Genomic DNA, 115,343 nt, shown 5'->3' on the forward strand with positions numbered 1-115,343 from the left:
AAGTCGTCCGGGAAGTAGTCGAGCAGGCAGTGCGGCGCCTCGCCCGGGCGACGGCCGTCGATGTGGCGCGAGTAGTTCTCGATGCCCGAGCAGAAGCCGATCTGCTCCATCATCTCGAGGTCGAACTGGGTCCGCATGCGCAGCCGCTGCGCTTCGAGCAGCTTGCCCTCGCGCTCCAGCTCCTGCAGTCGCTCGTGCAGCTCCTCCTGGATGGTGCCGATCGCGCGCTGCATGGTCGCCGGGCTGGCGGCGTAGTGCGTCGCCGGGAAGACCGACACGGCATCGAGCTTGGCGATCACATTGCCGGTGAGCGGGTGCAGCGAGTACAGCGCCTCGATCTCGTCGCCGAACAGCTCGATCCGGATCGCGTGCTCCTCGTAGACCGGGATGATCTCGATCGTGTCGCCGCGCACCCGGAACTTGCCCCGCGAGAAGTCGACGTCGTTCCGCTCGTACTGCATGTTGACGAAGCGGCGGATGAGCGCGTCGCGACCGACGTTCTGGCCGACCTGCAGGGCGACCATCGCCTCCAGGTACTCCTCGGCCGCACCGAGGCCGTAGATGCAGGACACTGTCGAGACCACGACGACATCGCGCCGGCTGAGCAGCGAGTTGGTGGTGGAGTGGCGCAGCCGCTCGACCTCGGCGTTGATGGACGAGTCCTTCTCGATGAAGGTGTCCGTCTGCGGCACGTAGGCCTCGGGCTGGTAGTAGTCGTAATACGAGACGAAGTACTCGACCGCGTTGTTCGGTAGCAGCTCGCGGAACTCGTTGGCGAGCTGAGCGGCGAGGGTCTTGTTGTGCGCGAGCACGAGGGTCGGCCGCTGCACCTGCTCGATGAGCCAGGCGGTCGTGGCGGACTTACCGGTGCCCGTGGCGCCGAGCAGCACCACGTCGGTCTCGCCCGCGTTGATGCGACCCGCCAGCTCGGCGATGGCCTGCGGCTGGTCGCCGCTCGGCTCGTACTCGCTGACGACCTCGAAGGGACGGACGGAGCGCGTGGGAAGCATGTCTCCAGTCTAGGAAGGACCACCGACACTGCGGTCGGCTCTCGCTCACAGCGGAACCGGGCGCCTCACGATCCGGCGCGCAGCTCCTCCCAGAGGGCGTCGACCTGCTCCAGCGTGTGCGCGAGCGTGCCGCCGGTCTCGATGACGACGTCGGCGACGGCCAGCCGCTCGTCATCCGACGCCTGCGATCGGATGCGGCGCTCCGCCTCGGCGCGGTCCATCCCGCGCAGCTCGACCAGCCGACGTATGCGTGTCTCGGCGTCGGCGTGTGCCACGACCACGCGGTCGAACCGGTACTCGTTGGCCGACTCGACCAGGAGCGGGACGTCGTAGACCACGATCGCGTCCGGGTCGGCCTCCCCCGCGGCGCGGAAGCGCGCGGTCGACTCGGCCATCACCGCGGGGTGGGTGATGCCGTTGAGCACCTGCAGCGCCGCCGGGTCGCCGAACACGATCGCGCCGAGCGCGGGTCGGTTCAGGGTGCCGTCGGGCGCGATGACCCCGTCGCCGAAGCGCTCCGCGATCGCGGCGAGGGCCGGGGTGCCGGGCTCGACGACCTCCCGTGCGATGCGGTCCGCGTCCACCACGACGGCGCCGTGGGAGGCCAGTCGGGAGGCGATGGTCGATTTGCCGGAGGCGATCCCGCCGGTGAGTCCGATCAGCTGCACCCGCCCAGCCTAGCGGCGGCCGTGAGCCCGGGAACGACGAAGCGGCCGGCCCCGAAGGGCCGGCCGCTCGTTGGTGAGGATGCTCAGTTGTTGGAGCTGAGCTTCTCGCGCAGAGCCGCGAGCGACTCGTCGTCGGCGAGCGTTCCGCCCGAGCCCGAGTCGGAGGAGTACGACGAGGTACCGCTGTCGGCGGCAGCCTCCTCGATGCCCTTGGCGACCTGGCGCTTGTGCGCCTCCCAGCGCGCCTGGGCCGCAGCGTACTGCTGCTCCCACTCGTCGCGCTGCGCCTCGAAGCCTTCCTTCCACTCGTTGGTCTCCGGGTCGAAGCCCTCCGGGTACTTGTAGTTGCCCTGCTCGTCGTACTCGGTGACCATGCCGTAGAGCGCCGGGTCGAACTCGGTGCCCTCGGGGTCGACGCCCTCGTTCGCCTGCTTGAGGCTGAGCGAGATGCGGCGGCGCTCCAGGTCGATGTCGATGACCTTGACGAACACCTCGTCGCCCACCGAGACGACCTGCTCGGCCAGCTCGACGTGCTTGCCGGACAGCTCGGAGATGTGGACGAGGCCCTCGATGCCGTCCGCGACGCGGACGAACGCACCGAACGGGACGAGCTTCGTGACCTTGCCCGGCGCGACCTGACCGATCGCGTGGGTGCGGGCGAAGACCTGCCACGGGTCCTCCTGCGTCGCCTTGAGCGACAGCGAGACGCGCTCGCGGTCGAGGTCGACCTCGAGGATCTCGACGGTGACCTCCTGGCCCACCTCGACGACCTCGGAGGCGTGCTCGATGTGCTTCCAGGAGAGCTCCGACACGTGGACGAGACCGTCGACGCCGCCGAGGTCGACGAACGCACCGAAGTTGACGATCGACGAGACGACGCCCTTGCGGACCTGGCCCTTGTGCAGGTTGTTGAGGAACGTGGTGCGGGACTCGGACTGGGTCTGCTCCAGCAGCGCGCGGCGCGAGAGCACCACGTTGTTGCGGTTCTTGTCGAGCTCGAGGATCTTGGCCTCGATCTCCTGGCCCAGGTACGGGGTGAGGTCGCGGACGCGGCGCAGCTCGATGAGCGAAGCCGGCAGGAAGCCGCGCAGGCCGATGTCGACGATCAGGCCGCCCTTGACGACCTCGATCACCGTACCGGTGACGACGCCGTCGGCCTCCTTGATCTTCTCCACATCGCCCCAGGCGCGCTCGTACTGCGCACGCTTCTTGGACAGAATGAGGCGGCCTTCCTTGTCCTCCTTCTGGAGAACGAGGGCCTCGACGGTGTCGCCGACCTCGACGACCTCGGTGGGGTCGACGTCGTGCTTGATGGAAAGCTCGCGCGAGGGGATGACACCCTCGGTCTTGTAACCGACGTCGAGGAGGACCTCGTCACGGTCGATCTTGACGACGGTGCCTTCGATGAGGTCTCCGTCGTTGAAGAACTTCAGCGTCTTTTCGACCGCGGCAAGAAAGTCCTCAGCAGATCCGATGTCGTTGACGGCGACCTGCTTGGGTGCCTTGTCGGTCGTTGCGGTTGTCATGTAGTGGGTGCTCCGTAATGGACAGGATTCAGGCCGGTCGCGACAGGTTTTCGATGTGATTCCGCGAACGGCAGGCGGATAGGGATGTCACACAAGTGACGTTCTAGTCTACCGGGCGTTCGGCGCGTCCAGCAAGCTGCGCTCGCCCAGGATCTCGCGGAGCGCCGGCTCCAGGTCGGGGAAGGCGAAACGGTAGCCCGCATCGAGGAGTCGTTCGGGCTCCACCCAGCGGCTCTTCAGCACCAGTTCGGTCTCCGTGCGGATCGCCGCAGAGCCCAGCTCGAGCATCCACCGGTAGGCCGGGAGGCCGATGCGCACGCCGAGGAGTCGGCGCAGCAGCGCCATCAGCGCCCGGTTGTCGGTGGGATGCGGCGCCGCCACGTTGACAGGCCCCGCGAGGTCGGGCCGTGCGCGCAGGAACTCGATGGCGCCGAGCACGTCGGCGATGTGGAGCCAGCTGAACTTCTGGCGGCCGCCGCGCGCCCGGAACTCGTGGAACGTGCCTGCGTTGCGGCGGGCCGCGGTCGCGAACCACGGCCCGTCGACCTGCGGGCCGCCGAGGCCGAAGCGGACGAGGTTCACGAGAGGCGTGAGGGCGCTGCCGTCGCCGAGGACGATCGCCATGCGCAGAGCGACGCGCCGGGTGTCGGGAAGGTCGCTCTCGAACAGCTCGCGCTCCCAGGCCTTCGCCACGTTCACGGAGAAGCCGGTGCCGAGCTCGCCGGTGGACTCGGTCATCGGCCGATCCTCCGCGTGCCGGTAGATCGTCGCGGTCGACGCATTGAACCAGACGGGCGGCGGCGCTTCGCTCGCGGCGATCGCCTCGCGGACGGCCTTCGTCGTCGCGAGGCGCGACCGGAAGATCTCGGCGCGGTTGGCGTCGCCGTACCGGCAGTTGACGCTCTTGCCGGCGAGGTTGATCACCGCATCGGCTCCGGTCACCGCAGCGCGAAGCCCGGCCGCGTCGTCCCACCGGACGTCCGGCCCGGTACGCCCGACCAGCACGACCTCGGCCCCGGAGGCCCGGTAGTGCTGCTCCAGGTACCGTCCGACGAACCCGGATCCCCCGGCGATCACGATGCGCTCCGTCACTCCGACCGCTCCCCCTTCTCGATCCCGTAGCGGAACCGCCCCGTGTACTGATAGATCCGGCCGATCACCGGCACTGCGACGACGATGGAGACCTCCTGGCGGCCGCCCGCGTCGTCCCATCGCTCGGTGAGGACGACCACCGGCGCCACGAGCCGCGGAATCGGCACTCGTCTTCCGCCGACGACAAGCCTGACCGCGGTCGAGCGCAATCGCAGTCCGCCGTCCCGCACCGTCGCGCGGAACAGCGCCTCCGCCCGGACCGGGTCCCCGAGACGGTCGATCAGCGCGCCGCCGCTCACTCCGATCTCGTCCACCATCAGCGCCGTGCGCCGGCGACCGAGTGCCGTCAGGTCGAACGAGCGCGTGGCGGCCACCGCCGGCGCTCCGTCGGCGGCCATCACCGCCCGGTTCGACACGGTGAACGGCACATCCCGCTCCCACACCGGGAACATGACGTGCGCCCGGGCGAACCAGGCGAGCACCGGCCATACCCAGCGCCGCGGCGTGCCGACCGTCTCGAACACGCCGCTCCCCCGCCCCACCGCGCCGTCCGGGATGGCGTCGAAGTACGTCCGCAGGCGCGGATGCAGCTCGTCGAACGCCGCGCCCAGCACGACGCGGTAGGGAGAGGTCACAGGTGTCAGGCGGCTCAGTCGAGCAGCGCCGACTTCAGCGTGTCGAGGCCGACGCCGCCGATGTCGAGGGCCTTCTTGTGGAACGCCTTGATGTCGAAGGACGCTCCCTCGCGGCGGGCGTACTCGTCGCGCAGCTGCTCCCAGATGCGCTGGCCGATCTTGTACGACGGCGCCTGTCCGGGCCAGCCGAGGTAGCGGTTGACCTCGAAGCGGACGAAGCCGTCGTTCATGTTGACGTTCTCGCGCAGGAACGGGAAGGCGTCCTCACCCGTCCACGGGCGGGAGCCGTCGGGCAACGGCTTCTCGAGGTGCACGCCGATGTCGAGCACCACGCGGGCGGCGCGCATGCGCTGGCCGTCGAGCATGCCGAGGCGGTCGGCCGGGTCGTCGAGGTAGCCCAGCTGCTCCATCAGGCGCTCGGCGTAGAGGGCCCAGCCCTCGGCGTGGCCCGACGTGCCGGCGATGCGGCGCCAGGAGTTGAGCTGCGCCTTGTTGTAGGTCGCCTGCGCGATCTGCAGGTGGTGGCCGGGGACGCCCTCGTGGTAGACGGTCGTCAGCTCGCGCCAGGTGTCGAACTCGGTGACGCCCTCGGGAACGCTCCACCACATCCGGCCGGCGCGGGCGAAGTCGTCGCTCGGGCCGGTGTAGTAGATGCCGCCTTCCTGCGTGGGGGCGATCATGCACTCGAGGCGGCGGATCTCGGCCGGGATGTCGAAGTGCGAACGGCCGAGCTCTTCGATCGCCCGGTCGCTGGTCTCCTGCATCCACCGCTGCAGCGCGTCGGTGCCGTGCAGCTTGCGGCTGGGGTCGCCATCGAGGAATTCGATCGCCTCGAGCACGCTCGCGCCCGGCTTGATCTCGTTCGCGATCGACTCCTGCTCGGCGCGCATGCGCGCCAGCTCTTCGATGCCCCACTCGTAGGTCTCGTCGAGGTCGACGGTCGCGCCGAGGAAGCCGCGGGAAGCGAGCGCGTAGAGCTCGCGGCCGACCGCGTCCTTCTCCGGCGCGTGCTGCGCCAGCTCGTTCTCGAAGAAGTCGGCCAGCGTGGCGTACGCCTGCGCGGCCTGCTGGGCGCCGTCGGCGAGCTCGGCCTTCAGCGACTCCGGGAGCACGCCGTTCAGCGGCTTGGCGTCGGCGGTGAACTCGTAGAAGAAGCCCGTGTCGGCGACCTGCTTGCGCGCCTGCGCCAGCACCTCGCGCACCTGGCGGATCGCCGGGACGTTGCCGGCCGCGATGCCGCTGCGCAGGGTCTCGATGTAACCGTCCATCGCCGCCGGGAGGTTGTGGAGGCGCTTGGAGACGTTGGCCCAGTCGTCTTCGGTGTCGGTCGGCACGAGGTCGAAGATGTCGCGCAGCTCCTGCGCCGGCGACGCGATGACGTTGAGGTCGCGCTGGGCGAACCCCGCTTCGTGCTTCTCGACAGTGAGCTGTAGCTCGCGCGTGAGGTCCATCTTGGTGACGCGGTCGATGTCGTCGACGGGCTCGGCCGCCTCGATGCGGGCCAACGCCTCCTTCACCTTGGCGATGGCGTGCTCCGCGCCGGCGGGCGAGTAGTCGGCGTATTCGCCCTCGCGGCCGGGACGGCCGAGCCAGACGTGGAACTCCGGATACAGCTCGAGCTGGGTGTCGACCCACTCCTCGGCGATCGTGTCGACCGGGGTGGGTTCACGCTTCTGATCGTTGGTCATGCTCCGACACTACCGACGACCGCTCCCGCCCGGCACGGGGCGCCCGGAATTGTGGACAAGTCGCCGACGGGACGGGTTGTGGACAGGTTCAGGAGAGCCCGCGCCTGTCTAATTCGTCCCGGAGGGCGACGAAGAAGCGGTCGATCTCCCCCAGCCGGCGCGTGTACAGCAACGTCTCGGCTCCGCTCACCCGCCCGACCGCGTCGAACTCCACCCGCGTGTGCCCTTCGTCGACCGGCACGAAGCGGAGCCGCGGCTCGAAGAGTGCATAGCCGCCCAGCACCTGCGCGAACGGATCGGTCAGGCTCGTGCCTTTCACGGCGTCGCGGACGAAGTCCCGCACCTCGGCGTACGGCACCGGCACGACCTCGCTCGGAATGCGCCGCGGCACGACCGCCTTGCGACGGCGCCCGCGCGGCTCCAGCTCGCTCACACGAGCAGGGCACGCCCGACCGCTCGGCTAGTGCGCCGCGGCGTCCCAGTTCGCGCCGCGGCCGACCTGCACGTCGAGCGGCACCCGGAGGTCGGCGGCCCCGGCCATGCGCGCACGCACGATCGCCTCCAGCGCGTCCCACTCCCCCGTCGCCACCTCGAAGATGAGCTCGTCGTGCACCTGGAGCAGCATCCGCGATTCGAGCTTCTGGTCGATGATGTCGCCGGCGATGCCGAGCATGGCGACCTTCATGATGTCCGCCGCGGAACCTTGGATGGGCGCGTTCAGCGCCTGCCGCTCGGCGTTCTCGCGCATGACGCGGTTGGTCGACGTCAGGTCGGCGAACGGGCGGCGCCGCCCGAAGATCGTCTCGGTGAAGCCGTCGACGCGCGCCTGCTCGACCACGTTGCGCAGGTAGTCGCGCACGGCGCCGAAGCGCTCGAAGTAGTCGGTCATCAGCTGGCGCGCCTCGGAGGTCTCGATGCGCAGCTGCTTCGAGAGGCCGAAGGCCGACAGACCGTAGGCGAGGCCGTACGACATCGCCTTGACCTTCGTGCGCATGGCCGGGGTGACCTCGGCGGGGGTGACGCCGAACACCCGGGAGCCGACGAAGCGGTGCAGGTCCTCTCCGCCGTTGAACGCCTCGATCAGGCCGGGATCCTCGGACAGATGCGCCATGATCCGCATCTCGATCTGCGAGTAGTCCGCGGTCAGCAGAGTCTCGAAGCCCTCGCCCTGCGTGAACGCCGAGCGGATCTCGCGGCCCTCCTCGGTGCGGATCGGGATGTTCTGCAGGTTCGGGTCGTTCGACGAGATGCGACCGGTGCTGGTGCCGGTCTGGTCGTAGGTGGTGTGGATGCGACCGTCGGACTCGACCGAGCGCTCCAGCGTCTCGACGATCTGCTTGAGCTTCGTCGCGTCGCGGTGCTGCAGCAGCAGGCCGAGGAACGGGTGCGGGTTCTTCTCCTGCAGGTCCGCGAGCGACCCGGCGTCGGTGGAGTAGCCGGTCTTGGTCGCGCGGGTCTTCGGCATCCCGAGCTCCTCGAACAGCACCTGCTGCAGCTGCTTCGGCGAGCCGAGGTTGAGCTCGTGGCCGACCTGCGCGTACGCCTGGGCGGCGTAGTCGTTGGCCTTATCGGTCAGCTGGCCGCGCAGCCGCGCGAGCACCGCGGAGTCGATGGTGACGCCGTTCAGCTCCATCTCGGCGAGCACTGCGACCAGCGGCAGCTCGATGTCGTCGAGGACGCTGCGGGTGCCGTCGTCGAGCGCGATCGCCTGACCCTCGGCCACCCGGCGGATGAACCACGCCTCGGTCGCCGGGCTCACCGCGTCGTTGATCGGGACGAGCTGATTCGGGTCGGAGACCGGCAACGTCTCGCCCAGCACCTCGTAGACCTGCTCCGCGAGCGACTGGGCCGCCGCTCCCGGGTTCACGAGCCAGGACGCGATGCGCGTGTCGAACGCGAGGCCGTCGACCACGAATCCGGCGCGGCTGAGCGCCTTGAACTGCGGCTTCGCGTGGAAGAAGTACTTGGGAGCGCTGCTCGCCAGCCACTCTTCCAGCGCCGCGTAGTCGGGCCGCCCCGGCACCCACGGCACGTAGACGCTGTCGTCGGCCGTGGCCAGGCCGAAGCCCGAGATGCCCGCCGGGCCGAGCTCGAGCTGGACCGCGACGGCGGCGCCGTCGGCCGAGGCCTTGGACAGCCAGTTCGCCAGCTCCTCGTCGACGAGAGTGCGGACGGCCGGCGCGGTGACCGCTCCTGCGTCCCCGACCTGGGCCGACGCGGCGACGCCGTCGAGCATCCCCTCTTCTGCGGCGGTCTTCATCAGCCGCTCGAGCAGTGTCTTGAACTGGAGGCGCGCGAAGATGTCGCGCACCGCGTTCTCGTTGAGCGGCTTGCGCTCCAGGTCGGCCGGCCCGATCGGCAGCTCGACGTCGTCGCGCAGCTGGTTGAGGCGGCGGTTGCGGAGGGCGTTCTCCTTCTGGTCGCGCAGGTTCTGCCCCACGACGCCCTTGATCTCGTCGGCATGGGCGACGATGTTCTCCACTGTGCCGTACTGCTGCACCCACTTGACGGCGGTCTTCTCGCCGACCTTGTCGATCCCGATGAGGTTGTCGCTGGTCTCGCCGACGAGGGCGGCGATCTCGGGGTACTCGTGCGGTTCGATGCCGTACTTCTCGCGCACCGCGGCCGGGTCGTAGACCTTGAGCTCGGAGACACCCCGCACGTTCGGGTAAAGGAGCGTGACGTCGTCGTTGACGAGCTGGATGGTGTCGCGGTCGCCCGAGACGATGAAGACCTTGTAGCCCTGCTCGGCGCCCTGGCGCGCGAGGGTGGCGAGGATGTCGTCGGCCTCGAAGTCCTCCTTCGCGATCGTCGTGACGTTCATCGCGTGCAGCGCCTCTTCGAGCAGCGGGACCTGGCCCGCGAACTCGGACGGCGTCTCACCGCGCGTGCCCTTGTACTCGGGGTATTCGCGGGTGCGGAAGGAGTAGCGGGAGATGTCGAACGCCACCGCGAGGTGGGTCGGCTTCTGCTGCTGCAGCAGGTTGATGAACATCGCGATGAAGCCGTGGATCGCGTTCGTGTGCTGACCCTCGCGGTTCACGAAGCTGTCGACGGGGAGGGCGTAGAAGGCCCGGAATGCCAGCGAATGGCCGTCGATGATCAGAAGGGTAGGCTTTTCGGAGTCTGACACCAGGCCAGCCTACAAGGGGCCGGTGACAGTCCAGACGACCGTCAGGAGAGGCCGAGGATGACCGAGGACGCACTCGCGTACGTGCAGCAGAGGGGGCTCGGCGCACTGGCCGAGAAGATGGGCATCGAGATGCTCGAGTTCACCGTGGAGCGCGCGGTCGCGCGCATGCCGGTGGAAGGCAACACCCAGCCCGCGGACCTCCTGCACGGCGGCGCGTACGTGGTCCTCGGCGAGTCGCTGGGGTCGATGTCGGCGAACCTCTGGGCCGGCGAGGGACGCCTGGCGGTCGGGATCGAGATCAACGCCTCGCACACCCGTTCGGCGACCAGCGGCTACGTGACCGGCGTGTGCACGCCCATCCACCTCGGCCGCACGCTCGCGACGCACGAGATCGCGGTGACCGACGACCAGGGTCGCCGCTGCTCCACGATCCGGATCACGAACCTGATCAAGGACCTGTAGGTTCCGGCCCCGCGAAGTCGGGTTCTCCCGGGGGCGAAACGGAGGAAGTTTCCCCTTAGCACCCCCGCAATCGCCTCCCTTTTGCGTCCCTCGGCGGCGTCTCGTTTCCACACTCCTCCTTTTCTCTACGCCAGCCGCTCGGGCCGCGGGGATGCAAACGGAGGAGAACTCGTGCCCAATCGTCCGGATAAGGCGAAAGGGAGGACGACCCGGCGGCGACAGCCGGATCATCCTCCCTTTCGTGACGACGGGTGCGCGCCCCTACTTCTTGGGCGCCAGCTGCTCGATGATCGCCTGGGCGACGTCGTGCATGGTGAGGCGGCGGTCCATCGACGCCTTCTGGATCCAGCGGAACGCCTCCGGCTCCGACAGGCCCATCTTCTCGTTGAGGAGGCCTTTCGCGCGGTCGACCAGCTTGCGGGTCTCGAAGCGCTGGACCATGTCCGACACCTCGGCCTCGAGGGCGATGATCTGCTGGTAGCGGGCCAGCGCGATCTCGATCGCGGGCAGCAGGTCGTTCGGGGTGAACGGCTTGACCACGTAGGCGAGGGCGCCGGCCTCGGTCGCGCGCTCCACGAGCTCCTTCTGGCTGAACGCGGTCAACAGCACGACGGGGGCGATGTGGTCCTTCGACAGCCGCTCGGCGGCGGAGATGCCGTCGAGCTGCGGCATCTTGACGTCCATGATCACCAGGTCGGGGCGCAGCTCGGTCGCGAGCGCGACGGCGGTCTCGCCGTCTCCGGCCTCACCGACCACCTCGAACCCGTTGTCACGCAGGATCTCGACGATGTCGAGGCGGATGAGGGACTCGTCCTCCGCGACGACGACGCGGCGGGGTGCGGTGGGGGTGGTCGGTTCCTGGTCAGTCACGTGCAAAATCCTACGGTATCGTTCAGGTGTTGTTGTGCGCCGCCGTGGCGGAATGGCAGACGCGGAGCACTCAAAATGCTTTGTCCGGAAGGGCGTGTGGGTTCGAGTCCCACCGGCGGCACGACTCTCTAGATGCGGGCGCCGACGACGGTCGCGGCGAAGCGACGGGCGCGTTCGGCCAGCCCCTCGATGCGCTGCTCGACCACCAGGTCGGCGTCGAATCCGACGTACGACGGCGGCGGGGTGCGGCGGACGTTCGCGCTGCACTCGAAGGCACCGCAGACCAACGTGCCCACCGTGTCGCCGTTGCGGCCGGGGGCTCCGGCGCGCCGCGCCGACCAGAACCAGACGTCGTTGGTGAGGTGCACGTCCTGGCACCAGCCGCACATCGAGGGCGCGTGCGACCGCATGCTGGCCTCTGAAGCGCGCAGCACGATCCCGACCGGGCCGTCATCGGTGGGGATGACGACGTAGCCGCGCTGGGGCAGCCGGGGATCGCGCCAGCCGAGGTATTCGCGGCGGGACCAGTCGACCTCGTGCAGGCCGGGCGGCATCGGAAGCTCTTCGGCTTCGCTGCGGGAGCAGTTGACGAACGACTCGCGGATCTGCTGCGGGCTCAGGATCTCCATGCGCACCTCCTCGTCCCATGCTCGCACAGGTTTCGGGAGGCACCGCTTGACCCTGCCCCACGGGTCAAGGCTTAGCCTGCCGCCATGACCACGATCGAGAGCGTCACGGACGCCCGCTTCCAGGAGGACGTGCTCGCCGCCCCGGGCACCACCGTCGTCGAGTTCTGGGCGGAATGGTGCGGGCCCTGCCGGGCGCTGACGCCCATCCTCGAGCAGCTGCAGGACGATCACGCCGACCGCATCCGCATCCTCAAGATCAACGCCGACGAGAACATGGACACGACGGTCGCCTACAAGGCGCTCGCCCTGCCGGTTATCAAGGTGTTCCAGAACGGCGAGGTCGTGAAGACGATCATCGGAGCCAAGCCCAAGCCCGCGATGGAGCTGGAGCTCGCGCCGTTCCTCACGTGAGGTCGTCGTAGGCGCCGCTCACCCAGCCGATGTACCGGTCGGCCGAGCGCAGCACCGCACCGCGGGCATCCTGCGGGATCACGTTGCCGAGGTTTCCGTACATCCGCTCGAACGGCCGCTCGCACACCGCGTCGGCGACCCGGCGCACCACGGCCGCCGACAGCGGGATGTCGTTCGGGAAGCTGCGCTGGAACGTCACCCAGCGCTGCGACGGCCCGGGGAAGACCGTGTCGCCGCTGAGCACCACGCCGCGATCCCAGTGGACGACCGCGCTGCCCGGGAAGTGGCCGCCGATCGTCCGCAGGGTGACGCCGGGCAGCACCTCCACCTCGCCGGTCCAGGTCTGGATGGCGGCGTCCTCGCGCTGCACCCAGTGCCGGTCGGCGGCGTTGACGAGCACCGGAGGGTCGCCGAGCATCCGGGACCACGTCACCTGCGCGCCGAACATGTGCGGGTGGCTGGTGGCGATGACGGCGGCGCCGCCGAGGTCCTGCACCGCCGCCGCGGCGGCCTCGTCGACGTAACCCGTCGGATCCCAGAGCAGGTTCCCGTCGGGCGTGCGCAGCAGGATGCTCTGCTGGCCGATCCCGACCTTCGGCTCGCTGCGCAGCCCGTACAGGTCGGGTTCCAGCTCGGTGACGACGACGCGCTCCCCCTCGCGCTGCAGCCTTTGCAGCGTGGTCCACTCCTGGCCGGTCGGCGGCACGTACTGGCGTTCGTCCTCGCAGATCGGGCACGATGCCGGGGCGTCCGCCCCCGCTGGATATTCCACCGCGCAGGTCGCGCACAGCCACTCCGCCATGCCCCCGACCCTAGCGCGGCGGAATAGGCTGCGCAGAGGACCGATTGGAGTGGATGTGAAACGCATCGGGTTCCTCAGCTTCGGGCACTACCAGCCCATCCCCGGCTCCGTGTCGCGCACCGCGGCGGACGCCCTCACGCAGACCATCGAGCTGGCGGTCGCCGCGGAGGAGCTGGGCGCCGACGGCGCGTTCGTCCGCGTCCACCACTTCGCCCCGCAGCTGGCGTCGCCGTTCCCGCTGCTCGCGGCGATCGGCGCGCGCACGAAGAGCATCGACATCGGCACGGCCGTGATCGACATGCGCTACGAGAACCCGCTTTACATGGCGGAGGACGCTGCGGCCGCCGACCTCATCAGCGGCGGGAGGCTGCAGCTCGGCGTGAGCCGCGGGTCACCCGAGACGGCGCTGCGCGGGTCGGAGTCCTTCGGCTACATCCCCGCCGAGGGCGAGACGGATGCGGACATGGCCCGCCGGCACACGGAGCTGTTCCGCGCCGCGATCGCCGGCGCGGGCGTCGCCGAGGCGAACCCGGCGATGACCGGCGGCCAGCGCGGCGCGCTGGCGATCGAGCCGCTGTCCCCCGGCCTGCCCGACCGGATCTGGTGGGGCGCGGGCACGCGCGCGACCGCCGTCTGGGCGGCCGAGCAGGGCATGAACCTAATGAGCTCGACCCTGCTGACCGAAGACACCGGCGTCCCCTTCTCCGACCTCCAGTACGAGCAGCTGCAGCAGTACCGCGAGGCGTGGAAGGCGGCCGGCTGGGAGCGCGAGCCGCGCGTGTCGGTGAGCCGCAGCATCCTGCCGATCACCACCGACCTCGACCGCCGCTACTTCGGCGCCTCCGCCCTCGCCGACCGCCACGACCAGGTCGGTCACCTCGACGGCGGCCTCGCCCGGTTCGGCAAGAGCTACGTCGGCGAGCCGGAGCGGATCGTCGAGGAGCTGCGCGAGGACGCCGCGGTCGCGGACGCGGACACGCTGCTGGTGACCGTGCCCAACCAGCTTGGCGTCGAATACAACGCGCACCTGCTGGAGACGATCGTGACGCAGATCGCGCCGGCGCTCGGCTGGCGGGACTGAACCCCGGTTCGGGCTTTTGTACCCCGAACGCGGCATAGACGACGCCCAGGAAATTGGGATGATTGGTGTACTGCGCACCCGAAGCTGCAGTACTGCAATGGATCTGCTTCCGAAGGGTGTGCCATGGATGGCCGTCGTCTCCGCTCCGTGTTCGTCTCCACAGCGCTCGCCGTCGCTCTCGGCGGGTCGCTCCTCGCAGCCGCGCCGGCGGCGGCCGTGACCGGCCGCGTCGACAGCGCCACCACCGCATCCTCTGCGATCACCGGGATGTGGGCGTGGGGCAACCCGATCGACCCCGCTGTGGACGCGCGCGGCGAGGGAATGCCGCAGTTCGAGCCGCAGGCGCTGGCGGAGTTCGCAGCGGCGCACCAGCTGCGGACGGTGTACCTGTCGGTGCCGTGGGCGGCCGACGAGGGCTCCTTCTCGGCCTGGCTGACGGATGCGGTGTCGGCGCTGCACGCCGCCGGCGTGACGAAGGTGGCCGCGCTCGGCGGCGACCCGGCGTGGGCGGACGACCCGTCACTCGCGGCGCAGTGGACGACCGCGGCACTGCGCGCCGCTCCGTTCGACGCCGTGCAGTTCGACGTGGAGCCCTGGGTGGTGTCCTCCGACAGCGAGCTGCCCGCGGTCGTCGCCAAGCTCCAGGCCATGTACGACGCCGCCCGCGTCGCCGCCGGATCGGTCCCGATCGGTGCCGACCTGCCGTGGTGGCTGGCCGCCAAGCCGCAGCCGGGAGGCGGCACGGCGTTCGACGCGCTGCTCCCCCACCTGAAGTCGGTCGCGATCGTGGCGTTCAGCGACCACGCGGCCGGGACGGACGGCATCGTCGCCTACGCGAAGCCGGCCGCGACCGCCGCTGCCGCGAAGCGCATCCCCTTCTCGATCGGCGTCGAGACGGACACGCCGGAGGTCGCCGGTGGACCGGCCGCCACGTTCGGCGACGACAGCGCGGCCCTGCTGGAGTCCGAGACGGCGAAGGTGCGCACAGCGCTCGCATCCCTGCGCGGCTACAGCGGCGTGACCGTCGAACACCTGCGCAGCTGGCAGACGCTCCTCGCCCGCTGATCCGGGCACCGAAGTGCAGCTAGTTGCGGTCGACACGCCGTGCCACTGCGCAACGGCCTGCACTTCACGGGGGCGGGTCAGGCGGCGTCGGCGGCGGCCTCCAGCGCGGCGATGTCGAGCTTCCGCATCCGGAGCATGGCCTGGTTGGCGCGGGCGGCGCGCTCCGGGTCGGGGTCGGACTGCAGCTCGAGCAGCCGTCGCGGGACGATCTGCCAGCTGACGCCCCACGGGTCCTTCAGCCAGCCGCACATGCTCTCCTCGCCGCCGTCCGCGGTCAGCGCCTCCCACAGCCGGTCGACCTCCGCCTGGTCGTCGCACAGCACCGACAGCGAGAAAGCCTCGGTGAATCCGCCGGCGGGTCCGGTGTTCATCGCCTGGTACTCGACCCCGTCGAGCGTGAAGCGCAGGACGACCAGGCCGTCCAGCGTTCCGCCGCCGAACCGACGGACCTCCAGGATCTCGGAGTTCGGGATGAGCGACGTGTACAGCTGCGCCGCCTCCTCCACCCCCTTCTCGAACCACAGGTACGTGCTGACCTTCTGCATGAGACTCCCCCTCTTCACACCGTCGTGGATGCGGCCCATGGTAGCCGCGCGGGGTAGCGTTGCCCCGTGTCGATCGCATACTCCAGTTACATCGCCATCGGGGACAGCTTCACGGAGGGCGTCGGCGACGACCTCCCGGACGGGCGGGTGCGCGGCTGGGCCGACTTCGTCGCGCTCGGGATGGCCGCGGCGTCGCCCGAGCCGTTCCGGTACGCGAACCTCGCCGTGCGCGGCCGCAAGCTCGGGCCGATCGTGGCGGAGCAGGTGGAGCCGGCGATCGCGCAGCATCCCGACCTGGTCAGCCTCAACGGCGGCGGCAACGACATCATGCGTCCCCGGGTCTCCATCGAAGGCGTGGCGAAGACGCTGGTGGATGCGGCCGACCGCGTGGTCGCGTCCGGCAGCCACATGCTGCTCCTCAGCGGTGCGAACCCGAGCGCGCACCTCCCGCTGGGCGGCCTGATCCGGCGCCGCGGTGAGGAGTTGGCGGTGGCCGTGCGGGAGATGCTGCCGCGCGAGGGCATCACCTTCGTGGACAACTGGGCCGACGAAGGCCTGGAGGACATCCGCTACTGGTCCGCCGACCGCCTCCACCTCGGGCCGCTCGGCCACGCGCGGGTGGCGAGCAACGTGCTGACCGCGTTCGGCATCCCGGTGCCCGCGGAGTGGGGAGTCGAGGAGGTCGCCGCCGCGCCGCCCGGGGAGCGCACCCGTCGCACCGCCGAGTACTACCGCCGCTACGTGCTGCCCTGGATCGGGCGGCGGCTCACCGGCCGGTCATCCGGCGACAACCGCGCCGCGAAGATCGCCGACCTGACCGTCGTCGACCCAACGTCGGCGCAACCGCTCTAGCGATCCAAGGGACGCAACACGCCGTTATGGCGAGAGCGTGACGGCGTGTTGCGACCCATGGATGCGGTCACGAGGCGCGCGACGGCGGTGGGATGCTCGACGTGCGCGAAGTGGCCCGTGCCGGGGAGCACCACGGTGCGCCATCCGGGGATGAGCGCCGCCAGGCGGGCGTCGTCGCGGGCCGGGACGAACACGTCGTGGTCGCCGCGGATCGCGAGCACCGGGCACTGAATGCGCGCCCACCGCTCCCCCGCCGGGTAGGCCCGCGCCGCGGCGACGGCTCGGGCGAACGCGGCGGGGCGCAGATCGCGCGCCAGCTCGTGCGCGACACCCGGCACGCGCACGCGGAAGAGCGGAGACACCAGTACGCGGAGAACTCCCCACCGGTCGAGCGTCCGCACCAGCGCGGGCCCGCCGCGGCCCAGCGACGCCAGCACCCGCATCCCGGCGAGCAGGAGGACGAGCGGCGCGTACCGAAGCAGCATCCCGCGACCGCTGAGCCGGTCGGCACGGGCGCCGAACACCGTCGCCGAGACGACGACCACGCTCTCGATCGCCGCTGGCTCCCGCACCGCCAGCTCCAGTGCCACGAACCCGCCCAGCGAGTGCCCCACCACCCGCCACCGCCGGTACCGGAGCGCGCGGGTGACCTCCGCGACCGCGTCCGCGAGCACGGCGGCGTCCAGCGCCGACGGGTCGGCGGGCGACGCGCCCCACCCCGGCAGGTCCGGCACCACCAGGTCCGGCACCGGGCCGCCGCGATCCGCCTCCAGCGCCGCGATGAGCGGCCGCCAGGTCGTCCACGACCCTGCTGCGCCATGCAGCAGGATGGTCGCGACCGAGTCCTCCGGCGGGAGTTCACCCGCCGTTCGGCGCACGGCCACCGCCCCGGCATCCGTCTGCACGATCGTCTCTTCCACGCCTGTTGTTCGGAGCGGACCGGCCGTAGGATGCGCGACAAGCCGCCCACGAACGACGTACCCGCCTGCCCGGGTGGCCGGACCGGAGGAGCACGATGACCGACACGACCGAGACCCGCGGACACGACCTCAGCGAGGAAACGCTCGACCGGCTCGACGCCTGGTGGCGCGCCGCCAACTACCTCTCCGTCGGCCAGATCTACCTGCTCGACAACCCGCTGCTGCGCCGGCCGCTCAGCCGCGACGACATCAAGCCGCGCCTGCTCGGCCACTGGGGCACCACCCCCGGCCTCAACTTCATCTATGCGCACCTCAACCGCGCCATCCAGGAGCGCGACCTGAACACGCTCTTCGTCGCCGGCCCCGGACACGGCGGCCCGGGCGTCGTCGCGAGCGCCTACCTCGACGGCACCTACAGCGAGCTCTACAACACGGTCGACCAGAGCGAGGACGGCCTCCGGCGCCTGTTCCGCCAGTTCTCCTTCCCCGGCGGCATCCCGAGCCACGCGGCACCGCAGACGCCCGGCTCCATCCACGAGGGCGGCGAGCTCGGCTACGCGCTCTCCCACGCCTACGGCGCCGCGTTCGACAACCCCGACCTGCTGGTCGCCGCGGTCGTCGGCGACGGCGAGGCTGAGACCGGGCCGCTCGCGACCGCCTGGCACTCGAACAAGTTCCTCAACCCGGCGCAGGACGGGGTAGTACTGCCGATCCTGCATCTCAACGGCTACAAGATCGCCAATCCGACCGTGCTCGCGCGCATCCCGGAGTCCGAACTCCTCGATCTCATGCGCGGCTACGGCTACGCGCCCTACGTGGTGTCCGGCGGGTTCGACGGCGAGGACCCGCGCGCCGTCCACGAGCGGATGGCCGCGACGCTCGACGAGATCCTGGACCGCATCGCCGAGATCAAGGATGCGGCGAGCGCCGGCACCCTCGACGGACGACCGGCGTGGCCCATGCTGATCCTGCGCACCCCGAAGGGCTGGACGTGTCCGGCGGAGATCGACGGGCACCCGACCGAGAACAACTGGCGTTCGCACCAGGTGCCGCTCGCAAGCGCGCGAGACACGGAGGCGCACACGCGGCTGCTGGAGGACTGGCTGAAGTCGTACCGTCCGGAGGAGCTGTTCGACGAGGAGGGGCGGCCGGTCGAGCTGGTGACGTCGCTGGCGCCCCGCGGCGAGCGCCGGATGAGCGCCAACCCGGTGGCGAACGGCGGTCTGCTGCGGAAGGACCTGCGGTTGCCGGACTTCCGCGACTACGCCGTGGACGTGCCCGCTGCCGGGGACACGGTGGAGGAGGCGACGAAGGTGCTGGGCGAGTGGTTCCGGGATGTGATGGCCGCCAACCCGCACGACTTCCGCCTGTTCGCGCCGGACGAGCTCGCGTCCAACCGCCTGCAGGCCGTGTACGAGGACACGAGCAAGCAGTGGAACGCCGAGTACCTGCCGATCGACTCGGACAACCACCTGGCGCCGACGGGCCGGGCGATGGAGGTGCTGAGCGAGCACCAGTGCCAGGGCTGGCTGGAGGGGTACCTGCTGACCGGGCGGCACGGTGTCTTCACGTCGTATGAGGCGTTCATCCACATCGTGGACTCGATGTTCAACCAGCACGCGAAGTGGCTGAAGTCGGCGGGCGAAGTGTCGTGGCGGCGTCCTGTCGCGTCGCTCAACTACCTCCTCAGTTCCCACGTGTGGCGACAGGACCACAACGGCGCCTCACACCAGGATCCGGGGTTCATCGACCACGTCGTGAACAAGAAGGCGGATGTGGTGCGCGTCTACCTGCCGTTCGACGCGAACACGCTGCTGTCGACGTACGACCACTGCCTCAAGTCGGTGGACTACGTGAACGTGGTCGTCGCGGGCAAGCAGCCGTCGCCGCAGTGGCTGGACATGGAGGACGCGATCGCGCACTGCACGCGCGGCATCGGAATCTTCCCGTGGGCGGGCACCGAGGTGGAGGGCGAGGAGCCCGATGTGGTGCTCGGCTGCGCGGGCGACATCCCGACGCTCGAGACCCTGGCCGCGGCCGACATCCTGCGCCGCCGGCTCCCCGACCTGAAGGTGCGGGTGGTGAACGTGGTGGACCTCATGCGGATGCAGGACGCGCGCGAGCATCCCCACGGGCTGACCGACCGGGAGTACGACGCGCTGTTCACGACCGAGAAGCCGGTCATCTTCGCTTATCACGGCTACCCGTGGCTCATCCACCGTCTGACCTACCGCCGGGCCGGCCACGACAACCTGCACGTGCGCGGGTACAAGGAGGAGGGCACGACGACGACGCCGTTCGACATGGTCATGCTCAACGACCTCGACCGGTACCACCTCGTGATCGACGTCATCGACCGGGTGCCCGGCCTGGCGTCCCGGGAGGCGGGGCTCCGGCAGGAGATGCAGGACGCGCGGCTGCGGGCCCGGCAGTACACGCGGGAGCACGGGGAGGACATCCCCGAGGTCGCCGAGTGGAAGTGGGGCGGCGGCGAGCGGACGACGCGGATCGACACGACGGGCGGGGACAACGACTGAGCCGTCCCACGGCGTCGGTGGCCGACGCTAGGGTCGACGCATGAGCGACATCGTGGTCCGCCCGGCCGACGCCTCCGTGTGGGATGACCTGGAGGTGGTGTTCGGTACGCGCGGCGATCCGTCGGGGTGCTGGTGCCAGTGGTTCAAGGTGCCCGGGTCGCAGTTCCGCGAGCTGTCGCATCCCGAGCGGGCGTCGCGGCTGCATGACCAGGTGGAGGCCGGGACGCCCGGGGTGATCGGCTGGGTGGATGGGGAGCCCGCCGGGTGGGCGGCGGTCGAGCCGTACTCGGCGTACCCGAACCTGCGGCGCTCTCCCATCACCAAGCGGGTGGCGGGGGACCCGGAGGATCCGTGGGCGGTCACCTGTTTCGTGGTGCGGCTCGAGTTCCGCAACCGCGGACTGTCGCGTGCGCTGCTCGACGGCGCTGTGGAGCACGCGCGCTCGCAGGGCGCCGAGGTGGTGGAGGGGTACCCCGTCGACCCGGAGGTGCGGCCGTCGCTGTCGAACGCCGAGCGGTTCCACGGGACCGTGTCCCTCTTCCGCGACGGCGGGTTCGAGATCGTCCGCCGGCCGAGCGCGACGCGCGCGATCATGCGCCGGACCATGTGACGATGACGGTCCCGGCGCGCCGGTAAGCTCGATCGGGTGAGCTCCACCCGTCGCGACCGTCTCGTGGGAGCGGGCACCCAGGTCGCGACGGAGGTCAGCATCAACTTCGGCTCGGCGGTCGCCGGGCTGCTCATCCCGGTGGTCGGATCGATCGTCGTCGTCGCCGCCCGTCAGGTGGTGACCGCGGCGGCCGTGCTGCCGTTCTACCGGCCCAAGCGCGCTGAACTGACCTGGACGCGGCTGTGGCCTGCGTTGGCGCTCGGCGTGGTGCTCGCCGCGATGAACCTCAGCTTCTACGAGGCCGTCGGCCGGCTCGGGCTCGGGATCGCGGCGACCATCGAGTTCCTGGGTCCGTTCGCGCTGGCGCTGGTCGGGTCCCGGCGACTCCTGGATGCGGGATGCGCTGTCGCGGCGGCCGCCGGCGTTTTCCTGCTCACGGCGACGGAGGGCGCGATCGACCCGCGGGGCGTCGTGCTGGCGCTGACCGCAGCTGCGGCGTGGGCGGCGTACATCCTCCTCACCCGTCGCGTCGCGATGCGGCTCCCGGGCTTAGAGGGACTGAGCGTCGCGAGCGTCGTGTCCACGGTGCTCACCGTGCCGCTCGCGCTCATCGTCGTCGACTACTCGAAGCTCGACCTGCGCATCCTGCTCATGCTGCTCGCCCTGGGCGTGCTGTCGTCGGCGGTGCCGTACAGCCTGGACACGTTCATCCTGCGCCGGCTCACCCCGCGCCTCTACGCCGTGATCACGAGCTTCGGTCCGGTCGTTGCGACCATCTTCGGCGTGATCGTGCTCGGCGAGCGGTTCACGGTCGTGCAGCTGATCGGCATCCTCGTCGTGTGTGCGGCGGCGGGCATCACCATCGCGACGCAGCGCGATCAGCCGCGCTCGGAGCTTGAGCAGACGGCCGAAGCGGTGCCGTGACGCGACGGCCCCGGCTCACGACAGGATGTCCTTCGTCGTGAACCGGCCGATCGCCAGTGCGCCGAACACGGCGATGTAGCCGAGCTGCAGGAGCGCGTTCTGGCCGAACGAGTCCCACGAGATCGGGTCGCGCAGGAAGTCGCCGAACCCCAGCCAGTAGTGGCTGAACAGCCACGGGTGCAGCCCCTCCAGCTGCGGGAGCTGGTCGAGCACCTGGGAGATGACGGCGAGCACGGCCGTCGCGGCCATCGCCCCCACCGGGACGTCGGTGAGCGTCGACAGGAACAGACCGATCGCGCACAGCCCGAGCAGCGACACGACGATGTAGAGCGCGATGAGCAGCATCCGGAGGTACGCCTCCCCGAGGCTCACCTGCACGCCGGAGAGCAGCGTCACCGGTCCGATCGGGAACAGCAGCATCCCGATCAGCGCCCCGGCGATGGCGACCACCAGGGCCGCGGTGACACAGAACACCGCACAGCCCGCGTACTTCACGCCCAGCAGGCGAAGGCGGCCCGCCGGGGCGATCACGAGGTAGCGTAGCGTGCCATGGCTCGCTTCGCCCGCGATCGTGTCACCCGCGACCACCCCGATGGTCAGCGGGAGGAACAAGGGCACGCAGACGACCAGGGCGGTGAACGCGACGAACAGGCCGTTGCTGCTGATCTCGCTGAGGAAGGCCGGCCCGCGCGAGCTGCCGCCGGTGATCCGCACGGCGACGGCGATCAGGATGGGGACGGCCGCGAGGGCGCCGAACATCGCGTACGTGCGCCAGCGGCGGAACATGACCGAGATCTCGGAGCCGAGCAGCGCCCATCCCCCGGACGGCCGCTCGCGGCGGGCGGCGACGGAGGCCCGCGCGGCGGGTGGGGCGGCGGTCAGCTCACTGCTCGACATCGAAGCCCTCCCCGGTCAGCTCAACGAACCGCTCCTCGAGGCTGGACGCGCGCACCGCGAACCCGCGGAGCCGCACGCCGTCGCCGACAAGTGCGGCGGCGAGCTGCTCGGCGGGCGGCGCGTCCTCGGGGAGCGCCGCCTCGACTCCCCCGGCGGCGGTCTCGGCCGTCAGCCCGAACCGGGCCAGCACAGACGCGGCGAGTGACGCATCCGGGGTCTCGACGGCCACCCGCGGGCCGGAACCGCGACGCAGGTCGTCCAGCGACCCCTGAGCCACCAAGCGCCCGGCACGCATGATCGCCGCGTGCGTGCAGACCTGCTCGATCTCGGCGAGCAGGTGACTCGAGACGAACACCGTCGTCCCCTCGTCGGCGAGCGAGCGCACCAGCGTCCGCACCTCGCGCGTCCCCTGCGGGTCGAGGCCGTTCGTCGGCTCGTCCAGGACGAGCAGGTCGCGGTCGGTGAGCAGCGCGCCGGCGATCCCGAGCCGCTGCTTCATGCCGAGCGAGTACGCGCGGACGTGCTTGCCCGCCGCGTGCGACAGCCCCACGCGGTCGAGCGCCGCCTCCACCCGCGCGCGGCGCGTCGCCCCGGGCGCGTACCGGTCGGCGGTGTCCCGGCGGATGAGATTGGCCGTGCCCGAGAGGTACGGCGCGAACGCCGGCCCCTCGACCAGCGCGCCCACCCGCGGGAGGACGGTCGCACCGCGTGCGGGCATCGCCTCGCCGAGCACGTCGATCGAACCCGCCGACGGCGAGATCAGCCCGAGCAGCATCCGGATGGTCGTGGTCTTGCCCGAGCCGTTCGGCCCGAGGAAGCCGAACACGGAGCCGCGCGGAACGTGCAGGTCGAGGCCGTCGACGACCGCCCGCGACCGGAAGCGCTTGGTGAGGCCGCTGGTCGCGATCGCCGCGTCGGTCACTGCGCGGGCGCGTTCGCCGCGGCCTGCAGCGCCGAGACCGGCACGGCACCGGCCAGCACCCGGCCGTCGGAGGTGATCAGCACGGAGAGCAGGGAGGCGTTGAGGGCGCGACCGCCGTCGACGGGCTGCGTCAGCTGCGCGAACAACGGATCGTCGGCCACCGACGCCGGAGCGGAGCCGGCGGGCAGGGAGACGATGGTCGACCATCCTTCGCCGGTGACGGTCGGCTTCGGGTGCGTGCCCTTCGCGGCGGCGGCGTCCTCGCGGGTCGGCAGCTTCTGCTCGCTCACGGTCGCGCCCTTCGGCGGCGTGAACGAGAACACCGAGGAGTCCGGCTTGTCGGTCGAAAACGCGGTGAAGCCGGCCTCGAACGACGGGGAGCTCGACCCCTTCGCCGTCACGGCCACCTTCAGCGGGATGCCCGTCTTGCCGTCGACCGCGATCGCAACCGAGCCGACCAGGGTCGCGTCGGTCTTCGGGGTGAGCACGAGGTCGTAGGCGTCGCGGTCGGCCACCTTCACCGGGTCGCCGAGGGTGACCGTCGTGGAGGGGTCGACGGCGTCGAGGAACCGCTGCGCGAGCTGCGACGGCGTCAGCGAGGTCGCGTCCGGCGTCGGAGTGCTCGCCTCGTGCGCCGGGAGCGTCGCGTGGGAGACGTTCTCGCCCTTCGAGTCGTACAGCCACAGGTCGGAGCCGTCGCGGTACGCGTCCCGCTCGGCCAGGCGGTCGAGCACCTGGACGCGGACCTTCGTCGGGCCGTCAACCCACACCTTCGCGGTGTGATCGGCCAGAGCCAGCTCCAGCGCGTTTGCCGCACTCGCGTCCTGCGACCCGCTCGATGTGGACGGAAGGCTCGGCAGCCCCAGGTCGGACGTCTGCTCGACGGTGCCGGAGAACGACCGGGTGTCGCTCGCGGCGACGAGCCGCAGCACATCCGACGGCGACTTCACGGGCAGATCCGTCGCCCCGGCGGCCAGCGGCGTGACGATCACGGCGGCCGCGATCGCGACGGGGACGACGACGGCCGGCGCCCAGCGGATCCAACGGTGTTCCATAGCCCGAGGATACGCGCGGGGAGGACGCTCCGACCCTCCGGATTGCCTGGGGAAACCGGACTTCATCCCCCGGTCGGACGCCATGTCATCCCCTGGTCTGACACGCTCACGACCCACCCCTCGCATCCGAAACGGAGGACTTCGGGCGGTGCCCGGCCCCGGTCTCCTCCGTTCGCACCATCCGCCCGGCGTGTCGCTCGAGATCTCCTCCCTCGCGAACTCGGCCCGCCGGGATGGATGGGCGCGCGGAACGGAGGTGTCTGCATTGGACACACCGTGCGGATGCGGGGAAAGGAGGGCGTGAGGGCCGGGATCGGCAGGAACTCCTCCGTTTCGCGCGAACGGAGGGGGCGGTGGTGCCGGAGACCGGACGCACGAAGGGCCCCGCCGCAGCGGGGCCCTTCGAACCGGTGCTAGAGGACGTCTCCGACCCGGTGCACGCGGATGTCGTTGGTGGTGCCGGGGATCCCGGGAGGGGAACCGGAGATGATGATCACCTTGTCGCCGTCGACGGCGCGGCCGGTCGACTTCAGGGCCTCGTCCACCTGGGCGACCATCTGGTCGGTGTGGGTGACGCGGCCGACGACGAACGACTCGACGCCCCAGAACAGCGACATGCGACGACGCACCGACTCCTCGGGCGTGAACGCCAGGATCGGGATCTTGTTGCGCAGGCGCGCCATGCGGCGGGCCGACTCGCCCGACTCGGTGAAGACGCAGAGGAACTTGGCCTCGACGAAGTCGGCGACCTCCACCGCGGCCAGCGTGATCGCGCCGGACTGGGTGCGGGGCCGGGTGCCGAGCGGCTGGATGCGCTCCAGGCCGTGCTCCTCGGTCGAGGTCACGATGCGGGCCATGGTCTGGACCGTGATCGCCGGGTACTCGCCGACGCTGGTCTCTCCCGAGAGCATGACCGCGTCCGCGCCGTCGAGGACGGCGTTGGCGACGTCGGAGGTCTCGGCGCGGGTCGGGACCGGGCTCGAGATCATCGACTCGAGCATCTGCGTGGCGACGATGACGGGCTTCGCCGCGCGGCGGGCGAGCTCGACGGCGCGCTTCTGCACGATCGGGACCGCCTCGAGCGGCAGCTCCACGCCGAGGTCGCCGCGGGCGACCATGATGGCGTCGAACGCCTCGATGATCTCCTCGAGCGCATCCACGGCCTGCGGCTTCTCGATCTTGGCGACGACGGGGACCTTGCGGCCCTCCTCCGCCATGATCTCGTGCACGCGCTCGATGTCGGCGGCGTTGCGCACGAACGAGAGGGCGATCAGGTCGGCGCCGAGCTTGAGACCCCAGCGGAGGTCGGCCTCGTCCTTCTCGGACAGCGCCGGGACGTTCACGGCCACACCCGGCAGGTTGATGCCCTTGTTGTTCGAGACGGGACCGGCGACGACGACCTCGGTCGTCACGACCGGACCATCGACCGAGACCACGCGGACGCGGACCTTGCCGTCGTCGATGAGGAGGAAGTCGCCCGGCTTGACGTCGTTGGGCAGGCCCTTGAACGTCGTCGAGGAGATCTCCTTGGTGCCGATGATGTCCTCGGTGGTGATCTTGAAGATGTCACCCTCGGCCAGCTCGTAGGGGCCGGCCTCGAACTTGCCGAGACGGATCTTCGGTCCCTGCAGGTCGACCAGGACGGCGACCGGCTTCCCGGCGTCGTCGGCGGCCTTCCGCACGTTGGCGTAGACCCCCTCGTGCACCTCGTAGCTGCCGTGGCTCAGGTTCATCCGGGCCACGTCCACACCCGCGTCGATGATCGCGCGGATGTTGTCGTAGCTGGAGGTCGCCGGCCCGAGGGTCGCGACGATTTTCGCCCTTCTCATGCTTTGTCGTAGCTCCGTGATTCTGCGCCGGGGGCGCGATATGGGGTTCGTGGCGCCCGGCCTGGCGGGCATCGTCTCGTGGTGAGGGGTCAGACGAGGATGCCGCGGTCGGTGGGACGGATCGGAGACGGCAACTGCGTCTCCCCTTCAAGATACCGGTCGACGGCCGCAGCCGCTGCACGGCCCTCGGCGATCGCCCAGACGATGAGGGACTGTCCGCGGCCGGCGTCACCGGCGACGAAGACTCCCGCCTGCTCGGTCTGGTACTGCCCGTCGCGCGCGACGTTGCCGCGCCCGTCGAACGGCAGCCCCAGCTGCGAGGACAGATCGTCCTGCTCCGGCCCGGTGAAACCGAGGGCCAGGAGGACCAGGTCGGCGGGGATCTCGCGCTCGGTGCCCGCCTTCGGCACGCGGCGTCCGTCGAGGAACTCGGTCTCGGCCACACGCAGCGCGCGCACCTCGCCGAACTCGTTCGCGAGGAATTCGACGGTCGATGCGAGATATTCGCGCTTGCCGCCCTCCTCATGAGCCGACTGGACCTCGAACAGCGTCGGGGTGGTCGGCCACGGCTGGTTGGACGGGCGCTCCGCCGGCGGCTGCTTGCCGATGGCGAGGTTGGTGACGCTCGCAGCGCCCTGACGGTGGGCCGTGCCGATGCAGTCGGCGCCGGTGTCGCCGCCGCCGAGGACGACGACGTGCTTGCCGTCCGCTGTGATCTGGCCGGCGACCTGGTCGCCCGCGCCCGCCTTGTTCTGCTGCACCAGGTACTCCATGGCGAAGTGCACACCGGCGAGCTCGCGGCCCGGGATGGGCAGGTCGCGCGGCACCATCGCGCCGGTCGCGACGACGACCGCGTCGTACCGGGCGCGCAGGTCGTCCCAGGTGATGTCGACGCCGATGTTGACGCCCGCGCGGAAGCGGGTGCCCTCGGCCATCATCTGGTTGAGGCGCGCCTCGAGGTGCTTCTTCTCCATCTTGAAGTCGGGAATGCCGTAGCGCAGCAGGCCGCCGATGCGGTCGTCGCGCTCGTACACGGCGACCGTGTGGCCGGCGCGGGTGAGCTGCTGGGCGGCGGCGAGCCCGGCGGGGCCGGAGCCGACGACGGCGACCGTCTTGCCGGTCAGGCGCTCCGGCGGGTGCGGCTGCACCCAGCCGTTCTGCCACGCCTGGTCGATGATCGAGACCTCGACCTGCTTGATCGTGACGGCCGGCTGGTTGATGCCGAGCACGCACGACGACTCGCAGGGCGCCGGGCAGAGCCGGCCCGTGAACTCGGGGAAGTTGTTGGTCGCGTGCAGGCGGTCGATCGCCTGGCGGCCCTCCCCGCGCCACATCAGGTCGTTCCACTCCGGGATGAGGTTGCCCAGCGGGCAGCCGGAGTGGCAGAACGGCACGCCGCAGTCCATGCAGCGGCCCGCCTGCCGGCGCAACTGCGCCGGGTCCTGCGCCTCGTAGACCTCTTTCCAGTCCATGAGCCGCACGGAGACGGGGCGGCGCTTCGGCAGCTCCCGCTCGGTCGTCTTCAGAAAGCCTTTAGGGTCAGCCACCGGTCACCTCCAAGATTCGGTTCCATACGATGTCGCCGTCGGGGTCCAGCCCCTCGTCGACGGCCTCCTGCCGCATCTGCAGCACCGCCGCGTAGTCGCGCGGGAGCACCTTCACGAACTTCGCCACCGTGGCGTCGAAGTCCTCCAGCAGACGGGTGGCGAGCGCCGATCCCGTCTCCGCCACGTGCCGCTCGAGCAAGTCGCGCACGATCTCGATGTCGGCGCTGCCGAGCGGGAGGAGCTCCAGCTCGCCGCTCGCGAGCGATTCGCGGTTCACGCGCTCCGGCTTCAGGTCGTAGACGTACGCCGTGCCGCCGGACATGCCGGCGCCCAGGTTGCGCCCGGTTCCGCCGAGGATGACGGCGAGCCCGCCGGTCATGTACTCCAGCGCGTGGTCGCCCACGCCCTCGACGACCGCGGTCGCGCCCGAGTTGCGCACCAGGAAGCGCTCGCCCACGATGCCGCGGATGAACATGCTGCCCTGCGTCGCGCCGTACCCGATGACGTTGCCCGCGATGACGTTGCGCTCCGCCGGGAACACGCTGTCCCGCGGCGGGCGGACGACGATCTGGCCGCCCGAGAGCCCCTTGCCGACATAGTCGTTGGAGTCGCCCTCCAGGCGCAGCGTGATGCCCGCCGGGAGGAAGGCGCCGAGCGACTGGCCGGCCGAACCGGTCAGCGTGATGTCGATCGAACCGGCGGGAAGGCCGTTCTCGCCGTGGCGGACGGTCACCTCGTGGCCCAGCATGGTGCCGACGGCGCGCTCGGTGTTGCGGATGGGCAGCGACAGCTCCAGCGTGCCGCCGTCGGCCAGCACGTCCTGCGCCGCCTCGATCAGCTGCACGTCGAAGTGGTGCTCCAGCTCGTGGTCCTGCTCGCGGCCGTTCTTGCGCGGCGCCTCCGGTCCGAACTGCGGGCCGTGCAGGATGGGCGACAGGTCGAGGCCGGACGCCTTCCAGTGCTCGATGGCGCGGTCCACGTCCAGGAGCTCGGCGTGGCCGATCGCCTCGTCGAGCGAGCGGAAGCCGAGGGACGCCAGGTACTCGCGCACCTCCTCCGCGATGAACTCGAAGAAGTTGACCACGAACTCCGGCTTGCCCGAGAACCGCGAGCGCAGCTCCGGGTTCTGCGTGGCGACGCCGACCGGGCAGGTGTCGAGGTGGCAGACGCGCATCATGATGCAGCCGGAGACGACCAGCGGCGCTGTCGCGAAGCCGAACTCCTCGGCCCCGAGCAGGGCGCCGACGATGACGTCGCGGCCGGTCTTCAGCTGACCGTCGACCTGCACGACGACGCGCTCGCGCATGCCGTTCAGCATCAGGGTCTGCTGCGTCTCGGCGAGGCCGAGCTCCCACGGCGTGCCCGCGTGCTTGAGCGAGTTGACCGGGGACGCTCCCGTGCCGCCGTCGTGGCCGGAGACCAGGATGACGTCGGCCAGCGCCTTCGCCGTGCCCGCCGCGACCGCGCCGATGCCCGACTCGGAGACGAGCTTGACGTGGACCCGGGCGCCCGGGTTGGCGCGCTTGAGGTCGAAGATCAGCTGCTTCAGGTCCTCGATCGAGTAGATGTCGTGGTGCGGCGGCGGCGAGATGAGGCCGACGCCGGCGGTCGCGTGCCGGGTGCGCGCGACCCACGGGTACACCTTCGTCGGAGGCAGCTGGCCGCCCTCGCCGGGCTTCGCGCCCTGCGCGAGCTTGATCTGGATGTCGTCCGCGTGCGTCAAGTACATCGACGTGACGCCGAAGCGGCCGGACGCGACCTGCTTGATCGCGCTGCGGCGCTCCGGGTCGAGCAGGCGGTCGAGGTCTTCGCCGCCCTCACCGGTGTTCGACTTCGCGCCGAGCCGGTTCATGGCGATCGCAAGCGTCTCGTGCGCCTCCTTCGAGATGGAGCCGTAGCTCATCGCGCCGGTGGAGAACCGCTTGACGATGGACGAGACGGGCTCGACCTCCTCGATCGGCACCGGCGGGCGCTCGCCCTCCTTGAGGGAGAACATCCCGCGCAGGGTCATCAGCGACTCGGACTGGTCGTCGACGAGCTGTGTGTACTCGCGGAACACGTCATACCGGCGCGTGCGCGTGGAGTGCTGCAGGCGGAACACCGTCTCCGGGTTGAAGAGGTGCGGCGAGCCGTCGCGGCGCCACTGGTACTCGCCGCCCGTCGCCAGCCGCTCGTGCGCGAGCGCCGCACCCTCGGACGGGTACGCGCTGTCGTGCCGGGCCAGGTTCTCGGCGGCGATGACGTCGATCCCGACGCCGCCGAGCTTACTCGTGGTGCCGGTGAAGTACTGGTCCACGAACTCCTGCGACAGGCCGACGGCCTCGAACGCCTGCGCTCCCGCGTAGGACGACACGGTCGAGATGCCCATCTTGGACATGATCTTCAGCACGCCCTTGCCGAGCGCCTTGATGACGTTCTTGACCGCCTTCTCGGGGCTGACGCCGCTGATCATGCCGCTGCGGACCAGCTCCTCGCAGGTCTCCATCGCCAGGTACGGGTTGATCGCCGAGGCGCCGTAGCCGATGAGCAGCGCGACATGGTGCACCTCGCGCACGTCGCCCGCCTCCACGATCAGGCCCGCCTTCATGCGGGTCTCCGACCGGATGAGGTGGTGGTGCACCGCGGCGAGCATGAGCAGCGACGGGATGGGCGCGAGGTCCTTCGTGGAGTCGCGGTCGCTCAGCACGATGAACTGCGCGCCGTTCGCGATCGCCTCGTCGACCTCGTCGCACATCTCGGCCAGCCGGCGCTCGAGCGCGTCGGGACCGGCGTCGGAGCGGTACAGGCCCCGCACGGTCGTGGTGAGCGTGCTGCCCGGGCGCGGGTCGATGTGCTGGATCTTGGCCAGCTCGTCGTTGTCGATCACCGGGAAGTCGAGCACGACCTGACGCGCGTGCTCCGGACCTGCGGTGAGGAGGTTGCGCTCCGGGCCGAGGCCGAGCTTCAGCGAGGTGACGACCTCCTCGCGGATCGAGTCCAGCGGCGGGTTCGTGACCTGTGCGAACTGCTGCGTGAAGTAGTCGAACAGCAGGCGCGGGCGCTCGGAGAGCACCGCGACCGGCGTGTCCGAGCCCATCGCGCCCAGCGGCTCTGCACCGGTGGTCGCCATCGGCTTCAGGAGGATTCGGACCTCCTCCTCGGTGTAGCCGAACGTGCGCTGCCGGCGCACGATCGACGCCGGGGTGTGGACGATGTGCTCGCGCTCCGGGAGGTCCTTCAGGTTGATCCGGCCCTCGTCCAGCCACTCGCCGTACGGCGCGGCGGCGGCGAGCTCGGACTTGATCTCCTCGTCCTCGATGAGACGGCCGGCGACCGTGTCCACGAGGAACATGCGGCCCGGGCGCAGGCGGCCCTTGCGCACGACGCGGCTCGGCTCGATGTCGAGCACGCCGATCTCGGAGGCGAGCACCACGAGGCCGTCGTTGGTGACGACGTAGCGCCCGGGGCGGAGGCCGTTGCGGTCGAGCGTCGCGCCGACGAGGGAGCCGTCGGTGAAGACGATCGCGGCGGGGCCGTCCCACGGCTCCATGAGCATCGAGTGGTACTCGTAGAACGCGCGGCGCACCGGGTCGATCTCGGTCTGGTTCTCCCACGCCTCCGGCACCATCATCATGACGGCGTGCGGCAGCGGGCGGCCGCTGAGCGAGATGAGCTCCACGACCTCGTCGAACGAGGCGGAGTCGGACGCGCCGGGCGTCACGACCGGGAAGATCGGGCGCAGGTCGCCGAGCAGTTCGCTCTCGAGCTGCGACTGGCGGGCGCGCATCCAGTTGCGGTTGCCCTGCACCGTGTTGATCTCGCCGTTGTGCGCGATCATCCGGAACGGCTGCGCCAGCGGCCACGACGGGAAGGTGTTCGTGGAGTAGCGCGAGTGGACCAGCGCCAGCTTGGACGCGAAGCGCTCGTCCGACAGGTCGGGGTAGAACGGCTCCAGCTGGAGGGTCGTCACCATGCCCTTGTAGACCAGGGTGCGGCTCGACAGCGACGAGAAGTACAGGTCGAGCTCGCGCTCGGCGCGCTTGCGCAGGAAGAACGTCTGGCGGTCGACGGCGATCCCGGAGACCTGCTCGCCGTTCTCGTCCACGCGGGTGGAGGCGACGAACAGCTGTTCGATGACCGGCATGGCCTGGCGGGCCAGCGTGCCCAGCTCCTCCGGGCGAACCGGGACGGAACGCCAGCCGAGGACGGTCAGCTCGTGCTCTCCGGCGATGGCCTCGAGGGCGGCCTTGATCTCGGCGCGCGTCTGCTCGTCGCTCGGCAGGAACGCGTTGCCGACGGCGTAGCGGCCGGCGGCGGGCAGCTCGAAGTCGACCACGGCGCGCAGGAACGCGTCCGGCACCTGGGTGATGATGCCCGCGCCGTCGCCGGTGCCGGCGTCGGAGCCGACCGCACCGCGGTGCTCCAGGTGGCGCAGCGCCTCGAGCGCGGCGTCGATGATGTCGTGCCCGGCCGTGCCGCGGAGGGTGGCGACCATGGCGAGGCCACAGGCGTCCTTCTCGTGGGCAGGGTCGTACAGGCCCTGGGGGCCTGGCACGGTCCCGAAGCGGGAATGGGGAGGCGTGAGCGCCATCTGTCGACCGTCCTCACAGTGTCGTGGATGTGGGGATGTGGAATGCGGGGACGCCTTCGGCCCGTGCTGGGAGGGGTTCCGCCGCTCCGCCCGATCCGGGTGCGATCGGGCTGTTCGGTGCGGTCAGTGCGTGGGATCGCCTCGACGGTTACTTCGTGCCGTCGGAATTCATCCGTTCGTGGGGCTTGTGGCCTTGGCCGAAGCGGACCCGGCAGGTGCACCGTCTACGTCGGCGGCGCCCTCGTCGTCCAGGTCCGTGTCGTCCGAGTCTACCTCAGCATCGGGACGCACCCATTCACGACCCGGCCGGTACGGGCTGGGCTCGAGTCCGGGGTGACGACGGGACTGCACGAGGAAGACGATCAGACCGAGCACGACCGCGGCGAACGCGGCCCACACGTTGGTCGGGATGCCGAGGAACGAGAACTCGCTCGGGTCGATGCGGATGGACTCCAGGTAGGAGCGGCCGAGGCCGTACCAGACGAGGTAGACCGCGAACAGCTTGCCCCACTGGAGGTGCCACTTGCGCTCGATGAGCACCAGCACCACGACGCCGATGACGTTCCAGATGATCTCGTAGAGGAACAGCGGCTGGAACAGCGTGTTGTCCGGGAGCCCGACCGGGATCGCCTTGTTGGTCGAGTCGATCTCGAGGCCCCATTGCAGGTTGGTCGGCAGTCCGAACAGCTCCTGGTTGAACCAGTTGCCGAGGCGGCCGATCGCCTGCGCGAGCAGGAGGGCCGGGGCCAGGGCGTCGGCGAAGGTCCAGAACCGGATGCCGGTCCAGCGGCAGCCGATCCAGGCGCCGACCGCGCCGCCGAGCAGCGAGCCGAAGATGGCGTTGCCGCCCTCCCAGATCGCGAAGACCTTCCACGGGTCGGCACCCGGGTAGAAGTAGTCGCCCGGGTGGGTGAACACGTGGTACAGCCGCGCGCCGATGATGCCGAGCACCACGACCGGGATGAGGATGTCGAGCACCACGCCCGGCTCCGCACCGCGCTTGGTGAGGCGGCGCGAGGTCCAGATCGCGGCGACGACGATACCGATGAGGATCATGATCGCGTACGTCTGGATGCGCCAGTGGAGCCCGAAGATGTCGATCGGGATCTGCTGCCACTCCGGCCCGGGGCTGGGGATGCTGGCGTACCAGCTGCTCATGGTCAGGGTCACCCGAGAACTGCCTTTCGATCAGGTTGGATGCGGCACGACGCGGCGCGCTGCGACATTAGTTTAGGACGCGGTCAGCCGCGCTCCGTGCCGCGGGCCAGAGCAGCGGCCACGCGGCCCGCCTCGGCCACGCCGCCGTCGCCCAGCGCCTTGACCAGCGCCGAGCCGACGATCGCGCCGTCGGCGTACTCCAGCACCTCGGCCACCTGAGCGGCCGTGGAGATGCCGAGGCCGACGCACGTGCTGGTGGCGCCCGCCTCGCGGAGGCGGCCGACGAGCGTGCGGGCCGCCGCGTCCACGTCGCTGCGTGCGCCGGTGATGCCCATGGTCGAGACGGCGTAGACGAAGCCGCGGCTGGCATCCACGGCCTGCTTGAGGCGCGCGTCGGTCGAGCTGGGCGCGGCGAGGAAGACGCGGTCCAGGCCGACGCGGTCGGAGGCGGCGAGCCAGTCGGCGCCCTCGTCCGGGATGAGGTCGGGCGTGATGAGCCCGGCTCCCCCGGCGTCGGCCAGGTCGTCGGCGAAGCGGTCGACGCCGTACTGCAGCACCGGGTTCCAGTACGTCATGACGAGCACCGGGATGTCGACCTGCGCCGTGATCTCGCGGACGGCCGTGAAGCCATCGCGGAGGCGGAATCCGGCGCTGAGCGCCTGCTGGGTCGCCGCCTGGATGACCGTGCCGTCCATGACCGGGTCGGAGTACGGCAGGCCGAGCTCGATGACGTCGACGCCGTTCTGCGCCAGGGCGACCGCGGCGTCCACGCTGGTGCGGAGATCGGGGAAGCCCGCCGGCAGGTAGCCGACCAGAGCACCGGCCGCCTCGTCGTTGCGCCGCGCGATCGTGTCGGCGACCCGGCTCACCGCGACTCCGCTCACGACTGCACCGCGCTCTCGTCGATGAGGTCGAAGTAGCGGCCCGCGGTCTCCATGTCCTTGTCGCCGCGCCCGCTGAGGTTCACCAGGATGAGACCGCCGGGGCCCAGCTCGCGCCCGAGCGCCAGCGCGCCGGCGAGGGCGTGCGAGGACTCGATCGCCGGGATGATGCCCTCGGTGCGGCTGAGCAGGCGCAGTGCCTCCATCGCGTCCGCGTCGGAGACCGGCAGGTACTCGGCGCGGCCGATCTTCGCGAGCCACGCGTGCTCCGGACCGACGCCCGGGTAGTCGAGGCCCGCCGAGATGGAGTGCGACTCGATGGTCTGGCCGTCCTCGTCCTGCAGCAGCATGGAGCGCGCGCCGTGCAGCACGCCCGGGCGGCCCTTCGTGATCGTGGCCGCGTGGCGCGGGGTGTCCGCACCCTCGCCGCCGGCCTCGTAGCCGATCAGCCGCACGTCTTCGTCGTCGAGGAACGCGTGGAAGATGCCCATCGCGTTCGACCCGCCGCCGACGCACGCGGCGACCGCGTCCGGGAGCCGGCCGGTCAGCGCGAGCACCTGCTCCCGCGCCTCCTCGCCGATGATCTTCTGCAGGTCGCGGACCATCGCCGGGAAGGGATGCGGCCCCGCGACGGTGCCGAAGATGTAGTTGGTGTGCTCGACGTTGGTGACCCAGTCGCGCATCGCGTCGTTGATCGCGTCCTTCAGGGTGCGCGAGCCGGTCTTGACGGCCACGACCTCGGCGCCGAGCAGGCGCATCCGGGCGACGTTGAGCGCCTGGCGCTCGGTGTCGACCTCGCCCATGTAGATGGTGCACTCGAGGCCGAACAGCGCGGCGGCGGTCGCGGTGGCGACGCCGTGCTGGCCGGCGCCGGTCTCGGCGATCACGCGGGTCTTGCCGATGCGCTTGGTCAGAATGGCCTGGCCCAGCACGTTGTTGATCTTGTGCGAGCCGGTGTGGTTGAGGTCCTCGCGCTTCAGGATGATGCGCGCGCCGCCGGCGTGCTCGGCGAACCGCGGAACCTCGGTGATGATCGACGGACGGCCCGTGTAGGTGCGGTGCAGCTCGTCCAGCTCGGCGTGGAACGCGGGATCGGCCTTCGCCTCCTCCCACGCCGCCGACAGCTCGTCGAGCGCTGCGACCAGCGACTCGGGGACGAACCGCCCGCCGAAGTCGCCGAAGTACGGACCCTGCTCAGTGCGGAGGGACATCAGACTCCCAGGAACTCTTCGAGCGTGGCGACGGGGTCGCTCGTCACGAGCGCCTCGCCGACGAGCACCACATCGGCGCCCGCCGCCCGATAGTGCGCGACGTCGTCGGCCGACTTCACGGCCGACTCCGCCACGCGGATGACGCCGGACGGGATGCGGTCGGCCAGGCGGCCGAACAGGTCCCGATCCAGCTCGAACGTGGTGAGGTCGCGGGCGTTCACGCCCACGAGGCCGGCGCCCGTGTCGAGCGCGCGGCTGAGCTCGTCGGCCGAGTGCGCCTCCACGAGGGAGGTCATGCCGAGCTCGGTGATCAGCTCGTGGAGCTCGACCAGCTGCTTCTGCTCCAGCGCCGCGACGATCAGCAGCACCAGGTCGGCGCCCGCAGCACGGGCCTCGAACACCTGGTACGGATCGGCGACGAACTCCTTGCGCAGCACCGGGATGGACACCGCGTCGCGCACGGCCTCCAGGTCGGCGAGCGAGCCGTGGAACTTCCGCTCCTCGGTCAGCACGCTGATCGCGCTGGCGCCGCCGGTCTCGTACGAGACGGCGAGGGCGGCCGGGTCGGGGATGGCGGCGAGCGATCCGCGCGACGGGCTCGCGCGCTTCACCTCGGCGATGATCTTGACGCGCTCCGCCGGGGCGAGCGCCGCCAGGGCGTCGAGCGCGGCCGGGCGGGCCAGCGCGGCGGCCTCCACCTCGGCGAGCGGACGCTCGGAGCGCCGCCGGTCAGCGTCTTCCAGCGCGCCGGCGACGAGGTCGGCGAGCACGGATCAGTGGCCCTTCGGGGTGTACTTGGAGCCGCCCACTCCGTAGCCCGCGCGCTTCATGACCCAGCCCACGATGAGGCCGATCACGGCGAGTCCCGCCGCTGCCCAGACGATGATCGGGGCGTCGAAGAAGAACGCGATCGCGCCGATGGTGAAGGCGACCAGCATGATGATCACGGCCGTCCACGCCGCCGGCGAGTGACCGTGGCCTGGTTCGACTGACTCGCTGCTCATGGGACTCCTGCACGTCGGGTGCGCGCCGCCGGGCGCGCACGGGGGATGGAACGCACCCAGTCTAGTGGCTCAGCGCGTGGGGTCGTCGCCGCGCGTCAGCTCGTCCCAGCTGTCGATGGCGGTGTCGCGGTCGAGGGTCTGCGGGCCCTCGGGCGTGTCGTCGGCGGCGTCCGCGGCGGCGCTGCCGTCCTCTGCGGCCTCGGCCACGACCTCCTCGGCCGGTCGGCCGTCCTCCCCCGCGAACCGGGTCTGGTACTTGCGCGACGGTCCGGGCCAGACGCGTGAGAACACGATGACGGCCGCGCTCGCGAGCACGATCACGGCACCGGCGACGATGGCGAGCCACGGCCAGAACTGCGTCTCGACCGAGTGGACGAGATGGCGGACGGAGGCGTCGCCGGCCACGCCTGTCGCGGAGGTGATGGCCGACGCGGAGGCGCGCACCGCATCCGACACCGCGGTGATCGCCGAGACGAGGACCGAGACCCCCAGCAGGATGCCCAGCAGCGCGAGCACGATCCGGAACACCGGCCCCGCGATCGCCAGCGCTGCCGTCAGCGCGAGGCCCGCGAGCGCGAGCGCGGTGAGCGCCGGAGCGGCCACGGACCCGGCCACGCTGATCGTGGCGGAGTGGTTCGCGGTGTCGGTCAGTCGGATGCTGAACCAGGTCTGCGTCGCGGCGAGCAGGGCCAGGCCGCTCCCCACGACGAGGAGCAGCATCGTCGTGTACTTGACCCTGCGGCCGTTCACAGTACCCGCTTCATCGCGTTCGCCACCGCGACCGCGCGCAGCGGGGCGGCGGCCTTGTTGACGGACTCCTGGAACTCGCTCTCGGGCACCGAGTCGGCGACCAGTCCTCCGCCCGCCTGCACGCGGGCGACGCCGCCGAGGATGGTCGCGGTGCGGATCGCGATTGCGAGGTCAGCGTCCCCGGCGAAGTCGAAGTACCCGATCACGCCGCCGTAGACGCCGCGCTGAGCGGGCTCCAGCTCGTCGATGATGCGCAACGCCATCGGCTTCGGCGCGCCCGACAGCGTCCCCGCCGGGAACGTCGCACGGAACACGTCGATCGCTGTCGCCTCCGGGCGCAGATCTCCCTCGACCGAGGAGACGATGTGCATGATGTGGCTGAACCGCTCGATGCGCATGAACTCCGTCACCTCGACCGTGCCCGCCTCGCACACCTTGAGCAGGTCGTTGCGGGCGAGGTCGACGAGCATCAGGTGCTCGGCGCGCTCCTTGTCGTCCGCGAGCAGGGACGCCTCCAGGTCGAGGTCCTCCTCCGGTGTCGCGCCGCGCGGGCGGGAGCCGGCGATGGGATGGGTGAACGCGCGTCCCTCCTGCACCTTCACCAGCGCCTCGGGCGAGGATCCGACGATCTGGTACGCCTCGCCGTCCGGCTTCTCGAGCGAGAGCAGGTACATGTACGGGCTCGGGTTGAGCGCCCGCAGCACGCGGTAGACGTCGAGCGCGGGCGCGGTGCACTCCAGCTCGAAGCGCTGCGAGATGACGACTTGGAAGATGTCGCCGTCGACGATGCGCTCTTTCGCCGTGACGACGGACGCCAGGAAATCCTCTCGTCGCGTGCGGGAGACGGGCTCGGCCGGCGTGAGGAGGTCGACCTCCGCCAGCCATGCCTCCGACGGCTGCGAGAGCTCGCGCTGCATGCGGTCGAGGCGCGCCTGCGCATCCGCCCACAGGGTGTCGGCGTCGTCGGTGCCGTCGGCCAGGGCGTTGGCGATGAGCTTCACGTAGCCGGAGCGGTGGTCGATCACGACGAGGTCGGCGACGAACGCGAGCGCCTGGCCGGGCACCTCCAGGTCGGCCGGCGGGGCGTCGGGCAGCCGCTCGATCTGGCGGATGGCCTCCCAGCCGATGAACCCGACCAGCCCGCCGGTCAGCGGCGGCAGGCCCGGGATGCGCGGCGTCTGCCAGCGCGCGTGCAGCGCGGCCAATGCCTCCAGCGGGCGCAGCACCGACGCCGTGCCGAGAGCGCGCTCGGCGGAGAGGCCGTAGTCGAGCCAGCGCACGTCGTCCCCCTGCTGCGTGAGCACCCCGAAGGACGCGGCGCCGACGAACGAGAAGCGGGACCAGATCCCGCCCTGCTCGGCCGACTCCAGCAGGAACGTCCCGGCGCGACCGGCTGCGAGCTTGCGGTAGATGCCGACCGGCGTCTCCCCGTCCGCGAACAGCTCGCGGACCACGGGGACCACGCGGTGGTCCGCCACGAGCGCGTCGAATGCCTCGCGCTCGGTGGTGGCGGCGGGCATCCGGATCACAGGTCGGCCGCCTCGATGTCGGGACTCGCGCCCACCTCGGGCTGCAGCACATCCGCATCGAAACAGGTGCGCGTCCCGGTGTGGCAGGCCGCGCCGATCTGGTCGACGGTCACGAGCAGGGTGTCGCCGTCGCAGTCGAGCGCGACGCCCTTCACGTACTGGACGTGGCCGGACGTGTCGCCCTTCCGCCAGTACTCCTGGCGCGAGCGCGACCAGAACGTCACGCGTCCCTCGGTCATGGTGCGGCGGAACGCCTCGGCGTCCATCCACCCCATCATCAGCACCTCGCGCGTGTCGTACTGCTGGATGATCGCGGGCACGAGGCCGGTGTCGGTGAAGCGGATGCGCTCCAGCACCGCCTCGGGCTTCGTGATGTTCGTGGTGTCGCTCATCGTCGGACCTCCATCCCGGCCGCGGCCAGTTCGTCCTTCACCTGATCGATCGTCAATTCGCCCTGGTGGAACACGCTCGCGGCGAGCACCGCGTCCGCTCCCGCCTCGATCGCGGGCACGAAGTCGCCGAGCCTTCCGGCGCCGCCCGACGCGATCACGGGGACCGTGCTCAGCGCGCGCATCTCGCGGATGAGCTCCAGGTCGAAGCCCTCCTTGGTGCCGTCGGCGTCGATGGAGTTGACCAGCAGCTCCCCCGCGCCCAGCTCGATCGCCCGCCGCGCCCACTCGAGCGCGTCGAGGTCGGTCTCGGTGCGGCCGCCGTGCGTGGTGACGACGAACCCGGACGGCGTCGCCGCCGAGCGCTTCACATCCAGGGACAGCACCAGCACCTGGGCGCCGAAGCGCGCGGCGATCTCGGCGATCAGCTCCGGGCGCGCGATGGCGGCCGAGTTGACGCCCACCTTGTCGGCGCCGTGGCCGAGCAGCTTGGCCACATCCTCCGGGCTGCGCACGCCGCCGCCGACGGTGAGCGGGATGAAGACCTGTTCGGCCGTCGCCCGCACCACGTCGTAGGTGGTGGCGCGGTCGTCGACCGTGGCGGTCACATCCAGGAAGGTCAGCTCGTCGGCGCCCTGCTCGAAGTAGCGGGCGGCGAGCTCGACCGGGTCGCCCTGGTCGCGCAGGTTCTGGAAGTTGACGCCCTTCACGACGCGGCCGGCGGCCACATCCAGACAGGGGATGACGCGGACCGAGACGCCCATCAGATCCTCGCGGCGTGGATGGAGGTGACCAGGATGGCGCGCGCGCCCAGTTCGTACAGCGCGTCCATGATGTGGTTGGTCTGGTCGCGCTTGATCATCACCCGGACCGCCACCCAGTCGGGCTCGCCCAGCGGCGACACCGTCGGGGACTCGACGCCCGGCGTGAGGGCGACCGCAGCGTCCAGCAGCGCCACCGGCAGGTTGTAGTCGATGAGCACGTACTGCCGGGCGACCATGACGCCCTGCAGGCGGCGGACCAGCGTGTCGACGCCCGCGGCGCCGGCGGGCGACGAGATGAGCACCGCCTCGGACTCGAGGATGACCGGTCCGAAGATCTCCAGCCCCTGCTTGCGCAGCGTCGAGCCGGTCTCGACCACATCCGCCACCGCGTCCGCGACGCCGAGCCGCACCGCCGACTCCACGGCGCCGTCGAGCTTGATCAGCGACGTGCTGACGCCGTTCTCCCCGAGGAACGCGCCGACCAGGCCGGGATAGCTCGTCGCGACGCGCTTGCCCTCCAGGTCGGCCAGCTCGGTGAAGACCCCTGCAGGCCCGGCGAAACGGAAGGTGGACGCGGCGAAGTCAAGCGCCTCGATCTCGGCGGCCGGCGAGCCGGAGTCGAGCAGCAGGTCGCGGCCGGTGATGCCCACGTCGAGCGCGCCGGAGCCGACGTAGGTCGCGATGTCGCGCGGCCGCAGATAGAAGAACTCGACGCCGTTGCGGGCGTCGGTGACGATGAGCTCCTTGGGGTCGCGGCGGCCGACGTACCCGGCCTCGTGCAGCATCTGCGCCGCGGTCTCGGAGAGGGAACCCTTGTTGGGGACGGCGATCTTCAGCATGTTCGGTCTTTCGTGTCGACGATACGTGGATGGGGGCGAGCCATCACAGATGTCGGTACACGTCGGCCGGGGTCAGGCCCTTCGCGAGGAGCAGGACCTGCAGGTGGTAGAGCAGCTGGGAGGCCTCTTCGGCGAGCGCGTCGTCGGACTCGTACTCGGCGGCCATCCACACCTCGGCGGCCTCCTCGACGATCTTCTTGCCGATGGCGTGCACGCCGGCGTCCAGCTCGCGGACCGTGCCGGAGCCCTCCGGGCGGGTGCGCGCCTTGTCGCTCAGCTCGGCGAAGAGGTCGTCGAAGTTTTTCACCGTTCTAGCGTACTAGCTGGCGGCAGGCGGTCGGCGCGGGAGACGGAGGGAGAGCGTGCCTGACGTTCATGCTACTGTTACGCCTCACATAGACATGCGCTATACACACATATTGCGTGCATAGCTCCGCAGCGAAGCACCGAGCGAGGAGGCTCCATGACATCGAAGACCCCACCCACCACCCGGTCGCTGTCGCTGATCCTCTGCTGGCTGGTGGTGGTGCTCGACGGGTTCGACCTCGTCGTACTCGGCGCAGTGATCCCCACCCTGCTCGCGACCGGAGACGCCGGATTCAACGCCGGCGCCGCGACCCTCGTCGCTACGACCGGACTGGTCGGCGTCGGTCTCGGCGCGATCACGGTCGGGCCGCTCGCCGACCGGTACGGCCGTCGCGGCCCCCTCACGGCGTGCGTCGCCTTGTTCTCGCTCTGCACGCTGGGGATCGCCTTCGCGCCGTCCGTCCTCGCGTTCGGCCTGCTCCGTTTCCTGGCGGGCGTCGGGCTCGGAGCGTGCCTTCCGGTCGCTCTCGCGGCCGTATCGGAGTTCGTGCCCGAGCACTGGACCGGCCGCTCGACCACGCTCACGATGACCGGCTACCACACCGGCGCGGTGCTCACCGCCCTGCTCGCGCTGGTGATCATCCCGGAGTGGCGGTGGATGTTCGCGATCGGGGGCATCGCCGGGCTCGTCCTCCTCCCGGTCCTCTGGTTCCTGCTCCCGGAGTCGGCGCGCCTCGCGGCGTCCCGCGACGGTCGCGCGCCGTCCGGGGGGACGGTCCGGGCGCTGGTGCGCGGACGCTTCCTCCGGGTCAGCCTGGGCGTCTGGCTGGCGTCGTTCATGGGACTGCTGCTGGTCTACGGCCTCAACACCTGGCTGCCCCAGCTGATGGCGACCGCCGGATACGCGACCGCCGACGCGTTGGTCTTCCTCCTCGTGCTCAATGTCGGAGCGGTCACCGGCCTGCTGATCGCCGGCTGGCTCGCGGACGCGCGCGGACCGCGGCGCGTGGCGCTGATCTGGTTCGGGCTGGCGGCGGTCTTCCTCGCCCTGCTCAGCATCCGGGTGGAGGCTGTGGTCCTGCTGTTCGTCGCCGTGTTCATCACAGGCGTGTTCGTCTACCCGCCCGAGACGCGTGCCACCGCTCTGGGCTACGCGGCCGGCCTCGGCCGGCTCGGCGCGATAGCCGGTCCGGCGGTGACCGGCCTGCTGGTCACGCTGGGCCAGGCGTACCCGGGCAGCTTCTACGTGTTCGCGCTCACAGCCGTGGTCGCCGCGATCGGCGTCGCGATCGTGCCGCCTCTCGCGTCCGCGTCGGACGCGCCGCTTCCGGTGGCTGACGCAGCCTAGCCGTGCGCGTGCGCCGAGGCGGCGTCCCGGAGCGCCTGGATGCGCTCGGCCGGCTCGCCCCGGAACACGCTGGAGCCCGCGACGAACGTGTCGGCACCCGCCGTGGCCGCGGTCACGATGGTCTCCTCGGTGACGCCGCCGTCGACCTGGAGCCAGACGTCGAGACCGCGCGCCTCGACCGCCTGCCGCAGCGCGACCAGCTTCGGCATCATCTCGGGCATGAACGACTGGCCGCCGAATCCCGGCTCGACGGTCATCACCAGCACCTGGTCGAACTCCTCGAGCAGGTCGAGGTACGGCTCGACGGCGGTGCCCGGCTTCAGCGCGATTCCGGCCCGCGAGCCGATTGCGCGCAGGCGGCGCGCCAGCGAGATGGGATCGTGAGCCGCCTCGGCGTGGAAGGTCACCGAGTAGGCGCCGAGCTCGGCGTAGCCGAGGGCCCAGTGGTCGGGGTCGTCGATCATCAGGTGCACGTCGAGCGGGATCGGGCTGACGTCCTGGATGCGGCCGACCATCTGCGGGCCGAAGGTCAGATTGGGGACGAAGTGGTTGTCCATCACATCCACGTGCACCAGGTCGGCGGTGTCGATCCGCTGCAGCTCGGACTGCATGTTGACGAAGTCGGCGGCCAGGATGCTCGGGTTGATGCGCACGTGTCCCATGCGCTCCAGCCTAGGCCGGGGCGTCGGCGGTCTTGCGCAGCAGGGCGATGAACATGGCGTCGGTGACGTGCCGGTGGGGCCACAGCTGCACGGTGTCGCCGTCGCCGGCGAGATCCATCCGCTCGGCCGTGAACGCCTGCATGAGCTCGGCGGTCGGCTCGGCCTGGAGGACGCCTGCGTGGCGGTCGAGCGCATCCTGAACGATCCCACGGGTCTCGGCCAGGTGCGGTGAGCAGGTGACGTAGGCGAGCAGCCCGCCGGGCTTCAGCGCGGCGACAGCGGAGTCGAGCAGGGCGGCCTGCAGCACGGTCAACTCGGCGACGTCGCGCGGCGTCTTGCGCCAGCGGGCCTCCGGGCGGCGGCGGAGCGCGCCCAGACCGGTGCACGGCGCGTCGAGCAGGATGCGGTCGAACGCCTCGGGGTTCTCCGCGCCGACGACCACGCCGTCCTTCTCCCAGACGGAGACCTCGAGCGGGACCGGCGCGAGCGCACGGCGGACCAGCTCGGCGCGGGCGGGCACCAGCTCGTTGGCGACGAGCGATGCTCCCCCCGCCAGCGCCTCCGCGGCGAGCAGCGCGGCCTTGCCGCCGGGGCCGGCGCACAGGTCGAGCCAGCGCTCGCCCGGCACGACCGGGCGCGCGCGCGTCAGGGCGAGGGCGGCCAGCTGCGAGCCCTCGTCCTGCACGCGGATGCGGCCATCCGCCTCCTCCACCAGGCGCTGCGGGTCTCCCCCGCCTGCGGTGAAGCCGGGAGGCGAGAAGCGGTCCGGACGGGCGCCTTCCGGCTCGTCGGCCAGGCCCGGCAGGGCGATGAGGTTGACGCGCGGGGCCGTGTTGTCCGCCTCCAGCAGCGCCTCGAGCTCGTCGCCGCGTCCCTCCGCGTCGAGCGACCGGCGGAACGCGCGGATCACCCACACCGGATGCGAGTACAGGGCGGCGAGCCGGTCGTCCTCGTTCTTGGCGCGGCCGGCGACTTGCTGGCGCCACTCCTCCGGGGTGTGGCGGCCGATCTCACGGAGGACGCCGTTGACGAAGCCCGTGCCCGACCGGCTGCCGACGGTTCGGGCCAGTCCGACCGACTCGTTCACCGCGGCGTGTGCGGCGACCCGGGTCGAGAGCAGCTGATGCGCGCCGAGGCGCAGCACGTCGAGCAGCGGCGGGTCGATCCTGTCGACCGGACGGCCCGCGGCGATCTGGATGACACGGTCGTAGTACCCCTGCATCCGGAGGGTGCCGTAGGTCAGCTCGGTCGCGAGGGCCGCGTCGGCGGACGAGAGCGCGGCGCGGGCGATGCGGGTCGGGAGGAGCAGGTTCGCGTAGGCGTCGGATTCGCGCACCGCCTGGAGGACATCGAAGGCGACGCGACGGGCGGGCTGGACGTGGGTCTGCTGCGGGCGGGACGGGCGGCTGCCGCGGCCGCGGGTGTCGGGGCGCGGGCTCACGAGAGCACCAGGCCTTCGTCGCCGGACTGCGCCGCGCCGCGCATCCAGTCGGCCGCCGACATCGCGCGCTTGCCCGCGGGCTGGACGGTGACGAGCTCCAGCGGGTCGGTGCCGGTGCCGACCAGGATGCGGCGGCCGCGCGCCTCGACGACGCCCGGGGCGAGCGGCGGCTCCCCGTCGGTGCGGCGGGCGGCGAGGACCTTGAAGCGCTCACCGCCGAGCAGCGCGAACGCACCCGGCTCGGGGGTCACGCCGCGCAGGCGGGCGTAGACGCGGTGGGCGGGCTCGGTGAGGTCGAGCCGGGCGTCGTCGAGGGTCAGCTTGGAGGCCGGGCGTGGCTCGCCCTGCTGCGGTACGGCACGCGCGGTTCCGGCGGCGAGCGCGTCGGCGGTGTCGGCCAGCAGCGCGGCGCCGTCGACCGCCAGGGCGTTCAGGAGCTCGCCGGCGGTCTCGTCCGGGCCGATCGGACGGCGCAGCTCGGCGTACACATCGCCCGCGTCGAGCTCCGGCACGAGGTAGAACACCGCCGCACCCGTCTCCGTGTCGCCCGCGATGACGGCGTGCTGCACCGGCGCCGCTCCGCGCCAGCGCGGGAGCAGCGAGAAGTGCAGGTTCACCCATCCCAGGCGGGGCAGAGACAGCAGCGGCTCGCGCACGAGCCCGCCGTACGCGACGACGACGCCGAGGTCGGGCGCCAGGTCGCGGATGCGGTCGGTGACCTCCTCACGCAGCCGGTTCGCCTTGATCACAGGGAGGCCGAGACGTTCGGCGGCCTCGGCGACCGGCGACGGCGTGAGCACGCGCTTGCGCCCGAGGGGCGCGTCCTCGCGGGTGACGACGGCGACCACCTCGTGGCGCGCGGCGACGGCCTCCAGCGACGGGATGGCGACGGCCGGGGTGCCGGCGAAGACGATGCGCATGAAGAAGGTTCTTTCGGTTCGGGACGGCCACCCAGCCTACTCCGCGCCGTCGACCGCCGCCGTCGCCCTGGTTGACGCAACACGCCGCCCGCCGCGCACGCATTGCGGCGCGTCGCGTCAACGACGCGCCTCCGACGCGGGGCCGGGTGCGCGTTGACCGCAGCGCACCCCGCCCATGGGGCGCAACACGCCGCTACGCGCAGGCGGTAACGGCGTGTTGCGCCCCATGGATGCAGCTGGCGGCCCGACACGCCGTTACCCGGCGGGGCGTAACGGCGTGTTGGGACCAGTAGATGCGCCGAGCGCGGCCAGCGATGGGACGCAACACGCCGTCACGCGCGGGCGATGACGGCGTGTTGCGACCCATGGATGCGGGTGCGCGGGCGCGGGGCTACAGGATCTCGGGGTCGTCGAAGCGCACGCGCAGGCTCGGCGCGGGGCGGTAGCCGGGGCGGCCGGCGGGGGCGCGACGGCGGCGGGTCGCGTTCTTGACGACGGCGGCGCGCACCGCCGCCGCCACGTTGGCTCCGTGCGCGTACTCGAAGCGCAGCACCGCGCGGACCTGGTCCGGACCGGCGCGCCGGGCCGATGCGCCGTCCGGCTCCACGGGCGCCGGGCCGAGCACGTCGATGAGGAGGGACGCGTCCACCGCCCGCAGCACCTCCGTGACCGTCGCCTCCGCACCGGTCACCGAGGCCAGTCGGACGGCCGGCGGGAAGCGGAGCTCGCGGCGGTCCACCAGCTCGGCGTGCGCGAACTCGACCAGGCGGCCGGTCGCGAAGTCGCGGGCGAGCGGTCCGGAGACGCCGACCAGCACGGTCGGCGCGCCCGGCGCCGCGAGACCGGCCGCGCTCTGCCACCAGCGGAGGCAGTCCTCGGCGACGTGCAGGGACTCGCGCGCGAGCATCCGCTCGCCGTCGAGGAGCAGCACGGCCTGGTAGCCGCCCTCGGCGATGGGCTCGGCGCCGCGGGTCGCCACCACGAGCGCCGGTCCGGACCCGATGCGCTGGACGGGGTGGTCGCCGTCGGCGAGGATGACGCGCGTGCCCGGGAACGCGCGCCCCAGCTCCTCGGCGGTGCGGCCGGAGCCGATGGTCGTCATCCGGAACCGCCGGTGCTCGCAGTGCTCGCACTGCCAGTCGGTGGCGAGACGTCCGCACACGGTGCAAGACGGCGGCGCGCCGGCCCGGGTCTGGTGGAGCGGTCCCTTGCAGTACGTGCAGCGGGCCGCCTGCCCGCAATTCGCGCAGGCGATCATGGGCGCGTAGCCGGGGCGTGCGACCTGCACGAGCACCGGTCCGCGGGGTCGCTCGCTCGACCCGTCCAGCGCCTCCCGGGCGGTGCGCCAGGCCGTCGAGGGGATGCGTGCCGCACGCGCCATCGGCTCCGGTGCCTGCTGGTTCGCGGTGAGGACGATCTTCGGGGTGATAGCGCGCTCCGGGCCGAAATCGCGCAGCCAGCCGAGTTCGACCAGCCGCTGCGCCTCCACGCTCCGGATGTTGCCGCTCAGCACGAGCGCGCAGCCTTCCAGCTCCTGGCGGACGAGCGCCGCGTCCCGCGTGTGGACGTACGGACTCAGCGGCTCGGCGTGCAGCGGGTCGCTATCCTCCCAGACCACCAGCAAGCCGAGGCGCGAAGCGGGCGCGTAGACCACCGACCGGTTGCCGATGACGATGCGCGGCCCGGACAGCGCCTCGAGGAACCCGCGGTAGCGGTCGGCGTTTGCCTGTCCCGCGTCGGCCCGCACCACCGCCTCGGGCGGCGCGACCGCGGCGAGGGCGGCGGCGAGCTGTTCCAGATCGCGGTGGTCGGGGACGGCGATGATCGCGGTCCGGCCACCGCGCCAGCAGTCCGCGGCCAGCGCGGCCAGGGTGACGGCCCACTCCCCGACCCAGCTCCCGTCGGGCAGCGGCACGAGGCGCGGGATGGCGCGCAGTGCGATCCGCTCGTCGCGGGCGACGGCGTCCTCCAGCACCCGCTCGCCGTACCCGCGCACCGGCACGACCGGGACGGCCGCGATGGACGCGCCGTCCGGCACGTCCGCGCCGTCCGGTGGCGACATCTGGTCGCCATCGGCGTCGGATGGAGACATCGACTCACCACTCGACGCGGAACGCGCCGCGAGCCAGGCCTTCTCGACGCGCACCATCCGACCGGGGACGGCGAGGCGCAGGATATCGCTCGCCGTGCCCGCGCTGCGGTCGGCGAGCCGCCGCGCCAGCCGCCACACCTCGGGCGTCAGGACCCGCGCGGGCGACACCACCGCCTCGATCGGACTCAGCGTCCCCTCGAACGCGTCGTCCGGGTCGCCGACCTCCACGAGGTACCCGTCGGCCACGCGGCCCGCGGAGCGCAGCGGCACGCGCACGCGCACCCCCGGCACCGCCGCGTCGGCGAGCTCCTCGGGGATGGCGTAGTCGAAGAGATGGTCGAGCTGCGGGAGCGGGGAGTCGATGACGACCCGGGCGACCCGTGCGGCCGCCGCCACGCTCAGAGTCCTGCGGCCGAGCGCAGGTCGTCGACGCGGTCCAGCCGCTCCCAGGTGAACTCGGGGAGCTCGCGGCCGAAGTGGCCGTAGGTCGCGGTCTGCGCGTAGATCGGGCGCAGCAGGTCGAGGTCGCGGATGATCGCGGCGGGACGCAGGTCGAAGACGTCCTGGATCGCGCGGATGATGCGCTCCTCCGGCACCTTCGCGGTGCCGAACGTCTCGACGTAGAGGCCCACCGGGGCCGCCTTGCCGATCGCGTACGCGATCTGCACCTCGAGCCGGTCGGCGAAGCCCGCCGCCACGGCGTTCTTGGCGACCCAGCGCATGGCGTACGCGGCCGAGCGGTCGACCTTCGACGGGTCCTTGCCCGAGAAGGCGCCGCCGCCGTGACGGGATGCGCCTCCGTAGGTGTCGACGATGATCTTGCGGCCGGTGAGCCCGGCGTCGCCCTTCGGGCCGCCGATCTCGAAGCGACCGGTCGGGTTGATGAGCGTCCGGATGTGGGAGGTCTCGAGCCCGGCGCCGTGGAGCACCGGGTTGATGACCTCCTCGACGATCTCGGCCTGCAGCTGCTCGTTGGAGACGTGCGGCGCGTGCTGCGTCGACAGCACGACCGTCTGCACCGACTTCGGCACGGCGCCCTCGTAGCCGATGGTGACCTGCGTCTTGCCGTCGGGACGCAGGTAGTCGAGCGTGCCGTCCTTGCGCACCGAGGCCAGGCGCTCGGCGAGGCGGTGCGCGAGCCAGATCGGCAGCGGCATGTACTGCGGGGTCTCGGTGGTGGCGTAGCCGAACATGATGCCCTGGTCGCCGGCGCCCTGACGGTCGAGGTCGTCGTGGCTCTGCTCGGCACGGGTCTCGAGCGCGTTGTCGACGCCCTGCGCGATGTCGGGTGACTGCGCGCCGATCGAGATGGAGACGCCGCACTGGGTCCCGTCGAAGCTGACGTCGGAGGAGTCGTACCCGATCTCGACCAGCTTGTTCCGCACCAGCGCGGGGATCTCGACGTAGCCGCGCGTCGTCACCTCGCCCGCGACGTGCACGAGGCCGGTGGTGACCAGGGTCTCGACCGCGGCCCGGCTGTGCGGGTCGACGGTGAGCAGTGCATCCAGGATGCTGTCGGAGATCTGGTCGCAGATCTTGTCCGGGTGGCCTTCGGTGACGGACTCGGACGTGAAGAGACGCAGATCTGCCATGGGTTCTCCCTCGTGCTGGATGTGACCTCGGTCGCAGGCTCCCTCGGCGCTGGGGTCGCGGAACCGCTTCGCGCTTCCCCTGAGCTCCACCGCGCCGTTATGCGATGACGTCGAGGATACGGTCGGCCACCGACAGCTTGCTGCCCGAGGCCTCCATCACTATATCGCCGCCCCTCCGCAGGACCACGACCTCGTTGCTCTCCGTTGCGAATCCCTGCGACCAGCCGACCTGGTTGAGTACGAGGAAGTCGCTGCCCTTGTGCTCGAGCTTGGTGCGGCCCAGCTCGATGAGGGCCTGCGGGTCGGGCTCGGTCTCCGCCGCGAAGCCGACGACGACCTGACCCTCCCGGCGGTTCGCGGCGAGCCCGGCGAGGATGTCGGGGTTGGCGACCAGCTCGAGCGTCAGGGTGTCGCCCTGGTCGGCCTTCTTGATCTTGGACTCGCGGGTCTCGGCCGGCCGGTAGTCGGCGACGGCGGCGGTCATCACGACGATGTCGGCGGCGCGCGCGGCCTCGGTCACGGCCTCCTGCAGCTCCAGCGCGGTCTGCACCTCGATCAGCTCGACGCCCTCCGGCGGTTCGACCTCGAGATGCGCGGCGATGAGGACGACCTCGGCTCCCCGTGCTTGCGCGGCGGCGGCGATCGCGACGCCCTGGCGGCCGCTGGACCGGTTGCCGAGGAACCGCACGGGGTCGAGCGGTTCCCGCGTCCCTCCGGCCGTGACGACGACGCGCTTGCCCGCGAGGTCGACGCCGCCGCGCGGGAGGCGGGCGGCCTCGTTGGCCCGGCGGCGCTCGGACAGCACGACCACGTCGTTGACCGTGGATGCGGCGGGCAGGGCGATGGGGGCGAGCGCCTCGACGGCGCGCGGGGTGGCGCCTGCGGCACGGAGGGCTGCGCGGACGATGACCTCGGGCTCCTCCATGCGGCCGGGGCCGGAGTCGTTGCCGGTGAGCTGGCCGCTCGCCGGGCCGACGATCGTCACTCCGCGGCCGCGCAGGGTCGCGATGTTGGCGACGGTCGCCGGATTGCGCCACATCTCGGTGTGCATCGCCGGAGCGATCACCAGCGGGGCGGTGGACGCGAGGACCGTGTTGCCGAGCAGGTCGTCGGCGATGCCGGCGGCGAGCTTGGCGATGGTGTTCGCCGTCGCGGGCGCGATCACGATGAGGTCGGCCGACTGCCCGATCGCCACATGCCGGACCTCGGCGACGCCCTCGTAGAGGTCGGTCGCGACGGGGTTGCGGCTGATCGCCTCCAGGGTCGGGCGCCCCACGAACCGCAGCGCCGCCTCGGTGGCGACCACGTGCACCGAGTGCCCTTCGAGGACCAGGGCGCGGATGACTCCGACGGCTTTATATGCGGCGATGCCGCCGGTCACTCCGACGACGACGGTCAATCGTGGGCTCAACGGCGGCACCTCTCCTCGGCCGGGGGCTGCCCGGCTGCGACGGTCTGCGGCTGTACTGCTGCTGGGTCTCGCGTTACTCCGCGGAGATGGGCTTGATGACGAGCTTGTCCTCGTTGATCTCGTGCAGCGCCACCGACAGCGGCTTGTCGTCGACCGAGGAGTCGACCAGCGGGCCGACGTTGTCGAACAGGCTGCCCTCGTGCAGGTCGGCGTAGTAGTCGTTGATCTGGCGGGCCCGCTTGGAGGCGAAGATCACGAGCGCGTACTTCGACTCGACGCGCGACAGGAGGTCGTCGATGGGCGGGTCGATGATGCCGTTGTTGCTGGTTGCCATTGCGGGCTGCTCCTTGTTCTGGGCGACCGGGCGCGGTGGCCCGATCGACGGCCGCGTCACGCGGCCGGGGACGGTGGGCGCGCCGGCGAGGGCGCGGGAAGAGGGCTCACGGACGCGACGGCGCCACGCGGACCTTCATCAAGTCTACGACCTCGCGGGCCGCGGTCGCGACGTCGTGGTTGACGACCTTGTAGTCGAACTCGTCCTGGGCGGCCAGCTCGACCTTCGCGGTCTCCAGCCGCCGCTGCTGCTCGGCCGCGTCCTCGGTGCCGCGTCCGATGAGGCGGCGGACCAGCTCCTCCCACGTCGGCGGGAGCAGGAAGATCAGCCGCGCCTCCGGCATCGACGCCCGCACCTGGCGCGCGCCCTGCAGGTCGATCTCGAGCAGGACGCTGCGGCCGGCGGCCAGTGCCTTCTCGATCGGCGCGCGCGGCGTGCCGTAACGGTAGGCGTTGTGCACGGTCGCGTGCTCCAGCAGCTCGCCCTCGACGATCATCCGGTCGAACTCGGCGTCGTCGACGAAGTAGTAGTTGACGCCGTCCACCTCGCCGGGCCGCGGCTTGCGGGTGGTGGCGGAGACCGAGAGGAGCACATCCGGGTAGTTCTCCCGGATGTAGGTGGAGACCGTGCCCTTGCCGACCGCGGTCGGGCCGGCGAGCACGACCAGACGGTTGCGCTGGCGCAGGTTCCGGTTCTCGCGCTCGATCAGGAACTCGCGCAGGCGCAGCCGCTGGTGACGGCCGAGGCCGCCGAGCCGCTTGGCGGGCGAGATCTGGAGGCGGTCGAGCGCATCCTGCATCTTGGTCTGTCCGATCGCAGGGACGCTGAGCAGGAACTCCGTCACCCGCAGCCGGCCCTCGACGCCCTCCGGGTCGGCGGTGGCGTGGTCGAGAACGGTCAGCGGCGAGACCTCCCGGGATGCGATGCTCGCCTTGACCGCGGCACGCGCACGCCGGGCGGCGACGGCGGCCTGCGACGCGGCCTGCCGGTCCACCTCGGGCGGAGCGGGGCGGACCGCGCGGTCGGAGGATGCTGCGGCGTCAGACATGGGCGGCCCGCACCTCCTCGGCGCGGCGGTCGATCGCGTCGGCCAGACCCCGCGGACCCGCGTTCAGCAGCCCGCGGGACTCGCTGACGATCACGCCGGTCGCGAGCGACCCGAACAGGCGCGGCGCGTCCTCGACCCGCGCACCCTGGTGGCCGAAGCCGGGGGCGAGCACCGGCAGGGCGGGCGTCCGCTCCCCCGCCGTCTGGACGTCGATCCCGTAGTCGGCGAGCTCGACGGTCGCGCCGAGCACCAGCCCGACGGTGCCGAACGGGCGCCGGCCCGGCTGCTCCTGGTTGAACGCATGCACGTCTTCGATGATCGCACGAGCAACAGACCGCCCGGTCCACGGGCCGCTCTGGACGATGGCCTGCTGCACGGCCGCAGCCTCCGGATTGGAGGTCGCCGCGAGCACGAACAGGCCCTTGCCCGCACGCTCCCCCAGCGCCATCGTGTCGGCCAGCGAACCGACGCCCATGTACGCGGCGACGGTCAGCGCGTCGGCCTCGAGCGGTGATCCCGGCGTCAGCCACGCCTCGGCGTACGCCGTGACGCTGGTGCCGATGTCGCCGCGCTTGGCGTCGGCGATCACCAGCAGCCCGGCGTCACGCGCGGCGGTCAGCACATCCTCCAGGGCCGCGTACCCGGCGGCGCCGAACCGCTCGAAGAAGGCGACCTGCGGCTTGACGATCCCCGCGCGTCCGGCGGCGGCCTCCACGACCGTCAGCCCGAACGACCGCAGACCGTCGGCGCTCGCCGGCAGCCCCCACGCCTCCAGAAGGTGGGCGTGGGGGTCGATGCCGACGCAGAGCCGGCCGCGCTCGGCGAAGACCTGCGCGAGCCGGTCGCCGAACGTCATGCGCGGGCGGCCCTCTCCACGGCGTACTCCTGCAGCGACTTCACGTCGAAGCCCTCGCGGATGGCGTCCAGCGACGCGACCGCGGCGCTCAGCTCGGCGATGGTCGTGAACAGCGGCTTGTCCGCCGCCACGGCCGCCGCCCGGATCTCGTACCCGTCCGCACGCGCCGAGCGCCCGCTCGGGGTGTTGATCACCACATCCACCTCGGACCGGTTGATGATGTCGACGATCGAGTCACCGCCCGACTCCAGCGCGTCGCTGTGCTTGCGCACGATGCGCGCCTCGATGCCGTTGCGGTTCAGCACCTCGGCGGTGCCCTCGGTGGCGACGATCCCGAAGCCCAGCTGCGCCAGGCGCAGCACCGGCAGGACGACGGCGCGCTTGTCGCGGTCCGAGACCGAGACGAAGACCGTGCCGGTCAGCGGCATCCCGCCGTAGGCGGCGGACTGGCTCTTCGCGAACGCGGTCGGGAAGTCCTTGTCGATGCCCATGACCTCGCCGGTCGAGCGCATCTCCGGGCCGAGCACCGAGTCGACGACCGTGCCCTCCTTCGTGCGGAACCGCTTGAACGGCAGCACGGCCTCCTTCACGGCGACGGGCGAGTCCATCGGGATGAGCGAGCCGTCCTCCGCGGGCAGCAGGCCCTCGGCGATCAGACCGTCGATCGTCTCGCCGACCATGAGCCGCGACGCGGCCTTCGCCAGCGGGATGCCGAGCGCCTTGGACACGAACGGCACGGTCCGGGACGCGCGCGGATTCGCCTCCAGCACGTAGAGCACACCCGCGCCGATCGCGAACTGCACGTTGAGCAGGCCGCGGACGCCGATCCCTTCGGCGATCTTCAGGGTCGCCTCGCGCACGCGTTCGATCTCGCGGCGGCCGAGCGTGATCGGCGGGAGGGTGCACGACGAGTCGCCGGAGTGGACGCCGGCCTCCTCGATGTGCTCCATCACGCCGCCGATGTACAGCCGCTCGCCGTCGTAGAGCGCGTCCACGTCGATCTCGATCGCGTCGTCGAGGAAGCGGTCCACGAGCAGGGGATGCGACGGACCGACGATCCCCTGGCCCGCGACCCGCTCGAAGTAGTCGGCGAGGGAGGCGTTGTCGTAGACGATCTCCATGCCGCGGCCGCCGAGCACGAAGCTCGGGCGGACCAGGACCGGGTAGCCGATCTGCTCGGCCGCGTGCGCCGCCGACGGGTAGTCGACCGCGGTGCTGTTGCGCGGCGCGACGAGGCCGGCGTTCTCGAGGATGCCGGCGAACAGGCCGCGCTCCTCCGCCAAGTCGATCGCCTCCGGCGTGGTGCCCAGGATCGGGACGCCCGCCGCCTCGAGGCCCTTCGCGAGCCCGAGCGCGGTCTGGCCGCCGAGCTGGACGACGACGCCGACCAGCTCGCCGGCCTGCGACTCCGCGTGGATGACCTCCAGCACGTCCTCCAGCGTCAGCGGCTCGAAGTAGAGCCGGTCGCTGGTGTCGTAGTCGGTCGAGACCGTCTCCGGGTTGCAGTTGATCATGATCGTCTCGAACCCCGCGTCGTGCAGCGCGAACGACGCGTGCACGCACGAGTAGTCGAACTCGACGCCCTGCCCGATGCGGTTCGGGCCGGAGCCCAGGATGACGACCTTGCGCTTGTCGCTCGGCTCGACCTCGGTCTCCAGGTCGTAGCTGGAGTAGTGGTACGGCGTCAGGGCCGGGAACTCGCCCGCGCAGGTGTCGACCGTCTTGTAGACCGGGCGGACGCCGAGGATGTGGCGCACCTCGCGCACGTCCGCCTCGCCGAAGCCGCGGAGCTCGCCGATCTGGGCGTCGGAGAAGCCGTGGTCCTTGGCGTAGCGCAGCGTCTCGGTGTCGAGGGTCGGCGCATCGCGGATCAGGTCGGCGACCTCGTTGATGAGGACGATCTGGTCGATGAACCACGGGTCGATCTTGGTCGCCTCGAACACCTGCTCCGGCGTCGCGCCCAGGCGGAGCGCCTGCTGCACGTCGACGATGCGGCCGTCGGTCGGCGTCGCGATGGAGGTGAGGAGTTCGTCCACCGTGCGCGTCTGCTCGCCCCAGTGGAACGACGACCCGCGCTTCTCCAGCGACCGCAGAGCCTTCTGCAGAGCGCTGGTGAAGGAGCGCCCGATCGCCATGGCCTCGCCGACCGACTTCATGGTCGTGGTCAGTGTCGGGTCGGCGGCCGGGAACTTCTCGAACGCGAACCGCGGCACCTTCACGACGATGTAGTCGAGCGTCGGCTCGAAGCTCGCCGGGGTGACCTTGGTGATGTCGTTCGGGATCTCGTCCAGGCGGTAGCCGATGGCGAGCTTCGCCGCGATCTTCGCGATCGGGAAGCCGGTGGCCTTCGACGCCAGGGCGGACGACCGCGAGACGCGCGGGTTCATCTCGATGACGATGATCCGGCCGTTCTCCGGGTTCACCGCGAACTGGATGTTGCAGCCGCCGGTGTCGACGCCGACGGCGCGGATGATGTCGATGCCGATGTCGCGGAGCCGCTGGTACTCGCGGTCGGTCAGGGTCAGCGCCGGGGCGACCGTGATGGAGTCGCCGGTGTGCACGCCGACCGGGTCCACGTTCTCGATGGAGCAGACGACCACCGTGTTGTCGGCGGTGTCGCGCATGAGCTCGAGCTCGTACTCCTTCCAGCCGAGGATGGACTCCTCCAGCAGCACCTCGCTGGTCGGGCTCTGGTGGATGCCGTCGCCGGCGATCCGGCGGAGCTCGTCCGGCGTGTACGCGAAGCCCGAGCCGAGGCCGCCCATGGTGAACGACGGGCGGACGACGAGCGGGTAGCCGAGGTCTTCCGCGAACTCGAGCGCTTCCTCGACCGTGTGGGCGATGTGCGATCGCGCGACCTCGGCGCCGGCCTCGATGACCAGCTCCTTGAAGATCTGGCGGTCCTCGCCCTTCTGGATGGCCTCGAACTTCGCGCCGATCAGCTCGACGCCGTACTTCTCGAGGATGCCGTGCTCGTGCAGCTGCATGGCCGCGTTGAGGGCGGTCTGCCCGCCGAGGGTCGGCAGGATGGCGTCCGGCTTCTCCTTGGCGATGATCGTCTCGATGACCTGCCAGGTGATCGGCTCGACATAGGTGGCGTCGGCGAAGTCGGGATCGGTCATGATCGTCGCCGGGTTGGAGTTGACGAGGATGACGCGCACGCCCTCGGCCTTGAGCACGCGGCAGGCCTGGGTGCCGGAGTAGTCGAACTCGACGGCCTGGCCGATCACGATCGGGCCGGAGCCGATGACGAGGACGGAGTTGATGTCGTCGCGCTTGGGCATCAGTTGTTCTCCTGGTCGTTGGTCGCCGACTCGCTGTGCTGGGCCCTGATGCTGTGTTGTTCACGAATCATGGCCAAGAAGCGGTCGAAGAGGTAGTTGGCGTCGTGCGGGCCGGCCGCCGCCTCCGGGTGGTACTGCACGCTGAACGCGTTCAGGTCGAGGCAGTCCAGCCCCTCGACGACCTGGTCGTTGAGCGAGAAGTGGCTGACCTCGACGCGGCCGAAGCCGGCGGGCGAGTCGAACGCTGCGTCGATAGGGGCCTTGACGGCGAACCCGTGGTTCTGCGCGGTGATCTCGACGCGGCCGGTGCGCTTGTCGAGAACCGGCTGGTTGATCCCCCGGTGGCCGAACGGCAGCTTGTACGTGTCGAGCCCGAGCGCACGGCCGAGCAGCTGGTTGCCGAAGCAGATGCCGAAGTACGGCAGGCCGGCGCGCAGCGTCTCCTGCAGCAGGGCGACGTGCTTGTCGGACGCCTGCGGGTCGCCCGGGCCGTTCGAGAAGAACAGCGCCGAGACGCCGAGCCCGAGCACATCCTGCGCCGACACCTGCTGCGGGAGCACGTGCACGTCGAGGCCGCGGGCGGCCAGGTTCTCGAGGGTGGACTTCTTGACGCCGAGGTCGAGCACGGCGACCGAGCCGACCTTCTCGCCGACGGCCGGGACCGTGTACGGCTCGACGGTCGAGACCTCGGCCGACAGGTTGCGGCCGCGCATCTTCTCGCCGGCGAGCACCAGCTCCAGCTGCTCGCTCTCGCTCAGGTCGAAGTCGTCGCCCGAGAAGATGCCGGAGCGCATGGCCCCGGCCGAGCGGATGTGACGGGTCACCGCGCGCGTGTCGATGCCGCTGATCCCCACCACGCCCTGCGCGACGAGGTCGTCGTCGAGGCTGCGCTGGGCGCGGAAGTTCGAGACGACGCGGCTGGGCTCGCGGACGACGTAGCCGGCGACCCAGATCTGTCGCGACTCCATGTCCTCGTCGTTGGTGCCCGTGTTGCCGATGTGGGGCGCCGTCTGGAGGACGATCTGCCCGGCGTACGACGGGTCGGTCAGGGTCTCCTGGTAGCCGGTCATGCCGGTCGCGAAGACGGCCTCGCCGAGCGTGCGCCCGCGGGCGCCGTAGGCCCGGCCGACGTAGCGTGTTCCGTCTTCGAGGACGAGCACCGCGGGGTCTGTTGCGAGCACGTCACACCTCCTTGTCGTTCGGGCGGGACTCGCCCGCCGCGTCCGGGGCGGATGCCCCGGGGACGATTTCGTGGATGGCCGCGGTCAACTGCGCGCGGCCGGCCGGGTCGACGACCCGGAAGTAGCTGTCGGCGGCCGTTCCGCCGCTCGTGGTCCACCCGAGGCGGACGAGGCCGTCGCGCTCGACCGCGCGGTCGATGGCGACGCTCGCCGCGCCGACGCCGGTGACGACGGCGGCCGGGATGAACACCGGCGCCTCGCCGGTCACCGTGATCGCGACGCCCTCGGGCCGGACCGTCACCACGGCCTTGCCGCGGAACGCGAGCCCCGGGAGCGCCAGTCGCTCGAGGTGCTGACCGGCCTTGGTCGTGGCGACGTACAGGGCGTCCGTCTCCGCCGTCGGGGCGCTCAGCGTCCCGGGCGTGGAGTAGCCGGCGCCCGCGCCGCTGTCGCGCCGTACCCGGCGACGCCAGCCGACGACCGCGAGGGCCAGGACGATGACGACGACCGCGAGGATGCCGAGGGTGGGGAGCAGCTTATCCACGCGCGCCCACCTCCTCCGCGTCGCGGACCGCGCCGTCGAGCACGGTGGGGCGCCCCTGGTGGAAGGTCGCGACGACCCGGCCCGGGAGCGTGAGCCCGAGGTACGGCGAGTTGACGCCCTTGCCCGCGAGGTCTCCGGTCGAGAACGTCCGGGACGCGGTCGGGTCGTAGAGGAACAGGTTGGCCGCGGCCCCGGGCTCGAGCGGGCCGCCGTGGCCGTCGAGCCGGCCGATCCGCGCCGGCGTCGCGGACAGCACCCGGGCGACATCGCTCCAGCCGAGCATCCCGTTGTCGACGACGCTGGCCTGCACGACCGACAGCGCCGACTCCAGGCCGACCATGCCGAACGCGGCCGCATCCCATTCGCAGTCCTTCGACTCGACGGGATGCGGGGCGTGGTCGGTGGCGACGATGTCGATCGTGCCGTCGGCGAGGCCGGCCCGCAGCGCCTCCACGTCCTCGCGGCGCCGGAGCGGCGGGTTGACCTTGTAGCGCGCGTCGTAGCCGGAGGCCAGCTCCTCGGTCAGCGCCAGGTGGTGCGGCGTGACCTCCGCGGTGACGTCGATCCCCCGGGCCTTGGCCCAGCGGATGACGTCGACGCTGCCCGCGGTCGAGACGTGGCAGACGTGCAGGCGGGATCCGACATGCTCGGCGAGCAGCACATCCCGGGCGATGATCGACTCCTCGGCGACCGCCGGCCAGCCCGCCAGCCCGAGCTCGCCGGAGAGCTCGCCCTCGTTCATCTGGGCGCCCTCGGTGAGCCGGGGCTCCTGCGCGTGCTGGGCGATCACGCCGTCGAACGCCTTCACGTACTCCAGCGCCCGGCGCATCAGCAGCGGGTCGGAGACGCATTTGCCGTCGTCCGAGAAGACGCGGACACGGGCGCGGGATGCGGCCATCGCGCCGAGCTCGGCCAGTCGCTCCCCGGCGAGGCCGACGGTGACGGCGCCGATCGGGCGGACCGTGGCGTAGCCCGCGGCCTCCCCCAGGCTGAGCACCTGCTCCACGACCCCGGCCGTGTCGGCGACCGGCGACGTGTTCGCCATGGCGAACACCGCCGTGAACCCGCCCGCCGCAGCGGCCCTGGTGCCGGTCAGCACGGTCTCGCTCTGCTCGTAGCCGGGCTCGCGCAGATGCGTGTGCAGGTCGACCAGCCCCGGCAATGCCAGGAGCCCGTCCGCGTCGATCCGGGTCGCGCCCGCGGCGCTCAGCCCGGCGCCGACCTCAGCGATCCGGCCGCCGTCGACCAGCAGGTCCGCACGGGAGCCGTCGGCCAGCGTCGCGCCGCCGATCAGGAACTTCTCCACACTCACCTCACACCACCTGCCCGTTGCCGCTGCCGCTGTCATTGCCGCTGAGCAGCAGGTACAGGGCCGCCATCCGTACCGAGACACCGTTGGCGACCTGCTCCCGGACCGTCGAGCGCGGGGAGTCCGCGGCCGCGGCCGAGATCTCCAGCCCGCGGTTCATCGGCCCAGGGTGCATCACAATGCTATCGGCCTTGAGCCGGCCGAGCCGTTCCTCGTCCAGTCCCCAGGTGCGCGCGTATTCGCGGGAGTTGGGGAAGAACGCATCGTTCATCCGCTCGGCCTGGATGCGCAGCATCATCACGACGTCCGGACCGTCGGCGATCGCCTCGTCCAGGTCGTAGCGGACGCGCACGGGCCAGCCGTCGATGCCCACCGGGAGGAGGGTCGGCGGCGCGACCAGCGTCACCTGGGCGCCCAGGGTCTGCAGCAGCCACACGTTCGACCGCGCGACGCGGGAGTGCAGGATGTCGCCCACGATCGCGACCGACACCTCGGCGAGGTCCTTCCCGCGCGAGGCCGAGCCGTGCAGGCGGCGGCGCATGGTGAACGCGTCCAGCAAGGCCTGGGTCGGGTGCTCGTGCGTGCCGTCGCCCGCGTTCAGGATGCCGGCGTCGATCCAGCCGCTCGTCGCGAGCGTCTGCGGGGCGCCGGACGAGCCGTGGCGGATGACCACCGCGTCCGCTCCCATCGCCTGCAGCGTCTGGGCGGTGTCCTTCAGGCTCTCGCCCTTGCTCACACTGGAGCCCTTGGCGGAGAAGTTGATCACGTCGGCGGAGAGCCGCTTGGCCGCGGCCTCGAACGAGATGCGGGTGCGGGTCGAGTCCTCGAAGAACAGGTTGACGACCGTCTTGCCGCGCAGGGTCGGGAGCTTCTTGACTTCGCGCTCCTGCACGTCCGCCATGTCCTCGGCGACGTCGAGCAGCTGGATGGCAGCGTCGCGCGACAGCCCGCGTGTCGAGAGAAGGTGCCTCATGCGTCCACCCCCGCCGGCTCCTCGATGGTCACCGACTCCTCGCCGTCGGTCTCGTGGAGCCGCACGTAGATGCGCTCGGAGGCCGCCGACGGCAGGTTCTTGCCCACGAAGTCGGCGCGGATCGGGAGCTCGCGGTGGCCGCGGTCGACCAGCACCGCGAGGCGCACCGCGCGCGGGCGGCCCAGGTCGCTGATCGCGTCGAGCGCGGCCCGGATGGTGCGGCCCGAGAAGAGCACGTCGTCCACCAGCACCACGGTCTTGCCGTCGATCGGCCCCGGCAGCGAGGTCGGCTGCGGAGTGCGCGTGGGATGCCGCGACAGGTCGTCGCGGTACATGGTCACGTCGAGCGCGCCCACGATGTCGGCGGGCGAGGAGACCGCCGCCGGTTCGATGCGCTGGATGTTCTCGGCGATCCGCCGCGCGAGCACGACGCCGCGGGTCGGGATCCCCAGGATCACCAGCTCGTCCGTTCCCCGGTTGGACTCCAGGATCTCGTGGGAGATCCGAGTCAACGCCCGGGCGATGTCAGCCTGCTGCAGCACGGTACGCGCTGTCATGCCGACCTCCTTCCCCGCCTCACAGGACGGCTCTTAAAGGATGCCTACGCCCTCCACCCTACCAGCCCGGTCCCTGCCGTCGTCGCCGCCCCACCGAAACGGAGGAAACGTGCATTCGACACGCCGGCGGGATGCACGAAACGGAGGAGTCCGCGTGCGGAAGCGCCGCGGACTCCTCCGTTTCGGATGGGGTCAGTGGTCGTTGAGGAACGTCGTGAACGCCTTCGTGTCGCTCACGCCGCCGGGATACTGCTTGCCGTTCACGAGGACGGTCGGGGTGCCCTTGATCACGTCGAGCACCTTCTTGCCGTCGACTTCGATCGGGCCCTTCTGCGAGTTCGCCGTATTGCGCTGCGCCCACGCCTGGTACGGCCCGCTGTCGGCGAGGCAGGCGGAGATGTCGCCCGCTCCCGCGTCGCTCGCGCGCTTCGCGAGCTCCTTGTCCGTCAGCCCTTCGGAGTTCTCCTCCGGCTGGTCGGTGAACAGCGCCTGGTAGAACGGCAGGACGGCGTTCTCGTCGGTCACGGCCACGCAGGTCAGCGCGGCGGACGCTCGGGTCGAGTAGCCCGTGCCGTTCGAGAGGGCATCGAGGAACGTCAGCGGGTGCAGCCGCAGCGTGATGTCGCCGTTGTCGACCGCGTCGGCCAGGGTTGTGCCGTTGGCCTTCTCGAACGCGCCGCACACCGGGCACATCGCGTCGAACCAGATGTCGACCTTCTTCCCGCCGTCGCCCGCGGTGATGAAGCCGCCGTCGAAGTCGACCGCGCCATCCGTGCCCTTCGGGGGCGCGTCCGTCGCGACCGGGACGTTGGACGCGCCGCCGAGCAGCGAGCATCCCGCCGCCGCCACCGCGACACCCACGGCCAGCGCGACGGCCGCCGCGATCCGGCGCAGACGCGGGCTCATCCGCGGTTCGCCGAGCCGTTGGCCTGGGCGATCTTGGCGAGGAGGCCGTTCACGAATCCGGCCGAGTCGTCCGTCGAGAGCACCGTCGCGGCCTCGACCGCCTCGGAGATCGCGACGCCGTCCGGCACCTCGTCGTTGTACAGAACCTCCCACACGCCGATGCGCAGGATGGCGCGGTCGACGGCGGGCATGCGGGCGAGGGTCCAGCCCTGCGCGTACGTCTCGATCTGCTCGTCGATCTCGTCCTGGTGCTCGATGACACCGTCGAGGATCTCGCGGGCATAGAGCCACGACGCCTCGCGAGCGGGCTGGGACGCCGCTCGCTCGGCCTCTGTCGCGAGCGCCTGACGCAGCGGCGTCTGCCGCAGGTCGGCGCTGTAGAGGACGTCGAGGGCGCGCTTACGGGCCTTGGTGCGCGCGCTCATCTAGTCGTTGACGCGGCCGAGGTAGTCGCCCGTGCGGGTGTCGACCTTGACCTTGGTGCCGGTCTCGAGGAACAGCGGGACCTGGATCTGGTAGCCGGTCTCGACGGTCGCGGGCTTGGTGCCGCCGGTCGAGCGGTCGCCCTGGAGGCCCGGCTCGGTGTAGGTGATCTCGAGCACGACGGAGGCCGGGAGCTCGACGTAGAGCGGCGAGCCCTCGTGCAGCGCGACGGTCACGTTCTGGTTCTCGAGCATGAAGTTGGCGGCGTCGCCGACGACCGGGCCCGGGATGGTGATCTGGTCGTAGTCGGAGGTGTCCATGAACACGAAGTCCGCGCCGTCCTGGTACAGGTACTGGTAGTCGCGGCGGTCGACGTTGGTGATGTCGATCTTGGCGCCGGCGTTGTAGGTGCGGTCGACCGTCTTGCCCGTGGTGACGTTCTTGAGCTTGGTGCGGACGAACGCACCGCCCTTGCCCGGCTTGACGTGCTGGAACTCGATCACGGTCCAGAGCTGTCCGTCGATGCTGAGGACGACGCCGTTCTTGATGTCAGCGGTAGAAGCCAAGAGGATGTTCCGTTTCGTTGGGTGAGAAAAGATGCGGGGAGCGCAGAAGGCCCCAGAGGATTCTAAACGTCAGCGCCGGTTTCGGCGAATGAACGCCAGTGCCAGCCGGTACGACTCGAACCCGAAACCGGCGATGACGCCGGTGGAGACGGCGGTGAGCACGCTGGTGTGCCGGAACTCCTCACGGGCGTGCGGATTCGACAGGTGCACCTCGACGACAGTGCCGCCGGCCTTCGTCACGAGGGACACCGCATCCCGCAGCGCGTAGGAGTAGTGCGTCCACGCGCCGGCGTTCAGGATGACGGGCGCACCGGAATCCGCGGCCTCGTGCAGCCAGCCGAGCAGCTGTGCCTCGTCGTCGGTCTGACGCAGGTCGATGGTGTCGTCACCCGCGTCCTCCTGCAGCACGGCGCGGAGGTCGTCGAGCGTCCCGGAGCCGTACACGTCGGGCTCGCGGGTGCCGAGGCGGCCGAGGTTGGGGCCGTTCAGGACCAGGATGTCGGCCACGTCATTCCTCCCCGTCCTTCAGCGGGCGCACGCGCACCGCCGACCAGGTCTCGTCGACGGCGATGTTGCTGACCCCGCGCCAGCCGTAGGCGCGCGCCTCGCCCGCGACCACGTCCCGGTTCACGTCGGCGCGGCCGCCTTTCGGGTACACGACCCAGACCGCACGGGCGCCGGATGCCACGGGCAGCTGCTCGGCGTAGCGCGCCAGTAGCTCGTCGCGGGTGCGCACGACCGTCGCGACGACCGCAGCGTCGGCGACCGCCGCCTCCGTCGCACCCTCCGGCAGGGCCCCGAGCAGCGCGCGATCGTCGTCGCCGGCGACCACCAGCGCGACGCCGTCGCCCGGCTTCGCCTGGAACCGCTGAAGCACGGTCTTGTCGGTCACGAACCCACCTCCTGGTATGCGGCGAACAGCAGGCTCTGGTCCGGGCCGGCCAGCACCGTCGGGCGTGCCACGTCGTCGAGCACGATGAATCGGAGCATACTGCCCCGCGCCTTCTTGTCGCGCTGCATGGTCGCGAGCAGCGTCTGCCAACGGCCCGCCGGGTAGGAGGTCGGGAGGGTCAGGGACTCCAGGATGCGGCGGTGCCGCTCCACGACCTCGTCGCTCAGCCGCCCGCTGAGCCGGGCGAGCTCTGCCGCGAACACCATGCCGACGGAGACCGCAGCGCCATGCCGCCACTGGTACCGCTCGGCGTGCTCGATCGCGTGGCCCAGGGTGTGGCCGTAATTGAGGATTTCGCGGAGCCCCTGCTCGGTGAAGTCCTCACCCACGACCCGCGCCTTGATCCCGATGGACAGCTCCACGAGCCGGCGGAACTCGGGGCTCTCCGGGTCGGTCGCCCGGTCCACGTCCGCCTCGAGGAGGTCCAGGATCTCCGGCTCGGCGATGAAGCCGTACTTGACCACCTCGGCGAACCCGGCGAGCAGTTCGTTGCGCGGGAGTGACGACAGCGTATCGAGGTCGCAGATCACCGCGGCGGGCGCGTAGAAGGCGCCGACGAGGTTCTTGCCCTCGACCGTGTTGATGCCGGTCTTGCCGCCGACCGCCGCATCCACCATGCCGAGCAGCGTCGTCGGCACCTGGATGAGCTTCACACCGCGCAGCCAGGTCGCCGCGACGAAGCCGGCGAGGTCGGTGACCGCGCCGCCGCCGAAGCCGATCACCGCGTCGGAGCGGGTGAAGTCGGCCTGCCCCATGATCTGCCACAGGAACGACGCGACCTCGACGCGCTTCGCCGCCTCGGCATCCGGGATCTCGGCGAGCAGCACCTCGTAGCGGTCGACGAGCGATTCGCGCAGCTCGGCGGCCGCCGCGCCCAGCGTGGGCTGGTGCACCAGCAGGATCTTGCGCACGCCCGTGCCCAGATAGGGCTCGAGGGCGAAACGGAGTCCGCGGCCGACGACCACCGGGTACGGCTCGCGTCCGGTGACGATGATCTCAGTGGCGTCGGTCATGCGTGTCCTTCCGTGGCGCCGTCGCGGACCCACGCGGCGATCTCCGCCGCGATGGTGTCGATCGGGCGGGTCGAGGTGTCGGCCGTGTAGTCGGCGAGCGACTGGTACAGCTCGCTGCGGGAGGCGACCAGGCGCTTCCACGAGTCGAGGTCGGTGATGAGCGGGCGCTTGCCGTTGGTGATCCGCTTGGCGATCGCCTCCGGCTGCACGGTGAGAAGCACGACGCGGGCGCCGGCGAGGTCGGCCTGCGTCGCCGGGTCGAGCACCGCTCCCCCGCCCAGCGAGACGATGCCGGGATGCCGGAGCGCGTCGGCGACGGCCGCGCGCTCCCGTTCGCGGAAGTACGGCTCACCGTGGGTCGCGAAGATCTCCGGGATCGGGCCGTGCAGCGCGACGACGACCGCGTCGGTGTCGACGAACGGGAGGTGGAGCAGCTTGGCGAGCCGCTTGCCGACGCGCGACTTGCCCGCCGCCGGGGGGCCGATCAGCGCGATCGTGTCGGGCGACGTCACGGCGTCAGGCGTACGGCGCGTGGACGCGCTCGGTGGTGAGGTTCTGCGGGATCGCGTCGAGGTAGCCGCGCAGGTTGCGGGCCGTCTCGGTCACGGAGTCGCCGCCGAACTTCTCGAGCACCGCATTCGCCAGCACCAGGGCGACCATCGCCTCCGCCACCACGCCCGCGGCGGGCACGGCACAGACGTCGGAGCGCTGGTGGTGCGCCGGCGCGGCCTCGCTGGTGGCCACATCCACGGTCCGCAGCGCGTGCGGGACGGTCGCGATGGGCTTCATCCCGGCCCGGACGCGCAGCACGCCGCCGGTGCTCATGCCGCCCTCGGTGCCGCCGGCCTTGTCGCTGGTGCGGACGATCGTGCCGTCCTCGGCCAGCAGCTCGTCGTGCGCCTCGGACCCGCGGCGGGTCGTGGTGAGGAAGCCGTCGCCGATCTCCACGCCCTTGATCGCCTGGATGCCCATCAGCGCGGCCGCGAGCTGCGCGTCGAGCTTGCGGTCCCAGTGGACGTGCGAGCCGAGCCCCGGCGGGAGGCCGTAGGCGAGCACTTCGACGACACCGCCGAGGGTGTCGCCGTCCTTGTGCGCGGCATCCACCTCGGCGACCATGCGCTCGGAGGTCGCGGGGTCGAAGCAGCGCAGCGGATCGGCGTCGAGCGTGTCGACGTCGGTCGGGCGCGGCAGAGGGGAACCCTCGGGGACGCGGACCGGACCGATCGAGAGCGTGTGGCTCACCAGAGTGATGCCGAGCTCGTTGAGGAACGCCTTGGCGACGGCGCCGAGCGAGACACGCGCCGCCGTCTCACGGGCGCTGGCGCGCTCGAGGACCGGACGGGCCTCGTCGAAGCCGTACTTCTGCATGCCGACGAGGTCGGCGTGGCCCGGACGCGGACGCGTCAGCGCTGCGCCGCGACCGGAGTTCAGCACCTCCGGGTCGACCGGCTCGGCGCTCATCACATCGACCCACTTGGGCCACTCGGTGTTGCCGATGCGGAGGGCGATGGGGCTGCCCATGCTGAAGCCGTGGCGCACACCGCCGGAGATGTCCAGCGCGTCCTGCTCGAACTTCATGCGCGCGCCGCGGCCGTAACCGAGCTTGCGGCGCGCGAGGTCGGCGCGGATGGCGTCGAGCGACACAGGGACCCCGGCGGGCAGACCCTCCAGGACGGCGATGAGTTCGGGACCGTGGGATTCCCCGGCCGTGAGCCAACGAAGCATGCTTCGATTCTGGCATATCGCCTCGGGGGGTCAGTCCGTCAGCAACTCGCCCTGTTCGTCGATCCCGACCGCATCCAGCATCGCGGCGAGCACGCCCGGCTCGTCCTCGAGCGGCTGCAACGGGTCGCCGGAGACGAAGACGCGGACCTGGAGGAGCGCCTGGTGCGCGAGCATCGCGAGCCCCGACACGGCACGGCCGCCGACGGCCTCCCACTGGCGCGCCAGCGGGGTCGGCCACGGCTCGTAGGCCACGTCGAACAGCACCGACCGGCGGCGGGTGGAGTCGGTGTAGACCGCCTCCGTCGTCGTTCCGCCGGGCAGCGTGCTGATCACGAGGTCCGGGACGTCGAGCGAGCGGTCCGCCTGCGAGAACGGGCGGATGCGGACGCGCAGGCCGAGGTCGTTCGCCAGCGGCTCGATCCACGCGCTGCGGGCGAGGTCGCGGACGTGCACGTCGACGCGCTCCGCGCCCAGCTCTGCGGCGGCGACGAGCGCGGACGCCGCCGTCGCTCCCCCGCCCAGGATGTGGACGTACCGCGCCTCCTCGAGGCCGGCGGCCTGCAGCGCGCGGACGATCCCGGACACGTCGGTGTTGAAGCCGCGCAGGTCCTCGCCGTCGAGCAGGACCGTGTTGGCGCCGCCGGTCTGGTCGGCGATGCGGTCGGTCTCGGTGAGCAGCGGGAGCACGGCCTTCTTCAGCGGCATGGTCAGCGACAGGCCGCGCCACTCCGGCCCGAGTCCGTCGATGAACGCCTGCAGACCGTCCTCGGTGACCTCGACGGCCTCGTACGACCAGTCGAGCCCGAGCGCGTCGTACGCGGCACGGTGCAGTTCCGGAGAACGAGAGTGGCCGATCGGCGAGCCCAGCACCGCCAGACGGCGGCTGGGGGCCTTGGGCTTGCGTGGCGTCCCCTTCTTGGCCGCTTTCGCGGGCTCGGGGGCAGGCGCAGGCTCCGGTTCGACCGCCGGCTCGGCTTCCGCCTCCTGGTCGTCGTCCACCGGCTCCTCGCGCTCCGCCGCCTCCTCGGCCTCCGCGACCGCGGCCTCCTCGGCCTCCGTCTCGCGCTCGGCTTCCACCAGCTCGGCGATCAGCGCCTCGGCCGACGCCTCGGAGACGCCGTCCTCCGCACCCAGCTGGTCACCGGTCGGTCGCTTGCGGGGTTCAGCCATAGTTCGGGTTGTCCTTCATCCACTGCTGCCACTTCTCCACCGCGGCCTCGTGCTCCGCCTGCGTGGTCGAGAAGATGGTCTCGCCGGTCTGCAGGTTCCAGGTCACGAAGTACATCCATGGCCCGTCCGCGGGCTTCTGCACCGCATTGATCGCCAGGTCGCCCGGGTTCGAGATCGGGCCGACCGGCAGGCCGGGGTGCACGTACGTGTTGTACGGGTTGCCGGCATCGGCGCGCTCCGCGTCGGTGGTCTCGACACGGTCGGTGTGGCCCGTGCCGTAGGCGACCGTTGCGTCGGACTGCAGGTCCCAGCCCTGTGCGATGCGGTTGAGGAAGACGCGGGCGACCTTCGGATAGTCGTCCTTCAGCCCGGCCTCGCGCTGCACGATCGAGGCCAGCACGACCGTGTTCCACCGGTTCGCGGGTGCGACTCCAGCCTCGTCGAGCGACTGGAACATCCGGTCGACCATGGTCTTGATCGCCTGCTGGGCGGTCGTGCCCGGCGCGAACGTGTATGTCGCCGGGAACAGGAAGCCCTCGAGCGACTTCGCCTGCGACGGCAGCCCGTAGGCCGCCGGGTTCGCGGCCGCCGCTTGGAGGTCGGCCAGCGGGATCTTCGTGGAGTCCGCGACCGTCTGCAGGATGTCCTTCTCGACCGTCCCTTCGGGGACGACCGCAGTGTTCTCGACGCGCGAGGCGGGATCCTGAAGCGCCGCGAGGGCCGCTGCCGCGCTCATCTTCTTGGCGAGCTTGAAGACGCCCGGCTGGAACTCCGGCTCCGGCTTCTGACGCAGCAGCAAGGTGTAGAACGCCTCATACGTCTTCACCACCCCCGCCTTGGCGAGCTTGTTCGCGATCGCCGAGCCGTCGTCACCGGACGCGATGGTGAACATCACCTCACCCGAGCCGTTGCCCTTGTAGTCGTTCTCCGGCGGGAACAGGGCGTTCTGCACCTTGGCGATCTGGGGCTGGAAGATGGCGTACGCGCCACCCGCCATACCGCCCAGGACCGCGAGGATGACGACCGTCACGATGAGCCGCTTCACCCAGCGGCGCTTCTTCGGGGGCTCCTCGTGGGACAGGTAGTTCTGCTGCCGCCAGACGAGGGGGTGCTCGTCCTGGGCTGACGCGTCATCGGTGTCCAGCACGCCGAAGAGAGTACGCGCAGGATGGTCGTGGTGCGAGTGCGGGCGCTCATCCAGGCCGTGCCGGGCCGCGGCGCCGACCGGTTGGGGCTCCTCGACCTGCGCGACCGGACCGGTGACCACCGCGTCGAAGTCGAGCCCGGCGAGGGCGGCGACGTCGGCCGGCGACTCCTGCGTCGGGGTCGGCGACGAGATCGGCGAACCGTCGTTCAGCGACCAGGTGGCGGCAGACGGCGATCCGGCGGCCGACACCGGCTGCCCGGGCGACTGCGGCTCCGCCTGCTTCTGCGCCTCCGCCGGCTTCTGGGGCTCCACCGGCTCCTGCGGGGCCGTGGCCTGGCCACGCTCCTCCGCCTCCCGGGCGGCCCGGGCCTCTCGACGGGTCATCGGCGGACGCTGCCCGTCGCCGGACGCCTCGCCGGCCTGCGGGACCGCCGGCGGGCGGTTCACAGCCGGGAACGAGGGCGGCTCCGGCCGCTCCTGGGGGTTCTGAGACAAGCTAGTGTCCAATGCTCGTTTCGACGGGGTCGCCCGGCGGACGGCCGGTGGCCCGTTCCGCGTCGAGGGCGTGCTGCAAAATTATCGTGGCCGCGACCTGATCCACGACCGGACGCGCCTTCTTCGTGTTCCTGCCCGACGCGCGCAGCGCCTGTGACGCCGACACCGTGGAGAGCCGCTCGTCCACCAGTCGTACCGGAACACCAACCTCGGCCGCCAGCGCCTCGGCGAAACCGATCGCGTCGCCGGTGGAGGCGGTATGGGCGCCCGAGAGCGCCAACGGCAGTCCGACGATAACCTCGAAGGCTCCGAGTTCCCCGACGATCTCGGAGATACGGCGCCGATCCACACCGTCTTCGGAGCGTGCGACCGTCTCGACCGGGGTCGCCAGCATCCCGTGGAGGTCGGACCGGCTCACGCCGATCCGGACCTTGCCCACGTCGATGCCGACGCGCACGCCGCTGCGCATCGAGCGCTATCCGATCGCCGAGACGACCGCGCTCAGCGCCGCCGGGATCGCGTCCGCGTCGGTGCCACCGCCCTGCGCGAGGTCGGCCTTGCCGCCGCCACCGCCGCCCAGCACGCCCGCTGCGGTCTTCGCGAGGGCACCGGCGTTGACGCCGGCGTCGCGCGCCGCCTGGTTGGTGCCGACGATCACGACCGGCTTGCCGCCGGCGCGCGCCGCGAGGGCGACCGCCGCCGCGTCCGAGCCCAGACGCTCGCGGACCGTGGTGACCAGCAGCCGCAGGTCGTCGGCGGTGTTCAGGGTGCCCGCATCCTCGGCGACGACCGTCACCGCGCCGCGCCGGGTCGCGGACTCGAGCAGCGACGGCACCTTGTCGAGCACCGCGCGCGCCTCGAACGCCTGGATGCGCTTCTCCGCGGCCTTCAGGTTCGCCATGAGGTCGGCGATCTTCTCGGGCAGCTGCTCGCGCGGCGTCTTGAGCGAGCTGGACAGCTGGGACACGATCGTGCGCTCCACGGCGAGGTCTTTGAACGCCTCGAGGCCGACCAGGGACTCGACGCGTCGGTTCGTCGACCCGACCGACGACTCGCTGACCAGGTTGATCATCCCGATCTCGGAGCTCGTGGACACGTGCGTGCCCGCGCAGAGCTCGCGCGACCACGGGCCGCCGATGTCGACGACGCGCACGACGTCGCCGTACTTCTCGCCGAACAGGGCCATCGCACCGAGCGACTTGGCCTCGGCGAGCGGCAGCTCACGGGTGGTGACCTCGAGGTTCTGGCGGATCGCGTTGTTCGAGATCTCCTCGATCTCGCTGCGCGTCTCGGCCGAGAGCGCCTGGTTCCAGGAGAAGTCGAGACGCAGGTAGCCGGCCTTGTTGTACGAACCGGACTGGTGCGCGTTCGGCCCGAGCACCTGCCGAAGGGCGGCGTGGATGATGTGGGTGCCGGAGTGCGCCTGGCGGGCACCACGGCGGTAGTCCGCGTCCACGATGCTCGTCGCGGGCGCGCCGACGCCGACCTCGCCGCTGCGCACGAGCACCTTGTGGCTGATCAGGCCCTTCACGGGCTTCTGCACGTCGAGCACGTCGAGCTCATAGCCGGGGCCGACGATCGTTCCGGCGTCCGCATCCTGACCGCCGGACTCGGCGTAGAGCGCCGTGGCGCCCAGGATGATCTCGGCAACCTGGCCCTCGCGGGCGCGGTCGACCGACTGGCCGTCGACGATCAGGCCGAGCACGCTCGACTCCGTCGTCAGCTCGGTGTAGCCGGTGAACACCGTCTCGCCGAGGGAACGGAACGAGCTGTAGACCGACAGGTCGGCCAGTGCGGTCTTCTTCGCCTTGGCGTCGGCCTTCGCGCGGGCGCGCTGGTCGGCCATGAGCTTGTCGAACGCGGTGCGGTCGACACTGAGGCCGGCCTCCTCCGCCATCTCGAGGGTCAGGTCGATCGGGAAGCCGTAGGTGTCGTGCAGCAGGAAGGCGGTGTCGCCTGCGAGCTGCCCGCGACCCTCCTTCTGCGTGTTCGACACGGCGGTGTCCAGGATGCTCGTGCCCGCCGCGAGCGTGCGCAGGAAGGTCTCCTCCTCGGCGTACGCCAGCTGCGAGATGCGGTTGAACTCGGTCTCGACCTCCGGGTAGGCCGCCTTCATCGCGTCACGCGACACCGGGAACAGCTCGGGGAAGGTCGCCGTCTCGACGCCGAGCAGGCGCATGGAGCGGATCGTGCGGCGCAGCAGGCGGCGCAGCACGTAGCCGCGGCCCTCGTTCGACGGCGTCACGCCGTCGGCCATGAGCATCAGCGCACTGCGGACGTGGTCGGCGACGACGCGCAGGCGCACGTCGTCCTCGTGCGCCTCGTTGCCGTATGGCTTGTTCGCGAGCTCGGCCGCGCGGTCGAGGACCGGTCGCACCTGGTCGATCTCGTACATGTTGTCGACGCCCTGCTTGATGAACGCGACGCGCTCCAGCCCCAGGCCGGTGTCGATGTTCCTCTTCGGCAGGTCGCCCAGGATCTCGAAGTCCTTCTTGCCGTCGCCCTCGCCGCGCAGGTACTGCATGAAGACGAGGTTCCAGATCTCGACGTACCGGTCGTCGTCGGTCGCCGGGCCGCCGTCGATGCCGTACGCCGGTCCGCGGTCGAAGAAGATCTCTGAGCAGGGGCCCGCGGGGCCGGGCTGACCCGTCGACCAGTAGTTCGTGTCCTTGCCGAGACCCTGGATGCGCTCCGGCGGGAGGGTGGAGACACGCTCCCAGATCTCCCGCGCCTCGTCGTCGTCCTCGTAGACCGTGACCCAGAGGTCCTTCGGGTCGAAGCCGAGCCCGCCCTCGTCCTCGGACGTGGTCAGCAGCTCCCAGGCGAACGTGATCGCCTGCTCCTTGAAGTAGTCGCCGAAGGAGAAGTTGCCCGCCATCTGGAAGAAGGTGCCGTGACGCGGGGTCTTGCCGACCTCCTCGATGTCCAGCGTGCGGATGCACTTCTGGACGCTCGTGGCGCGCGGGAACGGCGCGGGCACGACGCCCGTCAGATACGGCACGAAGGGCACCATCCCGGCCACCGTGAAGAGCAGCGACGGGTCGTCGCTGACCAGGGAGGCGGAAGGGACGACGGTGTGGCCGCGCTGCGCGAAGAAGTCGAGCCAGCGGCGGTGGATTTCAGCGGTCTGCATGGGTTCCGGTCGATCGAGGTGTGCGAAAAGGGGAAGGGGGCGTCAGTCGCCCTGGATGGCCGAGCGGATCTCGGCCTCGCGCTGGCGGTAGCCGTCGGTCACGGCCTCGCCGAAGTCACGCGCCTTCTGGTCGATGTTGCTGAAGAATTCGCGACCCTTCTGGGTCTCGTTCACCTTGTGGGCGACGGCGAAGCCGATGCCCACGCCGATGAGCAGCCACAGGAAACTCTTCATGCTGATCCTCCCTCTGCGGATGGGGCCTGGCGCGGACGCCCGGCGCACCCGATCAAGTCTAGTGGGAGGAGGCGGAGCCTTATCGGGATGCGGACTTCTTCGAAGCGAACCCACCGGCGGCCTTGAAGGCGGCCCGCGCGGCGGCGCTGAAACCGGCCAGTTTGATCAGCGGACCGCCGACGGTCGCCGCGAACAGGGCGACGAGGGAGGACACGTTCCCGGTCACATCCGCGACGTTCTTCGTGATCACGTCGACGCGGGCGAGCTGCTTGTTGGTCTCCTGCAGCGTGGTCGCCGTCTCGTCGAGGATCGGCGTGATGCCGTCGCTCGCCTCTTTGATCGCGTCGCGCGTCGAGTCGAGCACCCGCCCGAGCTTGATCAGCGGGATGGCGATGAAGCCGACGAGGACCGCGAACACGAGTGCCGCGATCAACCCCGCGATGTCTCCTCCGGACATGTCTGCTCCTTCCATTCCGCCCCCGGCATACGGGACAAGCGTAGTCGTCCGAGGCCTCGGCGGATACGGAAACGGGGCCGTGGCTCGAAAGCCACGACCCCGTCCGGGAGTGAGAACGCCGCCTTATCGGGCCGCGTAGTACTCGACGACCAGCTGGACCTCACAGGTCACGGGGACCTCGACGCGCTTCGGGCGACGGAGCAGGCGGGCCTGCAGCTTGTCGATCTCGACGTCGAGGTAGCCCGGGGTCTTCGGGAGGACGTCGAGGTGACCGCCGGCGGCCGCGACCTGGAAGGGCTCGGTGCCCTCGGAGCGGGCCTTGACGTGGATGAGCTGACCCGGCTTCACGCGGAACGACGGGCGGTCGACGATCTTGCCGTCGACGAGGATGTGACGGTGCACGACGAACTGGCGGGCCTGCGTGATGGTGCGGGCGAAGCCGGCGCGGAGCACGAGCGCGTCGAGACGCATCTCGAGCAGCTCGACCAGGTTCTCACCGGTCAGGCCCTGGGTGCGACGGGCCTCCTCGAAGGCGATGCGGAGCTGCTTCTCGCGGATGCCGTACTGGGCGCGCAGACGCTGCTTCTCGCGCAGACGAACGGCGTAGTCCGAGTCGGCCTTGCGCTTGGTGCGGCCGTGCTCACCGGGAGCGTAGGGGCGCTTCTCCATGTAGCGCGCCGCCTTCGGGGTGAGCGGGATGCCCAGGGCCCGCGACTCGCGGGTCTTGCTGCGGGAACGTGAAGACACGATTTCCTTTCGAAGTTTCTCTCTGAAGTAGTGGATGCGGGCGCATACGCGCGCCCGAAGAGAGAGGGATTGTCGCCAGGGACGCCCGGCTAAAGGGTCGATCCCGTCGAATCGTGTACTCGGCAGCCGACCCCGCACACGCTTCTAGGCGGATCAATGATAGCAGAGCGGAGTCAGCGTCCGCGCACGATGCGGCGCAGTTTCGCGAGGCGCGCGGACACGTCGCGTTCGTTGCCGTGCTCGGTCGGCGTGTAGTACGTCGTGCCGTTCAGCTCGTCGGGCAGATACTGCTGCTGCAGCACCCCGAGCGCATCGTCGTGCGGGTACTTGTAGCCCTTGCCGTGGCCGAGTCGCTTGGCGCCGGGATAGTGCGCGTCGCGCAGATGCTTCGGGACGCGGCCGATCCTCCCGGCGCGCACGTCGGCGATCGCGGCATCCAAGGCCATGTAGGCCGCGTTCGATTTCGGCGCGGTCGCCAGGTGCACGACCGCCTGCGCCAGAGGGATGCGCCCCTCGGGCATGCCGATGTACTGGACGGCGTCGGCGGCCGCGATCGCCACCCCGAGCGCCGTCGGGTCGGCCATGCCGATGTCCTCCGACGCGAGGACGATGATGCGGCGGGCGATAAACCGCGGGTCCTCCCCCGCTTCGATCATCCGCGCCAGGTAGTGCAGCGACGCGTCGACATCCGAGCCGCGCACCGACTTGATGAAGGCGCTGATGACGTCGTAGTGCTCGTCGCCGTTGCGGTCGTAGCGGAGGAGGGCGCGGTCGACGGCCTGTGCGACGAGCTCGGCGGTGATCACCGGCTTCTTCTTCGACGTCGCCGGTGTGGACGACGCCGCGGTGACGGACGCCGCCTCGAGCGCGGTGAGCGCACGGCGCGCATCCCCCGACGCCAGCCGGATGAGCGCGGCGCGCGCCTCGGGGTCGAGCGTGTACTGGCCGCCGAGGCCGCGCTCGTCCGCGACCGCGCGGTCGATCACCACACCGAGGTCGTCGTCGCTCAGCGTCTCGAGCGTGAGCAGCAGGCTGCGGGACAGCAGCGGCGAGATGACCGAGAACGACGGGTTCTCGGTGGTCGCCGCGACGAGGATGACCCAGCCGTTCTCGACGCCCGGAAGCAGCGCATCCTGCTGGGCCTTGGTGAAGCGGTGGATCTCGTCGAGGAAGAGCACCGTCGAGACGCCGTACAGGTCGCGCGTGGAGAGCGCTTCGTCCATGACCAGCCGTACGTCTTTGACACCGGCGGTCACCGCTGAGAGCTCGACGAAACGACGACCGGACGAGTGCGCTATCGCCTGTGCCAGCGTCGTCTTGCCCGTACCGGGCGGACCCCACAGGATGACGGAGACGGACCCCGACTGCCCCTCCGTGTCGGAGGCGAGGGCGACCAGCGGCGACCCGGGCTTGAGCAGATGGCGCTGACCGGCCACCTCGTCGAGCGACTTCGGGCGCATGCGGACAGCGAGCGGCGTCGCTCCCGTCCGGAGCCCAGGTTGCACATCGACCACCACATAAGCGTAGTCGCGACCACCGACACTGCAGGCGTTCCCTGGGAACCGCCGTTTTGGCGTCCATAGGCGCGGTCGGTAGGGTTCTCCATGATCCAGCGGGCACGGCCTCGCGGACATCCCCCGTACGGACCGCCGGAGGACACACGTGGCACCGAAGCAGAACGACCGCGACGCGCGACTCGCCCGCGAGCGGCTGCGCGCCTATCAGGCGCGCCAGACCGTGCACGTGCACAAGGCCAAGCGCCGCCGCCGTGACAACTGGGTGGCCGGAATCGCGGCCATCGTGATCGTCGCCCTCGCAGTCGGGACGCAGCTCCTCTACTTCTCCGCCGGACCGGGCGCCGCGAAGGCGTCGTCGTCGGCCCAGCCGTCGGCGTCGTCGACCGCCTCGACCGTCCCGCCGAAGTCGCTCTCCGAGGACCGCACCTGGACCGGCACGATGACCATCAACGGCATCCCGCTGGGCGTCTCGCTCGACGGCGCGGCGGCCCCGCAGGCGGTCGCGTCCACCGTCTCCCTGGTGCAGAAGAAGTTCTACGACGGGCTCACCTGCCACCGCCTGACCAACGGCGGCTTCTACGTGCTGCAGTGCGGCGACCCGCAGGGCAACGGACAAGGCGGCCCCGGCTACTCCTACGGTCCGATCGAGAACGCGCCGTCCGACAACGTGTACAAGGCGGGCACCATCGCCATGGCACGCCAGAGCAACAACGCCGAGAGCCAGGGCAGCCAGTTCTTCATCGTCTACGAGGACACGACCATTCCCTCCGACGACGCGGGCGGCTACACCGTGATCGGGCAGGTGACCTCTGGACTCGACCAACTCAAGACGCAGGTCGCCGACAAGGGCGTCCAGGGCGGCGGCAGCGACGGCAAGCCCGCCGTGCCCACCACCATCGACACCTTCACCCTGCAGTGATCGCGGCCGGTGCAATAGGCTGATTCCCAAACGTTCGGGCGGCATCCCGCCCGCATCGCGCAGCAGCAAGGTGAGGCTCTTGGCTACTTCTGAACAGCACCCCTGGGGTCGTGTCGACGAGACCGGGACCGTATACGTCCGCGAGGGCGACGGCGAACGCGTCGTCGGCGAGTACCCGGACGGCACGGCGGAGGAGGCGCTCGCGTACTTCGAGCGCAAGTACACCGACCTCGCCGGCCAGGTAGGCCTGCTGGAGCAGCGCGCCCGCCGTGGCGCGCCCGCGAGCGACATCGCCAAGTCGGTGGCCAACCTGCGCTCCTCGGTCGAAGGCGCGAACGCCGTCGGCGACCTGGCCTCCCTGCTGACCCGCCTGGACGCACTGGGCGGCACCGTCGAAGAGCTCACCGAGCAGCAGAGCGCCGAGGCGAAGGCCGCGCTCGAGGCCGCCGTCGCAGAGCGCACCGCGATCGTCGAGGAGGCCGAGGCGCTGGCCGCGCAGGACCCCGCGCGCACGCAGTGGAAGAACACCAGCACGGCTCTCGACGCCCTGTTCGCGCGGTGGCAGGCCCACCAGCACGACGGGCCGCGCATCCCCAAGAACGAGGCGAACGAGCTGTGGAAGCGGTTCCGCGCCGCCCGCTCGACCATCGAGCACAACCGCAAGGCCTTCTTCGCCGAGCTCGACACGCAGCACCGCGACGTGCGCAACCGCAAGAACGCGCTCATCGAGCAGGCGGAGAAGCTCATCCCGCTCGGTGCGGACGGCGTGCCGGAGTACCGCCGCCTCCTCGGCCAGTGGAAGGCCGCCGGCCGTGCCGGCAAGAAGAACGACGACGCCCTGTGGGCGCGGTTCAAGGCAGCGGGAGACGCGATCTACTCCGCCAAGGCCGAGGTGGACGCGCGCGACAACGCCGAGTACGAAGTCAACCTGCAGCAGAAGCTCGCCCTCCTCGACGAGGCGGAGCCGCTGCTGAAGGCGACCGACCGCGAGGCGGCCCGTGCGGAGCTCCTGTCGATCCAGGAGCGCTGGGACGCGATCGGTCGCGTGCCGCGCGAGCAGGTGCGTCCCATCGAAGACCGCCTGCGCAAGATCGAGGCGGCCGTGCGTCGCCTCGACGAGGAGCACTGGGAGAAGAACAACCCCGAGAAGAAGGCGCGCTCCGAGGGTCTGGCGAGCCAGCTCAACGCGGCGATCGCCAAGCTCGAGCAAGAGCTGGCCGAGGCGGAGGCGTCGGGCGACAGCGCGAAGGTGAAGGCGGCGCAGGAGGCGCTGGACGCGCGCAAGATCTGGCTGGACGCGCTGGGCTGAGTTCCACCTCACGCGAGGAATCGTTCACAGGGCGGTTCTCGCGCGGGTTCTCCACTGATCCGGCGATCGCCGGGTGCACGGCGCGCTGAGCGGCGAGGCTGGAGGCATGTCCTCGATCACCTCTTCCCTGCTCGATGCGGATGTGCTCCCCTTGGCGGAGCTGTTCGCCCTGTGCCTCGACGGTCAGCTGTTCCGCGTCGGTGACGCGTTCGCCGCGATCGGCACTCCTGTCGGTCCGGAGTTGCGTGCGGCCGCGTTCGTGCGGTCTGCTCCCGGCTGGACGGTGGCCGACCGCGGCTCCGCGGCGTGGATCCATGGCACCCGCGCGTCCCCGCCGCCGCTGCCGCAGGTGTGCGTTCCCTGCACGCGCCGCGGTCGGGTGTCCTCGGGGCTCGTCGACGCCTGCCACCGCACACTGGCGCCCGACGAGACGGTCACGATCGGGCCGGCCCTCGTGACGACTCCGTTGCGCACGGCGCTCGACCTCGTCTGCGATCCGGCGCGCTTCGGGCCGCGGCAGGCGCTCGAGGTGCGGAGACTGCTGGCGCTCGCCTCGGTGGGCGTCGAGGAGCTGTCCGAGCGGCTTGATTCCCGGCCGCGCAAGGGTGCCGACCTGGCGCGGGGACGGCTCCCCGACGTCGCGAGACTGCCCGAGGTCGCCCCGCTGCCGTGGCCGGTCGCCGGTGTCAGCCCGCGCTGACGCGGTACACGTCGTAGACGGCGTCGATGCGCCGCACGGCGTTCAGCACGCGGTCGAGGTGGGTGGTGTCACCCATCTCGAAGACGAAGCGGCTCAGGGCCAGTCGGTCGTTCGACGTGGTCACCGTCGCGGAGAGGATGTTCACATGGTGCTCCGAGAGCACGCGGGTCACGTCGCTGAGCAGGCCGGAGCGATCCAGCGCCTCCACCTGGATCTGCACCAGGAAGACGCTCTTCGAGCTCGGCGCCCATTCGACGTCGATCATGCGGTCCGGCTCCTGCAGGAGCGACTGCACGTTGTGGCAGGTCGCCTGGTGCACGGACACACCCTGGCCGCGGGTGATGAAGCCGACGATCGGGTCGCCCGGCACGGGCGTGCAGCACTTCGCGAGCTTGACCAGGATGTCGGGCGCACCGCGCACGAGCACACCCGAATCGCTGTTGCGCAGCTGCCGGCGGCCCTTGACCGGGATCTCGAGCTCGCCGTCCGACTCGACGTCGGTCTGCAGCGACGCCAGGATCTTCTCGATGACCGACTGCGTCGAGATGTGCCCCTCGCCGATCGCCGCATACAGCGCCGAGACGTCCGGGTACTTGAGCGACGACGCGACCTCGACCAGCGCGTCCTGCGTCATCAGCTTCTGCAGCGGCAGGTTCTGCTTGCGCATCGCGCGCGCGATCGCGTCCTTGCCCTGCTCGATCGCCTCGTCGCGGCGCTCCTTGGTGAACCACTGGCGGATCTTGTTGCGCGCACGCGGGCTCTTGACGAAGTTCAGCCAGTCCTGGCTGGGGCCGGAGTCGGGGTTCTTCGAGGTGAAGATCTCGACGACGTCGCCGGTGTTGAGGCTGCTCTCCAGCGGCACGAGGCGGCCGTTGACCTTGGCGCCCATCGTCCGGTGACCGACCTCGGTGTGGACGGCGTACGCGAAGTCGACCGGCGTCGCACCCGCGGGCAGGCCGATGACCCGCCCCTTCGGCGTGAAGACATAGACCTCCTTGGCGCCGATCTCGAACCGCAGCGAATCCAGGAACTCGCTCGGGTCGGCGGTCTCGGCCTGCCAGTCGGAGATGTGGGCGAGCCATGCGAGGTCGGTGTCGACCTTCCCCGGGCCGCCGGTGCTCTTGCCGGTGGTCTGCTCCTTGTACTTCCAGTGGGCCGCGACACCGAACTCGGCCCGCTGGTGCATCTCCTCGGTGCGGATCTGGATCTCGACTGGGCGGCCCTGCGGGCCGATCACGGTGGTGTGCAGCGACTGGTACAGGTTGAACTTCGGGGTCGCGATGTAGTCCTTGAAACGGCCGGGCATCGGCGTCCAGCGCGCGTGGATCTGGCCCAGCACGGCATAGCAATCGCGCACGGTGTTGACGAGCACGCGGATGCCGACCAGGTCGTAGATGTCGTCGAACTCGCGACCGCGGACGACCATCTTCTGATAGATCGAGTAGTACTGCTTCGGCCGGCCGACGACCTTGCCGCGGATCTTGGCGGACTTCAGGTCGTCGTTGATCGCGTCGATGACCTGCTGCACCAGGCGCTCGCGCTCGGGCGTCCGCTGCTTCACCAGGCTCTCGATCTCGGCGTAGAGCTTCGGGTAGAGTACCGCGAACGACAGGTCTTCGAGCTCCCACTTGATCGCCTGGATGCCGAGGCGGTGCGCGAGCGGGGCGTAGATCTCCAGCGTCTCGGTGGCCTTGCGCGTCGCGGACGCGGCGGGCACGAAGCCCCAGGTGCGGGCGTTGTGCAGGCGGTCGGCCAGCTTGATGATCAGCACGCGGATGTCCTTCGACATCGCGACGATCATCTTGCGGACGGTCTCGGCCTGGGCGCTGTCGCCGTACTTGACCTTGTCAAGCTTGGTGACGCCGTCCACGAGCATGGCGATCTCGTCGCCGAACTGGTCGCGCAGCTCGTCGAGGGTGTACTCCGTGTCCTCGACGGTGTCGTGGAGGAGCGCGGCGGCGATGGTCTTCGCGCCGATCCCGAGGTCGGCAATGATCTGGGCGACCGCGACCGGGTGGGTGATGTACGGCTCACCCGAACGGCGCTTCTGGCCGCGGTGGGCGCGTTCTGCGGTGGCGTACGCGCGCTCGATGAGCGAGAGGTCGGCCTTCGGGTGGTGCATGCGCACCGTGCGGATCAGGGTGTCGACCGCGCCCGACGGCTGCGCCCGCGAGAAGATGCGGGGCACCAGACGGCGCAGGGAAGCGCTCTGCGATGTCGTCGTGTCAACCATTCGCGCCTCCTTCCGTCCATTATGGCCGCTGAAACCCACCGTTCCGTCACGGTGAACGTTCCGCAGGCTACGCGATCGCTCCTGGCGTACCGTCGTCGCGCTGGACCGGACCCCCGGACGCCTGCCAGGCGCCCATCCCGCCTGCGACGTTGGCCGCCGGATAGTTGGCCTCGTTCAGGGCGTCCGTCACCATCCGCGAACGGTGGCCGCTGCGGCACACCACGAGGATCTGCTGGTCCTCCGGAAGTTCGTGCTGCCGCTCCCCCAGCTTGCCGAGGGGGATGTGGTGGGCGCCGGGCGCGTGCCCCGCCTCCCACTCGAACGGCTCCCGGACGTCGAGCAACCACGCGGAGCCCGCGTCGGCGAGTTCGCGCGCACGCACGGCCGACACCTCGTCCTCGAGCAGGAACCCGGTCGGGGCGGAGGCGTCGGTCATGCGGGCAGGCTACTCAGCGGCCGTCGCGACGACATCCTGCTTGACCGTGGCCTTCGGCCGGATCGAGAGGACCTTCTGGTCGTGCTTCCGGATCGCCGGCTCCTTCTCGCGGAACTGCGAGTACATCGGGGCCGCCAGGAAGATGGTCGAGTACGTGCCGACGATGATGCCGATGAGCAGCGCGAGCGAGATGTCGCGCAGCGTGGCCGCACCGAGGGCGTAGGCGCCGATGAAGAGAATGGATGCGACCGGCAGCACCGCGACGACGGCGGTGTTGATGGAGCGCACCAGCGTCTGGTTGACCGCGAGGTTGACCGACTCGGCGAACGTCCGGCGCGTCAGCTCCAGCTCCTCCTTGGTGTTCTCGCGCACCTTGTCGAACACCACGACGGTGTCGTACAGCGAGTAGCCGAGGATCGTCAGGAAGCCGATCATCGTCGCCGGCGAGATCTCGAAGCCGACCAGCGCGTACACGCCCGCGGTGATGATCAGGTCATGGAACAGCGAGATGATCGCGGCGGCCGACATCTTCCAGGTGCGGAAGTACAGCGCCATGGCGATGAACGCGAGGAGCAGGAAGACGACGAGGCCCTGGATGGTCTGCTGCGTCACATCCGCACCCCAGGAGGGTCCGATGAACGTCGCGGAGACTTCCGAGGAGTCCACGTTGTACGCCTTCGCCAGCGCGTCCGACACCTCGCGGGTCTGCGACTCGGAGAGCTGGTCGGTCTGCACGCGCACGGCGTTGTTACCGACCACGCTGACGTGCGTGACCGCGCTCGGGACGACGCTCGTAACCGCGCTCTGCGCCTTCGAGGTGTCGGTGCTCGAGACGTCGCTCACCTGGAACTGCGAGCCCCCGCGGAACTCGATCGAGAAGTTGAAGCCGCCCTTGACCACCGGGATCAGGATGGAGATCACGACCATGACGGCGGCGATCGTGTACCAGACCTTCCGTCGGCCGACGAAGTCGATCGACCGGGCACCGGTGTAGAGGTCGTTGCCGAACTTGACGAGACGGCTGGCCATCAGGAGTCCTTCCCCTCGGAGCCACGATCGGAGGACGAGGTCGACGCGCCGGCTAGCTCGGCCGCCTTGCGCTCGGCGATCGTCTGGCGGCGGGCCGCCTCCTTGCTGCTGCGGGCGGCCGTACCGGCGCCCACGGTCGCGGTCGGCGTGCGGAACTTCGCCGCACCCCGGTACACGGCGCCGAGCGCCTGCGGGTCGAGGCCCGAGAGCGGGTGGCCGGAGCTGAAGAAGCGCGTGCGCGCCAGCAGCTGCAGCGTCGGGTGGGTGAACAGCAGCACCACGATGACATCGATGATCGTCGTCAATCCCAGCGTGAACGCGAAGCCGCGCACGTTGGCGGCGGTCAGGACGTAGAGGACGATGGCCGCGAGGAGGTTGGTGGCCTTCGAGGCGTAGATGGTGCGCCGCGCGCGCCCCCAGCCCGCTTCGACGGCACCCTCGAGACCGCGCCCGTCGCGCAGCTCGTCTCGTATTCGCTCGAAGTAGACGATGAACGAGTCCGCCGTGAAGCCGATCGCGACGATCAGACCCGCGACGCCCGCGAGCGACAGACGGTAGTCGTAATGCCACGACAGCAGCGAGATCGTGAGCCAGGTCAGCACACCGGCGACGACGAGCGAGAAGATCGTCACGAAGCCGAGCAGGCGGTACTGGAAGAACGTGTAGATGCCGACCAGGATGAGGCCGATCAGACCGGCGAGCAGACCGCTGAGGAGCTGCGAGGTTCCGAGGGTCGCCGAGATCGTGTCCTGGCTCTGCACCTTGAAGCTGAACGGCAGCGCACCGAACTTCAGCTGGTCGGCGAGGGCCTTTGAGGTGGTCTCGGTGAAGTTACCGGTGATCTGCGGCTTGCCGTCCGTGATCGCGGCCTGGGTGGTCGGCGCGGAGATGACCTTGCCGTCGAGAACGATCGCGAACTGGTTCTGCGCTCCCTGCTCGGCGACGAGACGGGTGGTGACGTCCGCGAACGCCTTGGTACCCGCATCGTTGAAGACGATGTTGACGGCCCACTGGCCGGTGGTCACGCCCTGCGAGCTCTGCACCAGGCCCGCGGACGCGTCCTTGATGTCCTGACCCTTCACCTCGACCGGTCCGAGCAGGTACTTGACCTGGTTCTGGTCGTCGCAGGTGATGAGCGGCTGATCGGTCGGAGCGGAACTGGAGGTCTTGCTCGCGTTCGCCTTGCAGTCGTACGCGTCGAACTCCGCCTGGAGCTTCGGCGTCACCCAGGCGAGGTCGCTGCCGTTGGTCGGCTTGGTCGACGGAGTCGACTGCAGGCCCGGAGCCGGGGTGGGCGCGGGCGTCGACTTGCCGTCGGCCCCGACGACCTCGTTGGTCGGACCTCCGGCGACGAGCACCGGGCGGAAGTCGAGGCGGGCGGACGACTTGACGCGGTCGAGGGTCGCCTGGTCCGGCTTGCCCGGCAGCGAGACGACGATGTTGCGCGATCCCTCGGTCGAGATCTGGGCCTCGGACACGCCGGACGCGTCGATGCGCTGCCGGATGATCGAGACCGCCTGGTCGAGCTGCTGCTGCTGCACCGACTGACCGTTCTCGACCTGCGGGGCGAGGATGATCTGCGTCCCGCCCTCGAGGTCGAGCGCGAGCTTGGGCAGCCACGTCGCATTGCTGAACAGGACGCCGGCCGTGAGGGTGCCGAGGAGCACCACCACGATGACGCCGAGCCACGTCAGCGAACGCCAGGCTTTCTTGACCGGGGTCGACTTTGCCACCTAGGTACTCAGCTTTCTACGAGTGCTCCGGCGCGGTCGGGCGCCGGAGCACAGGGAATGTGTCAGTCGTCGTTCTGCGCGCGCTTCTTGGACGCGTCGTCGAGGCGCTCACCGTACTCCGGCGACGCGGCGTTGGTGCCGTCGGCCGGGATGGCGTGGTCCTCGTTCAGCTCGACGGCCGGCGCGGCGGCGTCGCCGGTCTCGGTCGCGTCGACGGCGTCCTTCGGCTCGACCACGCGGGCGAGCACCTGGCGGTGCACCTTGACGGTGTGGCCGGGGCTGGTCTCGATGACGGCCGAGTTGTCGTCCTCGTCGACCGACAGGAGGGTGCCGTACAGCCCGAAGTTCGTCATGACCTCGGCGCCGGGCACCATCTTGGAACGGGTCTCCTCCTGCTCCTTGCGGCGCTTCCGGCTGTTCCGGAACATGAAGAAAACGAGGGCCGCCAGGATGACGACCATCAGGATGGTCAACGGGTCAAAGGCCATGAGGCTTTGCCGAACCTTTCAATGGGGGGCAAGGGGTTGGCCGAACGGCCAGGTTGGATTATATGTCATCGATCAGCGTCGGAGGCTGGGAGGAGCCCTGCCCCCGGCTGGGGATCCCCAGGTGCCGCCACGCTGCCGGCGTCGCCACCCGTCCACGCGGGGTCCGGGACAGGAGACCGATGCGCACGAGGAACGGTTCGACCACTGATTCTATCGTCTCGGCCTCTTCGCCGACAGAGACCGCGAGGGTGTTCAGGCCGACCGGTCCTCCGTCGAAGCGCTCGAGGATCGCATGCAGGACGGCCCGGTCGAGACGGTCGAGCCCGAGCGGGTCCACGTCGTACAGTTCGAGCGCCGCGCGCACCGCGTCCACGTCGCCCCGTCCGCCGTGCACGAGCGCGTAGTCGCGCACCCGGCGGAGCAATCGGTTGGCGATGCGCGGCGTGCCGCGGCAGCGCCCGGCGATCTCGGCCAGCGCCTCACGGTCGATGTCGAACTCCAGCATCGTGGCCGCACGCGACAGCACCTGCGTCAACTCGGCGTCGTCGTAGAACTCGAGATGCGCGGTGAAGCCGAAGCGATCGCGCAGCGGGTTGGGCAGGAGACCCGAGCGCGTCGTGGCGCCGACCAGGGTGAACGGCGCGAGGTCGAGGGGGATGGACGTGGCGCCCGCTCCCTTGCCGACCATGATGTCGATGCGGAAGTCCTCCATCGCCAGGTACAGCATCTCCTCCGCGGAGCGCGCCATGCGGTGGATCTCGTCGATGAACAGCACTTCTCCCGGCGTCAGGGACGACAGCAGAGCGGCCAGGTCTCCCGCGTGCTGGATCGCCGGTCCGCTCGACAGGCGCAGCGGGCGCCCGCTCTCGTGGGCGACGATCATCGCGAGGGTCGTCTTCCCGAGGCCGGGAGGGCCGGCGAGGAGGATGTGGTCGGCCGTGCGCTCCTGCATCCGGGCGGCCGTGAGCAGCAGCTGCAGCTGCCCGCGGACCTTCGCCTGGCCGACGAACTCCGCGAGGTTGCGCGGACGGAGGGCGCCCTCGAAGGCGAGCTCCGACTCCGACTCGAGTTCGGGCGCGGTCAGGTCGTCGCTCATCGCGCCGCCTGCTGCGCCGGGCCGAGCCGGGCGAGGGTGAGCCGCAACAGCGTCTGCACGCTGTCGCGCTCGGACTCGGCGGTGTCGGCGACGACCTCGGCGACGGCGTCGGATGCGATGCGCTCCGGCCAGCCGAGCCCGACGAGCGCGACGAGCACGCTGTCGGCGACCGACGACGGCGCGCCGGTCCTCTTCGCCACCGGAGCCGGACGGCGTGCGGCCGCCAGCTTCCCAGTCAGCGACACGACGATGAGCTTGGCCGTTTTAGGTCCGATTCCGGACACTTTGCGGAACGGCGCGTCGTCGTCCGCGGCCACCGCGGCGGCGATGTCGTCCGGCGACAGCACCGAGAGCACGCCGATCGCCGACTTCGGGCCGACACCGGAGACGCCGTTGAGCAGTTCGAAGACCTCCAGCTGCTCTCGATCGGCGAAACCGAACAGCTGCAGGGCGTCCTCCCGCACGATGAGCGAGGTGTGGAGGAACGCCTCCTCGCCCGTGCGCAGAGTGAGCACGTGGTCGGGCGTGCACTGCACGGAGAAGCCGACGCCGCCGACCTCGACGACGGCGGTGCCGCCGACCGCCGAGAGGACGGTGCCGCGGAGGGAGGAGATCACCGTGCAAGCCTACGGGGAGCCGCCGACGCTCGGCTGGAGCGCTCCGCGGCGCGCCACGCGGCCTGCGCGGGGGTGAGGGAGCCGGCCGCTCCCCCGGCATCCTGCGTCACCGGGCCGCCGCGCCAGGCGTGGCAGATCGCGATCGCGAGGGCGTCCGCCGCGTCCGCGGGCTTCGGCGCCTCGTCGAGGCCGAGGATGCGCGCGACCATCGCCTGCACCTGCTTCTTGTCGGCCGAGCCGTAGCCGGTGATCGCCGCCTTCACCTCGCTCGGCGTGTGCAGGCCGACCGGGAGACCGCGCTTGGCAGCCGAGTGCAGCGCCACGCCGCTCACCTGGGCCGTGCCCATGACGGTCCGGAGGTTGTGCTGCGCGAAGACGCGCTCGATCGCGACGACCGCGGGGCCGTGCTCGTCGAGCAGCGCTTCGATCCCGGTCCCCACGGCGAGCAGCCGCTCCTCGAGCGCCATGCCCGGCGGCGTCCGGATGACGGTGACGTCGACCAGGGTCGCGCGGCGGTCGGGGCGCACGTCCACGATCCCGACGCCGCAGCGCGTCAGACCCGGGTCGATACCGAGCACCCGGATCGTCACGGCTTCCGCCTACTCGTCGTCGTCGTCGAGCTGCGCCTGCACCTCGGGGCTGATGTCGAGGTTGGTGTAGACGTTCTGCACGTCGTCCGAGTCCTCGAGCGCGTCGATCAGCTTGAAGACCTTGCGGGCGACCTCGACGTCGGCCTCGACGTTGACCGTGGCGACGAACTCGGCGTCGGCCGAGTCGTAGTCGATGCCGGCGTCCTGCAGCGCGGTGCGCGCGGCCACCAGGTCGGACGCCTCGGTCAGCACCTCGAAACTCTCGCCCCGGTCGGTGACCTCTTCGGCGCCGGCGTCGAGAACCGCGGTGAGGACCGTGTCCTCATCCACGCCGTCGGCGTGCGGGACCACGATGACGCCCTTGCGGTGGAAGTTGTACGCGACGCTTCCCGGGTCGGCCATGGTGCCGCCATTGCGGGTCATCGCCGTGCGCACCTCGGCGGCGGCGCGGTTCTTGTTCTCGGTGAGGCACTCGATCAGCAGGGCGACGCCGCCCGGGCCGTAGCCCTCGTACATGATCGTCGTGTAGTCGATGGACTCACCGGTGAGACCCGCTCCGCGCTTGATGGCGCGGTCGATGTTGTCGTTGGGGACCGAGGTCTTCTTGGCCTTCTGGACCGCGTCGACGAGCGTCGGGTTGCCGGACAGGTCGGCGCCGCCGGTCTTCGCCGCGACCTCGATGTTCTTGATGAGCTTGGCGAAGGACTTCGCGCGGCGGGCGTCGATCACCGCCTTCTTGTGCTTGGTCGTTGCCCACTTGGAATGCCCGGACACTGGTGCTCCCTCGTCTTACGTCTGAAAACTCGTCCATTGTACGCGAGCGGCGTCGCGCACCTTGGACAGGAAGTACTCGTGGAAGCGCGTGTCCCCGGTGATCTCCGGGTGGAACGATGTCCCGATCAGGTTGCCCTGCTCCACCGCGACCACGCGGCCGTCGGCCACGCGCGCGAGCGCGGTCGCCGCGGGGCCGACCTCCTCCACGATGGGGGCGCGGATGAACACGGCGTGCATCGGCTCCTCGCCCACGGCCGGGATGTCGAGGTCGGTCTCGAACGAGTCCACCTGGGAGCCGAAGGCATTGCGCCGCACCGACACGTCCAGGCCGCCGAGGCTCTGCTGACCCGCGATCCCGTCGAGAATGCGATCGGCCAGCATGATGAGGCCGGCGCAGGTGCCGTAGACCGGCAGGCCGCCGGCGATCGCCTCGCGGAGCGGCTCGGCCAGCCCGAACGTGCGCGACAGCTTGTCCATCACGCTCGACTCGCCGCCCGGGATGACCAGGCCGCCGATCTCGTCCAGTTCCGCGGGCCGGCGGATCGGGACCGCGTCGGCGCCCAGCCCGCGCAGGACCGCGAGGTGTTCGCGGAAGTCGCCCTGCAGGGCGAGGACGCCGACCTTCTGTCCGTTACCAGCCACGCTCGGCCAGGCGGTGCGGGGCGGGGAGGTCGCCGACGTTGATGCCGACCATGGCCTCGCCGAGGCCGCGCGACACCTCCGCGATGACCGACGGGTCGTCGTAGAACGTCGTCGCCTTGACGATCGCGGCCGCGCGCTGCGCCGGGTTGCCCGACTTGAAGATGCCCGAGCCGACGAAGACGCCGTCCGCACCGAGCTGCATCATCATCGCGGCGTCCGCCGGGGTGGCCACGCCGCCCGCGGTGAACAGCACGACGGGGAGCTTACCGGTCTCGGCGATCTCGCGCACGAGCTCGTAGGGCGCCTGCAGCTCCTTGGCCGCGACGTACAGCTCGTCCTTGGTCATCGACTTCAGCGCGTTGATCTCCGAGGTGATCTTGCGGATGTGCTTGGTCGCCTCCGACACGTCGCCGGTGCCCGCCTCGCCCTTGGAGCGGATCATCGCGGCGCCCTCGTTGATGCGGCGCAGCGCCTCGCCGAGGTTGGTCGCGCCGCAGACGAAGGGGACGGTGAACTGCCACTTGTCGATGTGGTTGACGTAGTCGGCGGGCGACAGCACCTCGGACTCGTCGATGTAGTCCACATCCAGCGCCTGCAGCACCTGGGCCTCGACGAAGTGGCCGATGCGAGCCTTCGCCATGACCGGGATGGACACCTCGGCGATGATCGCCTCGATCAGGTCCGGGTCGCTCATCCGGGCGACGCCGCCCTGGGCGCGGATGTCGGCCGGGACGCGCTCCAGCGCCATGACGGCGACCGCTCCGGCGTCCTCGGCGATGCGCGCCTGCTCGGGGGTGACGACGTCCATGATGACGCCGCCCTTCAGCATCTCGGCGAGGCCGCGCTTGACCCGGCTCGATCCGATGGTGCTCTGCTCGCTGTCGGTCATGGTCGCCCTCTCGTGCGGTACGCGCAACAAAGTGCGGTACGAAATCTGTTTTGGCCTATGCCGAAGATAGCACTGTCGCCGCGGCTCGATAGACTCGAAGCCTCGGGAGGGACATGGACCAGCAGACCATCACGGGCGCCACGGCGTCCGAGATCGCGGCGAGCGTGCGAGCGCTCCACGAACGCGGCGCGCTGCGGACCGGGGATTCCCTGCCTCCCGTTCGCGAGCTCGCGGCGCAGCTCGGCGTGAACCGCAACACCGCAGTGGCCGCCTACCGCCTGCTCGCCCAGGCCGGCGTCGTCACCGCCCGCGGCCGTGCGGGCACCGTGGTCGCCGGCGTCGCCGCGGTCGCGCAGGAGGGCTACGCGCCCGACAGCGTGCTGCGCGACATCGGGACGGGCAACCCCGACCCGGCGCGCATCCCCGACCTCTCGGGCGCTCTCGCGACAGCCGTCGGGCGACCGGTGCTCTACGGCGAGCCGGTCATCGACCCGGCGCTCGAGGAGCGCGCACTGGCGTGGATCGGCGCCGACCTCCCCGGCCGCCCGGTGCGCATCACGGTCACCAACGGAGCGGTGGATGCCGTCGAGCGGCTGCTCGCCCAGGCCCTGCTCCGCGACGACGCGGTCGCGCTGGAGGATCCGTGCTTCCTGGCGAGCATCCACACCGTCCGGCTGGGCGGCTACCGCGCCGTGCCGGTGCCGGTGGATGCGGAGGGCATGACCGTCGACGGCCTGCGCGCCGCGCTCGACGCGGGCGTCCGTGCCGTGATCTGCACGCCGCGCGCGCAGAACCCGACCGGGGCGACGCTCTCCCCCGCTCGGGCCGCCGCCCTGCGAGCGGTGCTGGCCGACCACCCGTACGTGCTCGTGATCGAGGACGACCACTTCTCGATGCTGTCGCAGCGGCCCTACGAGACGCTGATCGGGCCCGAGCACCGCCGGTACGCGCTCGTGCGCTCGGTGTCCAAGTCGCTCGGGCCGGACATGTGCCTCGCTGTCGCCGCGACCGACCCCGAGACGGCCGACCGGCTGGCGTTCCGGCTCTCCCCCGGCACGACGTGGGTCAGCCACATCCTGCAGCGCCTCGTGCTCGCGCAGCTGACCGACGACGCCGTGCTCGCGCAGGTGGAGGACGCCGGCCGCCATTACGCCGAGCGCAACGCGGCCTTCGCCGCGCGCCTGACCGAGCGCGGGCTGCGCGCCGAGGCCCGCGACGGCCTCAACCTGTGGGTCGAGCTGCCGGTCGAGGCGCGGATCGTCGCCGACAGACTGATGCGGCGCGGCTGGCTCGCGCGCACCGGCGACGAGTTCGTGCTGGGCGACCATCCCGCGCCCTCCCGCCACCTGCGGCTGACAGTGCATGATCTGGACGAGGACGAGACCGAACGTCTGGTGACCGACCTGGCCGACGCCGCGAAGTGACCGCCCGACGAGGTGAGAGGATCGAGGGATGAAGATCCTCTCGATCCAGTCCGCGGTCGCCTACGGTCACGTCGGCAACTCCGCCGCCGTCTTCCCGCTGCAGCGCATCGGCGTCGAGGTGCTGCCCGTGTACACGGTGAACTTCTCCAACCACACCGGCTACGGCGCCTGGCGCGGGCCCCTGATCGCGCCGGACGACGTCCGCGACGTCATCACGGGGATCGAGGAGCGCGGCGTCCTCGGTCAGATCGACGCCGTCCTCTCGGGCTACCAGGGCAGCGAGGGCATCGGCGACGTCATCATCGACGCGGTCGCGCGCGTCAAGGCCGCCAATCCGGACGCCGCCTACGCGTGCGACCCGGTCATGGGCAACGCGAAGTCCGGATGCTTCGTCGCGCCGGCCATCCCGGTCCTGCTGCGCGAGCGCGTGGTCCCCGTGGCCGACATCATCACGCCGAACCAGTTCGAGCTCGGCTTCCTGACCGAGACCTCGCCGGACACCTTGGAGTCGACGCTGGAGTCCGTGGATGCGGCCCGCGCGATGGGTCCGCGCACCGTCCTCGTGACGAGCGTCGAGCGCCCGGACGCCCCGGCCGACACGATCGAGATGCTGGCCGTCGACGACGCGGGCGCGTGGCTCGTGCAGACGCCGCGCCTCCCGATGAAGGCCAACGGCTCCGGCGACGTGACGGCCGCGCTCTTCACCGCGCACTACGTCCGCACCGGCGACGCCGAGCTGGCGCTGCGCAAGACCGTGTCGAGCGTCTTCGACCTGCTCACCCGCACGCTCGAGTCGGGCGAGCGCGAGCTGCAGCTCGTCGAGTCGCAGGAGTCCTACGCCCACCCGCGCGAGCAGTTCGCGGTGACGAAGGTCCGCTGACCGCGCCTCGCCGAGTGGTGACTACATGTCGCCACTCGGCCGGAATGGGAGCCATAACTCACCACTCGGTCGCAGCGGATCGGTCCGAGTGGCCGGTCAGGCCTTCGGCCAGGCGTCGGCGATCGCCTGACGGACCTCGCCCAGGAGCTGAGGCAGCGCCTTGGTGCGGGCGATGATCGGGAAGAAGTTCGCATCCTGAGCCCACCGCGGCACGATGTGCTGGTGCAGGTGCGCCGCGATGCCCGCGCCCGCGACGGCTCCCTGGTTCATACCGATGTTGAACCCGTCGTTGTGCGACACCTCGCGGATGACGCGCATCGCCGTCTGCGTGATGCTGCCGATCTCGGCGACCTCCTCCGGCGTCGCCTCGTCGTACAGCGCGATGTGGCGGTACGGGACGACCAGCAGGTGGCCGCTGTTGTACGGGAACAGGTTGAGCAGCGCGTACGCGTGCGTGCCGCGCGCGACGATCAGCGCGTCCTCATCGCTCATGCTGGGCGCGACGCAGAACGGGCAGTCGTCGTGGCCGGGGTCGCCCTGCTGGATGTAGACCATCCGATGCGGGGTCCACAGCCGCTGGAACTCGTCCGGCACCCCGACCAGGTAGGACGGGTCGTCGACGCGGACGGGAGCATCGGCCCCGTCCGCGCCGGCGCCGTCGTCGTACGACCCGAGGTTCAGTCGTGCCATGCCGTGTCGACCAGCTCGTGCGAGCGGATGCTCTCGACGATGCGCTCGATCGCCTCGTCGACCGTCACGCCGTTGCGCTGCGTGCCGTCGCGGAAGCGGAAGCTGACCGTGCCGGCCGCCGCGTCCTCCTCGCCGACGATCAGCTGGAACGGCACCTTGGCCTTGGTGTGCGTGCGGATCTTCTTCTGCATGCGGTCATCGGAGTGGTCGACCTCGGCGCGCACGCCGCGGGCGCGGAGCCGCGCGAACACGTCGTCGAGGAACGGCGCGTACTGGTCCGCGACCGGGATGCCCACCACCTGCACCGGCGACAGCCACACCGGGAACGCCCCGGCGTAGTGCTCCAGCAGGATGGCGAAGAACCGCTCGATCGAGCCGAGCAGCGCCCGGTGGATCATCGCCGGCTGCTTGCGCGTGCCGTCGGCGGCGTTGTACTCCAGCTGGAACAGCTCCGGCTGGTTGAAGTCGAGCTGCACGGTGGACAGCTGCCAGGTGCGGCCGATCGCGTCGCGCGCCTGGACCGAGATCTTCGGGCCGTAGAACGCCGCCCCGCCCGGGTCGGCCACGAGCTCGAGGCCGGACTCGATCGCGACCTGGCGCAGCGTCTCGGTCGCGGTCTCCCACGACTCGTCGCTGCCGACGTACTTGTCCGGGTCCTTGGTGGAGAGCTCCAGGTAGAAGTCGGTCAGGCCGTAGCCGCGCAGGGTCTCGAGCACGAACTCCAGCTGCCGGGCGACCTCGTCCTTGATCTGGTCCTCCGCCACGTAGATGTGCGCGTCGTCCTGGGTGAGGCCGCGCACGCGGGTGAGGCCGGACAGGGTGCCCGACTTCTCGTAGCGGTACACCGTCCCGAACTCCGACAGGCGGAGCGGGAGCTCTCGGTAGCTGCGGCCGCGCGCCCGGTAGATGAGGTTGTGCATCGGGCAGTTCATGGGCTTGAGGTAGTAGTCCTGCCCCTGCCGGGTGATGTTGCCGTCGGCGTCCCGCTCCTCATCCAGATGCATGGGAGGGAACATGCCCTCCTTGTACCAGTTGAGGTGCTGGCTGGTCTCGAAGAGGTGCGCCTTGGTGATGTGCGGCGTGTTCACCATCTCGTAGCCGTTCGCGATCAGCCGATCGCGCATGTAGTCCTCGATCTCCTTGCGGATGATGCCGCCCTTGGGGTGGAACACCGCGAGGCCGGAGCCGATCTCGTCGGGGAAGGAGAACAGGTCCAGTTCGGCGCCGAGCTTGCGGTGGTCGCGCTTGGCGGCCTCCTCCATGCGGGTCTGGTACGCGCGCAGTTCGTCCTTGCTCGGCCACGCCGTGCCGTAGATGCGCTGCAGCTGCTTGTTCTTCTCGTTGCCGCGCCAGTAGGCCGCGGCGACGCGGGTGAGCGCCCAGCCGTTGCCGATCATGCGGGTGTTCGGGAGGTGCGGACCGCGGCAGAGGTCCTTCCACACCGTCTCGCCCGTCTTCGGGTCGACGTTGTCGTAAATCGTCAGCTCGCCGCCGCCGACCTCGACGCTCTCGCTCTCGTCGAACGCGGCGGTGTCGCCGTGCTGCACGCCGCCCTTGAGGCCGATCAGCTCGAGCTTGTACGGCTCGTCCGCCAACTCGGCGCGCGCCTCGTCGTCGGAGACGACCCGGCGGACGAACCGCTGGCCCGCGCGCTGGATGCGCTGCATCTCCTTCTCGAGCGCCTTCAGGTCCTCCGGGGTGAAGGACTCGAGCACGTCGAAGTCGTAATAGAAGCCGTCGGTGATGGGCGGCCCGATGCCGAGCTTCGCCTCCGGGTTGATCGCCTGGACCGCCTGCGCGAGCACGTGCGCGGTGGAGTGACGCAGGATGTTGAGCCCGTCGGGCGAGTCGATGGTGACCGGCTCGACGACGTCGGTCGTCGTGACGGTGGTCGCGAGGTCCTTCAGCTCGCCGTTGACGCGCATCGCGACAACGGAACGGTCGGTGAAGAGCTCGAAGCCGTCGGCCACCTGTCCACTCCTAGGGTTCTGGTCATCAGGGAACCCTCCAACTCTAGCCGGGTGCCGGAGCGCGACACCTCTTGTGGCCCATACGGGTGCATGCGCGCGCATGGGCCCTCGTCGTAGACTGCCCGTACTGCCCTGCCCGAATGCTTCCGGACGGACCCGACCGACTGGACACCTCTACCTCCCCCACACGAGCGGATGTCCATCATGAGAATCGGTACCCTTGCGACGACCGGAGCGCTGCTCCTGTCCCTCATCGGAGCCTCTCCCGCTCTGGCTGCCACGCCGGAACCGGAGCCGACTCCCCCAGCCACCAGCACGCCGGCGCCCACCGCCGATCCGGCCGCGCCCGCGCCCACGGCCGCACCGAGCGCCGCGCCCACGGAGCCTGCTGCCCCCTCCTCGCCCGAGCCGTCGCCATCGACGTCGACGCCTGCTGCGGACCCCAGTCTCGCCGTGCAGGACGCCGCGGGCGACCATGCCATGGGCTCCACCATCGAGGCCGTCGAGGGCCCGGCCGCCGGCGCCCGCACGATCACGCCGAAGGCGTCCCTGGGCGTGGGCGGCGTGCTCGGGATGGACGTCAGCGGCTGGCAGCCGACGGTCGACTGGAACGCGATGTGGGCGAACGGCGCCCGCTTCGTCTACATCAAGACGACCGAGAGCACGGACTACGTGAGCTCGCACTTCCCGTCGCAGTGGGCCGGTGCGACCAACGTCGGGATGATCCGCGGCGCCTACCACTTCGCCACCCCGAACACGACGGACGGCGCCACGCAGGCCCGCTACTTCGTCGCGCACGGCGGCACGTGGGCGCCCGACGGCCGCACCCTCCCGCCGCTGCTCGACATCGAGTACGCGACCGACGGCAGCGGCACGTGCTGGGGCCTCTCCCCGGCGGCCATGAGCCAGTGGATCCGCGACTTCGTCGGCACCATGAAGGCACTGACCGGTATCGAGCCGGCGATCTACTCCACCGCCAACTGGTGGAACCAGTGCACCGGCTCCAACAACACCTTCGGCGCCTACCCCCTGTTCGTCGCCCGCTACGGCACGTCCACCCCGGGTGCGCTGCCGGCGAGCTGGCTCAACTGGACCATGTGGCAGTTCGCCAGCTCCGGCGTCTTCGCGGGCGACCAGGACATCTTCAACGGCAACTACGCCCAGCTGCAGGCCTTCGCCTTCGGCGCGAACAGCCACCCGCCGGTCGGCGCGTACGACACCGCGACCGTCACCTCCGGCCAGCCGTTCCGCGTGACGGGATGGGCGTTCGACCTGACGAACCTCGCGGCGGCCGTCCAGATCCAGGTCTCGTGGAGCACGCCCGCCGGGAACACGACGACGACGGCCACCGCCAACCTGTCGCGTCCGGACGTCGGAGCCGCCTATCCCGCAGCGGGTGGCACGCACGGCTTCTCGATCACGACGCCGTGGGCCGGGTACGGCCAGTACGGGGCGTGCATCACCGTGATCGCGCTGCCGGGCGACCGAGCGGGCAACAGCTCGCTCGGCTGCAAGACGGCCTTCATCTCCGCCGCGACGGCGACCGCCCCGACGGCGCAGCGCCTCACCGGGTCGGACCGCTTCGCCACCGCTGTCGCCATCTCGCAGGACCGCTACCCGAACGCGGGCGTCCCCGTCGTCTACATCGCCTCGGGTCTCGACTACCCCGACGCCCTCGCCGCCGCCCCGGCGGCCGCGGCGCAGCGGGGACCGGTGCTGCTGACGACGAGCTCCAGCGTGCCGTCCGCCACCCTGACCGAGGTGAACCGGCTGAAGCCGCAGAAGATCGTGGTCGTCGGCGGCCCGAACGCTGTCGGCGACGCCGCCGCCGCACAGCTCTCCGCCGTCGCGCCGGTCACCCGCCTGGGCGGCGGCGACCGGTACGAGACGGCGCAGAGGATCGCGGCGTACGCCTTCCCGAACGCCACGAAGGCGTACGTGGCGAGCGGGTTCGGCTTCGCCGACGCCCTCTCGGCCGGCCCCGTCGCCGCCAAGCTGGGCGCTCCGCTCCTCCTGGTCGGCACTCCCAACCTGGACGCGGGGACCCAGGCCTTCCTGTCGGCCCGCTCGATCAAGCAGGTGACGATCGTCGGCGGCACCAGCGTCGTCTCCCCGCTGTGGGCGCAGGGCGCGCAGTCCGCGGGCATCACGGTCACCCGGATCGGCGGCTCGTCGCGCTTCGAGACCAGCACGCAGATCACCGCCACCGCCTTCGGCGCGAACGCGGGCCAGAACGTCTACATCGCCTCCGGCGTGAACTGGCCGGACGCCCTCGTCGCCGCCGCGGCCGCGGGCTCCGTGCCCAAGCCGCTGCTGCTCAGCAACAGCGGATGCGTCCCGCGCACGGTCGGCGACCAGCTGGTCCGCCTGGGCACGACGTCGATGAAGGTCGTGGGAGGCACGGACGCACTGACCGCGGACGTGAACTCGCTCGGAGTCTGCTTCGTCGGCTGAGTCCCGACCACACACCGAGGGCCGTGTCCCCCGCCCAACGGACGGGAGGCACGGCCCTCGTGTCGTGCGCTACGCGGTGAGTGCTACTGGGTGAGTCCGGCGAAGAACGCCGGGCCGTTGGGCGTCCCGACTCCGGTCGCGGTGTCGTAGCCCTTGGTGCTGTGGAGCGTCTGGCTGGGCGACTCCTGCGTCCGCAGGCTGTAGCTCAGTCCGCCCGCAGCGCTCTCGCTGTCGACGTAGTTGACCCGGAGGACCGACGGGAGCGGCGCGTTCACGCCCGTCCCGAACTGGTCGGCCTGGTCGACGTCGTAGAACGCCGAGCCGCCGGTCTTGTAGGCCGCGTAGATGCGCGGGTTGAGGAACCCGAGCGGCGCTCCGGCGACCTGGTTGGCCACGGCCGCGATGCCCGCGGTCAGCGGGGCAGCGACCGAGGTGCCGCCGATGCGGTACTCGTCGTAGTACGTCCCGTTGCTGAACGTCTGCGTCTGGCCGACCAACAGGCCGGTGTTCGGGTCGGCGAGGGCGCTGATGTCCGGCACCAGTCGTCCCGACGCGGAGCCCACGGCGGCCGCCTGGTACGCGGGCTGCGCGAACAGACGGCTCACGCCGCCTCCCCCGCCGCCGTTGAACGTGCCAGGCAGCGGACCGGCCAGAGTGCCGTTCAGCAGGTACGGCGCGCTGGAGATGTGGTCCGTGGGCGTCGGCGTCACCGGGTCGAGACCCGTCTGCCAGCCGACCTCGAAGGAGCGCTTCCACCCGGTGTGGTTGAGCGGCGAAGCCGGGTCGTCGATCGCGCCGTAGCCGAGCGCCGGAGCGGTCCCGGTGGGGACGACGGACGCGGAGGATCCGCCGACCGCGGTCACGAACGGGCTATCGGCGTAGAAGTCGACCGTCGGCGTGCCGAAGTTGCCCACCTCATCCCCCGAGTCGCCGCTGGAGACAAACACGCCGACTCCGGTCGCGGCGGCCTCGATGAACGTGTTGTTGAGGCTGTTGACGAAGCCCTGCGGCACCGCCTCACCCGCGAACCCGTAGCTGATCGAGAGGATGCTCGCGAGGTGCTTGTCCACGATGTGGTTGACGGACGCGTCGAAGTCCTGACGCGCGTTCGCCGACGCGACGTAGAGGAGGTTCGCTCCCGGCGCCGTCGTGTGGATGGCCTCCGCGTCCAGGGTCTCCTCGCCGTAGTAGTCGCCGGGGACCTGCTGCGGGGTGTCCGGGTGCTTGTACACACCGGGCGCCACGAGCTGCGTGATCTTCGGCGCGGGCAGGTTGTGCAGGCTGCTGTACTTCGTCACATCCTGGACCAGCGTCGGGCTCGCGTTCGCGCCGACGAACGCGACCGTCTGGCCGCTGCCGTCCGCGGCGACCTGATCGAGGCCGTAGAGTCCGCGCACCTGGGCAGGCGTGTAGCCGCACGGCGCGATCGGCTTCGTGGTCGTCCCGTACGCCGGGGCGTTCGGCATCGAGACCGTCTTCTCTCCATACCAGAGCGAGCACGGCTGCCCGGCGCGGAAGCCGACCGACGGCGCACCGTGGTTCTGCTTCGGCGCGTTTCCGTTGCCGGTGGTGTTCGTCGGCTGGATGAGCGACGCGCCCTGGTCGAGGCCGGCGACGCTCTCCACGATTCCGGCCAGCGACGACGGGACGCTGACCGCCGACTCCGGAGCCCGCAGCGTCGTGCCGTAGGCGCTGTACTCGCCCAGGGTCACACCGAATGCGCTCTGCGCCTGGGCGACGGTGCCCTCGGCCGAGACATACCGGTTGTTGGAGGGCGTGTCGACGACGCTGAAGCCCGCCCCGCGCAAGAACTGCTGCACCGCCACCACGCTCGACTGGCTCGGCGCGAACTGCTGGCGGAACGCCTGCGGGGTGAGGTACTTCCGGTACGACGACGAGCCGGGCGTGGAGACCGCGAGCGCGGTCGCGGCTGCCGCGTCGGCGTTGCGCCACGGCAGGTACACGCGGATGTCGACCGGGTCGCCGGCGGGGGCGGCGGAGCGGAGCGCCTTGGCGTTCGCCCACGCGGGCTGGCTCCCCGGGAGGGCGTTCCTGCCCGGAGCCGCTGCAGCCGGCGTGGCGGCCGCGGCGGCAAAGAGAAGGGCCGCGCCGGCGGTGACGGCTGCGGCCCTGAGGGTTCTCGAAGTGGTGCGCATGATGTCCTTTCATCGATGCGGGATGCGCGCTGGTCGGCGCCCTTCGATCCAACAACCCGGGATGGGGGCGGACCAAGGAATCCAGTCTGAGAAATCGCTCAGGGAGAAGGCCGCGGTCACACCGGATGGTGGGGCCCCTGCGCGTACGGTGCGGGACGTGGCGACCTCCCGATCCCTCCTCGACCGCACCTTCTTCGTGACGCTGGTGCTGAAGGGCCTGGACGGGGTCATCGAGCTGGTCGCGGGCGTAGCGCTGCTGCTGGTGTCGCCCGCCCAACTCGAGGCGGCCGCCCGTGCGCTGACACGGCATGAGCTGCGGGAGGACCCGCACGATCCGGTCGCGCACTGGTTGCTCCACTACACGGGCGATCTCAGCGTGTCGGCGACCCTGTTCGGCGCCGTCTACCTGCTGGTGCACGGCGTCGTGAAGGTGTTCCTCGTGGTGGCGGTGCTGCGCGACAAACTGTGGGCGTATCCCTGGCTGATCGGGTTCCTGGTCGCGTTCATCGGCTGGCAGGGGTACGAACTCGTGCGGCACTTCACGTGGGGGCTCGCCGCGCTGACGGCGTTCGATATTTTCATCGTGGTGCTGACGGTGCGGGGGTACCGCGTCCACCGCGCGCGGCGGCGGGAGCAGGATGGTGCCCGCGAGAGAGAGGCGGCCGGCGAAGCCTGAGATGCTCCCCGTCGCCCTTGCGCGCCGGCCACCTGCTCCTACACTCGGCTCATGCAGACGCATGACGTGGTCGTGATCGGTGCGGGGCTGGCGGGTCTGCGGTGCGCCGCGTCGCTCGCGGAGCAGGGCCGCGAGGTGGTCGTCCTGGAGGCCGCGGATCGCGTCGGCGGCCGCCAGCGGACCGACCATGTCGACGGCTTCACCCTCGACCGCGGATTCCACGTGCTGAACACCGCCTACCCGGCCGTCCGCTCGGCGGTCGACGTCTCCGCCCTCTCGGTCGCGGCCTTTCCGACCGCCGTACGGGTGCGACGTCCCGACGGCTCGCTGGTTACGCTCGCGCATCCGCTCCGGCATCCCGGGCTGCTTCCGGCGACGCTCGCCAGTGGACTTCCGACGCCTCGAGACCTGGCCGGTCTCGCGCGGTGGTTCGGGCCGATCGCCCTCCGGCCGCGGAGAACGGTCGCGCGTCCCGACCGCACACTCGCGGAGGGATGGGATGCTGCGGGCCTCACCGGTCCGCTCCGGACAGAGGTGCTGTCGCCGTTCTTCGCCGGAGTCCTCGCAGACGCGACGGAGTCGACCTCCGACACGTACGTCCGCCTTCTCGCGCGATCATTCCTTCCCGCCGCGGCCGGGCTCCCGCGCGCGGGCATCGCGGCGCTCCCCACCGCGCTCGCCGCCCGGGCGGTTGCGGCAGGAGCGGACATCCGCCTCGGGCACGCCGTGAGCGGATTGCAGCGGCGCGACGGTCGCTGGCAGGTGGACACACCCGGCGGGACGCTGTCCGCGCGGGATGTCGTCGTGGCGGTGGGCGCCGAGGCGGTCGAGGGTCTGATGGACGTGCCGACGCCGGCGACCCGAGGACTGCAGACCTGGTGGTTCGCGGCCGAAGGGGCTCCGCCATCCCGCTATCTGACGATCGACGGCGCTGGGAACGGCCCGATCGTCAACGCGCTGGCCATCTCGTCGACGATCCCGGAGGCGGCGCCGCCGGGAAAGCACCTGGTGCAGGCGACCTGCCTGTGGTCCGCCGGGGACGGCGCGAGCGAGGCCGAGGTGCGCGCCCAGCTCGCCCGGCTGTACGGCCCGGCCTCGTCGGCGTGGCGGCTGCTCCGCCGCGACGACATCCCGCACGCGCTTCCGGCGCTGCCCCCGCCGATGCGGCGCGCGTCTCCGGCCCGGATCGGCCGAGGCCTGCACATCGCGGGCGATCACCGCGAGACGCCGTCGATCCAGGGGGCGCTGCAGTCGGGGGTGCGGGCGGCGACGTCGGTGCTGGCGGGCTAGCCGTCGGACGGGTCACACTGGACGCGTGCCCGACGGAGGGGGTTCGCTGTGGATGTGACGACCCGGCATGTGATCAGGCCTTTGACCCTGGAGACCTACCCGGCCTGGCTGGCGCTCGCCCAGAAGCACAACGGCGTCTGGGGCGGGTGCTACTGCTCGTACTTCCACGGCGACACGGCGGACACCGTCAAGCGCGAGTACGACGGCCCCACCTTCAAGCAGCGGCTCGTCGCGGAGGGGGTGGCCCACGCCGCCCTCGTCTTCGAGGGTGACGACGCCATCGCGTGGTGCGAGTACGGCAGCCCCGACGAACTGCCGAACATCTACCACCGCAAGCAGTACGACGCAGGCGAGTCCCGGCCGGCGCCGTGGCGCATCACCTGTTTCTTCGTCGACCGCGACCACCGTCGCACCGGGGTCGCGCGGGAGGCGCTGGATGGGGCACTCGAGCTGATCGCCCGGGCGGGCGGCGGCGAGGTGGTGTCGTTCCCCAACGAGCTCGCGCCCGGGAAACGGACGTCCTCATCCTTCCTCCACAACGGCACGCGGGCCATGTTCGAGAAGGCGGGGTTCACGTTCGAGCGCCACATCGGCAAGAGCAAGACGGTGATGCGCATCACCGTCGCGCCGGTTGCCGACTGACATCTGCCCTGCCGGACGAGGCGCGCCACTCCGAGGCCAGAAGCGACCAGACCTGCTTGTCGTAGAAGACGTCGCCCACCGGCCACGCTTCGCGAAGCACGCCCTCGAGCGTCATGCCCAGACGACGGGCGACCGCCGAGCTCCGGTCGTTGTCGCTGCGGCACCTCCACTCGGCGCGGTGCATCCCGCGCTCGTCGAAGGCATAGGCGAGCAGTTCCCGCACGGCACTCGTGATGTGACCGTGCCCCTCGGCGCCGGGTTCGAGCCAGCATCCGATCTCGAACGAGCCCGTCGCCGTGGAGAACTCGACGAACATCACGCCACCGACGAGGACGCTGTCCACCCAGATCCCGTAGATTCCTGCGCCGTCCCGGGCCGCCCGCTCGGCGTAGCGACCGAGGGTGGTGCGCGCGCCCGCCACATCGTTCGTGACGAACGACGGGCCCACCCAGGGGCGGATGTGCTCCCGCGCGCGGTCCAGATGGGCGGCGAACTCCTCGGCACGCCATGGCTCCAACGGCCGGAGGCTGGCGCCGGAGCTCAAGGTCGTAGAGAACATGCGCACACGTTACCGTCCCGATACGAAAAAAGCCCCGTTCAGGGGCTCTTTCTCTTGGTGGGCGATACTGGGATCGAACCAGTGACCTCTTCCGTGTCAGGGAAGCGCGCTACCGCTGCGCCAATCGCCCGAATCCGAACTCAGGAGCTCAGAATCGAGGTGGATACGGGATTCGAACCCGTGTATACGGCTTTGCAGGCCGCTGCCTCGCCTCTCGGCCAATCCACCGAACGCCACAACACGGAAAAACCGTACCGTACCTGAGAGGCCCGATCTGAAGACCGGGCCGACTCGAGCGGATGACGAGACTCGAACTCGCGACCCTCACCTTGGCAAGGTGATGCGCTACCAACTGCGCTACATCCGCATTTCGTTCCGCAGTTCCCTGCGGCACTTGAAAGACTCTAGCCGATCCGCGCGCCCAAGACAAAACCGATGACGCCTGCCGGGTGTGTCGCCTGCCGCGTCGGTGTCGATGTGCGTTCGACCCTCCGAGTCGGCTAGTATCGGAACTCGCAGCCGCTTGGCTGCGAGCGGGCGATTGGCGCAGTTGGTAGCGCGCTTCCTTCACACGGAAGAGGTCATCAGTTCGAGTCTGGTATCGCCCACCACGAAGAAACCCCCGGTCAGGCCGGGGGTTTCTTTTTGTCGCGACCGCGCCGGAGGGCGGTCACGCGCACCGAAGGCGGAGCGGAACGTCCGGATCGATGACCGCATCGAGTCCCAGATCGACGTCCGGGACAAGCCGCCCCTCCGCGACGAGGAGTCGAAGGGCGCCCGTCACCGCGGCGACCGTCGCCGCGAACCGTATGGCGAGTGACCTCACGGTCGTCTGCACGCCTGCCTCACCCGACCATGCGATCGCGTATCGCAGGTCTTCCGCGAGCAGAGCGTGAAGTCGTATGAGCGTGGCCACCCGCATGCGGCGGATAGTGGCTTCATCCGCACCGTTCCGAGCCTGATGCGCCCAGGCAGGTTCGGGGGACGGATTCGGGATCAGCAGTTCCTGACCGCTGCGCCTCTCGACGAGCAGGAGGCCGAGGTCACGCATAGCATCGATGGCTCGACCGGTTGTCAGCGGTGCCTGCCGTCCCGTCAATTCGGCGAGCGGGTCAGCTTCAGACAGCGGCTGGACGATGACGTCGTCGAGCGCGTCGGCCCAGGTGGACTCCCCCTGCTGCTTCCAGGTACGGAGTCTGCGTGCCAGGGCGTCGGCCGTGGCCGGTCCATGCTCCGACCAGAGCGCCTGGCAGATGGAACGGAAGGAAGCCGAACGCGAGAGCAGGTCGTCCCAGCCGCTGCTCCCAACGGCGCCCCCTGCTGCAGACCACGGGTCGGACCACGCCGCGTGCAGGCCGCCCTCACCGGCGAGGCGACGAGGACCTCCTGCGAGGGGCTGGAACTCATCGTCCGCCGGGAAGAACCGGAACAGCCACTCCTCGGGCTGCAGCGCATCCCCTGAGGTGCCGTCGCTGTAGGTGTACCGGTGCCTGCCGCGGGCGAACACTTGGACGCGCGCGTTGCCGATGCCATCGACGTCGAGACGGACTTCGCCCGGATCGAAGCCGGCGATGATGAGCGGGCCGTCACCGGGGACCTCGGCGAAAGGGAGCTCGTCGAAGTCCTCCCACGACTCGTCGAACGGCGGGCGCGCATCCCATCTCTCTGCACGGACGTGGACCCGGGCGTACTTGGTGCCGCACACAACGTGGACCGCTCCGGGCGCGGAAAGCGCGAAGATGCCGATGTCGGCGACCCAGTTCATCGACTGCTGAAGATGGAGGATGGCGAAGTCTGTGTCGAGGGTTGTCTCGACGGATGTCATCATGGCCACACCGCGATGGTCGCAGTCCCCTCGTCGACGCCGCCATCCCACCAACGCGGGCCAGCGGTTCTCGTCTCCGCCGTCTCCGGAGGCGCCTGCTCCGCCGTCAGACGGACTGCCGATCCCCGGCGTCCGCCTGACCGCGGGCACGCCGCCGGCGGCGGAGCGCGCCGATCACGACGGGCGCGACGGAGATCGCGACGACGACGATCATCAGCACGTCGATGTTGTTCGCGACGAACGGGATGCCGCCGAGGAGGACGCCCAGCAGCACCATCACGATGACCCAGCTGACGCCGCCGAGGGCGTTCCAGAGCAGGAACCGCCGGTAGCGCATGTTCGCGATGCCGGCGGAGAGCGGGACGTAGGTGCGCACGAAGGGGACGAAGCGGCCGAGGACCAGCGACGGTCCGCCGTAACGGGCGAAGAACGCCTCCGCCGCTTCGAGCCGTTCGGTCTTCAGCACGCGGGCGTCCGGCTTGAACAGGCGCCGTCCGTAGCGCTTTCCGAGCCAGTAGCCCGCCTGGTCCCCGAGGAACGCGGCCACGATCGCTACGGCCGCCACCTGCCACACCTGGATGCCGAGGTTCGGCGCGAGGATCGCCGCCGTGATCAGCAGCGAATCCCCCGGCAGGAACGGGAACAGGAGTCCCGACTCGATGAAGACGACGACGGCGATGCCGACGAGCACCCATGGTCCGAACGCATGCAGCCATGTGGATGCGTCGAGCAGGGGAATGGACGTGTGCACGATGGATCCTCCGGGGCAGCCGAGCGCGAGCCTCACGAGTTGTACGCTCGCGGCGCTCCGAGGGCCAGACCTTCTCAGGCGCTACAGAGGGGAGGGCTGAACGATCGTTCAGATGCGCACGTCTTCACGGCACGATCCTTCAGAGGTGCGCGTACGGCCGGCCGCCCTCGTCGAGGATCGTCACCAGTTCACCGCGGCAAGGCTTCCGGGTCCAGGTTGAGAATCGCGTCCTCGTAGAGGTTGCCCTGCGCGTCGAAGGCCGCCTGGGACGGGTTCAGCCACAGCAGGTCCTGCAGCGTGATGCCGAAGCGCTCGGCCACATACCCCGGCAGGTCGCCGTGGCCCACCCGGTAGCTCGCAGGCGCGCCCGACGGCGTGGTGGCGGTGACCATGCCTCCGGCGAGGGGACGAGCTCCCCCGTCGACCGGGTGGACGTTGGTCTCACGCGTCGGCACCGACCAGCGGACCGTGTCCACCGCGAGCACCTTGCCGGGGCCGAGTTCGACCGGGACGCCGTCGGCGGAGGCGACCGACGAGTACGTGACGAGTGCGACGAGGTCGGCGGGAGCCGCCCCGATGTTCGCCGACGACGGCGCGGCGGGCGATGTCGTGGGGCCGCCGAGCGGGTGGTCGCCCATGCCGTGGAAGACGACGCCGTCCCCGACGCGCGGCGGCACCTCCAGGAGGGTGACCGATACCGGGATGGGCGCGGTGTTCGTGAAGCCCGAGTACTGAGCCGAGTAGGTGTTGTCGCCGTTGGAGACCATCCGGTAGTGGAAGTGGATGCTGCCCTTCGGCGAGGCGACGTCGCCCTGCGCGACAACGGTGCCTGCCGGCACGGGGGTGAGGTACGGCGCGGGCTGCGGCGGGAGGCTCGGGGTGGCCGGCGGCGGGGAGGACGTCGGCTGCGAGGGCGTCGGGGTGGCCGGGGTCGGCGACGAGGTCGGATGGGCGGTGGCGGTCGCCGAGCGATGCGGACGACTCCCCGCGGTCGCCGCGGTCGGCGCGCACCCGGCGAGAATGGCGACCACCGCAACCGCGGAGACCAGAGCGGTAGCGGGTCTTCTCAGGCGTCGTACGGGCACCGCTTCATCCTGGTGCCTCGGCGACGGGAGAACAAGAGGTATCGGATCTGGCCGCAGTGATCGACGGAGTTCGGGTGTCGAATCTCCGACCATTGTCAGTTCGGGCAGGAGTTTCGGACGCGGAGTCCCGGGATCTCCGTCGCTCACCGCCACCCGTACCGCGCCGACAGCGCCCGCCGCACCGTCTCGTACGGGCGCGCGTCGAGGGCCGCCCCCTCGCGGCGCATCCCGGACTGGTGCAGCCGGAACACGCGGTCGATCCGGACGAAGCTGGGGCGGTGGCGGCCATCCCAGTCCCCCGAGCCGATCGCCAGGTACTCCGGTCGTCCGGGGTGTTCCTGGCTGGTCAGCGCCACCGCCAGCACGGTCCCGCCCGGCTCGCTCGCCACGACGAGGACCGGGCGGTCCTTTCCGCGCCCGTCGGCCTCCTCGTAGGGCACCCAGGTCCAGACGATCTCGCCCGGGTCGGCGTCGCCGTCCAGGCGCGGTTCGTACGAGGTCCGGATGCGGCCGAGCGACCGCGGGTCGACCTGCTGTGTGGCGCCGGGACCGGCGCGACCGGGCTCAGCGGCCGGGGTCGGCCTGGCGGGCGACGCCGTCCGCGACGGGCGCAGCATCGCGCTCAGGGAGGACAGGACGCTGCGCAGGGAGGCCACGTCCGGCACCATAGCGGATGCGGGTGAGCCCCGCCGTGAAGCGCAGCGCCAGCGCCAGAAGCAGCGACGCCGTGGTCGCGTAGAGCAGCACGGCCATCCCGGCGATGCCCTGGGCGATGAACAGGTCGAAGTTGCCGCTGTCGACCATGCCGCTCCCGCTGGCGAACAGGCCGGGGAACAGCAGCCCGACCAGTCCCCCGACGATCGTCACGACGCAGAGCGTCAGGGACGGCCCGAAGCGCGCGCGGGCGGCGAGGTCGACCATCGTGGCGCAGGCCAGCGCCGACAGCGCACCGACGAGCATCGCCCAGCCGAGCGTGAGCACACCGGAAGCGGCAGTCACCGACACGAGGCCGGCGAAGGCGCCCCACAGCGCACTGGTGAGGGCCGGGCGCCGCAGGAGCACCGCATCCACCACCATCCACATCAGCACACCGGTCGCGGACGCCACGAACGCCCCGATGGCCATCAGCGGCGCGTACGCGTCGAGTGAGCCCTCGGAGCCGACCACCAGGCCCAGCCATCCCACCCAGAGCGCGGCGCCGCCGAACGCCAGCAGCGACGGTGTGACGGGATGCGGCTGCTGGTGCTCACCGCGTCCGCACGCGAGCAGCACGCCCACGGCGCTTCCGCCCGCGGCGACGATCGGCAGGGCTCCCCCGAAGTCGACCACGCGGAGGCCGGCGACGGCCCAGCCGTCGTCCAGCGAGAACACCCCGTACGCGACGGGGAAGACGACGAGCGGCAGCCAGAGGACGGTGAACACGATCCACGCGCGCAGGGTGAGCCGCGAGGCGACGGCCACGGCGACGACGGACGTGCACAGCACGAGCACGGCGATGACGTATCCGGCGCGGGCGAGCGGGTAGGGGGACGCGGCGGCCGGGTCGGTGCCGGCGAGCGACGCCAGGCCGGGGTCGGGCATCCCGAGCAGGTGACCGATCAGCGGGGAGCCCGCGACCATCCCGTAGCCTCCGGCCACCGCGAGGACGACGGTGACCGCGAGGCCGAGCAGCACGAACCGGAACGCTCGCGCCGCCCGGGCGCGGCCGCCGAGGCCCCCGACGTAGAACGCCAGCCCGAAGGCGGCGAGCAGCACGAGCGCGCCGCAGAAGAACAGGAGCAGCGCATCCACCTGGTCGGGCGTGGCCTGCGCCGCGGTGCTCCCTCGAACCGGAATCACCCTCTCACCCTAGCGAGGCCGAACGACGGGACGGGGCGCCGCCAGCAGGCGACGCCCCGTCCGTGTCGGGCAGAAGGACGGTCAGACCGTCTCGAGCGCGTAGCCCTCCTCGCCGTGCACGACGGTGTCGACGCCGGCCAGCTCGTCCTCGTTCTTGATGCGGAAGCCCATCGTCCGCTGGATGACCCAGCCGATCGCGTAGGCCAGGACGAAGGAGTAGATCAGAACCGCGAAGGCACCGACCGCCTGGACGGCCAGCTGGTAGAAGCTGCCGCCGTAGAGGAGGCTGGAGAACTGGTCCGTGGCCTCGCCCTTGCTGTTGTAGACGTGGGTGAAGCCGAAGATGCCGATCCAGAGGGTACCGATGAGGCCGCCGACCAGGTGGATGCCGACCACGTCGAGCGAGTCGTCGAAGCCGAGGCGGAACTTCAGGTCGATCGCCAGCGCGCAGACGGCACCGGCGACGAGGCCGAGGAGGATCGCGAAGCCCGGGGTCAGGATGTTACAGGCCGGGGTGATCGCGACCAGACCCGCGACGGCACCGGACGCGGCGCCGATGGACGTGGGCTTGCCGTCCTTGATCTTCTCGACGATCAGCCAGCCGATGGTCGCGGCTGCGGGGGCTGCGAGGGTGTTGACCCAGGCGATCGCGGCGACGCCGTCGACCGCGGCCTCGGAACCGGCGTTGAAGCCGAACCAGCCGAACCACAGCAGGGCAGCGCCGAGAAGGGTCAGCGGGACGTTGTGCGGCTTGGACATCCCCTTCTGGAACCCGACGCGCTTGCCGAGGACGAGGGCCAGGGCGAGACCCGCGGCACCGGCGTTGATGTGGACCGCGGTACCACCGGCGAAGTCGTTCACGTGGAGGACGGCGGGAGCCCAGCCGTCGGCGAGGTTGAACACCCAGTACGCGACCGGGAAGTAGACGACCGTCACCCAGATGCCGGCGAACACCATCCACGAGCCGAACTTGGCGCGGTCGGCGATCGCGCCCGAGATCAGGGCCACGGTGATGATGGCGAAGGTCGCCTGGAAGCCGGCGAACGCGAGACCGCCGAGGTCGGGGGTGATGCCGTCCTTGCCCATCAGGCTCGACAGGAACCAGTCCGGGGTGCCGAGGAAGTGAGGGATGGAGGCGGGGCCGAACGCGAGACCGTAGCCGTAGACGACCCAGAGGACGCCGACGAGGGCCATCGCGCCGAAGCTCATCATCATCATGCTGATGACGCTCTTGGCCCGAACCATGCCGCCGTAGAAGAAGGCGACGCCGGGGGTCATCAGCAGGACGAGGGCCGCGGCCACGAGGAGCCACAGGGCGTTGACCGTCCCTGCCTCCGCGTAGTCCGCTGCTGTGTGGAGCACCATGCGAATCATCTGCCTCTCTGTGCAAGCCCCGCGGGTTCATGGGGGTTTCGGGGTGGAGCCAGTTTCGAGCCGAGAGGTTTCCGTGGAGGGATGCTCGTGTTTCGCGGTTGTTACGCATCCGGGTCGCGTGTAAACACTGTGTTTCCGGATACTGCCGATGCGCCGCGCAGGCGTAGGGAAACAGCCGGGTCGTCGGCTGGACGGCGGAAGGGAGGTGCGGCGTGAGCCCACAGCGTATCCAGCTGAGCCGCCGCAAAGGCTGGCGCAAACCCGAGAACACGGTCGTCGTCGCGAGGCCGACGAGGTGGGGCAACCCGTTCCCGGTCGCCGAGCTCGGGCGCGAGCGCGCGATCGCCGCGTTCCGTGCGATGCTCGACGACCCCGCGGAGCGAGTCGCGGTGGGCTACCCGGACCCGGAGGAGATCCGCGCCCGGCTCGCCGGCAGGAACCTGGCCTGCTGGTGCCGGCTCGATCAGGCGTGCCACGCCGACGTGCTGCTGGAGGTCGCGAATCGGCGACCGACGGCCTAGGCCGCCACCTTCTCCCGCACCTGCCGCTTGGCGCGGCCGAGCAGAGCCGACATGCCGCGGATGCGCAACGGCGAGACCGCCTGCGTGAGGCCGAGGGTCTGCGGGAAGTCGTCGGGCACCGCCAGCACCTCGTCGGCGGTGAGACCTTCGAGGCCCTGGACCAGGATGGATGCGAAGCCGCGCGTGGTGGGCGCCTCCTGCGGGGCGGTCGCGTACAGGTGCACGATGCCGTCGGCATCCACCTCGACGAAGATGAACACGGGCGCCTGGCACTCCTCGACCCGCTCGAACAGGTCGGGGTGGTCGCGGTAGCGCTCGGGCAGCTCCGGCAGCTCGTCGGAGAACTCCAGCAGCAGCTGCAGCCGGTCGTTCTGCTCCAGCGCCTGGAAGTCGTCGCGGATCTCGGCGAGCGCGCCCGTCAGTTCAGTCACCCTTCAAGGCTACGTCGGATTCGGGGACACCCGGTCAGCGGGCCGGGACCACGCCCGGCTCGGCACCCGTGACGATCGGGACACGCACGGCCGAGCCCCACTCCGTCCACGAACCGTCGTAGTTGCGGACGTTCTCGAAGCCGAGGAGGTGGGTGAGCACGAACCAGGTGTGGCTGGACCGCTCGCCGATGCGGCAGTAGGCGATGACGTCGTCGCCGGGCTTCAGCCCGGCGCCCTCGAGGTAGACCTGCTCAAGCTCGGCGCGGCGCTTGAAGGTCGCGTCCGGTGCGGCCGCCTTCGCCCACGGCACCGACTTCGCCGACGGGATGTGGCCGGCGCGCAGGGCGCCCTCGGTCGGGTAGCCGGGGATCTCGGTGCGCTCGCCGCTGTACTCCTCCGGCGAGCGCACGTCGATCAGCGGCTGCGTTCCGAGGGCGGCGAGCACGTCGTCCTTGAAGGCGCGGATCACGGTGTCGTCGCGCTCGACGACCGGGTAGTCGACAGGGGTCGGCTGAGGGACGTCGCGGGTCAGCTCACGCCCTTCGGCGATCCACTTGTCGCGGCCGCCGTCGAGGAGGCGGACGTCGTCGTGACCAAACAGCGTGAACACCCAGAGGGCGTACGCGGCCCACCAGTTGTTCTTGTCGCCGTAGATCACCACCGTGGTGTCGCGCGCGATGCCCTTCGAGCCGAGCAGTTCGGCGAAGCGCTCGGAGCTGACGTAGTCGCGCACGACCGGGTCGTTGAGGTCGGTGTGCCAGTCGATCTTGACCGCCCCGGGGATGTGGCCGGTGTCGTAGAGCAGCACGTCCTCATCGGACTCGACCACGACGAGCCCCGGTTCGCCCAGGCGGCCGGCGAGCCATTCGGTGCTCACCAGCCGTTCCGGATGCGCGTAGCCGGCGAACTCGGGCGACGGGTCGGTCTCGATGGTCATGCGTGTGTCCCTCCCGGAGACGAGGTGAGGTCGCGGGGATAGGCTGGAGAGCCTGCGACGCCAAGGAATCTACGTCCAGCGTAGGCGGCTGAGAACGGCCGCGGTAAGACTTCGACACAAAGGTGCAGAACCCGTCATGACCCTCGAGCAGACCGGCGCCCTCCCCCGCCTCGCCGACCGTTCGCCCCAGATCACGGGCGCCGAGATCGCCGCCAGCCTGGTGCCGCCGTCGCAGTTCGAGCACGCGACGTTCGAGTCGTACCGGCCCGACCACGACTACCCGTCGCAGGCGGAGGCCGTCGCCACCCTGAAGCTGTTCGCGAAGACCTGGGAGCCGCAGCGGCCGGCCGGCCTGTTCAGCCGCAGCCGCAAGAAGGTGGAGGCGATGAAGCCGGGCGTCTACCTGGACGGCGGCTTCGGCGTGGGCAAGACGCACCTCCTCGCCGCGCTCTGGCACGAGGCTCCCGGGCCGAAGTACTTCGGCACCTTCATCGAGTACACGGCGCTGGTCGGCGCGCTCGGCTACGCGGGCGCGGTGGACCTGCTGCGCGGCTCCACCCTGATCTGCATCGACGAGTTCGAGCTGGACGACCCGGGCGACACCATGATGATGACCCGGATGCTCGGCGAGCTCGTCGCCTCCGGCACCCGCATCGCGGCGACCAGCAACACGCCGCCGAACGCGCTCGGCGAGGGGCGGTTCGCCGCGAGCGACTTCCTTCGCGAGATCCAGTCGCTGTCGTCCAACTTCCAGACCATCCGCATCGACGGCCTCGACTACCGCCGCCGCGACACCACCGGCGCGGCGGTCACCGTGGAGCCGGACGCCTACGAGCGCATCATCGCTACGATGGCCGGCCGCGGAGAGACCGTCACGAGCGACGACTTCCAGGACCTCATCGCGCACCTCGCGACCGTCCACCCGTCCCGCTACATCAAGATCATCGAGGGCGTCGATGTCATCGGGCTGACGGGCGTGGAGGTGCTGCACGACCAGATGGCCGCGCTCCGTCTCGTCGCGTTCATCGACCGCGTGTACGACGCCGAGATCCCGATCGTGCAGACCGGTGTCGCGCTCAACGACGTGTTCGACGACGAGATGCTGGGCGGCGGCTACCGCAAGAAGTACCTGCGGTCGATGTCGCGCATGATCGCGCTCACCGCGGGCGAGCTGCCGCCGCACGACGACTGACGCACGTCCGGACGTCAGGCGACCGGGTCTCCGACGGGAGCCGCCGTCGCCGAAACGTGCTCCCTCAGCCACTCCGTGATCGCTCCCGACCACTTCGCCTCGTCGTAATTCCACAGCTTCGTGTGCAGCGCCGTGTCGAAGGGCACCAGCGTCACGATGTCGCTGCGGGCCGCGGCGAGCGCGCGGGAGCCGGTGGAGGGGACGAAGCCGTCGTCGTCGCTGTGCAGGATGAGCATCGGGAGGCTCAGCTCGGCGGCGCGGGCGACGAAGTCCATGCTCCGCAGGTCGATCGGGGCGCCCTGGCCGGTGATCGGCCCGCTCCACTCCGACTCGATGAGGCGCATGGCGGCGCGGGTCATCATGTCGGGCAGGCGCAGGAGGTTGCCCTGGTACTCCAGGGTGTCGATCCAGTCGATGACGGGCGACTCCAGGACGATGCCGGTCACGTGGTCCAGCGCCGTCGAGCGGGTGATCGTCTGCAGCACGACGGCTCCGCCCATCGACCAGCCCATGAGGACGATCGAGCGGGCGCCATGCTCGACGGCGTAGTGGATGGCCGCCTCGATGTCGCGCCACTCCGTCCCGCCGAGACCGTAGCGGCGGTCGATGCTCTCCGGAGCGTCGCCGTCGTTGCGGTAGGAGGCGAGCAGGCAGGTGAAACCGGCGTCGTGGAAAGTGCGGACCGCGCGCAGGCCCTCCTGACGGGAGGCGCCCCAGCCGTGCACCTGGATGACCCAGCGTCCGTCGTCCGCCGCCGGCGGCGCGGGGAAGACCCACGCCGGCGCCTCGCCGAGGTCGGTGGCGATCTCGACGCTGGTCACCTCCAGGCCCAGCTCTTCCGGCTGGAGGTAGTAGTAGCCGCTGATCCGCGCGCGGCCGGCGCGCAGCGTCCCGAATTCGACGCGCTCCAGTTCGCGCACGACCGTGCCGTCCTCGCGTTCGATCAGGCCGCCGAGCTTCGCATACGCCGCCTCGTTCCCCCACCAGAGGCCGAACCGGCCGGGCATCGCGGCGTCCGGGGTGTCGCGGAGGGCGACCGTCCCGGCGGTCTCGTCGAACGAGCGGATGAGCTGGTTCTGCGGTCGCCGACGGACCGGCGTGATCACGGTGCGGGCGACGCGCGCGGTCGCCCAGGCGGCTGTCGCGGCGGCGCCGAGCACCAGTCCCCCGGCGACGACGGCCGCCGTCCCGAGCACCTTGCCGAACGCCGAACCCGAGCCGCTTGCCGCCATAGTGTGCACTGTACCGGCGGCGGCCCCGGCGCGTCCTCAGGAGTTCTCCAGGCGGCGTGCCTTACTACCCGGACACGGCAAAGGCTTCTAGTGTTCGAAGCGTGCCGACACCGACATCCCCACCGCAGCATCCGGCGGAGTTCGCCACGGCGCTGCAGTCCATCCGCGCCGCAGTGTCGCGACCGGAGCTCGTCATCGAGGAGATCCCCGCGCCCGCACAGCTGGCGCCGTACTCGGTCGCGCTCGCGGCCGACGTCCGGCCGGCACGGCACGGAAGCGACTCGGACCTCGGCACCGGACGTTTCATCCTGCTGTACGACCCCGACGAGCCGGAGGCGTGGGGCGGCCCGTTCCGCATCGTCTGCTTCGCGCAGGCGCCGCTCGAGACCGACATCGGGCTCGACCCGTTCCTCGCCGACGTCGCGTGGTCGTGGCTGGTGGATGCGCTCGACGCCCGCCATGCCCGCTACACCGCCGCCAGCGGCACCGCCACCAAGATCATCTCCACCGGGTTCGGCGAGCTCGCCGCCCAGGGCGACGGGTCGCAGATCGAGCTGCGCGCCTCCTGGAGCCCGCTGGAGTCGGACGTCTCGGCGCACGTCGAGGGATGGGGCGAGCTGCTGTGCATGCTCGCCGGCCTCCCCCCGACCGGCGAAGGGGTCAGCCTGCTGAGCACGCGGGCGGCCTCGCCGAGAAGGACACCGCGTGGCTGAGCACACCGTCATCGACAGCCGGGACGGCTACCTGCGGGCCGTCGAGCGGATCGTCGCGGGAGAGGGCCCGGTCGCGGTCGACGCCGAGCGGGCCAGCGGCTTCCGGTACTCGCAGCGTGCGTACCTCATCCAGGTCTTCCGGCGCGGGTCCGGCACGTTCCTCTTCGACCCGCCGGCGATCGGCCGCTTCGACGAGCTGAACGACGCCATCCACGACGACGAGTGGGTGCTGCACGCCGCCACCCAGGACCTCACCTGCCTGCGCGAGGTGGGCCTCGACCCCTCGATCGTGTTCGACACCGAGCTGGCCGCACGTCTGCTAGGGATGCCGCGCGTCGGACTCGGGACGGTCGTGGAGGAGCTGCTGGGCATCCACCTCGCGAAGGAGCACAGCGCGGCCGACTGGTCGACGCGTCCCCTTCCCGAGCCGTGGCTGAACTACGCGGCGCTGGATGTGGAGCTGCTGCCCGACCTGCGCGACGCCATCGCGGCGCTGCTCGACGAGTCCGGGAAGATGGACATCGCCCGGCAGGAGTTCGCCGACGAGCTGGTCCGGGAGCTCACGCCGGTGCGCGCCGAGCCATGGCGGCGGCTGTCTGGCATCCACTCCATCCGGGGCCTGCGGAACCTCGCTGTCGCCCGCGAGCTCTGGCTGAGCCGGGATGCGCTTGCCCGCGAGCTCGACACCGCTCCGGGACGTCTGGTTCCCGACGCGTCGCTGACCGCCGCTGCGAAGGCGATGCCGGAGAGCAAGCGCGCGTTGGCGTCGCTGCGCGAATTCACCGGCCGCGCCAGCCGCAGCGAGCTCGACCGCTGGTGGGCCGCTATCGAGGCCGGACGCACGACCGACGACCTGCCGGTGCTGCGGGGCAACGGCGACAGCCTCCCACCGCCGCGCGCCTGGTCCGATCGCAATCCGGAGGCGGACGCCCGGCTCAAGGCCGCCCGCGCAGCGCTGACGACCGTGTCGGAGGAGCGCGCGATCCCGCTGGAGAACCTGCTGACGCCGGAGACGCTGCGGCGCGTGGCGTGGACTCCCCCGGCCGAGATCACGCCGGAGACGGTCGGCGAGGCCCTGTCCGCGCACGGTGCCCGACCCTGGCAGGTTGCCGCAACCGCACAGGTGATCGCCCAGGCGTTTGTGGAAAGCACCCAAAGCGCCGACGAGGGGTCCGAGCCCGTTTCGTAGGAAGGATCAAACGATTCTTTTCGTGCACAGTCGTGTACCTAGGATCGTTTCCGACCTTGATTTGGGAGGCACTGTGGCCGATAGGAACGAAGTCGTGTTCGTCGACGGAGTCCGTACTCCGTTCGGGCGAGCCGGCGAAAAAGGGCAGTACTGGAACACCCGCGCGGACGATCTCGTCGTGAAGGCGATGATCGGCCTGATGGAGCGGAACCCCGAGGTGCCCAAGGACCGCATCGACGATGTGGCGATCGCCGCCACCACCCAGCAGGGCGACCAGGGCCTGACCCTCGGCCGCACCGCCGCTCTCCTGGCCGGCCTGCCGAAGTCGGTTCCCGGCTTCGCGATCGACCGGATGTGCGCGGGCGCCATGACGAGCGTCACGACGCTCGGCTCCGGCATCGCGTTCGGCGCCTACGACCTCGTCATCGCGGGCGGCGTGGAGCACATGGGCCGCCACCCGATGGGCTTCGGCGCCGACCCCAACCCCCGCTTCCTCAGCGAGAAGATGGTCGCAGAGGACGCGCTCAACATGGGCATGACCGCGGAGCGCATCCACGACCGCTTCCCGGCGCTGACCAAGGAGCGCTCCGACCGCTTCGCGATGCGCAGCCAGCACAAGCTCGCCGCCGCCTACGAGGCGGGCAAGATCCAGCCGGACCTCATTCCGGTCGCGATCCGGTCCGAGGAAGGCTGGGGCCTGGCCACGCAGGATCAGGGCATGCGCCCGGAGACCAACATGGAGAGTCTCGCCACCCTCAAGACCCCGTTCCGCCCGCACGGCCGGGTCACCGCGGGCAACTCGTCGCCGCTGACCGACGGCGCCACCGCGTCCCTCCTCGCATCGCACGACGCGGTGAAGGAGCTCGGCCTCACGCCGAAGATGCGCATGGTGAGCTTCGCGTTCGCCGGT

108 protein-coding genes and 5 tRNA genes (2 of these 113 cut by a window edge) are annotated in these 115,343 nt (G+C 70.7%); 25 read left to right on the plus strand and 88 right to left on the minus strand.

The window, feature by feature from the left end:
• The 8 genes from uvrB to polA all read right to left on the minus strand — a co-directional run.
• Positions 1–1,010, minus strand: partial view of an excinuclease ABC subunit UvrB gene (gene uvrB, locus AB0P25_RS17850; protein ID WP_064109152.1) — the 5' portion only. The gene continues 1,057 nt to the left of window position 1, outside the view; the window shows 1,010 of its 2,067 coding nt (coding positions 1–1,010); the start codon lies at positions 1,008–1,010; its stop codon lies beyond the left edge, outside the window.
• Between the two features lie 65 nt (positions 1,011–1,075).
• On the minus strand, positions 1,076–1,678 hold the full coding sequence (gene coaE / locus AB0P25_RS17855) for a dephospho-CoA kinase (protein WP_363809138.1): 603 nt from the start codon (positions 1,676–1,678) through the stop codon (positions 1,076–1,078).
• 83 nt (positions 1,679–1,761) lie between these two features.
• Positions 1,762–3,204, minus strand: coding sequence for a 30S ribosomal protein S1 (gene rpsA / locus AB0P25_RS17860; RefSeq protein WP_363809140.1), 1,443 nt, complete (start codon positions 3,202–3,204; stop codon positions 1,762–1,764).
• Positions 3,205–3,312: 108 nt separating this feature from the next.
• Positions 3,313–4,296 carry a DUF1731 domain-containing protein gene (locus AB0P25_RS17865; RefSeq protein WP_363809141.1) on the minus strand — a complete coding sequence of 328 codons (984 nt, stop codon included), beginning with the start codon at positions 4,294–4,296 and terminating at the stop codon, positions 3,313–3,315.
• A complete protein-coding gene (locus AB0P25_RS17870; RefSeq protein WP_363809143.1) occupies positions 4,293–4,931 on the minus strand; it encodes a DUF4166 domain-containing protein in 639 nt (212 codons plus the stop codon). The genes AB0P25_RS17865 and AB0P25_RS17870 overlap by 4 nt, the downstream gene beginning before the upstream one ends.
• Before the next feature lie 14 nt (positions 4,932–4,945).
• Entirely contained in the window at positions 4,946–6,619 is a 1,674-nt protein-coding gene (locus tag AB0P25_RS17875; RefSeq protein ID WP_363809144.1) for a DUF885 domain-containing protein, read from the minus strand.
• An 88-nt stretch (positions 6,620–6,707) separates the two neighbouring features.
• Entirely contained in the window at positions 6,708–7,052 is a 345-nt protein-coding gene (locus tag AB0P25_RS17880; RefSeq protein ID WP_363809145.1) for a hypothetical protein, read from the minus strand.
• Positions 7,053–7,079: 27 nt separating this feature from the next.
• Positions 7,080–9,752 carry a DNA polymerase I gene (gene polA / locus AB0P25_RS17885; RefSeq protein WP_363809147.1) on the minus strand — a complete coding sequence of 891 codons (2,673 nt, stop codon included), beginning with the start codon at positions 9,750–9,752 and terminating at the stop codon, positions 7,080–7,082.
• Between the two features lie 57 nt (positions 9,753–9,809).
• Between polA and AB0P25_RS17890 the strand changes: the two genes are divergently transcribed.
• Entirely contained in the window at positions 9,810–10,214 is a 405-nt protein-coding gene (locus tag AB0P25_RS17890) for a hotdog fold thioesterase (protein ID WP_064109159.1), read from the plus strand.
• 261 nt (positions 10,215–10,475) lie between these two features.
• Here AB0P25_RS17890 and AB0P25_RS17895 read toward each other — a convergent pair whose 3' ends face one another.
• Positions 10,476–11,084: a response regulator gene (locus AB0P25_RS17895; protein WP_064109160.1), complete on the minus strand. Its 609-nt coding sequence runs from the start codon at positions 11,082–11,084 to the stop codon at positions 10,476–10,478.
• A 38-nt stretch (positions 11,085–11,122) separates the two neighbouring features.
• Here AB0P25_RS17895 and AB0P25_RS17900 point away from each other — a divergent pair.
• A tRNA-Leu gene (locus AB0P25_RS17900) sits at positions 11,123–11,205 on the plus strand.
• 7 nt (positions 11,206–11,212) lie between these two features.
• Here the strand turns inward: AB0P25_RS17900 and AB0P25_RS17905 are convergent.
• Positions 11,213–11,713, minus strand: coding sequence for an FBP domain-containing protein (locus tag AB0P25_RS17905; protein ID WP_363809149.1), 501 nt, complete (start codon positions 11,711–11,713; stop codon positions 11,213–11,215).
• A gap of 84 nt (positions 11,714–11,797) precedes the next feature.
• On the opposite strand from AB0P25_RS17905, the gene AB0P25_RS17910 reads away from it, so the two are divergent.
• Positions 11,798–12,124, plus strand: coding sequence for a thioredoxin domain-containing protein (locus AB0P25_RS17910; protein WP_363809150.1), 327 nt, complete (start codon positions 11,798–11,800; stop codon positions 12,122–12,124).
• On the opposite strand, the gene AB0P25_RS17915 is transcribed toward AB0P25_RS17910, so the two are convergent.
• The gene (locus tag AB0P25_RS17915; RefSeq protein ID WP_363809152.1) at positions 12,117–12,926 is read right to left on the minus strand and encodes a hydrolase; all 810 of its coding nucleotides are present in this window, start codon (positions 12,924–12,926) and stop codon (positions 12,117–12,119) included. The two genes, AB0P25_RS17910 and AB0P25_RS17915, sit on opposite strands and share 8 nt — an antisense overlap.
• Positions 12,927–12,975: 49 nt before the next feature.
• Here AB0P25_RS17915 and AB0P25_RS17920 point away from each other — a divergent pair, with 49 nt between their 5' ends.
• Together AB0P25_RS17920 and AB0P25_RS17925 are read left to right on the plus strand one after the other, a co-directional pair.
• Positions 12,976–14,007: an LLM class flavin-dependent oxidoreductase gene (locus tag AB0P25_RS17920; protein WP_363809154.1), complete on the plus strand. Its 1,032-nt coding sequence runs from the start codon at positions 12,976–12,978 to the stop codon at positions 14,005–14,007.
• A gap of 123 nt (positions 14,008–14,130) precedes the next feature.
• Complete coding sequence (locus AB0P25_RS17925; protein WP_363809156.1) at positions 14,131–15,072, plus strand: hypothetical protein; 942 nt, start codon at positions 14,131–14,133, stop codon at positions 15,070–15,072.
• 77 nt (positions 15,073–15,149) lie between these two features.
• On the opposite strand, the gene AB0P25_RS17930 is transcribed toward AB0P25_RS17925, so the two are convergent.
• Entirely contained in the window at positions 15,150–15,617 is a 468-nt protein-coding gene (locus tag AB0P25_RS17930; RefSeq protein WP_363809157.1) for a VOC family protein, read from the minus strand.
• 66 nt (positions 15,618–15,683) lie between these two features.
• Between AB0P25_RS17930 and AB0P25_RS17935 the strand changes: the two genes are divergently transcribed.
• Positions 15,684–16,469 carry an SGNH/GDSL hydrolase family protein gene (locus AB0P25_RS17935; protein WP_363809158.1) on the plus strand — a complete coding sequence of 262 codons (786 nt, stop codon included), beginning with the start codon at positions 15,684–15,686 and terminating at the stop codon, positions 16,467–16,469.
• Here the strand turns inward: AB0P25_RS17935 and AB0P25_RS17940 are convergent.
• Positions 16,466–17,389 (minus strand): alpha/beta hydrolase, encoded by a 924-nt coding sequence (locus AB0P25_RS17940; protein ID WP_363809161.1) that lies wholly within the window; start codon positions 17,387–17,389, stop codon positions 16,466–16,468. The genes AB0P25_RS17935 and AB0P25_RS17940 overlap by 4 nt on opposite strands.
• A 95-nt stretch (positions 17,390–17,484) precedes the next feature.
• On the opposite strand from AB0P25_RS17940, the gene AB0P25_RS17945 reads away from it, so the two are divergent.
• The 3 genes from AB0P25_RS17945 to AB0P25_RS17955 are packed head-to-tail and all read left to right on the plus strand — an operon-like array spanning position 17,485 to position 21,460.
• Positions 17,485–19,926 carry a phosphoketolase family protein gene (locus tag AB0P25_RS17945; RefSeq protein ID WP_363809162.1) on the plus strand — a complete coding sequence of 814 codons (2,442 nt, stop codon included), beginning with the start codon at positions 17,485–17,487 and terminating at the stop codon, positions 19,924–19,926.
• A 40-nt stretch (positions 19,927–19,966) separates the two neighbouring features.
• Positions 19,967–20,536, plus strand: coding sequence for a GNAT family N-acetyltransferase (locus AB0P25_RS17950; RefSeq protein WP_363809164.1), 570 nt, complete (start codon positions 19,967–19,969; stop codon positions 20,534–20,536).
• Between the two features lie 36 nt (positions 20,537–20,572).
• Positions 20,573–21,460: an EamA family transporter gene (locus AB0P25_RS17955; RefSeq protein WP_363809167.1), complete on the plus strand. Its 888-nt coding sequence runs from the start codon at positions 20,573–20,575 to the stop codon at positions 21,458–21,460.
• A 15-nt stretch (positions 21,461–21,475) separates the two neighbouring features.
• Here the strand turns inward: AB0P25_RS17955 and AB0P25_RS17960 are convergent, their stop codons facing one another.
• The 17 genes from AB0P25_RS17960 to AB0P25_RS18040 form a co-directional block, all read right to left on the minus strand.
• Positions 21,476–22,357, minus strand: a complete 882-nt coding sequence (locus tag AB0P25_RS17960; protein WP_363809168.1) for an ABC transporter permease — start codon at positions 22,355–22,357, stop codon at positions 21,476–21,478.
• On the minus strand, positions 22,344–23,279 hold the full coding sequence (locus AB0P25_RS17965) for an ABC transporter ATP-binding protein (protein WP_363809170.1): 936 nt from the start codon (positions 23,277–23,279) through the stop codon (positions 22,344–22,346). The genes AB0P25_RS17960 and AB0P25_RS17965 overlap by 14 nt, the downstream gene beginning before the upstream one ends.
• Complete coding sequence (locus AB0P25_RS17970) at positions 23,276–24,334, minus strand: DUF2092 domain-containing protein (protein WP_363809171.1); 1,059 nt, start codon at positions 24,332–24,334, stop codon at positions 23,276–23,278. The genes AB0P25_RS17965 and AB0P25_RS17970 overlap by 4 nt, the downstream gene beginning before the upstream one ends.
• 413 nt (positions 24,335–24,747) lie before the next feature.
• The gene (pyk, locus tag AB0P25_RS17975; protein WP_363809172.1) at positions 24,748–26,163 is read right to left on the minus strand and encodes a pyruvate kinase; all 1,416 of its coding nucleotides are present in this window, start codon (positions 26,161–26,163) and stop codon (positions 24,748–24,750) included.
• Between the two features lie 89 nt (positions 26,164–26,252).
• Complete coding sequence (locus AB0P25_RS17980; protein ID WP_363809173.1) at positions 26,253–27,710, minus strand: glutamate synthase subunit beta; 1,458 nt, start codon at positions 27,708–27,710, stop codon at positions 26,253–26,255.
• The gene (gene gltB, locus AB0P25_RS17985) at positions 27,703–32,280 is read right to left on the minus strand and encodes a glutamate synthase large subunit (RefSeq protein WP_363809174.1); all 4,578 of its coding nucleotides are present in this window, start codon (positions 32,278–32,280) and stop codon (positions 27,703–27,705) included. Before gltB ends, AB0P25_RS17980 begins: the two co-directional genes overlap by 8 nt.
• 168 nt (positions 32,281–32,448) lie before the next feature.
• Entirely contained in the window at positions 32,449–33,438 is a 990-nt protein-coding gene (lgt, locus tag AB0P25_RS17990; protein WP_363809346.1) for a prolipoprotein diacylglyceryl transferase, read from the minus strand.
• Positions 33,439–33,521: 83 nt separating this feature from the next.
• The gene (gene trpA / locus AB0P25_RS17995) at positions 33,522–34,322 is read right to left on the minus strand and encodes a tryptophan synthase subunit alpha (RefSeq protein WP_363809175.1); all 801 of its coding nucleotides are present in this window, start codon (positions 34,320–34,322) and stop codon (positions 33,522–33,524) included.
• Positions 34,319–35,530: a tryptophan synthase subunit beta gene (gene trpB, locus AB0P25_RS18000; RefSeq protein ID WP_363809176.1), complete on the minus strand. Its 1,212-nt coding sequence runs from the start codon at positions 35,528–35,530 to the stop codon at positions 34,319–34,321. The genes trpA and trpB overlap by 4 nt, the downstream gene beginning before the upstream one ends.
• On the minus strand, positions 35,530–36,300 hold the full coding sequence (gene trpC / locus AB0P25_RS18005) for an indole-3-glycerol phosphate synthase TrpC (RefSeq protein ID WP_363809177.1): 771 nt from the start codon (positions 36,298–36,300) through the stop codon (positions 35,530–35,532). Before trpC ends, trpB begins: the two co-directional genes overlap by 1 nt.
• 3 nt (positions 36,301–36,303) lie before the next feature.
• A complete protein-coding gene (locus AB0P25_RS18010) occupies positions 36,304–36,534 on the minus strand; it encodes a DUF6704 family protein (protein WP_064109178.1) in 231 nt (76 codons plus the stop codon).
• 69 nt (positions 36,535–36,603) lie between these two features.
• The gene (locus tag AB0P25_RS18015; RefSeq protein ID WP_363809178.1) at positions 36,604–37,284 is read right to left on the minus strand and encodes a Trp biosynthesis-associated membrane protein; all 681 of its coding nucleotides are present in this window, start codon (positions 37,282–37,284) and stop codon (positions 36,604–36,606) included.
• Positions 37,281–38,804, minus strand: a complete 1,524-nt coding sequence (locus AB0P25_RS18020) for an anthranilate synthase component I (RefSeq protein WP_363809347.1) — start codon at positions 38,802–38,804, stop codon at positions 37,281–37,283. The genes AB0P25_RS18015 and AB0P25_RS18020 overlap by 4 nt, the downstream gene beginning before the upstream one ends.
• A gap of 5 nt (positions 38,805–38,809) precedes the next feature.
• Entirely contained in the window at positions 38,810–39,205 is a 396-nt protein-coding gene (hisI, locus tag AB0P25_RS18025; RefSeq protein ID WP_363809180.1) for a phosphoribosyl-AMP cyclohydrolase, read from the minus strand.
• The gene (gene hisF / locus AB0P25_RS18030; RefSeq protein WP_064109181.1) at positions 39,202–39,966 is read right to left on the minus strand and encodes an imidazole glycerol phosphate synthase subunit HisF; all 765 of its coding nucleotides are present in this window, start codon (positions 39,964–39,966) and stop codon (positions 39,202–39,204) included. Before hisF ends, hisI begins: the two co-directional genes overlap by 4 nt.
• Positions 39,966–40,805, minus strand: a complete 840-nt coding sequence (gene hisG, locus AB0P25_RS18035) for an ATP phosphoribosyltransferase (protein WP_363809182.1) — start codon at positions 40,803–40,805, stop codon at positions 39,966–39,968. Before hisG ends, hisF begins: the two co-directional genes overlap by 1 nt.
• Positions 40,806–40,848: 43 nt before the next feature.
• A complete protein-coding gene (locus tag AB0P25_RS18040) occupies positions 40,849–41,112 on the minus strand; it encodes a phosphoribosyl-ATP diphosphatase (RefSeq protein WP_363809183.1) in 264 nt (87 codons plus the stop codon).
• A gap of 156 nt (positions 41,113–41,268) precedes the next feature.
• On the opposite strand from AB0P25_RS18040, the gene AB0P25_RS18045 reads away from it, so the two are divergent.
• Positions 41,269–42,459, plus strand: a complete 1,191-nt coding sequence (locus AB0P25_RS18045) for an aromatic acid/H+ symport family MFS transporter (protein ID WP_363809184.1) — start codon at positions 41,269–41,271, stop codon at positions 42,457–42,459.
• On the opposite strand, the gene rpe is transcribed toward AB0P25_RS18045, so the two are convergent.
• The 31 genes from rpe to AB0P25_RS18200 form a co-directional block, all read right to left on the minus strand.
• Positions 42,456–43,121, minus strand: coding sequence for a ribulose-phosphate 3-epimerase (gene rpe, locus AB0P25_RS18050; RefSeq protein ID WP_363809186.1), 666 nt, complete (start codon positions 43,119–43,121; stop codon positions 42,456–42,458). The two genes, AB0P25_RS18045 and rpe, sit on opposite strands and share 4 nt — an antisense overlap.
• A gap of 10 nt (positions 43,122–43,131) precedes the next feature.
• Positions 43,132–44,562: a transcription antitermination factor NusB gene (locus tag AB0P25_RS18055; protein ID WP_363809187.1), complete on the minus strand. Its 1,431-nt coding sequence runs from the start codon at positions 44,560–44,562 to the stop codon at positions 43,132–43,134.
• Entirely contained in the window at positions 44,559–45,482 is a 924-nt protein-coding gene (gene fmt, locus AB0P25_RS18060; RefSeq protein WP_363809189.1) for a methionyl-tRNA formyltransferase, read from the minus strand. Before fmt ends, AB0P25_RS18055 begins: the two co-directional genes overlap by 4 nt.
• 391 nt (positions 45,483–45,873) lie before the next feature.
• Positions 45,874–47,970, minus strand: coding sequence for a primosomal protein N' (locus AB0P25_RS18065; RefSeq protein ID WP_363809192.1), 2,097 nt, complete (start codon positions 47,968–47,970; stop codon positions 45,874–45,876).
• A 2-nt stretch (positions 47,971–47,972) separates the two neighbouring features.
• Positions 47,973–49,166 carry a methionine adenosyltransferase gene (metK, locus tag AB0P25_RS18070; protein ID WP_363809194.1) on the minus strand — a complete coding sequence of 398 codons (1,194 nt, stop codon included), beginning with the start codon at positions 49,164–49,166 and terminating at the stop codon, positions 47,973–47,975.
• A 97-nt stretch (positions 49,167–49,263) separates the two neighbouring features.
• Positions 49,264–50,565: a bifunctional phosphopantothenoylcysteine decarboxylase/phosphopantothenate synthase gene (locus tag AB0P25_RS18075; RefSeq protein ID WP_363809349.1), complete on the minus strand. Its 1,302-nt coding sequence runs from the start codon at positions 50,563–50,565 to the stop codon at positions 49,264–49,266.
• A gap of 85 nt (positions 50,566–50,650) precedes the next feature.
• On the minus strand, positions 50,651–50,911 hold the full coding sequence (rpoZ, locus tag AB0P25_RS18080; RefSeq protein ID WP_064109190.1) for a DNA-directed RNA polymerase subunit omega: 261 nt from the start codon (positions 50,909–50,911) through the stop codon (positions 50,651–50,653).
• A gap of 106 nt (positions 50,912–51,017) precedes the next feature.
• A complete protein-coding gene (gmk, locus tag AB0P25_RS18085) occupies positions 51,018–51,959 on the minus strand; it encodes a guanylate kinase (protein WP_363809195.1) in 942 nt (313 codons plus the stop codon).
• Complete coding sequence (pyrF, locus tag AB0P25_RS18090) at positions 51,952–52,815, minus strand: orotidine-5'-phosphate decarboxylase (protein WP_363809198.1); 864 nt, start codon at positions 52,813–52,815, stop codon at positions 51,952–51,954. Before pyrF ends, gmk begins: the two co-directional genes overlap by 8 nt.
• A complete protein-coding gene (gene carB / locus AB0P25_RS18095; RefSeq protein ID WP_363809200.1) occupies positions 52,812–56,099 on the minus strand; it encodes a carbamoyl-phosphate synthase large subunit in 3,288 nt (1,095 codons plus the stop codon). Before carB ends, pyrF begins: the two co-directional genes overlap by 4 nt.
• The gene (carA, locus tag AB0P25_RS18100) at positions 56,099–57,280 is read right to left on the minus strand and encodes a glutamine-hydrolyzing carbamoyl-phosphate synthase small subunit (RefSeq protein WP_363809201.1); all 1,182 of its coding nucleotides are present in this window, start codon (positions 57,278–57,280) and stop codon (positions 56,099–56,101) included. The genes carB and carA overlap by 1 nt, the downstream gene beginning before the upstream one ends.
• A gap of 1 nt (position 57,281) precedes the next feature.
• Complete coding sequence (locus AB0P25_RS18105) at positions 57,282–57,824, minus strand: hypothetical protein (RefSeq protein WP_363809202.1); 543 nt, start codon at positions 57,822–57,824, stop codon at positions 57,282–57,284.
• Complete coding sequence (locus tag AB0P25_RS18110) at positions 57,817–59,136, minus strand: dihydroorotase (RefSeq protein ID WP_363809203.1); 1,320 nt, start codon at positions 59,134–59,136, stop codon at positions 57,817–57,819. Before AB0P25_RS18110 ends, AB0P25_RS18105 begins: the two co-directional genes overlap by 8 nt.
• Position 59,137: 1 nt before the next feature.
• Entirely contained in the window at positions 59,138–60,106 is a 969-nt protein-coding gene (locus tag AB0P25_RS18115) for an aspartate carbamoyltransferase catalytic subunit (protein WP_363809206.1), read from the minus strand.
• A complete protein-coding gene (gene pyrR / locus AB0P25_RS18120) occupies positions 60,103–60,663 on the minus strand; it encodes a bifunctional pyr operon transcriptional regulator/uracil phosphoribosyltransferase PyrR (RefSeq protein ID WP_363809207.1) in 561 nt (186 codons plus the stop codon). Before pyrR ends, AB0P25_RS18115 begins: the two co-directional genes overlap by 4 nt.
• A gap of 192 nt (positions 60,664–60,855) precedes the next feature.
• Positions 60,856–61,569, minus strand: coding sequence for a thioredoxin domain-containing protein (locus AB0P25_RS18125; RefSeq protein ID WP_363809208.1), 714 nt, complete (start codon positions 61,567–61,569; stop codon positions 60,856–60,858).
• Positions 61,566–61,994 (minus strand): transcription antitermination factor NusB, encoded by a 429-nt coding sequence (nusB, locus tag AB0P25_RS18130; protein WP_064109198.1) that lies wholly within the window; start codon positions 61,992–61,994, stop codon positions 61,566–61,568. Before nusB ends, AB0P25_RS18125 begins: the two co-directional genes overlap by 4 nt.
• A complete protein-coding gene (gene efp / locus AB0P25_RS18135; RefSeq protein WP_064109199.1) occupies positions 61,995–62,558 on the minus strand; it encodes an elongation factor P in 564 nt (187 codons plus the stop codon).
• 69 nt (positions 62,559–62,627) lie between these two features.
• Positions 62,628–63,065 (minus strand): type II 3-dehydroquinate dehydratase, encoded by a 438-nt coding sequence (locus AB0P25_RS18140; protein WP_363809209.1) that lies wholly within the window; start codon positions 63,063–63,065, stop codon positions 62,628–62,630.
• Position 63,066: 1 nt separating this feature from the next.
• Positions 63,067–63,450 (minus strand): hypothetical protein, encoded by a 384-nt coding sequence (locus AB0P25_RS18145; RefSeq protein ID WP_363809211.1) that lies wholly within the window; start codon positions 63,448–63,450, stop codon positions 63,067–63,069.
• Positions 63,447–64,523, minus strand: a complete 1,077-nt coding sequence (aroB, locus tag AB0P25_RS18150) for a 3-dehydroquinate synthase (protein WP_363809213.1) — start codon at positions 64,521–64,523, stop codon at positions 63,447–63,449. Before aroB ends, AB0P25_RS18145 begins: the two co-directional genes overlap by 4 nt.
• Positions 64,520–65,035 (minus strand): shikimate kinase, encoded by a 516-nt coding sequence (locus AB0P25_RS18155; RefSeq protein ID WP_363809214.1) that lies wholly within the window; start codon positions 65,033–65,035, stop codon positions 64,520–64,522. Before AB0P25_RS18155 ends, aroB begins: the two co-directional genes overlap by 4 nt.
• A gap of 4 nt (positions 65,036–65,039) precedes the next feature.
• A complete protein-coding gene (gene aroC / locus AB0P25_RS18160; RefSeq protein ID WP_363809215.1) occupies positions 65,040–66,248 on the minus strand; it encodes a chorismate synthase in 1,209 nt (402 codons plus the stop codon).
• A gap of 30 nt (positions 66,249–66,278) precedes the next feature.
• Positions 66,279–67,418, minus strand: a complete 1,140-nt coding sequence (locus AB0P25_RS18165; protein WP_363809216.1) for a shikimate dehydrogenase — start codon at positions 67,416–67,418, stop codon at positions 66,279–66,281.
• Positions 67,411–69,060 carry an endolytic transglycosylase MltG gene (mltG, locus tag AB0P25_RS18170; RefSeq protein ID WP_363809217.1) on the minus strand — a complete coding sequence of 550 codons (1,650 nt, stop codon included), beginning with the start codon at positions 69,058–69,060 and terminating at the stop codon, positions 67,411–67,413. Before mltG ends, AB0P25_RS18165 begins: the two co-directional genes overlap by 8 nt.
• A gap of 1 nt (position 69,061) precedes the next feature.
• Positions 69,062–69,529: a Holliday junction resolvase RuvX gene (gene ruvX / locus AB0P25_RS18175; protein ID WP_363809218.1), complete on the minus strand. Its 468-nt coding sequence runs from the start codon at positions 69,527–69,529 to the stop codon at positions 69,062–69,064.
• A gap of 6 nt (positions 69,530–69,535) precedes the next feature.
• Positions 69,536–72,193: an alanine--tRNA ligase gene (gene alaS, locus AB0P25_RS18180; protein ID WP_363809219.1), complete on the minus strand. Its 2,658-nt coding sequence runs from the start codon at positions 72,191–72,193 to the stop codon at positions 69,536–69,538.
• A 42-nt stretch (positions 72,194–72,235) separates the two neighbouring features.
• Positions 72,236–72,427: a hypothetical protein gene (locus tag AB0P25_RS18185; RefSeq protein WP_363809220.1), complete on the minus strand. Its 192-nt coding sequence runs from the start codon at positions 72,425–72,427 to the stop codon at positions 72,236–72,238.
• A 79-nt stretch (positions 72,428–72,506) separates the two neighbouring features.
• Positions 72,507–72,884 carry a DUF948 domain-containing protein gene (locus AB0P25_RS18190; RefSeq protein WP_363809221.1) on the minus strand — a complete coding sequence of 126 codons (378 nt, stop codon included), beginning with the start codon at positions 72,882–72,884 and terminating at the stop codon, positions 72,507–72,509.
• A 123-nt stretch (positions 72,885–73,007) separates the two neighbouring features.
• On the minus strand, positions 73,008–73,634 hold the full coding sequence (rpsD, locus tag AB0P25_RS18195; RefSeq protein ID WP_363809352.1) for a 30S ribosomal protein S4: 627 nt from the start codon (positions 73,632–73,634) through the stop codon (positions 73,008–73,010).
• 170 nt (positions 73,635–73,804) lie between these two features.
• A complete protein-coding gene (locus AB0P25_RS18200; protein ID WP_363809223.1) occupies positions 73,805–75,145 on the minus strand; it encodes a replication-associated recombination protein A in 1,341 nt (446 codons plus the stop codon).
• Positions 75,146–75,293: 148 nt separating this feature from the next.
• Here AB0P25_RS18200 and AB0P25_RS18205 point away from each other — a divergent pair, with 148 nt between their 5' ends.
• The 3 genes from AB0P25_RS18205 (at position 75,294) to AB0P25_RS18215 (ending at position 78,076) form a co-directional block, all read left to right on the plus strand.
• Positions 75,294–76,067, plus strand: a complete 774-nt coding sequence (locus AB0P25_RS18205) for a peptidylprolyl isomerase (RefSeq protein ID WP_363809224.1) — start codon at positions 75,294–75,296, stop codon at positions 76,065–76,067.
• Positions 76,068–76,146: 79 nt separating this feature from the next.
• Positions 76,147–77,376: a DUF349 domain-containing protein gene (locus tag AB0P25_RS18210; RefSeq protein WP_363809225.1), complete on the plus strand. Its 1,230-nt coding sequence runs from the start codon at positions 76,147–76,149 to the stop codon at positions 77,374–77,376.
• A gap of 106 nt (positions 77,377–77,482) precedes the next feature.
• Complete coding sequence (locus tag AB0P25_RS18215; protein WP_363809227.1) at positions 77,483–78,076, plus strand: type IV toxin-antitoxin system AbiEi family antitoxin; 594 nt, start codon at positions 77,483–77,485, stop codon at positions 78,074–78,076.
• On the opposite strand, the gene AB0P25_RS18220 is transcribed toward AB0P25_RS18215, so the two are convergent.
• The 11 genes from AB0P25_RS18220 to pdxS form a co-directional block, all read right to left on the minus strand.
• Positions 78,063–80,309, minus strand: a complete 2,247-nt coding sequence (locus AB0P25_RS18220; protein WP_363809228.1) for a bifunctional (p)ppGpp synthetase/guanosine-3',5'-bis(diphosphate) 3'-pyrophosphohydrolase — start codon at positions 80,307–80,309, stop codon at positions 78,063–78,065. The two genes, AB0P25_RS18215 and AB0P25_RS18220, sit on opposite strands and share 14 nt — an antisense overlap.
• Positions 80,310–80,376: 67 nt before the next feature.
• Positions 80,377–80,745: a rhodanese-like domain-containing protein gene (locus tag AB0P25_RS18225; RefSeq protein WP_363809229.1), complete on the minus strand. Its 369-nt coding sequence runs from the start codon at positions 80,743–80,745 to the stop codon at positions 80,377–80,379.
• Between the two features lie 9 nt (positions 80,746–80,754).
• The gene (gene secF, locus AB0P25_RS18230) at positions 80,755–81,774 is read right to left on the minus strand and encodes a protein translocase subunit SecF (RefSeq protein WP_363809230.1); all 1,020 of its coding nucleotides are present in this window, start codon (positions 81,772–81,774) and stop codon (positions 80,755–80,757) included.
• The gene (gene secD, locus AB0P25_RS18235; RefSeq protein ID WP_363809231.1) at positions 81,774–83,507 is read right to left on the minus strand and encodes a protein translocase subunit SecD; all 1,734 of its coding nucleotides are present in this window, start codon (positions 83,505–83,507) and stop codon (positions 81,774–81,776) included. Before secD ends, secF begins: the two co-directional genes overlap by 1 nt.
• Before the next feature lie 62 nt (positions 83,508–83,569).
• Entirely contained in the window at positions 83,570–83,995 is a 426-nt protein-coding gene (yajC, locus tag AB0P25_RS18240) for a preprotein translocase subunit YajC (protein ID WP_363809232.1), read from the minus strand.
• Between the two features lie 58 nt (positions 83,996–84,053).
• A complete protein-coding gene (gene ruvB, locus AB0P25_RS18245; RefSeq protein ID WP_363809233.1) occupies positions 84,054–85,091 on the minus strand; it encodes a Holliday junction branch migration DNA helicase RuvB in 1,038 nt (345 codons plus the stop codon).
• Positions 85,088–85,708, minus strand: a complete 621-nt coding sequence (gene ruvA / locus AB0P25_RS18250) for a Holliday junction branch migration protein RuvA (protein ID WP_363809234.1) — start codon at positions 85,706–85,708, stop codon at positions 85,088–85,090. Before ruvA ends, ruvB begins: the two co-directional genes overlap by 4 nt.
• On the minus strand, positions 85,705–86,292 hold the full coding sequence (gene ruvC / locus AB0P25_RS18255; protein WP_363809353.1) for a crossover junction endodeoxyribonuclease RuvC: 588 nt from the start codon (positions 86,290–86,292) through the stop codon (positions 85,705–85,707). Before ruvC ends, ruvA begins: the two co-directional genes overlap by 4 nt.
• Positions 86,293–86,307: 15 nt before the next feature.
• Positions 86,308–87,072: a YebC/PmpR family DNA-binding transcriptional regulator gene (locus AB0P25_RS18260; RefSeq protein WP_121261256.1), complete on the minus strand. Its 765-nt coding sequence runs from the start codon at positions 87,070–87,072 to the stop codon at positions 86,308–86,310.
• Positions 87,073–87,087: 15 nt separating this feature from the next.
• Positions 87,088–87,714 (minus strand): pyridoxal 5'-phosphate synthase glutaminase subunit PdxT, encoded by a 627-nt coding sequence (pdxT, locus tag AB0P25_RS18265; protein WP_363809236.1) that lies wholly within the window; start codon positions 87,712–87,714, stop codon positions 87,088–87,090.
• Positions 87,704–88,603 (minus strand): pyridoxal 5'-phosphate synthase lyase subunit PdxS, encoded by a 900-nt coding sequence (gene pdxS, locus AB0P25_RS18270; protein WP_363809237.1) that lies wholly within the window; start codon positions 88,601–88,603, stop codon positions 87,704–87,706. Before pdxS ends, pdxT begins: the two co-directional genes overlap by 11 nt.
• Positions 88,604–88,716: 113 nt before the next feature.
• Here pdxS and AB0P25_RS18275 point away from each other — a divergent pair, with 113 nt between their 5' ends.
• Positions 88,717–90,027 (plus strand): aminotransferase class I/II-fold pyridoxal phosphate-dependent enzyme, encoded by a 1,311-nt coding sequence (locus AB0P25_RS18275; RefSeq protein ID WP_363809238.1) that lies wholly within the window; start codon positions 88,717–88,719, stop codon positions 90,025–90,027.
• A 28-nt stretch (positions 90,028–90,055) separates the two neighbouring features.
• Entirely contained in the window at positions 90,056–90,907 is an 852-nt protein-coding gene (pdxY, locus tag AB0P25_RS18280; protein ID WP_363809240.1) for a pyridoxal kinase PdxY, read from the plus strand.
• Between the two features lie 96 nt (positions 90,908–91,003).
• Here the strand turns inward: pdxY and AB0P25_RS18285 are convergent, their stop codons facing one another.
• Together AB0P25_RS18285 and thrS are read right to left on the minus strand one after the other, a co-directional pair.
• Positions 91,004–91,597, minus strand: coding sequence for an HIT domain-containing protein (locus tag AB0P25_RS18285; RefSeq protein ID WP_363809241.1), 594 nt, complete (start codon positions 91,595–91,597; stop codon positions 91,004–91,006).
• Positions 91,585–93,567: a threonine--tRNA ligase gene (gene thrS / locus AB0P25_RS18290; RefSeq protein ID WP_363809242.1), complete on the minus strand. Its 1,983-nt coding sequence runs from the start codon at positions 93,565–93,567 to the stop codon at positions 91,585–91,587. The genes AB0P25_RS18285 and thrS overlap by 13 nt, the downstream gene beginning before the upstream one ends.
• 204 nt (positions 93,568–93,771) lie before the next feature.
• On the opposite strand from thrS, the gene AB0P25_RS18295 reads away from it, so the two are divergent.
• Positions 93,772–96,021 (plus strand): cell wall-binding repeat-containing protein, encoded by a 2,250-nt coding sequence (locus AB0P25_RS18295; RefSeq protein WP_363809244.1) that lies wholly within the window; start codon positions 93,772–93,774, stop codon positions 96,019–96,021.
• A gap of 83 nt (positions 96,022–96,104) precedes the next feature.
• Here the strand turns inward: AB0P25_RS18295 and AB0P25_RS18300 are convergent, their stop codons facing one another.
• Positions 96,105–98,177 (minus strand): S53 family peptidase, encoded by a 2,073-nt coding sequence (locus tag AB0P25_RS18300; protein WP_363809245.1) that lies wholly within the window; start codon positions 98,175–98,177, stop codon positions 96,105–96,107.
• Positions 98,178–98,334: 157 nt separating this feature from the next.
• Between AB0P25_RS18300 and AB0P25_RS18305 the strand changes: the two genes are divergently transcribed.
• The 3 genes from AB0P25_RS18305 to AB0P25_RS18315 are packed head-to-tail and all read left to right on the plus strand — an operon-like array spanning position 98,335 to position 100,785.
• Positions 98,335–98,853, plus strand: a complete 519-nt coding sequence (locus AB0P25_RS18305; protein ID WP_363809247.1) for a DUF2127 domain-containing protein — start codon at positions 98,335–98,337, stop codon at positions 98,851–98,853.
• A 51-nt stretch (positions 98,854–98,904) separates the two neighbouring features.
• The gene (locus AB0P25_RS18310) at positions 98,905–100,143 is read left to right on the plus strand and encodes an FAD-dependent oxidoreductase (protein ID WP_363809249.1); all 1,239 of its coding nucleotides are present in this window, start codon (positions 98,905–98,907) and stop codon (positions 100,141–100,143) included.
• A gap of 48 nt (positions 100,144–100,191) precedes the next feature.
• Entirely contained in the window at positions 100,192–100,785 is a 594-nt protein-coding gene (locus AB0P25_RS18315) for a GNAT family N-acetyltransferase (RefSeq protein WP_363809251.1), read from the plus strand.
• Here the strand turns inward: AB0P25_RS18315 and AB0P25_RS18320 are convergent.
• From AB0P25_RS18320 to AB0P25_RS18335, 4 genes are all read right to left on the minus strand, one after another.
• The gene (locus AB0P25_RS18320) at positions 100,760–101,344 is read right to left on the minus strand and encodes a GNAT family protein (RefSeq protein WP_363809253.1); all 585 of its coding nucleotides are present in this window, start codon (positions 101,342–101,344) and stop codon (positions 100,760–100,762) included. The two genes, AB0P25_RS18315 and AB0P25_RS18320, sit on opposite strands and share 26 nt — an antisense overlap.
• A gap of 55 nt (positions 101,345–101,399) precedes the next feature.
• Positions 101,400–101,474, minus strand: a tRNA-Val gene (locus tag AB0P25_RS18325).
• Positions 101,475–101,501: 27 nt separating this feature from the next.
• Positions 101,502–101,572 (minus strand) — tRNA-Cys (locus tag AB0P25_RS18330).
• A gap of 66 nt (positions 101,573–101,638) precedes the next feature.
• A tRNA-Gly gene (locus AB0P25_RS18335) sits at positions 101,639–101,711 on the minus strand.
• A gap of 168 nt (positions 101,712–101,879) precedes the next feature.
• Between AB0P25_RS18335 and AB0P25_RS18340 the strand changes: the two genes are divergently transcribed.
• Positions 101,880–101,955 (plus strand) — tRNA-Val (locus AB0P25_RS18340).
• A gap of 59 nt (positions 101,956–102,014) precedes the next feature.
• Here AB0P25_RS18340 and AB0P25_RS18345 read toward each other — a convergent pair.
• The 6 genes from AB0P25_RS18345 to AB0P25_RS18370 all read right to left on the minus strand — a co-directional run bounded on the left by AB0P25_RS18345 (position 102,015) and on the right by AB0P25_RS18370 (position 108,209).
• The gene (locus tag AB0P25_RS18345; protein ID WP_363809255.1) at positions 102,015–103,169 is read right to left on the minus strand and encodes a hypothetical protein; all 1,155 of its coding nucleotides are present in this window, start codon (positions 103,167–103,169) and stop codon (positions 102,015–102,017) included.
• Positions 103,170–103,275: 106 nt separating this feature from the next.
• Complete coding sequence (locus tag AB0P25_RS18350) at positions 103,276–103,920, minus strand: VTT domain-containing protein (RefSeq protein ID WP_363809256.1); 645 nt, start codon at positions 103,918–103,920, stop codon at positions 103,276–103,278.
• Positions 103,921–104,108: 188 nt separating this feature from the next.
• Positions 104,109–105,005 carry a LysM domain-containing protein gene (locus AB0P25_RS18355; RefSeq protein ID WP_363809257.1) on the minus strand — a complete coding sequence of 299 codons (897 nt, stop codon included), beginning with the start codon at positions 105,003–105,005 and terminating at the stop codon, positions 104,109–104,111.
• Positions 105,006–105,148: 143 nt separating this feature from the next.
• Entirely contained in the window at positions 105,149–105,661 is a 513-nt protein-coding gene (locus tag AB0P25_RS18360; protein WP_363809259.1) for a type II toxin-antitoxin system PemK/MazF family toxin, read from the minus strand.
• On the minus strand, positions 105,570–106,844 hold the full coding sequence (locus AB0P25_RS18365; RefSeq protein WP_363809260.1) for an ammonium transporter: 1,275 nt from the start codon (positions 106,842–106,844) through the stop codon (positions 105,570–105,572). The genes AB0P25_RS18360 and AB0P25_RS18365 overlap by 92 nt, the downstream gene beginning before the upstream one ends.
• Positions 106,845–106,925: 81 nt before the next feature.
• A complete protein-coding gene (locus tag AB0P25_RS18370; RefSeq protein ID WP_363809261.1) occupies positions 106,926–108,209 on the minus strand; it encodes an ammonium transporter in 1,284 nt (427 codons plus the stop codon).
• 221 nt (positions 108,210–108,430) lie between these two features.
• Here AB0P25_RS18370 and AB0P25_RS18375 point away from each other — a divergent pair, with 221 nt between their 5' ends.
• Positions 108,431–108,739 carry a DUF4326 domain-containing protein gene (locus tag AB0P25_RS18375; protein ID WP_363809263.1) on the plus strand — a complete coding sequence of 103 codons (309 nt, stop codon included), beginning with the start codon at positions 108,431–108,433 and terminating at the stop codon, positions 108,737–108,739.
• Here the strand turns inward: AB0P25_RS18375 and AB0P25_RS18380 are convergent.
• Together AB0P25_RS18380 and AB0P25_RS18385 are read right to left on the minus strand one after the other, a co-directional pair.
• Complete coding sequence (locus AB0P25_RS18380; RefSeq protein WP_363809265.1) at positions 108,736–109,170, minus strand: SufE family protein; 435 nt, start codon at positions 109,168–109,170, stop codon at positions 108,736–108,738. The genes AB0P25_RS18375 and AB0P25_RS18380 overlap by 4 nt on opposite strands.
• A 34-nt stretch (positions 109,171–109,204) precedes the next feature.
• The gene (locus tag AB0P25_RS18385) at positions 109,205–110,107 is read right to left on the minus strand and encodes a sulfurtransferase (protein ID WP_363809267.1); all 903 of its coding nucleotides are present in this window, start codon (positions 110,105–110,107) and stop codon (positions 109,205–109,207) included.
• A 136-nt stretch (positions 110,108–110,243) separates the two neighbouring features.
• Here AB0P25_RS18385 and zapE point away from each other — a divergent pair, with 136 nt between their 5' ends.
• Positions 110,244–111,299, plus strand: a complete 1,056-nt coding sequence (gene zapE / locus AB0P25_RS18390) for a cell division protein ZapE (RefSeq protein WP_363809268.1) — start codon at positions 110,244–110,246, stop codon at positions 111,297–111,299.
• A 14-nt stretch (positions 111,300–111,313) separates the two neighbouring features.
• Here the strand turns inward: zapE and AB0P25_RS18395 are convergent, their stop codons facing one another.
• A complete protein-coding gene (locus AB0P25_RS18395; protein ID WP_363809270.1) occupies positions 111,314–112,531 on the minus strand; it encodes an alpha/beta fold hydrolase in 1,218 nt (405 codons plus the stop codon).
• A gap of 101 nt (positions 112,532–112,632) precedes the next feature.
• Between AB0P25_RS18395 and AB0P25_RS18400 the strand changes: the two genes are divergently transcribed.
• The 3 genes from AB0P25_RS18400 to AB0P25_RS18410 all read left to right on the plus strand — a co-directional run.
• A complete protein-coding gene (locus AB0P25_RS18400) occupies positions 112,633–113,244 on the plus strand; it encodes a DUF3000 domain-containing protein (protein ID WP_363809271.1) in 612 nt (203 codons plus the stop codon).
• On the plus strand, positions 113,237–114,433 hold the full coding sequence (locus AB0P25_RS18405; protein WP_363809272.1) for an HRDC domain-containing protein: 1,197 nt from the start codon (positions 113,237–113,239) through the stop codon (positions 114,431–114,433). The genes AB0P25_RS18400 and AB0P25_RS18405 overlap by 8 nt, the downstream gene beginning before the upstream one ends.
• A 73-nt stretch (positions 114,434–114,506) precedes the next feature.
• Positions 114,507–115,343, plus strand: the 5' portion of a protein-coding gene (locus AB0P25_RS18410; RefSeq protein ID WP_363809273.1) for a thiolase family protein. It continues 372 nt past the right edge of the window; only the first 837 of its 1,209 coding nucleotides appear in the window; the start codon lies at positions 114,507–114,509; its stop codon lies beyond the right edge, outside the window.

It is taken from the genome of Leifsonia sp. NPDC077715 (assembly GCF_040686855.1).
Classification (GTDB): Bacteria; Actinomycetota; Actinomycetes; order Actinomycetales; family Microbacteriaceae; genus Leifsonia.

Coding starts and splice junctions, on each gene's coding strand:
- rpsA (WP_363809140.1), bottom strand. CDS start 3,204: ATGACAACCGCAACGACCGACAAGGCACCCAAGCAGGTCGCCGTCAAC.
- AB0P25_RS17875 (WP_363809144.1), bottom strand. CDS start 6,619: ATGACCAACGATCAGAAGCGTGAACCCACCCCGGTCGACACGATCGCC.
- AB0P25_RS17890 (WP_064109159.1), top strand. CDS start 9,810: ATGACCGAGGACGCACTCGCGTACGTGCAGCAGAGGGGGCTCGGCGCA.
- AB0P25_RS17905 (WP_363809149.1), bottom strand. CDS start 11,713: ATGGAGATCCTGAGCCCGCAGCAGATCCGCGAGTCGTTCGTCAACTGC.
- AB0P25_RS17910 (WP_363809150.1), top strand. CDS start 11,798: ATGACCACGATCGAGAGCGTCACGGACGCCCGCTTCCAGGAGGACGTG.
- AB0P25_RS17915 (WP_363809152.1), bottom strand. CDS start 12,926: ATGGCGGAGTGGCTGTGCGCGACCTGCGCGGTGGAATATCCAGCGGGG.
- AB0P25_RS17925 (WP_363809156.1), top strand. CDS start 14,131: ATGGATGGCCGTCGTCTCCGCTCCGTGTTCGTCTCCACAGCGCTCGCC.
- AB0P25_RS17930 (WP_363809157.1), bottom strand. CDS start 15,617: ATGCAGAAGGTCAGCACGTACCTGTGGTTCGAGAAGGGGGTGGAGGAG.
- AB0P25_RS17945 (WP_363809162.1), top strand. CDS start 17,485: ATGACCGACACGACCGAGACCCGCGGACACGACCTCAGCGAGGAAACG.
- AB0P25_RS17950 (WP_363809164.1), top strand. CDS start 19,967: ATGAGCGACATCGTGGTCCGCCCGGCCGACGCCTCCGTGTGGGATGAC.
- AB0P25_RS17960 (WP_363809168.1), bottom strand. CDS start 22,357: ATGTCGAGCAGTGAGCTGACCGCCGCCCCACCCGCCGCGCGGGCCTCC.
- AB0P25_RS17970 (WP_363809171.1), bottom strand. CDS start 24,334: ATGGAACACCGTTGGATCCGCTGGGCGCCGGCCGTCGTCGTCCCCGTC.
- pyk (WP_363809172.1), bottom strand. CDS start 26,163: ATGAGAAGGGCGAAAATCGTCGCGACCCTCGGGCCGGCGACCTCCAGC.
- gltB (WP_363809174.1), bottom strand. CDS start 32,280: ATGGCGCTCACGCCTCCCCATTCCCGCTTCGGGACCGTGCCAGGCCCC.
- lgt (WP_363809346.1), bottom strand. CDS start 33,438: ATGAGCAGCTGGTACGCCAGCATCCCCAGCCCCGGGCCGGAGTGGCAG.
- trpB (WP_363809176.1), bottom strand. CDS start 35,530: ATGTCCCTCCGCACTGAGCAGGGTCCGTACTTCGGCGACTTCGGCGGG.
- AB0P25_RS18010 (WP_064109178.1), bottom strand. CDS start 36,534: ATGAGCAGCGAGTCAGTCGAACCAGGCCACGGTCACTCGCCGGCGGCG.
- AB0P25_RS18020 (WP_363809347.1), bottom strand. CDS start 38,804: ATGCCCGCCGCCACCACCGAGCGCGAGGCATTCGACGCGCTCGTGGCG.
- hisI (WP_363809180.1), bottom strand. CDS start 39,205: ATGAGCGACACCACGAACATCACGAAGCCCGAGGCGGTGCTGGAGCGC.
- hisF (WP_064109181.1), bottom strand. CDS start 39,966: ATGGGCGTCTCGGTCCGCGTCATCCCCTGTCTGGATGTGGCCGCCGGC.
- hisG (WP_363809182.1), bottom strand. CDS start 40,805: ATGCTGAAGATCGCCGTCCCCAACAAGGGTTCCCTCTCCGAGACCGCG.
- AB0P25_RS18045 (WP_363809184.1), top strand. CDS start 41,269: ATGACATCGAAGACCCCACCCACCACCCGGTCGCTGTCGCTGATCCTC.
- rpe (WP_363809186.1), bottom strand. CDS start 43,121: ATGGGACACGTGCGCATCAACCCGAGCATCCTGGCCGCCGACTTCGTC.
- fmt (WP_363809189.1), bottom strand. CDS start 45,482: ATGCGCATCGTCTTCGCCGGCACCCCGGCCGTCGCCATCCCGTCGCTG.
- metK (WP_363809194.1), bottom strand. CDS start 49,166: ATGGCAGATCTGCGTCTCTTCACGTCCGAGTCCGTCACCGAAGGCCAC.
- rpoZ (WP_064109190.1), bottom strand. CDS start 50,911: ATGGCAACCAGCAACAACGGCATCATCGACCCGCCCATCGACGACCTC.
- gmk (WP_363809195.1), bottom strand. CDS start 51,959: ATGTCTGACGCCGCAGCATCCTCCGACCGCGCGGTCCGCCCCGCTCCG.
- pyrF (WP_363809198.1), bottom strand. CDS start 52,815: ATGACGTTCGGCGACCGGCTCGCGCAGGTCTTCGCCGAGCGCGGCCGG.
- carB (WP_363809200.1), bottom strand. CDS start 56,099: ATGCCCAAGCGCGACGACATCAACTCCGTCCTCGTCATCGGCTCCGGC.
- AB0P25_RS18115 (WP_363809206.1), bottom strand. CDS start 60,106: ATGAGGCACCTTCTCTCGACACGCGGGCTGTCGCGCGACGCTGCCATC.
- pyrR (WP_363809207.1), bottom strand. CDS start 60,663: ATGACAGCGCGTACCGTGCTGCAGCAGGCTGACATCGCCCGGGCGTTG.
- AB0P25_RS18125 (WP_363809208.1), bottom strand. CDS start 61,569: ATGAGCCCGCGTCTGCGCCGGATCGCGGCGGCCGTCGCGCTGGCCGTG.
- nusB (WP_064109198.1), bottom strand. CDS start 61,994: ATGAGCGCGCGCACCAAGGCCCGTAAGCGCGCCCTCGACGTCCTCTAC.
- aroB (WP_363809213.1), bottom strand. CDS start 64,523: ATGACCGACGCCACTGAGATCATCGTCACCGGACGCGAGCCGTACCCG.
- aroC (WP_363809215.1), bottom strand. CDS start 66,248: ATGCTTCGTTGGCTCACGGCCGGGGAATCCCACGGTCCCGAACTCATC.
- AB0P25_RS18165 (WP_363809216.1), bottom strand. CDS start 67,418: ATGGCTGAACCCCGCAAGCGACCGACCGGTGACCAGCTGGGTGCGGAG.
- ruvX (WP_363809218.1), bottom strand. CDS start 69,529: ATGCGCAGCGGCGTGCGCGTCGGCATCGACGTGGGCAAGGTCCGGATC.
- alaS (WP_363809219.1), bottom strand. CDS start 72,193: ATGCAGACCGCTGAAATCCACCGCCGCTGGCTCGACTTCTTCGCGCAG.
- AB0P25_RS18185 (WP_363809220.1), bottom strand. CDS start 72,427: ATGAAGAGTTTCCTGTGGCTGCTCATCGGCGTGGGCATCGGCTTCGCC.
- AB0P25_RS18190 (WP_363809221.1), bottom strand. CDS start 72,884: ATGTCCGGAGGAGACATCGCGGGGTTGATCGCGGCACTCGTGTTCGCG.
- AB0P25_RS18215 (WP_363809227.1), top strand. CDS start 77,483: ATGTCCTCGATCACCTCTTCCCTGCTCGATGCGGATGTGCTCCCCTTG.
- AB0P25_RS18220 (WP_363809228.1), bottom strand. CDS start 80,309: ATGGTTGACACGACGACATCGCAGAGCGCTTCCCTGCGCCGTCTGGTG.
- AB0P25_RS18225 (WP_363809229.1), bottom strand. CDS start 80,745: ATGACCGACGCCTCCGCCCCGACCGGGTTCCTGCTCGAGGACGAGGTG.
- secF (WP_363809230.1), bottom strand. CDS start 81,774: ATGGCCAGCCGTCTCGTCAAGTTCGGCAACGACCTCTACACCGGTGCC.
- yajC (WP_363809232.1), bottom strand. CDS start 83,995: ATGGCCTTTGACCCGTTGACCATCCTGATGGTCGTCATCCTGGCGGCC.
- ruvB (WP_363809233.1), bottom strand. CDS start 85,091: ATGAGCGACGACCTGACCGCGCCCGAACTCGAGTCGGAGTCGGAGCTC.
- pdxS (WP_363809237.1), bottom strand. CDS start 88,603: ATGACCGACAGCGAGCAGAGCACCATCGGATCGAGCCGGGTCAAGCGC.
- AB0P25_RS18275 (WP_363809238.1), top strand. CDS start 88,717: ATGGACCAGCAGACCATCACGGGCGCCACGGCGTCCGAGATCGCGGCG.
- pdxY (WP_363809240.1), top strand. CDS start 90,056: ATGAAGATCCTCTCGATCCAGTCCGCGGTCGCCTACGGTCACGTCGGC.
- AB0P25_RS18285 (WP_363809241.1), bottom strand. CDS start 91,597: ATGGCACGACTGAACCTCGGGTCGTACGACGACGGCGCCGGCGCGGAC.
- AB0P25_RS18295 (WP_363809244.1), top strand. CDS start 93,772: ATGAGAATCGGTACCCTTGCGACGACCGGAGCGCTGCTCCTGTCCCTC.
- AB0P25_RS18300 (WP_363809245.1), bottom strand. CDS start 98,177: ATGCGCACCACTTCGAGAACCCTCAGGGCCGCAGCCGTCACCGCCGGC.
- AB0P25_RS18310 (WP_363809249.1), top strand. CDS start 98,905: ATGCAGACGCATGACGTGGTCGTGATCGGTGCGGGGCTGGCGGGTCTG.
- AB0P25_RS18320 (WP_363809253.1), bottom strand. CDS start 101,344: ATGTTCTCTACGACCTTGAGCTCCGGCGCCAGCCTCCGGCCGTTGGAG.
- AB0P25_RS18345 (WP_363809255.1), bottom strand. CDS start 103,169: ATGACATCCGTCGAGACAACCCTCGACACAGACTTCGCCATCCTCCAT.
- AB0P25_RS18370 (WP_363809261.1), bottom strand. CDS start 108,209: ATGGTGCTCCACACAGCAGCGGACTACGCGGAGGCAGGGACGGTCAAC.
- AB0P25_RS18385 (WP_363809267.1), bottom strand. CDS start 110,107: ATGACCATCGAGACCGACCCGTCGCCCGAGTTCGCCGGCTACGCGCAT.
- zapE (WP_363809268.1), top strand. CDS start 110,244: ATGACCCTCGAGCAGACCGGCGCCCTCCCCCGCCTCGCCGACCGTTCG.
- AB0P25_RS18395 (WP_363809270.1), bottom strand. CDS start 112,531: ATGGCGGCAAGCGGCTCGGGTTCGGCGTTCGGCAAGGTGCTCGGGACG.